This is a genomic window from Luteolibacter ambystomatis (assembly GCF_018137965.1).
Taxonomy (GTDB): Bacteria; Verrucomicrobiota; Verrucomicrobiia; order Verrucomicrobiales; family Akkermansiaceae; genus Luteolibacter; species Luteolibacter ambystomatis.
Map to the genome: position 1 here is coordinate 1 of NZ_CP073100.1, position 115,343 is coordinate 115,343.

80 protein-coding genes and 1 tRNA gene (1 of these 81 running past the window's edge) are annotated in these 115,343 nt (G+C 63.1%); 24 read left to right on the forward strand and 57 right to left on the reverse strand.

All coding sequences use genetic code 11. The features are described from left to right. Positions 1–5: 5 nt before the first annotated feature. A complete protein-coding gene (gene dnaA / locus KBB96_RS00005) occupies positions 6–1,430 on the forward strand; it encodes a chromosomal replication initiator protein DnaA (protein WP_226373600.1) in 1,425 nt (474 codons plus the stop codon). Positions 1,431–1,675: 245 nt separating this feature from the next. Then, positions 1,676–2,776 (forward strand): DNA polymerase III subunit beta, encoded by a 1,101-nt coding sequence (gene dnaN / locus KBB96_RS00010; RefSeq protein ID WP_211631439.1) that lies wholly within the window; start codon positions 1,676–1,678, stop codon positions 2,774–2,776. Positions 2,777–2,890: 114 nt separating this feature from the next. Here the strand turns inward: dnaN and KBB96_RS00015 are convergent, their stop codons facing one another. Both KBB96_RS00015 and ftsH read right to left on the reverse strand, forming a co-directional pair. Then, positions 2,891–4,879: a glucosidase family protein gene (locus KBB96_RS00015; protein ID WP_211631440.1), complete on the reverse strand. Its 1,989-nt coding sequence runs from the start codon at positions 4,877–4,879 to the stop codon at positions 2,891–2,893. A 140-nt stretch (positions 4,880–5,019) separates the two neighbouring features. Next, on the reverse strand, positions 5,020–7,386 hold the full coding sequence (gene ftsH / locus KBB96_RS00020; RefSeq protein ID WP_318971842.1) for an ATP-dependent zinc metalloprotease FtsH: 2,367 nt from the start codon (positions 7,384–7,386) through the stop codon (positions 5,020–5,022). Between the two features lie 200 nt (positions 7,387–7,586). On the opposite strand from ftsH, the gene KBB96_RS00025 reads away from it, so the two are divergent. Next, a complete protein-coding gene (locus KBB96_RS00025) occupies positions 7,587–11,159 on the forward strand; it encodes an ATP-binding cassette domain-containing protein (protein ID WP_211631441.1) in 3,573 nt (1,190 codons plus the stop codon). A gap of 6 nt (positions 11,160–11,165) precedes the next feature. On the opposite strand, the gene KBB96_RS00030 is transcribed toward KBB96_RS00025, so the two are convergent. Next, the gene (locus tag KBB96_RS00030; protein WP_211631442.1) at positions 11,166–11,795 is read right to left on the reverse strand and encodes a hypothetical protein; all 630 of its coding nucleotides are present in this window, start codon (positions 11,793–11,795) and stop codon (positions 11,166–11,168) included. Positions 11,796–11,839: 44 nt separating this feature from the next. After that, positions 11,840–12,631, reverse strand: a complete 792-nt coding sequence (locus KBB96_RS00035; protein WP_211631443.1) for a ParA family protein — start codon at positions 12,629–12,631, stop codon at positions 11,840–11,842. Positions 12,632–12,740: 109 nt separating this feature from the next. Between KBB96_RS00035 and KBB96_RS00040 the strand changes: the two genes are divergently transcribed. The 5 genes from KBB96_RS00040 to KBB96_RS00060 all read left to right on the forward strand — a co-directional run bounded on the left by KBB96_RS00040 (position 12,741) and on the right by KBB96_RS00060 (position 22,050). Continuing rightward, positions 12,741–14,918 carry a DUF255 domain-containing protein gene (locus KBB96_RS00040; RefSeq protein WP_211631444.1) on the forward strand — a complete coding sequence of 726 codons (2,178 nt, stop codon included), beginning with the start codon at positions 12,741–12,743 and terminating at the stop codon, positions 14,916–14,918. Between the two features lie 26 nt (positions 14,919–14,944). Beyond that, positions 14,945–16,012, forward strand: coding sequence for a PTPDL family protein (locus KBB96_RS00045; protein ID WP_211631445.1), 1,068 nt, complete (start codon positions 14,945–14,947; stop codon positions 16,010–16,012). Positions 16,013–16,038: 26 nt separating this feature from the next. Continuing rightward, the gene (gene hisB, locus KBB96_RS00050) at positions 16,039–16,629 is read left to right on the forward strand and encodes an imidazoleglycerol-phosphate dehydratase HisB (RefSeq protein ID WP_211631446.1); all 591 of its coding nucleotides are present in this window, start codon (positions 16,039–16,041) and stop codon (positions 16,627–16,629) included. 2 nt (positions 16,630–16,631) lie between these two features. Next, positions 16,632–17,255: an imidazole glycerol phosphate synthase subunit HisH gene (hisH, locus tag KBB96_RS00055; protein ID WP_211631447.1), complete on the forward strand. Its 624-nt coding sequence runs from the start codon at positions 16,632–16,634 to the stop codon at positions 17,253–17,255. Positions 17,256–17,466: 211 nt separating this feature from the next. Continuing rightward, complete coding sequence (locus tag KBB96_RS00060; RefSeq protein ID WP_211631448.1) at positions 17,467–22,050, forward strand: glycosyl hydrolase; 4,584 nt, start codon at positions 17,467–17,469, stop codon at positions 22,048–22,050. A gap of 5 nt (positions 22,051–22,055) precedes the next feature. Here the strand turns inward: KBB96_RS00060 and gloA2 are convergent, their stop codons facing one another. From gloA2 to dusB, 4 genes are all read right to left on the reverse strand, one after another. Next, positions 22,056–22,442 carry an SMU1112c/YaeR family gloxylase I-like metalloprotein gene (gene gloA2, locus KBB96_RS00065; protein WP_211631449.1) on the reverse strand — a complete coding sequence of 129 codons (387 nt, stop codon included), beginning with the start codon at positions 22,440–22,442 and terminating at the stop codon, positions 22,056–22,058. Between the two features lie 145 nt (positions 22,443–22,587). Then, the gene (locus KBB96_RS00070) at positions 22,588–24,222 is read right to left on the reverse strand and encodes a fumarate hydratase (protein ID WP_211631450.1); all 1,635 of its coding nucleotides are present in this window, start codon (positions 24,220–24,222) and stop codon (positions 22,588–22,590) included. A gap of 75 nt (positions 24,223–24,297) precedes the next feature. Next, positions 24,298–24,798, reverse strand: a complete 501-nt coding sequence (locus KBB96_RS00075) for a phage regulatory CII family protein (protein WP_211631451.1) — start codon at positions 24,796–24,798, stop codon at positions 24,298–24,300. Between the two features lie 55 nt (positions 24,799–24,853). After that, positions 24,854–25,852, reverse strand: coding sequence for a tRNA dihydrouridine synthase DusB (dusB, locus tag KBB96_RS00080; RefSeq protein WP_211631452.1), 999 nt, complete (start codon positions 25,850–25,852; stop codon positions 24,854–24,856). A gap of 115 nt (positions 25,853–25,967) precedes the next feature. Here dusB and KBB96_RS00085 point away from each other — a divergent pair, with 115 nt between their 5' ends. Further along, positions 25,968–26,927 carry a phosphoglycerate dehydrogenase gene (locus KBB96_RS00085; RefSeq protein WP_211631453.1) on the forward strand — a complete coding sequence of 320 codons (960 nt, stop codon included), beginning with the start codon at positions 25,968–25,970 and terminating at the stop codon, positions 26,925–26,927. Here the strand turns inward: KBB96_RS00085 and KBB96_RS00090 are convergent, their stop codons facing one another. Next, a complete protein-coding gene (locus tag KBB96_RS00090) occupies positions 26,928–27,110 on the reverse strand; it encodes a hypothetical protein (RefSeq protein ID WP_211631454.1) in 183 nt (60 codons plus the stop codon). A gap of 175 nt (positions 27,111–27,285) precedes the next feature. Continuing rightward, positions 27,286–27,708, reverse strand: coding sequence for a septal ring lytic transglycosylase RlpA family protein (locus tag KBB96_RS00095; protein ID WP_211631455.1), 423 nt, complete (start codon positions 27,706–27,708; stop codon positions 27,286–27,288). 201 nt (positions 27,709–27,909) lie between these two features. Here KBB96_RS00095 and KBB96_RS00100 point away from each other — a divergent pair, with 201 nt between their 5' ends. Next, complete coding sequence (locus KBB96_RS00100; protein ID WP_211631456.1) at positions 27,910–28,569, forward strand: hypothetical protein; 660 nt, start codon at positions 27,910–27,912, stop codon at positions 28,567–28,569. Positions 28,570–28,575: 6 nt separating this feature from the next. Here the strand turns inward: KBB96_RS00100 and KBB96_RS00105 are convergent, their stop codons facing one another. Continuing rightward, on the reverse strand, positions 28,576–29,064 hold the full coding sequence (locus KBB96_RS00105; RefSeq protein WP_211631457.1) for a Cif family virulence factor: 489 nt from the start codon (positions 29,062–29,064) through the stop codon (positions 28,576–28,578). Between the two features lie 70 nt (positions 29,065–29,134). Then, positions 29,135–30,256, reverse strand: coding sequence for an LptF/LptG family permease (locus KBB96_RS00110; protein WP_211631458.1), 1,122 nt, complete (start codon positions 30,254–30,256; stop codon positions 29,135–29,137). A gap of 351 nt (positions 30,257–30,607) precedes the next feature. On the opposite strand from KBB96_RS00110, the gene KBB96_RS00115 reads away from it, so the two are divergent. Continuing rightward, entirely contained in the window at positions 30,608–31,225 is a 618-nt protein-coding gene (locus tag KBB96_RS00115) for a D-Ala-D-Ala carboxypeptidase family metallohydrolase (RefSeq protein WP_211631459.1), read from the forward strand. 301 nt (positions 31,226–31,526) lie between these two features. Here the strand turns inward: KBB96_RS00115 and KBB96_RS00120 are convergent, their stop codons facing one another. The 3 genes from KBB96_RS00120 to rplM all read right to left on the reverse strand — a co-directional run bounded on the left by KBB96_RS00120 (position 31,527) and on the right by rplM (position 33,249). Further along, positions 31,527–32,285: an exodeoxyribonuclease III gene (locus tag KBB96_RS00120; RefSeq protein WP_211631460.1), complete on the reverse strand. Its 759-nt coding sequence runs from the start codon at positions 32,283–32,285 to the stop codon at positions 31,527–31,529. A 116-nt stretch (positions 32,286–32,401) separates the two neighbouring features. Beyond that, entirely contained in the window at positions 32,402–32,797 is a 396-nt protein-coding gene (gene rpsI / locus KBB96_RS00125) for a 30S ribosomal protein S9 (RefSeq protein WP_211631461.1), read from the reverse strand. A 20-nt stretch (positions 32,798–32,817) separates the two neighbouring features. After that, a complete protein-coding gene (gene rplM / locus KBB96_RS00130; protein ID WP_211631462.1) occupies positions 32,818–33,249 on the reverse strand; it encodes a 50S ribosomal protein L13 in 432 nt (143 codons plus the stop codon). Positions 33,250–33,520: 271 nt separating this feature from the next. Here rplM and KBB96_RS00135 point away from each other — a divergent pair, with 271 nt between their 5' ends. Next, positions 33,521–34,618: a metal-dependent hydrolase gene (locus KBB96_RS00135; protein ID WP_211631463.1), complete on the forward strand. Its 1,098-nt coding sequence runs from the start codon at positions 33,521–33,523 to the stop codon at positions 34,616–34,618. A 386-nt stretch (positions 34,619–35,004) separates the two neighbouring features. Here KBB96_RS00135 and glmS read toward each other — a convergent pair whose 3' ends face one another. The 5 genes from glmS to KBB96_RS00160 all read right to left on the reverse strand — a co-directional run bounded on the left by glmS (position 35,005) and on the right by KBB96_RS00160 (position 40,803). After that, on the reverse strand, positions 35,005–36,846 hold the full coding sequence (gene glmS / locus KBB96_RS00140; RefSeq protein WP_211631464.1) for a glutamine--fructose-6-phosphate transaminase (isomerizing): 1,842 nt from the start codon (positions 36,844–36,846) through the stop codon (positions 35,005–35,007). Positions 36,847–36,897: 51 nt separating this feature from the next. Further along, positions 36,898–37,743 (reverse strand): hypothetical protein, encoded by an 846-nt coding sequence (locus KBB96_RS00145; protein ID WP_211631465.1) that lies wholly within the window; start codon positions 37,741–37,743, stop codon positions 36,898–36,900. A gap of 9 nt (positions 37,744–37,752) precedes the next feature. Further along, a complete protein-coding gene (glmM, locus tag KBB96_RS00150) occupies positions 37,753–39,105 on the reverse strand; it encodes a phosphoglucosamine mutase (RefSeq protein WP_211631466.1) in 1,353 nt (450 codons plus the stop codon). A gap of 209 nt (positions 39,106–39,314) precedes the next feature. Then, a complete protein-coding gene (murI, locus tag KBB96_RS00155) occupies positions 39,315–40,115 on the reverse strand; it encodes a glutamate racemase (protein WP_211631467.1) in 801 nt (266 codons plus the stop codon). Between the two features lie 34 nt (positions 40,116–40,149). Next, positions 40,150–40,803: an FHA domain-containing protein gene (locus tag KBB96_RS00160; protein ID WP_211631468.1), complete on the reverse strand. Its 654-nt coding sequence runs from the start codon at positions 40,801–40,803 to the stop codon at positions 40,150–40,152. Positions 40,804–40,895: 92 nt separating this feature from the next. Here KBB96_RS00160 and KBB96_RS00165 point away from each other — a divergent pair, with 92 nt between their 5' ends. After that, complete coding sequence (locus KBB96_RS00165; protein WP_211631469.1) at positions 40,896–41,663, forward strand: endonuclease/exonuclease/phosphatase family protein; 768 nt, start codon at positions 40,896–40,898, stop codon at positions 41,661–41,663. A gap of 51 nt (positions 41,664–41,714) precedes the next feature. Further along, the gene (locus KBB96_RS00170) at positions 41,715–42,035 is read left to right on the forward strand and encodes a bactofilin family protein (RefSeq protein ID WP_211631470.1); all 321 of its coding nucleotides are present in this window, start codon (positions 41,715–41,717) and stop codon (positions 42,033–42,035) included. A 288-nt stretch (positions 42,036–42,323) separates the two neighbouring features. On the opposite strand, the gene KBB96_RS00175 is transcribed toward KBB96_RS00170, so the two are convergent. The 4 genes from KBB96_RS00175 to KBB96_RS00190 form a co-directional block, all read right to left on the reverse strand. Continuing rightward, on the reverse strand, positions 42,324–43,013 hold the full coding sequence (locus tag KBB96_RS00175; protein ID WP_211631471.1) for a hypothetical protein: 690 nt from the start codon (positions 43,011–43,013) through the stop codon (positions 42,324–42,326). A 43-nt stretch (positions 43,014–43,056) separates the two neighbouring features. After that, entirely contained in the window at positions 43,057–44,607 is a 1,551-nt protein-coding gene (locus KBB96_RS00180; protein WP_211631472.1) for a pyridoxal-phosphate dependent enzyme, read from the reverse strand. A gap of 74 nt (positions 44,608–44,681) precedes the next feature. Beyond that, on the reverse strand, positions 44,682–45,779 hold the full coding sequence (locus KBB96_RS00185) for a hypothetical protein (RefSeq protein ID WP_211631473.1): 1,098 nt from the start codon (positions 45,777–45,779) through the stop codon (positions 44,682–44,684). Beyond that, a complete protein-coding gene (locus KBB96_RS00190) occupies positions 45,776–47,161 on the reverse strand; it encodes an APC family permease (protein ID WP_211631474.1) in 1,386 nt (461 codons plus the stop codon). Before KBB96_RS00190 ends, KBB96_RS00185 begins: the two co-directional genes overlap by 4 nt. Positions 47,162–47,190: 29 nt before the next feature. On the opposite strand from KBB96_RS00190, the gene KBB96_RS00195 reads away from it, so the two are divergent. Together KBB96_RS00195 and KBB96_RS00200 are read left to right on the forward strand one after the other, a co-directional pair. After that, positions 47,191–48,138 carry an alpha/beta fold hydrolase gene (locus tag KBB96_RS00195; protein WP_211631475.1) on the forward strand — a complete coding sequence of 316 codons (948 nt, stop codon included), beginning with the start codon at positions 47,191–47,193 and terminating at the stop codon, positions 48,136–48,138. A gap of 68 nt (positions 48,139–48,206) precedes the next feature. Next, the gene (locus KBB96_RS00200) at positions 48,207–49,253 is read left to right on the forward strand and encodes a PA0069 family radical SAM protein (protein WP_211631476.1); all 1,047 of its coding nucleotides are present in this window, start codon (positions 48,207–48,209) and stop codon (positions 49,251–49,253) included. Positions 49,254–49,396: 143 nt separating this feature from the next. Here KBB96_RS00200 and KBB96_RS00205 read toward each other — a convergent pair whose 3' ends face one another. The 7 genes from KBB96_RS00205 to ilvB all read right to left on the reverse strand — a co-directional run bounded on the left by KBB96_RS00205 (position 49,397) and on the right by ilvB (position 64,782). Then, positions 49,397–50,071, reverse strand: coding sequence for a DUF4198 domain-containing protein (locus tag KBB96_RS00205; protein WP_211631477.1), 675 nt, complete (start codon positions 50,069–50,071; stop codon positions 49,397–49,399). Positions 50,072–50,091: 20 nt separating this feature from the next. Beyond that, positions 50,092–50,598 (reverse strand): hypothetical protein, encoded by a 507-nt coding sequence (locus KBB96_RS00210; RefSeq protein ID WP_211631478.1) that lies wholly within the window; start codon positions 50,596–50,598, stop codon positions 50,092–50,094. Positions 50,599–50,735: 137 nt separating this feature from the next. Beyond that, the gene (locus KBB96_RS00215; protein WP_211631479.1) at positions 50,736–52,457 is read right to left on the reverse strand and encodes a hypothetical protein; all 1,722 of its coding nucleotides are present in this window, start codon (positions 52,455–52,457) and stop codon (positions 50,736–50,738) included. Positions 52,458–52,596: 139 nt separating this feature from the next. Beyond that, positions 52,597–56,544, reverse strand: a complete 3,948-nt coding sequence (locus KBB96_RS00220) for a beta strand repeat-containing protein (RefSeq protein WP_211631480.1) — start codon at positions 56,542–56,544, stop codon at positions 52,597–52,599. Positions 56,545–56,831: 287 nt separating this feature from the next. Beyond that, positions 56,832–62,210, reverse strand: coding sequence for a beta strand repeat-containing protein (locus KBB96_RS00225; protein ID WP_211631481.1), 5,379 nt, complete (start codon positions 62,208–62,210; stop codon positions 56,832–56,834). Between the two features lie 179 nt (positions 62,211–62,389). Then, positions 62,390–62,932 carry an acetolactate synthase small subunit gene (gene ilvN, locus KBB96_RS00230; RefSeq protein ID WP_211631482.1) on the reverse strand — a complete coding sequence of 181 codons (543 nt, stop codon included), beginning with the start codon at positions 62,930–62,932 and terminating at the stop codon, positions 62,390–62,392. Between the two features lie 122 nt (positions 62,933–63,054). Then, a complete protein-coding gene (ilvB, locus tag KBB96_RS00235; RefSeq protein WP_211631483.1) occupies positions 63,055–64,782 on the reverse strand; it encodes a biosynthetic-type acetolactate synthase large subunit in 1,728 nt (575 codons plus the stop codon). A 470-nt stretch (positions 64,783–65,252) separates the two neighbouring features. On the opposite strand from ilvB, the gene KBB96_RS00240 reads away from it, so the two are divergent. Beyond that, positions 65,253–71,390, forward strand: coding sequence for a beta strand repeat-containing protein (locus KBB96_RS00240; RefSeq protein ID WP_211631484.1), 6,138 nt, complete (start codon positions 65,253–65,255; stop codon positions 71,388–71,390). Between the two features lie 12 nt (positions 71,391–71,402). On the opposite strand, the gene KBB96_RS00245 is transcribed toward KBB96_RS00240, so the two are convergent. The 3 genes from KBB96_RS00245 to KBB96_RS00255 form a co-directional block, all read right to left on the reverse strand. Then, a complete protein-coding gene (locus KBB96_RS00245; protein WP_211631485.1) occupies positions 71,403–72,590 on the reverse strand; it encodes a substrate-binding domain-containing protein in 1,188 nt (395 codons plus the stop codon). Positions 72,591–72,727: 137 nt separating this feature from the next. After that, positions 72,728–73,897, reverse strand: a complete 1,170-nt coding sequence (locus KBB96_RS00250; RefSeq protein ID WP_211631486.1) for a PQQ-dependent sugar dehydrogenase — start codon at positions 73,895–73,897, stop codon at positions 72,728–72,730. A 103-nt stretch (positions 73,898–74,000) separates the two neighbouring features. Next, a complete protein-coding gene (locus tag KBB96_RS00255) occupies positions 74,001–74,924 on the reverse strand; it encodes a sugar phosphate isomerase/epimerase family protein (RefSeq protein WP_211631487.1) in 924 nt (307 codons plus the stop codon). A 160-nt stretch (positions 74,925–75,084) separates the two neighbouring features. Between KBB96_RS00255 and KBB96_RS00260 the strand changes: the two genes are divergently transcribed. Then, positions 75,085–76,602 carry a translocation/assembly module TamB domain-containing protein gene (locus KBB96_RS00260; RefSeq protein ID WP_211631488.1) on the forward strand — a complete coding sequence of 506 codons (1,518 nt, stop codon included), beginning with the start codon at positions 75,085–75,087 and terminating at the stop codon, positions 76,600–76,602. Between the two features lie 15 nt (positions 76,603–76,617). Here the strand turns inward: KBB96_RS00260 and KBB96_RS00265 are convergent, their stop codons facing one another. Then, positions 76,618–77,139: a hypothetical protein gene (locus tag KBB96_RS00265; RefSeq protein WP_211631489.1), complete on the reverse strand. Its 522-nt coding sequence runs from the start codon at positions 77,137–77,139 to the stop codon at positions 76,618–76,620. 85 nt (positions 77,140–77,224) lie between these two features. Between KBB96_RS00265 and KBB96_RS00270 the strand changes: the two genes are divergently transcribed. Together KBB96_RS00270 and KBB96_RS00275 are read left to right on the forward strand one after the other, a co-directional pair. Beyond that, entirely contained in the window at positions 77,225–77,635 is a 411-nt protein-coding gene (locus tag KBB96_RS00270; RefSeq protein WP_211631490.1) for a cupin domain-containing protein, read from the forward strand. Positions 77,636–77,685: 50 nt separating this feature from the next. After that, a complete protein-coding gene (locus KBB96_RS00275) occupies positions 77,686–78,153 on the forward strand; it encodes an NUDIX domain-containing protein (protein WP_211631491.1) in 468 nt (155 codons plus the stop codon). A gap of 292 nt (positions 78,154–78,445) precedes the next feature. Here KBB96_RS00275 and KBB96_RS21115 read toward each other — a convergent pair whose 3' ends face one another. The 14 genes from KBB96_RS21115 to KBB96_RS00340 all read right to left on the reverse strand — a co-directional run bounded on the left by KBB96_RS21115 (position 78,446) and on the right by KBB96_RS00340 (position 102,563). Further along, positions 78,446–78,568, reverse strand: coding sequence for a hypothetical protein (locus KBB96_RS21115; protein WP_264176980.1), 123 nt, complete (start codon positions 78,566–78,568; stop codon positions 78,446–78,448). A 45-nt stretch (positions 78,569–78,613) separates the two neighbouring features. Then, the gene (rsmB, locus tag KBB96_RS00280; RefSeq protein WP_211631492.1) at positions 78,614–79,852 is read right to left on the reverse strand and encodes a 16S rRNA (cytosine(967)-C(5))-methyltransferase RsmB; all 1,239 of its coding nucleotides are present in this window, start codon (positions 79,850–79,852) and stop codon (positions 78,614–78,616) included. A gap of 63 nt (positions 79,853–79,915) precedes the next feature. Next, positions 79,916–81,241, reverse strand: coding sequence for a UDP-glucose dehydrogenase family protein (locus tag KBB96_RS00285; protein WP_211631493.1), 1,326 nt, complete (start codon positions 81,239–81,241; stop codon positions 79,916–79,918). A 120-nt stretch (positions 81,242–81,361) separates the two neighbouring features. Continuing rightward, positions 81,362–85,465, reverse strand: a complete 4,104-nt coding sequence (locus KBB96_RS00290; protein WP_211631494.1) for a HEAT repeat domain-containing protein — start codon at positions 85,463–85,465, stop codon at positions 81,362–81,364. Positions 85,466–85,491: 26 nt separating this feature from the next. Continuing rightward, the gene (locus KBB96_RS00295) at positions 85,492–86,133 is read right to left on the reverse strand and encodes a DUF4159 domain-containing protein (RefSeq protein WP_211631495.1); all 642 of its coding nucleotides are present in this window, start codon (positions 86,131–86,133) and stop codon (positions 85,492–85,494) included. 14 nt (positions 86,134–86,147) lie between these two features. Then, complete coding sequence (locus tag KBB96_RS00300) at positions 86,148–88,907, reverse strand: DUF4175 family protein (protein ID WP_211631496.1); 2,760 nt, start codon at positions 88,905–88,907, stop codon at positions 86,148–86,150. Positions 88,908–88,924: 17 nt separating this feature from the next. Beyond that, positions 88,925–91,129, reverse strand: coding sequence for a hypothetical protein (locus tag KBB96_RS00305; protein ID WP_211631497.1), 2,205 nt, complete (start codon positions 91,127–91,129; stop codon positions 88,925–88,927). Between the two features lie 6 nt (positions 91,130–91,135). Beyond that, positions 91,136–93,148, reverse strand: a complete 2,013-nt coding sequence (locus KBB96_RS00310; RefSeq protein ID WP_211631498.1) for a vWA domain-containing protein — start codon at positions 93,146–93,148, stop codon at positions 91,136–91,138. A gap of 3 nt (positions 93,149–93,151) precedes the next feature. Beyond that, a complete protein-coding gene (locus KBB96_RS00315) occupies positions 93,152–94,033 on the reverse strand; it encodes a DUF58 domain-containing protein (RefSeq protein WP_211631499.1) in 882 nt (293 codons plus the stop codon). Next, entirely contained in the window at positions 94,030–95,028 is a 999-nt protein-coding gene (locus tag KBB96_RS00320; protein WP_226373601.1) for an AAA family ATPase, read from the reverse strand. The genes KBB96_RS00315 and KBB96_RS00320 overlap by 4 nt, the downstream gene beginning before the upstream one ends. A 32-nt stretch (positions 95,029–95,060) precedes the next feature. Beyond that, positions 95,061–97,931, reverse strand: a complete 2,871-nt coding sequence (locus tag KBB96_RS00325; protein WP_211631500.1) for a hypothetical protein — start codon at positions 97,929–97,931, stop codon at positions 95,061–95,063. Between the two features lie 177 nt (positions 97,932–98,108). Then, positions 98,109–99,524 carry a Gfo/Idh/MocA family protein gene (locus tag KBB96_RS00330; RefSeq protein ID WP_211634592.1) on the reverse strand — a complete coding sequence of 472 codons (1,416 nt, stop codon included), beginning with the start codon at positions 99,522–99,524 and terminating at the stop codon, positions 98,109–98,111. A gap of 164 nt (positions 99,525–99,688) precedes the next feature. After that, positions 99,689–101,713 (reverse strand): FUSC family protein, encoded by a 2,025-nt coding sequence (locus KBB96_RS00335; protein ID WP_211631501.1) that lies wholly within the window; start codon positions 101,711–101,713, stop codon positions 99,689–99,691. A gap of 46 nt (positions 101,714–101,759) precedes the next feature. Further along, complete coding sequence (locus KBB96_RS00340) at positions 101,760–102,563, reverse strand: SIMPL domain-containing protein (protein ID WP_211631502.1); 804 nt, start codon at positions 102,561–102,563, stop codon at positions 101,760–101,762. Positions 102,564–102,696: 133 nt separating this feature from the next. Here KBB96_RS00340 and hrpA point away from each other — a divergent pair, with 133 nt between their 5' ends. Next, complete coding sequence (hrpA, locus tag KBB96_RS00345; protein ID WP_211631503.1) at positions 102,697–106,368, forward strand: ATP-dependent RNA helicase HrpA; 3,672 nt, start codon at positions 102,697–102,699, stop codon at positions 106,366–106,368. Positions 106,369–106,439: 71 nt separating this feature from the next. Next, the gene (locus tag KBB96_RS00350) at positions 106,440–107,255 is read left to right on the forward strand and encodes a glycoside hydrolase family 16 protein (protein WP_211631504.1); all 816 of its coding nucleotides are present in this window, start codon (positions 106,440–106,442) and stop codon (positions 107,253–107,255) included. 102 nt (positions 107,256–107,357) lie between these two features. Here KBB96_RS00350 and KBB96_RS00355 read toward each other — a convergent pair whose 3' ends face one another. The 5 genes from KBB96_RS00355 to nusA form a co-directional block, all read right to left on the reverse strand. Next, on the reverse strand, positions 107,358–107,858 hold the full coding sequence (locus tag KBB96_RS00355; protein ID WP_211631505.1) for a protein-tyrosine phosphatase family protein: 501 nt from the start codon (positions 107,856–107,858) through the stop codon (positions 107,358–107,360). Continuing rightward, positions 107,855–108,280, reverse strand: a complete 426-nt coding sequence (locus tag KBB96_RS00360) for a hypothetical protein (RefSeq protein ID WP_211631506.1) — start codon at positions 108,278–108,280, stop codon at positions 107,855–107,857. Before KBB96_RS00360 ends, KBB96_RS00355 begins: the two co-directional genes overlap by 4 nt. A 79-nt stretch (positions 108,281–108,359) precedes the next feature. Then, on the reverse strand, positions 108,360–108,725 hold the full coding sequence (gene rbfA / locus KBB96_RS00365) for a 30S ribosome-binding factor RbfA (protein ID WP_211631507.1): 366 nt from the start codon (positions 108,723–108,725) through the stop codon (positions 108,360–108,362). A 112-nt stretch (positions 108,726–108,837) separates the two neighbouring features. After that, positions 108,838–110,964, reverse strand: coding sequence for a translation initiation factor IF-2 (gene infB, locus KBB96_RS00370; RefSeq protein ID WP_211631508.1), 2,127 nt, complete (start codon positions 110,962–110,964; stop codon positions 108,838–108,840). A 61-nt stretch (positions 110,965–111,025) separates the two neighbouring features. Beyond that, complete coding sequence (nusA, locus tag KBB96_RS00375) at positions 111,026–112,288, reverse strand: transcription termination factor NusA (protein WP_211631509.1); 1,263 nt, start codon at positions 112,286–112,288, stop codon at positions 111,026–111,028. Between the two features lie 205 nt (positions 112,289–112,493). Here nusA and KBB96_RS00380 point away from each other — a divergent pair, with 205 nt between their 5' ends. Both KBB96_RS00380 and KBB96_RS00385 read left to right on the forward strand, forming a co-directional pair. Further along, positions 112,494–113,177, forward strand: coding sequence for an HAD-IA family hydrolase (locus tag KBB96_RS00380; protein ID WP_211631510.1), 684 nt, complete (start codon positions 112,494–112,496; stop codon positions 113,175–113,177). 65 nt (positions 113,178–113,242) lie between these two features. Beyond that, a tRNA-Lys gene (locus KBB96_RS00385) sits at positions 113,243–113,314 on the forward strand. 364 nt (positions 113,315–113,678) lie between these two features. Here KBB96_RS00385 and modA read toward each other — a convergent pair. The 3 genes in view from modA to KBB96_RS00400 are tightly spaced (at most 48 nt apart) and all read right to left on the reverse strand, a layout consistent with a single transcriptional unit that may run on beyond the window. Then, positions 113,679–114,446, reverse strand: a complete 768-nt coding sequence (modA, locus tag KBB96_RS00390) for a molybdate ABC transporter substrate-binding protein (RefSeq protein ID WP_211631511.1) — start codon at positions 114,444–114,446, stop codon at positions 113,679–113,681. A gap of 48 nt (positions 114,447–114,494) precedes the next feature. After that, the gene (locus KBB96_RS00395) at positions 114,495–114,857 is read right to left on the reverse strand and encodes a winged helix-turn-helix domain-containing protein (RefSeq protein WP_211631512.1); all 363 of its coding nucleotides are present in this window, start codon (positions 114,855–114,857) and stop codon (positions 114,495–114,497) included. A 16-nt stretch (positions 114,858–114,873) separates the two neighbouring features. Further along, positions 114,874–115,343: the 3' portion of a 4-hydroxy-3-methylbut-2-enyl diphosphate reductase gene (locus KBB96_RS00400; RefSeq protein ID WP_211631513.1), read on the reverse strand. 760 nt of this gene lie beyond the right edge of the window; the window shows 470 of its 1,230 coding nt (coding positions 761–1,230); its start codon lies off the right edge, out of view; the stop codon is at positions 114,874–114,876.

Sequence of the window (115,343 nt, forward strand, 5' to 3'; positions counted from 1 at the left end):
AGACCATGATGGCACAGGAGGCAGTGGAAACGATGCATGAAAGCGCAACCGACACGAACACGGAGGTCCACGACGGTGGCGCGTGGGATCTCATTTGCGGTGACTTGCAGTCCATGGTCAGCCGCGATGCCTTCCAGCGCTGGTTCCGTGCCGCGCGCATGACGTCCTGCGAGGACGGCGTGGTTACCATCGGTGTTCCCGGTGAGATCCATCAGGTTTGGATCGAAACGAATTACCTTCCCGAACTGACCTCCGCAGTCTGCGCTCGCATCGAAGGCGTGCATGAGGTCCGCGTGACGATCGGCACCGAGGAAGTCGCTCCCGTCGAAAAGGAAACTCCCGCCGACGAACCCGCCGCCACCTACGTGCGCCCGGACGAACCCGGCGCGTTCGAGAAGCGCATCAAGGCCGCGGGCCTCAATCCGAACTATACCTTCGAGCGTTTCGTCGTCGGCAACAACAGCCAGTTCGCGCACGCCGCCTGCGAGGCCGTCGCGAAGCGCACCGGAGTCGGCTACAATCCGCTCTTCATTCACGGCGGTCCGGGTCTCGGCAAGACGCACCTGATGCAGTCGATCGGCCAGGAATGGCTGCGTCGCTATCCGTCCTCGCGCGTCGTCTACCTCACCTGCGAGAAGTTCACCAACGAGTTCATCGATGCCGTCCGCCGCGGAGACATCGAGAAATTCCGCCGCCGCTACCGCAGCGCGGACGTGATGCTCATCGATGATGTCCAGTTCCTCGCCGGCAAGGAGCGCTCGCAGGAGGAATTTTTCCACACCTTCAACACGCTGCTCGATGGCCGCCAGCAGGTGGTGCTCACCTCCGACCGCCCGGCCTGCGAGATCAAGAACCTCGAGCCGCGCCTCGTTTCCCGCTTCGAGTGCGGCCTCGCCGTCGAGCTCCAGCCGCCGCAGATGGAGACCCGGATGGCGATCCTCCGCAAGAAGTCGGACGAGTGGAAGGTGAAGGTCGATGGCTCGATCCTCCGTTTCCTGGCCGAGCGCATTGGCACCAACGTCCGCCGTCTGGAAGGCGCGTTGATGCGCGTGGCCACCTTCGCTTCCCTCGCCGGGGAGAGCGTCAGCGTGGACAAGGTGGAGCACCTGCTGCGCGACCTGCTCCGCGAGGAAGCCAGTCGCCAGATCAGCATCGACTCCATCCAGAAGGCCGTGGCCGAGCATTTCGACGTCCGCCTCGCGGACATGACCAGCCGCCGCCGCCCCGCCAGTATCGCCTTCCCACGGCAGGTGGCCATGTATCTGAGCCGGAACCTGACCAAGGGCTCCCTGATGGAGATCGGCGAAGCCTTCGGCGGCCGTGACCACGGCACGGTGATCCACGCCTGCAAGAAGATCTCCGACCGCATCGGCAAGGAGCCCGGCATGCGCGAAACCATCGCCCGGATCGAGTCCGGCCTGCGCCGTTAGGGCATTTGCCACGGATCGCCGGATATTCCGGCGGAAAACAAAAAATTTCCGGGATTTGAAGCGGTTTGGAGCCTGTTTTCGGGCTCCAACGGCTGGAATCCCGGAGCGGCAACCGCCAAAAATTTTGTGAATTCCGCCGGGAGTCCGGCGGCGGTCTCCAACAGCCCCGAATCGTTCACAGAAGTCTTGCAAACGGTTGGCGAAATCGGAAACGTGTCCCCCAACACGCCCGGTTTCTCCCGATCATGAAGTTCCGTATCTCCAAGGAAGCGTTCCTCGACGGCCTGCAGAAGGTCCAGCACGTCGTCAGCACCCGCACCACGCTGCCGATCCTCTCGAACGTCCTGCTGGTCGCCAGCAACGGCCGCCTCCAGTTCACCACCACGGACCTCGATGTCGGCATCACCGGCTCGGTGGAAGCCCAGATCGAGCGTGAAGGGGCCACCACCCTGCCGGCCAAGCGCCTTGTGAACATCGTCCGCGAACTGCCCGCCAGCGAGGTCGAGGTGTCCGTGGATGCGAAGAACGTGGCCTCGATCCAGAGTGGTCCGTCCTTCTTCAAGATCATCGGCCTCAGCCAGGACGAGTTCCCGCCGCTGCCGGACTTCGGCGGTGCCAAGGAATTCCGCATCCCGCAGATCGTGCTGCGCGACGGCCTCCGCAAGACCTCCTATGCGATCTCCACGGACGAGACCCGCTATGTGCTCAACGGCATCTTCACCTCCTTCCGTGAGGGCAAGCTGACGCTCGTCGCGACCGACGGCCGCCGCCTTGCGATGATCGAGAACGATCTTGAGTTCCCCGCTTCCCACGAAACCGACGTCATCATCCCGACCAAGGCCGTGCAGGAACTCCAGCGTCTGCTCGGTGAGGCCGGTGACGTGCTCGTCCGCCTCAGCGACAGCCAGATTTCCTTCACCGTCGGAGAGAGCCTGCTGGTCAGCAAGTTGATCGAGGGCAACTACCCGAACTACCGCCAGGTGATCCCGGGTGACTCCACCGAGCGCGTGCCGCTCAACCGCGAGGCGATGCTCGAAACCGTGCGCCGCGTTTCGCTGCTCTCTTCCGACAAGTCGAACTCGGTGAAGCTCGTCTTCGGCGAGAACCAGATCGAAGTGACCGCAAACTCGCCGGACGTCGGTGAAGCCCGTGAGTCGATGGATGTGGCTTACACCGGCAAGGCGATGCAGATCGCGTTCAACCCGGACTTTCTCAAGGCTCCGCTCCAGAACCTCGATGCCGAGACCGTCTATCTCGATCTCATCGATGAGATGAGCCCGGGTGTGATCCGCATCGACGGCAGCTTCCTTTATGTGCTCATGCCGATGCGCGTGACCGGAGGTTGATCCGCGGGTGAACCGTTTTTGGAAAGCCCGGTGCGCGCGAGCGTCCCGGGCTTTTTCGTGGTGATTTTTTCAGGGCCTTGCGTAGAGCTTGCCCAGCGGACTTCCCGCGTCCTGTTAGAACGCGATCTCATGCGCCTGCCCCTGCGGCTTGCGGCCTTGGTAGATCTTCCTGCCCGCTGCATCGGTGACCACGACCTCCACCTCCGGTCCATTGTGACGCACCGCGAGATTCCATACCCGCCCGAAAGAGCGGATCTTCTCCAGGCTTGCCTGCGGCCATTCCGCCGGGAGCTGCGGAGTGATCGAGCACCTGGCGAGGCCGGTGGGACGGACGCCCAGCACTCCCTCCGTGAAGATGCGGCAATACAGGGCGGACTCCGCGGCAAGGTGGCTTTGTCCGGCTTCCGGCCATGCTTCGATCGAATAGGGGACGTGGTCTCCAAGCAGGCGCTGGCGGGTGAAGCGGGTGAGGTAGTCCAGACCGCGGGTTGTGTCTCCGGCGATGAATGCACCGCGGAGGCCGTACAGGGTCGAGCGGTCCCAGTAGGTCTTGGTGCCCGCCTGGGTGAGCAATCCGTCCTTCGTCCAGAGGCGGTCGGAAAACAGGGCTTTCAGCGTGCCATCCTTCCGCTCGAGGATGCCGCATACCAGTGGCACGCAGATCCATGAGCGCAGGATGTCATTGCCGTCATAGTAACGATAGGTGTCGTAGCCTTCGACCTCGGCGCCGAAGTAACGGTTGATCGCTTCCTTCAACTCCGCGGCTTGCTTGATGTAGGTCGCCGTGGTTTCGGCCGGTTTGCCGAGATCGCGGGCGAGAGCGGCTGAGGACAGCAGCGCATCGTGATAAAGTGCGGCCGTGCAGAGGTTCGCCGTTCCGGCGGGGAAGCGGCCTTCCAGCTCATCCTTGTCGGACTTCGGCACGCCTTGGTCGTTCAACTGGCGGTGGGTGTATTCGAGGCACCATTCGATCAACGGCCAGACTTCATTGGCGAGTTCGGGGTCCCCGCCCGCCAGCGCCCAGCGCGAGGCTCCGTAGGCGGTCATGGCCGCGTCCCCACGGTCACCCGCTCCCGCCCAGATATCCCGTCCTTCCGAGATGATCGAAGAAGGGATCGGCTTGTACTGGGGATTGATGAATTTGGCATACCAGGCAAACGAGTTCCGGGCGCTTTCCCGTGCGGAGGCGTTGTCCACGAATGCGAAGAACGGGTTGGCGTATTCGCACTGGTCGTTGCACCAGATCGCGGCCAGGAACTTGTTGCGACCACCCGGGCCATGCATGAGGCCACCGCGGGTGGCATAGATGCTTTCCGTGGTGCGGTATTTGGCCTGCCGGAACATTTCATCGAAGATCGGATCCGGAGTTTTCAAGACCAAGGTGCCAGCCAACTGCTGGCGGAAGTTCTCCCTCGCCGTGCGCTCTGCGAATACATCCGGCCATGGAAACGGCTCGCCATCTTTCACCGCGCTGATGCACAGGCCACCGCGCGAGGTCTCGCCGGGTGCCAGCACCATGGTGCCTGCTCCGATCCATTCGCGCCGTACCTGATAGACGCCCCATTTGCCCTTCGATGCATCGGTCGCGGACTGCTGGAGCCATTTGGGTTGGGTCAGGGTCACCGGCTTGTCCGAGCGGTTGGTCCACTCGTAGGTTTCGATCATCGCCGGTTGCTCGTTGGAGGCGAAAAGCGTGCGCTGGAATTCCAGCGGGCCCTGCTTGCCATGAAAGGTCAGGATGCCATCGATGGAAACCCGGTCCATCACCGCTGCAGGCGCGTCCTGTCCGTCAATCTTCGCGGTGGGTTCGGTATCGCTGCCGAGACCGATTTGAAGCGCGGCGTGGGTGTTGTCCGGCAGCGTGCGAAGCATCGGCCAGCGGACACTGCGGGTGAGCTTGAGGTGGCCCTGGGCATCGAGGTCCCAGTTGGTGATGGCATCGACCGACTTGCCGCTCTGCTCCAGATGATCACCGTGCGGGAGGTGCTCCGGTTTGATCTGCCAGGTGATGCCGCCGTCCTTGGAAACCGTCCATTGCGGGGCGCCCCAGACAGCCGGGGTGAGGAAGAGAATGACGAGTAGTAACGATTGAGGCCGGAGCATGATGCTTGTGGATACGATCACGATGAGAGTAATCGCAAAAGATGGGAAGCCGCCAATTCGGGTAGGGTCCGCGGATCCCCATGCGTGTACGAAAAAAAAGCGGCCGGGGATCTCCCGGCCGCTCTTCTCGTGAGGTTGAATCAAGCCGGAGCTCCGACCACCGCGCCCGGCAGCGGGCCGCCATCATCGGTCGAGCCGTCGTCGGCGCGCTTCGGCGTCTCCTTTTTGCGATACTCGTCCGGAATGGATGGTGGCTTCGGAGAGTTCGGCGGGTTCTTCATGGAGCCGGTCTCGATGAGATCCTTGATGTGTTCGGCATCGAGGGTCTCGTATTCGAGCAGGGCCTGGGCGATGACTTCGAGGGTCTCGCGGCGTTCGATAAGAAGTCGCTTCGCGTCACCGTAGGCGTGGTCGATGAGGCCCTTGACTTCCTCGTCGATGAGCTTGGCGGTGGCGCTGCTGTAGTTGGCGCGGCGTCCAAGATCGCGTGCCAGGAAGACCTCGCCATCGGATTCGCCGTATTCGACCATGCCGAGCTTTTCGCTCATGCCCCACTCGCAGACCATCTTGCGGGCGATGTGGGTGGCCATGCGGATGTCGCCGACGGCGCCGTTGGTCACGTTGCCGAAGACGATTTCCTCGGCCACACGACCGCCCATGGCGACCACGAGCTGGTCGAGCAGTTCGGCCTTGCGGTAGGTGAACTTGTCCTCCGTTGGCAGGAACATGGTCGAGCCGAGCGAAGGTCCGCGCGGGATGATCGTCACCTTGTGGAGCGGATCGGTGTGCTCGAGAATCTCGTTGAGAATCGCGTGGCCGGCTTCGTGATAAGCGGTGTTCTCCTTCTCCTTGTCGGAGAGGGCGAGCGAGCGGCGCTCGCGACCCCAGCGGACCTTGTCGCGGGCTTCCTCCAGTTCGGCGAGCGTCACCGCGGTCATGCCTTTGCGGGCGGCCAGCAGCGCGGCCTCGTTGATGAGATTGGCGAGTTCAGCGCCGGAGAAACCGGGCGTGCCGCGGGCGATCACGCCGAGATCGGTGTTCGCCGCGAGTTTGATCTTCTTCACGTGGACCTTGAGGATCTCCTCACGGCCCTTGAAGTCGGGAAGGGAAACGGTGACCTGGCGGTCGAAGCGGCCCGGGCGCAGCAGCGCGGGGTCGAGCACGTCCGGACGGTTGGTCGCGGCGATGATGATCACGCCTTCCTGGGTGTCGAAGCCGTCCATCTCCACGAGGAGCTGGTTGAGCGTCTGCTCGCGCTCGTCGTGACCACCGCCGAGGCCATGGCCGCGGTGACGACCGACGGCGTCGATTTCATCGATGAAGATCAGGCAGGGCGCATGCTTCTTGCCTTGCTCGAACATGTCGCGGACGCGCGAGGCACCCACGCCGACGAACATTTCGACGAAGTCGGAACCGGAGATCGAGAAGAACGGCACGTCCGCCTCACCAGCAATGGCGCGGGCGAGCAGGGTCTTGCCGGTGCCCGGAGGGCCGACCATGAGCACGCCCTTCGGAATCGAGCCGCCGAGCTTCTGGAACTTCCGGGGATCACGCAGGAAATCGACGATCTCCCAGAGTTCTTCCTTGGCTTCCTGAATGCCGGCCACGTCCTTGAATGTGACCTTGTTGCGATCCATGGTGAGCAGGCGGGCCTTGCTCTTGCCGAAGGACATCGCGCCGCGTCCGGCCGCCTTCATCTGCTGGCGGAACAGGAACACGAGCAGCAGGACGACCAGCAGCACCGGCAGGAAGGTGACGATGGCGGTCTTGAGGAAATCGGTGCTGTTGTCGTAGGTGCCGTTGGAGCGGATCAGCTTGGCGAGGTCGTCGCCCAGCAGCGCCACGGAGGCGTTCACCTCGAACTGGTGCGGTTCCAGCACCTTGCCGTCGGAGCCCTTCGGCGTTTCCCAGTTTTTGATTTCCTTGCGGAAGCCCTTGAGAGTGGCGTCGAACGAACCCGGCGCGGAAACGAGGGTGAGCGGAGTCGGTGCATTGTTGGTCACCACTTCACCCAACGCCCAGGCCTTGCGGAACTCCGCCATCGAGAGCAGGCGGACTCCGTTCGGAGCGGCTTCCGCGGGAGCAGGGGTGGCGGTCACCTGGCGGATCGGCACGTGATCGCGCATCAGGAGCTTCAGTTCATCGGTCTCCAGCAGGAGATTGACCGGCACCTGGAAGGCGTAGTCCTCGGTCTGGGGATTTTCCGGCTTTTTCGGCTGGGGCTGCACCCAGCCGGAGATGGTGGCATCGTAGGACGAGTCCTTCATGGCGACCTTGAAGGGGTATTTCTTCTGGTCGTTGAGGATCACGCGGCCTTGGTCCCATGCCTCGCGGAACTCGGGATAGGTGATGCTTTTCGAGTTGCCGCCGATATTGGGATTCAAAAATGCGACGCCAAGAATCAACAGGGCCACTGTCAGGAAGATGAGCAGGCGCCAGTTGAAGCCGGTCGGTTCACCCGGGCGGTTGGGACCCTGGGGTGTTCTAGAGTTCTGGGGATCGGACATGGTGGGCGTGGGGACGCAGCCTCTCGCGGCCGGGTTCGCTGGATAGTAGCACGAACCGAGCCGGTTGCAAAAGGCGCGACAGCGTAAATCTACGGTTGCAAAAGGGAATCGCTTTTTTCCTCCCCTGCGGGAGAGGGGGATCCGCGCCTCGGAAAGCGGCAGACTTGCCCTCATCCCAACATCCGGCAAGCATCCGCCGCGTGGAACCGAATCAACCGCCCGGACGGGAACCCCGCAGCGCCGCCACCGGCTGGATGCGGTGGACCCGTTGGCTGCGGGTGATTCCCGGAATCGGGCGGCTGCGGTCGCTGCGGCCGGGCACGGGAGCCCACGTCGGGGTGTTGGTGGACGCCTTTGCGGCCTTCGCGACCCTGGATGACGAATTGAGCACCATGGAGGCCGATCTGGTGCTGGATTTGCTCCGCAGCGCCTTCCCGGATGTGGACCATGGCTGGTTGGCGCGCCGTCTCCAGCGGGCGGTCCGGAATCCCACCCCCCTGCACACGATCGCGGGGGAAATGAAGAATTTCCTCAATGACACCGGCAAGCTGGCCGTTGGACTCCAGTTGTTTACGCTGGTGGATGCGGCGGGCCGTTCCGAGCGCAGCCGGGCCAGTTTCGAGCGGTTCATGCGCCGCCTCGGCCGCCCGGACTATGGTCTGGCGATCCTGCGGGAAATGCGTGGTACGGAATTCGCGGACCAGCCGCCGTTCGACCGGTTGGTGTTCGGTGGGGAAGGGGCGGACGTGGTGTTGCCACCCGCCGCCCGGGATCATTCCTTCCGTGTGTACCGGACCGGCGATCTGCTGCTGGTGCGAAACATGGGTCCTGCTCCCTTGTGGATCCGCGGGCGGTCTCTGGAGCCGGGGGCTTTCCTGCGGATGCGGGAGCGCCAGCCGCTGGTCATCCCGGGATGGACCCTCACGCATGAGGATCTGGTGTTTTTCCTCGATGTGGGGCGCACCGAGAACCCGCCGTCGATTTTCATCGAGGCGCATGACGAGGGATTCACCGCGGAACGCACCCGCAGCCGCCAGAGCCTGGTGCGCGTCCGTTTCGGTCTCAATGCGGAGGTCGAGGCCTTCCGGGATACCACGCTTCATGCGGGCAGCCGCGGCGCGCTCACGAAGGGAGATGTCATCCATTGCCACAACCACGAGCGGTTGAGCGATGACAAGGGCTTCAGTGTCTCGATCGATGACCTGCGCCGCCGCGCCATCCATGCCGGCCGCCGTTTCCGTCTCGCCAGTGATCGCCAGGAATATCTCGTCTCGAACGATCCCACCGCGCTTTCCCGCGGAGATCTGTTGTTGGGGCCCAAGCTCGCGCCACGCGTGGTCATGTTCATCCGTTTCGATGAGCAGCGCGCGGAAGGCATGCTGGAACTCCGCGAATCGGAAGGCCCCGTCTTCGTCGATGGCATTCCGGTGCGAGGCAATGCTCCGCTCAATGATGGTTCGTTGATCCGTCTCTCCGGCAGCCAGGCGGTGCGCTGCCGCTTTAGCGAAGGCTTCCTTGACGAAGAGCGCACACAGATTGAATCGCTGGTCGCAGAGGATGTGATCCACGACTTCGGGCCTGGCTCTCGAGCGCTGGATAACATCAGCTTCGATATCCGCCGCGGTGAGATGCTGTGCATCATCGGCCCCAGCGGCAGTGGCAAGAGTACGCTCTTGTCCGTTCTCTCCGGCCAGCTCGAGCCGACGCGCGGACACATCCGCATGAACGGCATCGACCTGTACGAGCACCGCGAGCGGCTCGTTCCCTTCGTGGCACACATGCCGCAGGAAGAGGCGCTCAATCCGCAGCTCACCGTGCGCGAGCACCTGCGTCACGCCACCACCGTGCGGCGTCCAGCATTGTCGCTGGCGGAGCATGAGCGCCGCGTGGACAGTGTGCTCGCCGAACTCGGCCTCCAGCCGATCGCCCGCCGCCGTGTGGGATCGCCGGGGGAGAAAACACTTTCCGGTGGCGAACGCAGTCGTCTCAATCTCGGACTCGATCTCGGCAGCCGGGCGGAAATCTTCCTTTTTGACGAACCCATCTCCGGCTTGTCATCCAAGGACTCCGAGCATGTCGCGGAAACGTTGCGCTCGCTCGCCCGCGACAAGATCGTCATTGCCTCGCTCCATCGTCCCGGGGCTACCGTGCTGCGCTTGTTCGACAAGGTCCTGCTGCTGGACAGCGGCGGGCGTATCGCCTTCTTCGGCACGCCACAGGCGATGGTCACGTATTTCCGCGAGGCCTGTGACGAGCTGGCGATCTCGCATCCATCCGTGATCGCGCGCACTCCGCTTGGTGCGGATTTTGTTTTCGATGTGCTGGAAACGCCGCTCAGCGCGATTGGTGGAGGCCTCAATCCGGTGGCAGCCCGCCGGTTCCCTCCGTCGTTCTGGCAGGAGCGTTTCGAAAGTCTTTCGCTGGTGAAGTCGCTCGCGCCTGGAGAGAGCAGTCCGCCGCGTCTCGGGGATACGCCGTCTCCGGAACTCCTGCCGGTGCCACCGAAGCCCGCGCGCCGGTTTCAATCCCTCGTCGCGCTCTTCGCCACGCATTTCCAGAGATCGCTGCTTTCGAAGTTCCGCAACCGGGGAACGCTCTACAGCACGTTCCTCGAGGCGCCGCTGCTCGCGATGTTGATCGGCATCACGCTGCGCTCATCTCCGAAAGGCTCGTATGAGTTCGATACCGCCTTGCACATCCCGGCATATCTTTTCCTGAGTGCCACCGTCGCGATGTTCCTCGGCCTCACCAACTCGGCCACGGAGATTTTGCGTGACCGTCCGCTGTTGCGCCGCGAGCGCAACTGCCAGCCGGGAGCAGGACTCTACATCGCGGCCAAGCTTTGTGCGCTGGGTCTCGTCGCCGCCGCACAATGCCTGGCCTATCTCGTGATCGCGAATCCGATCCTCGGCATCCGCGGCATGTTGCTCGATCATTGGTTCTGGCTGACGCTTACGGCCTGGACGGGCACCGGTCTGGCTCTGGTCGTTTCCGCGCTGGTGAAGACGGAGCGCGCGGCGCTGACTTCGGTGCCGCTGCTGCTTGTGCCGCAGATGCTTCTCGCCGGTGCGCTGGTGCCTTACCGCGAAATGAACCGCGGTCTCTTTTGGACTGCCCCGCCTCCGGCCGGGACCGAACAGACGGCGGGCAAATCCGGCGGAGATGCCTCCGCCGAGAAGTACTCCACCCGCGAGCGTGGCGGAGCGCCGGTGCCTGCGATGTTCATGCCACTACGACACTCGTACGAGGCCCTCGTGGTTGACCAGGCCACCCGCAATCCCTTCGAGTTCGAGCGTTATCGTCTCCAGCGGCGGGTGGAGATCATGAAGGACTTCGACCAATCGCTCCCCAACGATGTGGCCGACCGTTTCGATCTCATGAAGGAAGGCCTGCGGAGATTGCTGGCGGCTGGTGCCCGCAATCCCGAGGAGGCCGCGGATCTGCTGGCCCGCATCACCCGGCTCGCGAGATCCGGCACGCGGCTGGAAGTGCAGAACATGAAGGTGTGGCCGGATGACGATGCCGGCGTACGACCGGCTTCCGAATTCTTCGTCAACGAGCGCATCGACCTGCTCGTCCGCGAGGCGGAAACCTTCCGCAACGACTACCGCAACAAGTCCGACCGCAATGTCTTCCTCGCATTGAAGAAACCCGTATTCGGCACGCTGGTGGACACGCTGGAGTTCTCCGCGCTCCTCCAGTTGCTCATCGTGCTCGGCTGCGGCACCACCGCTTCGCTGATCCTTGCGGCACAGAACCGCCGCACGCGCTGAAGTGGATCAACCTTGCGGCGAGGCCACCGATTTGAGCGCTTCCATCACCGCGGCCACGGCACCGGGCTCCAGAGGGGAAGGCACCACCGCGCCGAGCACCAGACAACCATAGGGAGTGTCCACGGGAATCACCTCCAGCGTGGCCGCCGCACCTACCTTGACGTGAACGTTTTCCGCGGCACCGCCGGGACGGCGCGAGGCGACCGCCAGACTCCGTGCGAGGAAGTGCAGCTTGCCATGGCCGCTCTCGTCGAAAATCACCGCGCCCTCGCGGTCCAACAGGAAGATGCCGGTGGCGGCAAAGTGGCGGTGGAGCCAATCGCGGAAACGGCCCACACGGTCGAGGAACGGCCCGCGGACCTCCCCGCGTGCCGGGGCGGGTTGGGGCAGGGGAGGAGGTTGCGGCGCTTCAACCGGTGGCGGAGTTTCTTCCGGAGCGGCGGGCGGTTCTTGCACGCGGGCCATCTGCTGCTGGGCCGGGACGATTGTGGCCGGAGTCTGCACGAATGCAGCGGGCGGAGCCGCTTGGAGTTCGACCGGGTTGACCGGCGCGTAGCCGACGAATTGGTCGCCGAAGCCCGCTTCCGTCACCTGTACCGCGGGTTGTGGAACCGGTTGCAGCAACCGGTCCGCCATTCTGCGAACCTCGATGGGATCAAGCCATGGATGTACCGGGTCCATCAGCCGAAAGCGGGGGAACGATTCCCCTGGATATCAAACTTCGCTTCGATCTCGGCGCGCATGGCATCAAAGACCGCCTGGGCACCGCCGCCATCTTCCAGAACGCCGACCGGTAGTCCGCGTGCGCTGGCGCGGACAAACAGGGCGTCGCGCGGCACCGCGGTTTGCAGCACCAGATCCTGTGGCAGCAACTGGCGCAGCGCGTGGGCGGCTTCGAGGCTTTCGGCCAGTTCCTGTTGGACCATGGTCAGCACCACGCCCAGCACGGACAGGCGCGGGTTCATCACCCGCAGCCGGTTGAGGCCTTCGAGAAGTTTTGGCACCGAGCGGATGCCCAGTGGTTCCGCCTGCTGGGGGATCAGGACCGCATCGCTGGAGGCGATCACATCACCGGTCACACCGAACAGCCCTGCCGCGGTATCGAGAATGCACAGGTCGAAACCGCGTGCGGCCGCCGCGCGCAGGAATGCACGCACCCGTGCCAGATAGGAGCCGGCCACGCCGCCGCCGGATTCGTAGTCGCTGGCCTGGCCGCTGGCCACCAGTGAGAACGTTTCAAGGCGGGTCGGAACCACCAGCCGGTCCAACGGAATGCCGGGGTCCGCGAGGAAATCGTAAAAGCCAGCCAGCAAGCGTGACTGTCTTGTCAAAGAGAGTCCGACGGACCCCTGGGGATCGGCATCGACAAGCAAGGTTCGCACGCCAGCCCTTGCAAATGCATGGGCCAGATTGATCGACAGCGTGGTTTTGCCCACCCCACCTTTTTGACTGGAAACTACGAGACTGGTCACGCCGCTATGGGAAATCCGCAGGCAGCGTAGCTTCGGCTTGTAACAGCGGAAGCCTTTTCTTCAAGATACAGTTATGCCCGGCAGCGCCAGGGCGGCTTCCTCCTTCCCCATGCGCTATTTCCCCGTGCTCCCCCGGCTTGTCGCCGCCGCGTCCGGTATCGTTCTGTTGTCGGGCCTGCCTGCCTGCCGCAAGTCCGCGTCCGCAGCGCTCCCCGCCGCCGTCCCGGTGGATATCGCCCCCGAATTGCTGGCCAATGGTCTGGCCAGCAGCCCTTCGACTTTCCTGGCGGATCAGGCGTCCTCGCCGGTTCACTGGCAGCCTTGGAGCCGTGAGACACTGGAGCGGGCACGTCGCGCGGACCGCCTCGTCTTCGCCGTGTTCGCCCTTCCCCAACAGGCGGAATCCCTGAGTGTCCTGAAGGCGATCCATGCCGAGTCCTCGCTGGTGAGTGATCTCAATTCCAATTTCGTCCCCGTTCTGGTGGACAGCGATGCCTGCCGGGAGACGGGATTGCTCGCGGCCTCGTTGTGTTCCGAGATCAAGCAGCCCTTCTCCATGCCGCTGTTCGTGTGGATGACCCCGGATGGCAATCCGGTGGCCTGGATCCCGGCGAAAGCACGCAAGGGGGGCCTGCGCGAGCTGTGCGAGCAATCCAGCAGCGTGGTGGCCCGGATGTGGCGCGAAAGCGCGGAAAGCCACGCCTATATTCTTGGCAACAGCAAAAGCGACAATGCCGCCCGTGCCGAGCGTCTGGCGAAGGCGGCCACCCTTGTGCCGGCGGCTGATGCCGCGCAGGACGGGCTCCGGGCGATCCGCCAGCTTTCTTCCTTCTACGATGCCGGGTCCCACTCCTTCGACAACGCGGGCGGCCTTTTCCCTGCCGCCGGTCTCGAAGTGTTTTCCTCGGCCCTGTTGGTAAAGGGTATTCCGGCGGACATCGCAGGCCGGTGCCGCGAGGCTTCGGAAGGGCTGTCCGAGGACCTGTCCTCAAGCGCGATGCTGGATCCTCTGGACGGCTGCATTTACAGCGCCCGCTGGGGCGGCGGATGGGATCTGCCGTCCTTCACGCGGGATTGCCCGAATCACGCCCGGGCGCTTGTCGCCCTGGCCTGTGCCGCGAGGACGGCCAAGCAGCCGCAGCTCGTTCATCAACTGATCGCCGGGCTCAATTTCGCGGAAAAGAACTATGCTGCCTCCGAGGGTCTTTTCGCGCTCGGACGGCAGGATCTCCAACCACGGGAGAACTGGCTGTGGAGCCTGGACCAATTGGAAAAGGCTCTGTCCCCGGAGGAACTGAAAGTCTGGACCGCCGTCAGCGGCCTCAAGAATCTGGGAAACATCCCGGCCGAAAGCGATCCGAACCGCGATCAATTCCGTCGTAACAGTCTGGCGGTGAAGGTGGCTCCGGAGACGGTTGCTGCGAAGCTCGGGTTGACTCCCGAGGTTGCGCGCGAGCAATTCGAGTCCGGGCGCCGCAAGATCCTCAAATTGCGCCAGGACCGGGGAGGAGCTGCGGACGGAGATTCCCGCCCTCATGCGGTCGCCACGTTCCGGATGGTTTCGGCCTATGCGGCAGCCTTTTCCCTCACCGGTGATCCCGTTTGGAAGAAAAAGGCGGTCGAGACATTCGACCGGGCCTGTGGAACCTTTGGCCGCGATTCCGAATTGCGCCTGTTCCCGGGCAAGGATGACATCGTGGGCGAAGGCCGGGCTTTCCTCTACGGGGTGGCCATCCAAGCCGGGCTGGATGTCGCGGAGATCACTTTGGACCCGGCTCCTGTCGATTGGTCGGAGAAGACCGCCACAACCGCGGGGAAATTCCTCGAAGGGGCGAATCTGCGTGAAGTGGTCCCTGCGGCCGCCCTGGTCGACGTCCCCGTGGCCGACCGCACCATGATCTATGACGATTCCAGCGCCGGATTGCTGGCCGGGGCTGAGGCCCGGTTGAGCCGGCTTGGCCGGAAACTGCCGGAGGCCTATGCGACGGCGGTCGTGCCGCTTCCGAAGGACGCGGTGGACTCGCCCATCGTTCACGCGGACCTGTTGCAGGCCTTTCTGATGCGCCAGTATGCCCCGGTGGTGCTGGTGGCGCCGGATGCCGCTCCGGCATTGAAGGAGGCCGTCTGCCGACTGCCGCTGCGCATGGCCCTTCGCCGGATGGCTGCCGTTTCGGATGAAGTTCCCGCCGGGCAGGTTAAAATCCTGTTCCCGGACGGCACCTCCAAAGCCGCCTCCACGCCCGATATGCTCGGAGCCGTGATCTTGGCTGGCGGTCCCGCCCGCTGAATGCTTTCTTCCCGCTCTCAAAACTCATGAAACCCATTCGTTCCATCTCCATGCTGCTGTCCGTCGGCCTTTTGGGCACGGCTGCCGCCGATACCTTCCGCCTCAAGGACGGCTCCAAGATCGAGGCCAAGGTGCTCAGGGAGGATGCCTCCAGCTACACCCTCGAGGTCCAGGTGACCAAGTCCATCCGCGAGGAGCGGATCGTCAAGAAGGCGGATGTGGAGGGGATCGACCGCGTCAGCAATGACGAGAAGGCTTTCGTTGGAATCAAGGACGTGCTGCCGGCTCCCGATCTGCTCACCACGGAGGACTACGATTCCCGCATTCGGAAGGTGCGTGACTTCATCAAGGAAAACCCCGAAAGCCTCACGTTGGTCAAACAGGCCCGCGAAATGGCCGCGTCGCTCGAGAAGGAGCGCGAACAAGTCAGCCAGGGCGGTGTGAAGCTCGGAGGCCGCATCATCACCAGCGAGGAGCGTGAAGCCAACAAGTTCGAGGTGGACGCCCGCACGCTCGAGGTTTCCTTCCGCAACAAGGCCAAGGCCGGTCAAAACGTCGCCGCTCTCCGCGAGTTCGAGAAACTGGACAAGGAATACCAATCCAGCGCCGCCTATCGCGAAGTGATCGTGACGGTGAAGGAGGTGATCCGCCGCTATCGCGCGGAAGCAGCGGACGGTGCTTCCACCTTTGACGCGCGCATGAAGAAGCAGCAGGCGGGCCTTGAACTCCAGCAGTCCGAAGATCGTTCCGCCAGCGCCCAGGCCATCGCCGAGCGCGATGCCCTGGCCAAAGCGGGCTACGATGCGGAGAAGAAGGGCAATGTGAAGTGGGTGACTCCGAATGCCTACGTGAAGGCTTCCCTCGAAGAGGCCGTGAAATACGCCGACCAGGAATTGAAGCGTCTTGATGCCCTGAAGCTCGACACCCTGCCCGATGGCGGCAAGGCTTGGCGCGACGCATGGGTCGCCGTGCATGCCGGCGGAGACATGAAAGCCGCCGCCCCGCTTATTTCGGCCGTCCGCACCGCCAAGCTTCCGGACCGCTACGTCAAGGAGCTGGAAGCAGCCTCCAAGGCCGCGGGGGGCACCAAGTGACCCTCGTCTGATTTCTCCGATCCATCATGCAAGCCCGCACCGCCAGCCGCTCCCGCAAGACCGCCGAAACCGCCATTGAGCTCAAGATCGACCTCGATGGCAGCGGCGTCTCATCGATCGATACCGGCATTCCCTTCTTCGACCACATGCTGGTGCTTTTTTCGAAGCATGGCTTGTTCGACCTCGAACTGAAGGTGGATGGCGACATCGAGGTGGACTACCACCACACGGTGGAGGACACCGGCATCACGCTGGGCGAGGCGATGAAGGAAGCACTCGGCACCAAGGAAGGCATCAGCCGTTATGGCACCGCCTACCTGCCGATGGACGAGACTCTGGTCCGTGTCGTGGTGGATCTGAGCAACCGCCCGCATCTGGAATTCCGCGCGCCGGAGAACACCCCGTCCGCGCCGAACATGCCGTTCACGCTGGTGGAGGAATTCTGCCGCGCGCTGGCGTCCAACCTGCGTGCGAACGTCCACGTCGAGTTGCTTTACGGGCGTGACGGCCACCACATCGCCGAAGCGATTTTCAAGGGACTTGCCCGCGCGCTGCGTGCCGCTTGCGAGCGTGATCCGCGCGTGAAAGGCATTCCGAGCACCAAGGAAGCCCTGTGAGCATGAAGGTGGTTCTCATCGATTACGGTGCGGGGAACATCCGCAGCGTCGCCAACGCCCTGAATGCCCTCGGCATTGAGCCCGAGGTGGTCGCCGATCCCGCCAGGCTGGATGGTACGACCCATCTCGTACTTCCCGGCGTGGGTTCGTTCGGCGATTGCATGTCGCGTTTGAACGAGCGCGGACTCGTGGAGCCGCTGCGCGAGCGCATCGCCGCGGGCACGCCCTATCTCGGCATCTGCCTTGGCTATCAGATTCTGTTCGAAACCAGCGAGGAAACCTCCGAAGGCGTCGCCGGCCTGGGGATCTTCAAAGGCCGTGTGAAACGCTTCGAGGACCAGCCCGGCCTCAAGGTGCCTCACATGGGCTGGAACTCCGTCGTGCCCCGCAAGCCGGACTCGGGTTTTTGGGGAGGCCTTGGCCGCGAACCCTATTTCTACTACGTCCATTCGTACTTTCCGGCTCCGGAGGATGACTCGATCATCGCCGCCGAGACCACCTATGGGGCGGACACCTTCGCCGCCGCGATCCAGACGGACACCATCCTCGCCGCCCAGTTCCATCCGGAAAAAAGCCAGGAAGCAGGTCAGCAACTGTTGAAGAATTTCTTCGCGCTTACGGCTTGACCGGGAGGAGGGACATTTTTCTCCTTTCATCTTCATACGGAGCTCTCCGGGTGAGAGCTTCGATGGCGCAATCTTACAGGTGTTGGACGCATCGATACTAGGCGTTTGGGAATCGTGAGCGATTATGAATCAAATGCATGCGAGGGATCGCATGCTTCCGAATTGGTTCATGAACGTGTCCCCCTGTTCTCTTCCTACGCTCGCTTTCCGCTTGTTCCGCTCCGTTTGGATGCGTGTCGGCAAGCTTCCGGTATCAAAACTGCGGGTGCTCGCGTGCCTTGGCTTCCTCCTGCTTTTCCCCACCGTCGGAGCCCAGACGCTCACGCTGGCCAATGATTCGCAGAGCTACGCCACGCTCACCAATACCACGGTGACGATGACCGGTCGCTCCGAGCTGCGCATCACCGGGGCCACCACCCCGCTTTCCGGTTGCACGATCAACCTGAACTCGACCGACGCGTGGTTCTACATGACCGCGATCAAGCCCTCGGTCGTCAGTTCCACCTACCTCAGCCAGATCAAGGTCAATGGTGCGGCCGCCGTGCTGAATACGAATTGCCGCATCGTCCAATACGGGGACGGCACGGTGGTCATTCCGCAGGCTTCCACCTTCACGCCGATGCAAGTGTTTACCGGCAGTCGCTTCACCGGCTCGTCAATGTCGCTGGCATGTTACACCGCGTATTCGGACAGCAGTCTTGGCTCCTACGCGAACAACATCAGCTCCTTCAAGCTCAAGCGCGGCTACACCGCCACCGTCGCCCAGAATGCGGATGGCACCGGAGTCAGCCGGAACTATGTCGCGCAGGACGGAGACATCGAGGTCAGCGTGCTGCCGGACGCGCTGAACGATTCCATCAGCTTCATCCGCATCTTCCCATGGCGCTGGGTGAACAAGAAGGGCATCGCCGGAGCCATCGCTCCAGGACTCAATGTCGGCTGGTACTACAACTGGAACATCGACCAGAGTTCCTCGCTCGATCTCGAATACGTGCCGATCCGCGCGCAGCGTTATTGGCCTTCGCTCGCACAGGACTGGAAAGCCCGTGGCGCAAACTCGCTGCTTGGCTACAATGAACCGGACTCCACCAGCCAGGCGAATATCGCCGTGGGGGATGCCATCTGGTCGTGGCCGGATCTTCTCAATACCGGCCTGCGGGTCGGCTCTCCCGCTCCTACCGATGGAGGCGTGGCGTGGCTGGAGTCCTTCGTCAATCAGGCGGATGCGGCGGATCTGCGCGTCGATTACGTGGCCGTCCACTATTACCGTAGTTATTCCAGCGCCTCGGACCCGGACGGAGCAACGAACCAACTCTACAATTTCCTCAAGGACGTTTACAACCGCACCAAGCGCCCGATCTGGCTCACGGAGTTCAACAACGGTGCGAACTGGACCACCGGTCCCGATCCCACCGCCGCGCAGCAGGCCGCGACCGTGGGCAAGATGATGGACATGCTGGAGAGCACGCCCTTCGTCGAACGCTACGCACTCTACAACTGGGTGGAGGACGTGCGGCGGGTGAAGTGGGATGACGGTTCGCTGACTGCGGCAGGTGTGGTCTATCGCGACCATGCTTCGACCTTGTCCTACTCGCAGATGATTCCGGAAGTGCCGACGTCTCCTGCGGCTTGGTATCGCTTTGAAAACAACGCCAGCGACAGTTCCGCCTACGGTCACGCCGCCATGCTCAAGGGCGAGGCGGCGTATGCGACGGGGAAAAATGGCCAGGGCGTGAAGCTGAGTGGCAATGCCGCCGGTGCCGATCATGTCCTGCTCTCCCCGCGTCTCGGTGACAGCACGGACTTCACCTTCGGCGCGTGGGTGTATTGGAATGGCGGCAGTGCCTGGCAGCGCATCTTCGATCTCGGTAATGGCACGGACAGCTACATGTTCCTCACTCCCAGCGGCGGCGGAAACATGCGCTTCGCCATCAAGAGCAACGGCGGTGCGGAGCAGCAACTCAATACCGGCGTGCTTGCCGCGAACACCTGGACCCATGTCGCCGTCACGATCAGTGGCAATACCGGCAAGCTCTTCGTGAATGGCGTGTTGGTGGCGACCAATACCGGCATGACCATCAATCCGGTCGATCTCGGAACCACCACCAACTTCCTCGGGAAAAGTCAGTTCGCGGCGGATCCTTGTTTCGGCGGCATCCTGGATGACGTGCAGTTCCTGCCCTACGCCCTGAGTGATGCGAAGGTGGCGGCGATGGAAACGAACACCGCACCGGTCTTCACCAATGCCGCCATCACGGGGAATGCGGGCACCCAGAATGTCGCTTACTCCGGCACGCTGGCTGGCACAGCCACGGATGCCGATTCGGGGGACACGATCACCTACAGCAAGATCGAGGGGCCGGATTGGCTCGTCGTCGCCGCGAATGGCACGCTGTCCGGTACGCCCACCTATGACTACGGTGGCCCTCAGCAGTTCATCGTCCTCGCCACCGATGGAGCGGGAGCTACGGCCTGCGCCGTACTGAATATCACGTTGCCTGCCGTGAATGGCGATGGCACCTGGAGCAGCGACAGCGACGGCCTCTGGAGCGATGTCACCAAGTGGAGCGGCAGCTTTCCGGCGAACAGCACCGGCTACACGGCGAATTTCAGCACGCTGAACATTGCCGCCGACCGGACCGTCACCCTCGATGCGTCCCGCACCATTGGCAATCTGTCGTTCGGCGACACATCCGGAGCGCAGTCGTGGACGCTGGCGGCAAGCAGCGGCAAGACGCTCACGCTGGATGCCGCCAGCGGAACTCCGGCCATCACCGTTTCCCAGAACGCCGCCACCATTCTGGCTCCATTGGCGGGAACGCTCGGGCTGAACAAACTCGGCAGCGGTACGCTGGTGTTGGGTGGATCGAGCACGCTGTCCGGCCCCTTGGCCATCGATACCAATGCTGGGATCAATGGTGGCGTCGTCCGGCTCGCTCATCCCACTGCGGCGTCCGCGATGACTTCCATTCTCATCCGCAACAACAATGCGGGCTACTCCACGCTGGAGCTCGATGGTATCCGCGGTCCGGTTTCGACAGCCGCCACCCTGGCCTTGTCCGGACGAGCGGGCGCCGTCCCGGCGATCCGCAATGTGAGCGGTGACAACACGCTCTCCGGCACGCTCACGATCAACTCGGGCGGCGGCAACTACATCTTCCAATCGGATGCGGGCACCTTGAACTTCGGAGCGTTCACCTCCGCTGCCACCGGGGCACGCGCGCTGACATTCCAAGGAGCGGGCAATTTCGCGGTCAATGGCGTGCTCTCCGATGGCAGCGCGACTACGGGTGTCTCCATCGTGAAGACCGGAGCGGGCATGCTCACGCTTTCCGGCATGAACACCAACACCGGTGCGACCTCGCTTTCAGGCGGCTCCATCACTCTGGTCAATGGTGGCAATCTCGGCTCCGCCGCCATCACCACCTCCGCGGGCACGGCGCTCAACATCAATCGCAACATCACGCTCTCCAACACGCTCGCCGGTCCGGTCGCGATCACCAATACCGGCTCCTGCACCATCACCGGGGACTTCAGCGGCTTCAGCGGCAGCTACACCCACAACTCCGCCACCGTCTCGACCTCCTTCAACTCCGCCACCGCCACCAGCCGGAACGCGTCCTACACACTGGCGAGCCCGCAGGGTTCCATCCAAGGCTTCATCACCGGGGGGGCGGGGGATTACATTTTGGAAATGGGTTCGCTGAACGGAGTGGCGAATTCGCTCGTCCGTGGCGGCCTGTCCGTTTCCGGCACCACCACCCTGAAGATCGGCAATCTCAACACCGCCGATGTCTTCGCCGGATCGATCACCAATGGCACCACCAAGATCATCGCGCTGAACAAGGTCGGCAGCGGCACGCTCACGCTTTCCGGTGCCAGCAGTTACACGGGTGCCACGACCATCACCTCAGGCACTCTTGCGGTGGATGGATCGCTGGGAAATACGGGAGTTGTCGTAGCAAGCTCCGCCACTCTTTCCGGTGCCGGTTCCATTGCCGGTGCTGTGACGACGCAATCCGGAGGCATGCTTTCTCCTGGAGGCACCGGTGGTATCGGCACGCTCACGCTTTCCGGCGGCCTGACCCTTCAAGCCGGGGCAACAACGCGCCTGGAGATCAACCGTGCGGCGTCCACCGCGGACAAGCTGGCCATCACCGGTGGCTTCACCCGGGCAGGCACGCTGGTGGTTGCGAATCTGGGCGGCCCTTTCGTGGCCGGGGATTCGTATGTGCTTTTCACCGCAGGTTCGTTCGCGGGGAGCTTTGCTTCCACCACGCTGCCGACCCTTCCCGCCGGACTCCAGTGGAACACCTCCAATCTTCCGAATGGCGTCCTCAGTGCGGAGTTCGCCCCCGGCACTTATGGTGCCTGGGCTTCTGGCTACTCATTGGCTTCCGCCAACGGCCCCGTGGCCGATCCGGATTCCGATGGGAGCACCAATGCCCTCGAGTGGCTGGCTGGCTCCGATCCCCTGGTTTCCGGAACTTCGTCCGTGGTCAGCTCCACCCGATTCGCCGCACAGCTGGGACTACCGGGAACCCAAACCTATCTCACGCTCCAGGCGCGCGTTCGCAAGGTGCGTGTGGGAGCGACCCTGAGCCCACGTGGTGCCGCCACCTTGGAGGCCCTTTCCAGCATCGCGTCCACATCGAATGTCGCCTCTGCCGGACCTGCCGTCAGCGATGGCGATTTTGAGATTCTGACGTGGTACTACACCACTGCGATTGAGGATGCCTCCAAGACGGGTTTCATGCGCCTGGTGATCACGGTCGACGCGGCAACCAGCCCTTGATCCGGTCAGGCCTCATAGAGCTCCAGCGGCAGCCCGTCCGGGTCGGCGAAGAATGTGAATCGCTTGCCGGTAAGGGGATCGATCCGGATGTCTTCCACCAACAGGCCTTTTATTTCCAACTCCGCCTTCACTCCCTCGACGTCCGGCGTTGCGAAGGCGAGATGTCTCAGCCCCTGTGCTTCCGGAAATGAAGGACGTGGCGGTGCGCCGGGCATCGAGAACAGCTCGATGCGGTTCCCATCCGGCAGCAGCAGGTCCAGTTTGTAGGAGTTCCGCGCTTCCCGGTAGCTTTCCTCGATCACCTCGAAGCCCAACAGCTCCGTGTAGAATGTCTTTGAGCGTGGATAGTCCGAGCAAATGATCGCGACGTGATGCTGGCCGGTGATGTTCATGAATTGTAGCTGAAAGCTCCGCTTTCAGGTTGTCCCGGATGGCTCCAGTCATCCGGTGGGTGGGGATCTTCTGGTCTGTGAGCCGCCGCAAGCTGGAGCTTGCCGCGACGATCCAAAAGCAGAGCTTTCGGCTACCATCAAATGCTCACACGCAGACAGGGCATTCGTTGATCTTCTTGAAGAAGTCGTTGCCCTTGTTGTCGACGAGGATGAATGCCGGGAAATTCTCCACGGTGATTTTCCACACTGCTTCCATGCCGAGTTCCGGCCAGGCGACGACCTCCTGCGACTTGATGTGATCGCGGGCGAGCAGGGCAGCAGGGCCACCGGCGGAGCCGAGATAGAAGCCGCCGTGGGTCTTGCACGCATCCGTCACAGCCTGCGAGCGGTTGCCCTTCGCCAGCATCACCATCGAGCCGCCGTGGCTCTGGAAGAGATCGACGTAGGAATCCATGCGGCCGGCCGTGGTCGGGCCGAACGAACCGGAGGCCATGCCCGCCGGAGTCTTCGCCGGACCGGCGTAGTAAACCGGGTACTGCTTGATGTAGTCCGGCAGCTCGCCATTCGCTTCGAGATACTCCTTCAGCTTCGCATGTGCGATGTCGCGGGCGACGATGATCGTGCCGGTGAGAGAGACGGCAGTGGTCACCGGATACTTGGAAAGCGTGGCCAGCGTTTCCGGCATGCCCTTGTCGAGGTCGATGGGCACGCCGTTGAACTTCCAGTCGCGGTATTTCTCCGGAATGAAACGGCCGGGGCTCTTCTCGAGCTTTTCGAGGAAGATGCCGTCCCTGGTGATCTTCGCCTTGGCCTGGCGGTCGGCGGAGCAAGAGACACCGATGCCGACCGGGCAGGAGGCGCCATGGCGTGGAAGGCGGATTACCCGGACGTCGAGCGCGAAGTACTTGCCGCCGAACTGCGCGCCGATGCCGATCTCACGGGCTGCTGCAAGCAGTTCCTTCTCCAACTCCAGATCACGGAACGCCTGGCCGTGTTCGTTGCCGGAAGTCGGCAGCGCATCCAGGTAACGAGTCGAAGCGAGCTTTACATTCTTCAGGCAGGCTTCGGCCGAGGTGCCGCCGATGACAAAGGCGAGGTGATAGGGAGGGCAGGCTGCGGTGCCGAGCGAGCGCATCTTCTCGATGCAGAATTCCTTGAGACGCTTCGGATTCAACAGCGCCTTGGTCTCCTGATAGAGGAAGGTCTTGTTGGCCGAGCCGCCGCCCTTCGAGACGAACATGAACTTGTAGGCATCACCTTCGGACGCATACAGGTCGATCTGTGCGGGCAGGTTGGTCTTGGTGTTGACCTCGTCGTACATGTTCAGCGGAGCGGTCTGAGAGTAGCGCAGGTTCTCCTCGGTGTAGGTCTTGTGGATGCCCTTCGAGAGCCATTCGGCATCGTCCACGCCGGTCCACACCTGCTGGCCCTTCTTGCCTATCACCGTGGCGGTGCCGGTATCCTGGCAGGCGGGGAGGATGCCTTGCGCGGCAATCTCCGCATTCTTCAGAAGCATCAGCGCCACCATGCGGTCGTTCTCGGTGGCCTCCGGGTCATCGAGGATCGCGGCCACCTGTGTGAGATGGGACGGACGCAGCGTGAAGTTGATCGCCTTCATCGCCTCATTGGCCAGCAGCGCCAGACCTTCCGGCGCAACCTTGAGGACCGGCTGGCCTTCGAACTCCGAGACCGAGACGTGTTCGGAACTGATCTTCTCGTACTCGGTGGTGTCCGGTCCCAGCGGGAAGGGATCCTGGTAATGAAACGCTTTCTCGGCCATGGTTGCTGGCCAAGGAGGTAGAGGGGAACGGCCGGGGCGTGAAGAGAGAAGTTCGTCAGCCCCGGGAGAGGGGCCTTACACCTTGCCGGTCAGCCGTGCCGGACCCTGCGAGGGCGCGGGAATGTGCAGCATCTGCTCGAAGTCCCCCTTCTCACAGCAGCGCACGAAGCTCTCGGTGTAACTCTTCAGCTTGTCCCAGCCCTCGCGGATGTCAGCGGCTTCTTCCGGAGTGATCGAGTGGTCCACGGCGGCGGTGGAAATGCGGCTGAGCAGTTCGGAGAACTGGCCGATGATTTCCTGGGTGGCCGGGAGGATGCCTTTGTTGAAGTGCTTGCCGTCCGGATTCGGCACGAAGTAGCCGCCGGTCTGCTGGCACAGCCAGTGGATGATGCGCTCGTCGCCGCTGAGCTCGATCACCTTCAGCAGGCGGTCGAGCGGGTTGCGGCTGCCGGAGCCGTCCTCGGACTGCTTTTCCGCCCACTTGTAGACCAGCGAAAGCGAGATCCCCAGCTCGGAAGCGACCGCTTTCGGGCTCGTTTTCTGAAACGCTTGTCTCAACACCTCATGGCTTTCCATGAGCGGGACGCTAACAGATTCCGCCGGGATGAAAAGCCGGAGTTATGACCCGCGGTCATTCCTCATGGCCGGCCAGCGCTTGGGCGATGGAAAACTCCGCCAGCGCCTCGACTTCCGAGACGGTGGTCACCTGGCAGATCCGCTGCCGCAGGTCCTTGGCCCCGGGAAATCCCTTGCAGTAGGCCATGAGCCGGGAGCGCATGCCGATGAGTGTCTGGCGTTCGTCGCCGTTTTTCCCACCTTCCACGACCAGCCGGCAATGGCGCAGCACCAGCTTCCAGCGCTCCTCCACCGGCACCGGCGGCAGGATTTCACCGGTCGCGATGTAGTGCTTCGCTTGCAGGAATACCCACGGATTCTGCATCGCGGCGCGGCCGATCATCACGCCGGAGACGGCGGTTTCGCGTTTGCGGCGGGCGACATCCTCGCCGTTGGCAATGTCGCCATTGCCGATCACCGGCACCGTTATGGCCCGGGCGACGGCGTCGATCGTGTTCCAGCAGGCTTCGCCGGTGTAGCCTTGCGCACGGGTGCGGCCGTGGACCGCGATCGCCTGCATGCCGCAGTCCACGAGAATTTTGGAAACCTCCACTGCGTTCACAGTCTGCTCGTCCCAGCCGATGCGGATCTTCGCGGTCACGGGAACCTGATCGCCCACGGCTTTTGCCACGCCGGTAGCCACGGACGTAAGCAGCGGGCAATCCCGGAGCAGGGAGGAGCCGCCATTGCGGGCCACCACCTTGTTTACCGGACAGCCGAAGTTGATGTCGATGAAGTCCGGTCGCTTCCAGTCGATGATCTTTTTCGCCGCCTCACCCATGCGGACGCCATCAGCCCCGAAGAGCTGGACGCCCACCGGCCGCTGGCCGTCGTTGAACTCCGTGTATTTCCGCGTGCGGTCGTCACGCTGGAGGATGCCCTCCGCGGAAACGAACTCCGTCACCATCACGTCCGCGCCCAGTTCCTTGCAGATCTGCCGGAACACCACATCCGTCACCCCGGCCATTGGCGCGAGGTAGAGCGGAAACCTGCCATCTGAAAACCACGGAAGCACGCGGCACCCATAAGGGGGAAATCCCGATAGCTGAAACCTCGAATCGCGGAAATTTGATGAATGCAATTTTTTGAGCTTCACTCGGCGGGGCGGATACGGGAGGGAAAGAGGCACCATGCGAGTCCTTCTGACCACCTGCAGTTTCCAAGACACCCCCGGTCCGCATCACGCCCTTCTGGAGTCCCAGGGCTGGGAAATCGTCCGTGAGCGAGGCCCTCTTCCCGAGTCCCGCATGCTGGAGCTGGCGGGGGAGTTCGATGCCTTCCTCTGCGGGGATGATGACATCACCCGCGCGGTGCTCGACAAGTCGCTGCCGCGCCTTCGCGTGATCTCGAAGTACGGCATCGGTCTCGACAAGATCGACATCCCCTCGACCAAGGAGCTGAAAATCCCCGTTCTTTTCACCCCCGGCGTGAACCATGATACGGTGGCGGAGCACACCTTCGCCCTGCTGCTGGCTATCACCAAGAACCTCATCTTCAGCGTGGACTCCACCCGTGCCGGCCGCTGGGACCGCAAGACCGGCAACGAGCTATACGCCAAGCGCATCGGCTTGATCGGTTTGGGCCGCATCGGTCAGGAGGTTGCCAAGCGTGCCGCCGCCTTCGGCATGGAGGTCCACGGCTTCGGCAACTATTGGCCGGAGGAAGTGGCCGCCCAATACGGCATCCGGCGCCACGACACTCTCGAATCCCTCTTTTCGTCCGTGGACATCATCAGCCCGCACACCAAGCTCGGCGCGGATACCCATCATTGTGTGAGCGCGGAGCGCATCGCATTCATGCCGGACGGCGGCTGGATCATCAACACCGGCCGTGGTGAACTGGTCGATGCCGCCGCAGTGATTGCAGCGCTGGATTCAGGCAAGCTCGCCGGTTATGCCACGGACGTGCTCGATCAGGAGCCGCCGCCCGCGGATCACCCGCTGCTGCATCACCCGAAGGTGATTGTCACGCCACACATTGGCTCGCGCACGTTTGAGAGCGTACCGCGCCAAGCGATGAAGTCGCTGGTGAATCTGATCAATGCTCTGGCCGGGCACGGCGAGATCGCCTGTGCCAACGGAGTGCTGTGATTATGGAAGCAGACGCTTCTCCAGCTCGGAGACCCGTTGGTTGAGGTCGCCGATGCAGTGGAACAGGCCGCGGATGACATTCAGCAGTCTGTCCGCGCCTTCCGCTCCAAGAGTGGCAAGCTCCGCTTCCAGAACTGGAGGCAGCGGCGGAATATCCAAGCCTTCGAGTCGAGTTTCGGTCATCGGAATTTAGTCGGGGGAGTTCACCTTTTCTTTACAATTAAGTTCTGTCGGCATAAAGATCAAAATCGGACATCGTGCAAATTGCCCTATAATTTGTTATGTCTCGACATAGAAAATGCCCCGTAGCGGGTGCTACGGGGCATTTTACAATGGAAGGGGTGATGCTTCGGGAGGATCAGGAATCCTTGTCGCCGAGCACTTCAAGTTTCACGGAAGTGACGCCGCGGGCCATGAAGCCCAATCGTTCTGCGACACCGACAGTCACGTCGATCACCCGTCCACGCACATATGGGCCGCGGTCGGTGATCCTCACGATTTCGGATTTTCCGTTTTTCATATTGACCACACGCACCTTGCTGCCGAGCGGCAGCGTCTTGTGAGCGGCAGTAGCTGCCGAATTGGTCAGATGTTCACCGCTGGCGGTACGGGTGCCGCCGTTGGTTTTGACCGAGTACCACGATGCCTGGCCATGTTGGATCGAAGCGATCTTCCATGAGTCGGCGGCGGTACCCGACGAGGCGGTGCTGGTGGAAGCACAGCTCGGGAGTGTAATGACTCCGGCGATTGCCAGGGCCACGGATTTGTATTTCCGGGTCATGTTCATCGTCAGTAGGTTCCCCTGCGGGGCGGCCTACCTACGGGGTCGTTCCTATTTTGGGCAAGGGAAAAAGGATACGTAAAAAAACGTATTGTCTTGTAGTATCAAGGGTTCAAGCGAGATGTTATTAAGGAATGCTAAGTATTTTCTCGCCCATTTGGCCTCCGTTTTGCTAATGTAGGAAGCATGAGGGGATCATGGATGCCTTCGAGCCGGGACCGCTTCAGCGCGTCGGACTTTGCATTTTTGGGCGAGGTGCTCGCTCCGGCGGAGACCCGCTCTCATCTGAGCGGCCTGTGGGATGATCCGGAGGCCCTGCGTGAAATGCTCGATCTCAAGCAGGTGTTTCGTGCGGTACTGGATTCGCCCTCTGCCTTGCAGGTGTCTCCCGCGTTCTATTTCTATGTCATGGTCCGGCACGTGTTCCTGCAGGCCGGACTGACCGATCCCGCACTCGCGAACTACGTCGCCGGGGTTCTGGCGGAACGGGTGGGTGCGGAGCCGGGGGATGTGCTCAAGGACGCCGCCCGCGGCATCACCCATGCCGCCGATTTCCTTTCGATCCTGGAGACGTCCAGCGGCCGCCTGCGCTTTCACCTGCAGTTGGCGGCCGGGAACCAGTTTCTCGTCCTGACCGGGATGTATCCCGCCTTTCTAAGGCACCGGGCCGAGCGCCGGGGAGCCCCGGATGTGGAATTCTACGAGGCCTTCGCCTGCCGGGCCTTCCGGGGGGCGGCGGATAACCCCGAAGCTCCGGCAAGTACTCCGCGTCATTTGCTTGGCGCGCTTTCCGAGGCGTTGCCCACGGCACGGCGTTCGCTCAACCGCATGGCGGAGGAATTCGTATTCCTCGGTGAATGAGGCGGCCTATTTCCTCTTTTCGCGCCAAGCCAGAGTCGTGAGCTGCCAGCCGTCCTTGGCCTTCTTCCATACCAGGGTGAGTTCGCCCGGGCCATCGGCAGGGCGGTAGGACCGGAGGTCCACCAGTGCATCCACGGTGGCGATCACCGTGGCCTGATCGCCACCGATCACGATGGAATCGTAGTGCTGGAGGGTGAATTTCGTTTCCTTGGCCAGTGCGCAGAGCGAGTGGAAGCCGCTTTCGATGTCGCTCTTGGAAAAAGAGCCGTTGGCATCCTGAACCTCCGGCACATCGACGCTCACCTCCTGAGCCAGCAGAGGAGTGAGCTTCAGCCCGCCCATTTCACGGTTCGCCCTGGAGGAGCCTGCATCGAAAGTGAAAATCTCCAGCAGATCCTTCGTCCGGCGCTTCACCACCTGCTCCGGGGAAAACCACCAGAAAAGGCCTCCGGCGACAGCCAGCAGCAGGACGAGGGGAATCAACAAACGGCGCATGGCGGAAAGCATCGTCCATCCCGGAGGACTGGCCAGTGCCGAATCCCCCTGTGGCGGATTTTTACGACACTCAGCGGAAGCGCGCGCGCCGGAACAAGATCAGGCCGAGGATCACGCACACCACGTTCGGCGACCACAAGGCGATCGCTGTTGCGGTGGTGGTGTGGAACTGGTCGGCGATGAAGGTGGAGAGGAAGTAGCCTGCGGCGATGAGCATGCTGAGGATCAATCCGAAGGAGGTGTCCTGGCGGCGGGTTTTCAGCGCCAGCGGCACGCCCACGAATGCGAAGGCCAGGCAGGCCATCGAAAATGAGTAACGTTTCGTGATTTCGGAAAGGAAGCTGATCTTCACGCGCTCCTGCATGGCGATCTTTCCCTTCTCCGTCTGTGGGGGCAGGGAATTGACGAAGGCGTGGATCTCATCCGCGCTCATCACGCCCGCGCGTGGTTTCTTCGGCCGGGAGTCGGAGAAATTGAGGAACCAGTACTTCGCATCCCCGGTGAAAGCCGGCTGGTACTTGCCCTTGTCGTTCTTCGTTTCGATGTAGGCACCATCGAGAGTGAGGCGGAACTGCTGCTTGGTCTGGTCCACCAGCAGTTCGACCCGCTTGGCATGCACGTAGGCCGGGGTGGGGCCGTTCGGGTCGTTCGCCTTGCGGGTTTGATACATGTGGAAGCCGACGAGGGCGTCGCCATCCTTGGCTTCCACGAAGACTTTCTGGTTGCTGAAGCGCGACTGCACCGCACCCGGATCGAGCAGGGCCTTCGGGTTCTTCATGACCTCCTTGTAGATCATGTTGTCCAGGGAGGCTTTTGCGCGCGGGGCCACATCCACGTTCAGCCACAGGCAGAGGCCGGAGAGGATGATGGCTAGAATGAACACCGGCGCGGCGAGGCGCGGCAGGCTGATGCCCGCCACCCGGAAACCGGTGAGCTCCTGTTCCGAGGAAAGCCGGCCGAATACCAGCAGCACCGCGGAGAGGAAACCCCACGGAATGGTGAACATCATCGAGAACGGCAGGATGTTCAGCGCAAAGCGGGCGACGAGGCCGAAGGGAATGCGCTGCTCCACCAGCAGCGGCCGGATCTGCTGGAACAAACTGCCCAGCATCAGCACGAGCGACAGGACGATGATGGCGAAGACGGTGCTCCACAGCACCTGCCTGCCGATGTAACGATCCGAAATCCGCATGAAGGTGCGGAAGCTTGGGCGTGCCCTGCCCGGCTGTCGAGGCGGGAGATGGATGGTCGTGGGAGAGGTGGAGGCCGACACTCCGGATGGACGGAAAGCGGAGTTGTTCCATTCAAACAGGGTTTTGCCGGTTATTACGTATTTCCTGATCATTCCGGCGGAAGGCACCGCGGAGCCGATGCCGTTTTCCAACGGAACCATGGGAGCGGATAACCGTTAGAGACCGGCGGGCCTAATTTCCTTGCGACCCTCCCCCGGATCCGGTTTATCCCCCGGTCGATCTTGGAAAAAGCCACGTCACGCTGGCATGCGCCGCGCTTCCGCTTCGTCCATCCCCTCACCAGCCGAAACATGATCGACACGTCATCTGGACAACTCCCGGCTCCGGCGCTCTCCCGCCGGAAAGCGCTCGCCACCTTCGGCCTCACCGGTCTGGCGCTCGCGGTTTCCTCCGGTTCCGTGAAAGCGGCGTTTCTCCAGAAGTTTTCGTCCAATATCGATCTTGCCGATCTGCCGCCCGAATGGTGCGCCCGCCAGGGTTCCCTGCTGGCCGAGTACGCCACCTACCTCTCCGCCATCAAATTGAGCCGTCTCACCGTCCGCCAGGTGATCGACGCGCACGCCAAGGAGCATCAGGGGGTCTGGAACAGTATCCCGCCGAAAATCTACTGGCGCCAGATCGTGCCCACTCTGCAAGTGATCGATCGTGTGGCCGCCGAAATGAACATCCCGGTGAAGGAGATCGTCTCCGCCTACCGGAATCCAGCCTACAACGCCCGCTGCCCGGGAGCGAAGAGCGCCTCATGGCATCAGGCGAACGTCGCTTGCGACGTGGTCTTCCACACCTCCGCCAGCACGGTGACCGCCGTTACCCGTAATCTTCGCGACCGTGGCCTGTTCAAAGGCGGAGTCGGTGGCTATCCGGGCTTCACCCACATAGACACCCGCGGGGTGAATGTGAATTGGTAGGCCGGACGATCCGCCTTTGTGAGAGCGCCGGATGACCTATGGGTCCCGGCGTTTTTTCATGCCCCGGCTCATGGTCCGAAAATGGCACTGGCATCGGAGAGGCATTTCCGATGCCAGGAGAACCGAAGGGGGATGGGGTGGGGTTTGTAAAACCAAGGACAGTGTTGGGAAACAGCCAGGGGAACAGCGATCCCTGACGACGCGACCTTATCAAATCCAGAGGGTTGCAACATGCCGGGATCGCGTAAGCAATATCCTACGCAATGGGACGGGCCTCTGGCGCTGAAGATAGGCCAAGTTCTCAGCCCAACACTACTCCCACCGGGCAATGGTCGGAGCCATGCACATGGGGCAGGATCGAGGCGGACTTCACGTTGCCCATGAAGGATGGCGTGACGCCGAAGTAGTCGATGCGCCACCCGACGTTGTTCTGGCGGGCATTGGCGCGGTAGGACCACCATGAGTAGTGGCCGGGTTGGTCCGGGTGGAAGTGGCGGAAGCTGTCGGTGAAGCCGGCTCCCAGTAGTTCCGTGAAGCTGGCACGCTCCTCGTCCGAGAACCCCGGGTTCTTGCGGTTGGAGGCCGGGCGGGCGAGGTCGATCTCGTGGTGGGCCACGTTGAGGTCGCCGCAGAAAATCACCGGTTTGTGCGCGGCGAGAGTTTGCAAATGATGGCGGAAGGCCGCGTCCCACTGAAGGCGGTAGGGCAAACGGCGCAGCTCGTCCTGGGCATTCGGGGTGTAAACGTTCACCAGGGCGAAATCGGGATACTCCAGCGTCAACACACGGCCCTCGGTATCATGCTCGTCGATGCCCATGCCCTCGGTGACATTGAGAGGCTGGTCGCGGGTGAAGACCGCCACACCGGAGTAGCCGGGTTTCTGGGCGGAGTTCCAGAAGGCATGGTAGCCGTCCAGCTCCGGCGGCAGGGTGACCTGCTCGCGGCGGGCCTTGGTTTCCTGGAGGCAGAGGATGTCCGGTTTCTCGGTGCCGACGAATTCGCCGAAGCCCTTGCCAAGCACGGCGCGCAGGCCGTTCACGTTCCAAGAGAGGAGTTTCATGGCGGAAAGAGGAACGCGGGATGGGGCGGCTCGGAAAGCCAAAAGCGTTCCGTATCGAAAACGAAAAAGCCGCATCCCGTGAGGATGCGGCTTTTTCCAAAAACGATTCGATTCGCTTAGCGCTTGGAGAACTGGAAGCGGGCGCGGGCGCCAGGCTGACCGGATTTCTTGCGCTCCTTCATGCGAGGGTCGCGGGTGAGGTAGCCGAGCGGCTTGATCAGCTTGCGGGTTTCCGGGTCGTGCAGGTTGAGGGCACGGGAAACAGCGTGGCGGATGGCGATGGCCTGGGCCGGGGTGCCACCACCCTTGACGACGACGTTGAGGTCGAACTTGTTGACCAGCGCGGCGGCTTGGAACGGAGCGAGAACGGAGTTCTGCAGCTCGATGGTCGGAAGATAGTCTTCGAACAGACGGCCGTTGATGGTGATCTGGCCGGTGCCTTCGGTCATCCAGACGCGGGCGACGGCGGTCTTGCGGCGGCCGGTGGCGCTGTGGGTGGTGGTGGCGGACATGAGAATTGGAGAGGCTGGGATTAGCGGACTTCGCGGACGGTCGGCTGCTGGGCTTCGTGCGGGTGCTCGGCACCGGCGTAAACCTTCAGCTTGGTGAACTGGGAGCGGCCAAGGCGGGTTTTCGGGATCATGCCCCAGACGGCGTTCTCGACGAGGAGGACCGGGCGGCGCTTGCGGATCATGCGCGGGGTCTCGACCTTTTTGCCGCCGACGTAGCCGGAGAAACGGGTGTAGATCTTGTCGATTTCCTTGGTGCCGGTGAGGCGGACGTGCTCGGCATTGATCACGATCACGAAATCGCCGGTATCGACGTGGGTGGTGAAGATGGGCTTGCCCTTACCACGGAGCAGGTTGGCGGCCTCGACGGCGACTTGACCGAGGACCTTGTCCTTGGCGTCGATCACATACCACTTGCGCTCGACTTCGTGAGGCTTGGCGGAAAACGTTTTCATGGCGAATCGTGAAATGCCTCCTGCGCTCGCAACCGGCTGCTCGCGGGGCGGAGGGGCGCGCAATCTAGGGACGACCCCATGGGGTGTCAACCGGGAAATCGTCAAAAAGCTGGGGCTCCGGAACCATGGGCGGGCGGGATTCTTGAAAAGAAATCCGCAGGGAAGGTGACGGATGCTACGGAAATCTCAAATTTGAAATTCGGGCCGGTCCACCTGCCGGTTGTTCCGCTCCGCTCTTGACCCTGCGGGCCGAACAAGGCTCCGGTGGGGCGTGGATTCGGTGACTCACGTGGTGATGGGGGCGGCCATCGGGGAGGCGTTGCTGGGCAAAAAGCTCGGCAACCGCGCGCTGGCGTGGGGGGCGCTCTTTGGCAGCCTGCCGGACATCGACGTGCTGTTCGGGATGGTCGCGGACACGTCTTGGAATCTGATGCTCCACCGCGGCATCACCCACTCGCTGTTGCTATGGGTAGTGGCGGTGTTCGGATTGTCGCCCTGGCTGGCGAAGCTGTGGAAGAAGGACAAGGTCACCCGGAACCAAGCCGCGGGGTTCATTGCGGCGGCGATGGGCAGCCACCTGCTGCTCGACTGCCTGACGACTTATGGGACCAAGGTGTTCTCTCCGTTTTCGAATTATCCGGTCGGGTTCAGTTGCCTTTTCATCATCGATCCCTTTGTCACCCTGCCGCTGTTGGTGGCGGTGGTGTGGCTGGCGTTTCTCAGGAAAAAGGACCCGAAGCGGCAAAAGTTGTGCCGCCGTGGTCTGATGATCCCTGCTATTTATATAGGGGTGGCGGTGGCGGCGAAGTTCTGGGTCTCGTCCGGGTTCGAGGCGGATCTACAGCGCCGTCAGGTAACGCTCCAGCGCCGAATGGAGGCACCCACTCTGTTCAATATCCTGTTGTGGCGCTCGGTCGTCGACCGGGGGGATGAATTCTGGATCGGCTACAAGTCGGTCTTCGAGACTCCGACCACGCCGGTGCGCTGGGTGGTGGTGCCGAAAGGGAGGGAGTCTTTCGCGTTGGTCGCGGAGATGCCCGAGGCCAAACGGGTGGAGAGTTTCTCCAACGGCTGGTGGATCGCTCGCCCGACTGCGAAGGGGGTCTGGCTCGCTGACTTGCGCTTCGGGGAAATGCGCGGCTGGGAGAGAAAGACGAATGTGGATCTGCGACCGACGTTCAGCTGGCAGCTCTACAAGGATGCGGACGAGGACCGTCTGCGCAGGATCCAGCCATCGGACCGGAATGCGGGTGAGCATCTGAAGCGCCTCGCGATGCGGATGTTCGGGAATCGTGCCGATTGGGAGGGCAACCCGCGCCTCACGGGAAATCCGGGCAGCCTGCCGGAGATCCTGGAGGCGGTGGAGTGAAGGGAGAAGGGAGTTGCTTGTGGCTCTCCTGCCATTGCAAGGGCTCGGAGTCCCGACCTCGAAGAGGTCGTAGAACATAGCCGGAGGTTGAGGAGCCTCGGCGACGATACCTCCGGATCGTAGTTCTCTCTAGGAATCCGCACCCATGCGTCAGCAGGGTGCGGAAGGCGGATGAGCTTTAAGACCTCCGCTGCGAAAGGGGGCGCATCCGCCTGTCGGCCCTGCTGCGACCCCTCCGGGGTCGGAAGAAAATCAAAAAGATGCACTGAATCCGGAGGTCACTGCGCGACGCTCCGGCTATGATCCGCGACCTCTCCGAGGTCGTAAGAGGGATGGCTCAACCATGAAGATCATCTGGTGGCGCAAGCGTCCACACTCCAGACCGTTCACTCCACCGTCACGCTCTTCGCGAGGTTGCGGGGCTGGTCGATCTCGCAACCGCGGGCGTTGGCCACGTGATAGGCGAAGAGCTGGAGAGCAACAGCGGCCGGAATGGTGGCGACCAAGGGATGGGTGCGCGGAATTTCAATCACATCATCCATCACCGCGGCGGCTTCGTGATCGCCTTCGGTGATGATGCCGAGAATGCGGGCACCGCGGGCGCGGCATTCCTCGACGTTGCCGAGGGTTTTGTCCTTGCCCGGGATATCACAAGCCAGCGCGACGACCGGCGTGTCTTTTTCCAGCAGGGCAATCGGGCCGTGTTTCAGCTCGGCGGCGTGATAGCCCTCCGCATGGATGTACGAGATCTCCTTGAGTTTGAGCGCGCCTTCCAGCGCGACGGGATACATCGGTCCGCGGCCGATGAAGAACGCGTGCTCGTTCTTCGCGTAGCGTGCGGCGATCTCCGCGATGTGGTCGCTCTGCCGCACCGTGCGGGCGACGAGATCCGGGATCGATTCGATGGCCTTGGCGAGCTGCATGCCCTCCTCGCGGGAGAAGCGGCGGCCACGGCCCAGCTTGAGTGCCATCATCAGCAGGATCGCGACCTGGCAGGTGAAGGCCTTGGTGGAGGCGACTGAGATTTCCGGACCGGCGTGGAGATAGACACCGCGCGAGGTTTCACGGGCGATGGTGGAGCCCACGACGTTGCACAGGCTCATCACGAACGCTCCCTTCTGGATCGCCTCACGGACCGCTGCGAGCGTGTCGGCGGTTTCACCGGACTGGGAGATGGCGACGACGAGGTCGTTGCGGCTGACGATTGGATTGCGGTAGCGGAACTCCGCCGCCTGCTGCACTTCCGCGGGAATGTTCGCAAGATCTTCGAATGCATACTCACCCACCAGACCGGCGTGCAGCGAGGTGCCACAGCCGACGAGGACGATACGGGAAATCTCCGCCAGTTCGCGCGGCGAGGTGCCCATGCCGGACAGCACGGAGGTGCCGAGATTGAAATCGAGACGGCCACGGATGGCATTGGCCAGCGCGTCCGGCTGCTCGTGGATTTCCTTGAGCATGAAATGCGCGTAGCCGCCTTTCTCCGCAGCGGTGGCATCGAAGCCCAGCTCGGCGATCTCGCGGGTCACCGGCACGTTGTTCAGGTCGCGGATGTCGATGGAGTCCGCGGTGACGGTGGCGATGTCGTTGTCATTAAGATAAATGACCCGTTGCGTGTGCGAGAGGATCGCGGAGGCATCGGAGGCGATGATGGTTTCACCTTCGCCCACGCCGATGACGATCGGGCTGCCACGGCGGGCGGTCACGATCTTGCCGGGTTCGCGTGCGGACAGCACGGCGATGCCGAAGGTGCCCTCCACCTGGTGGAGCGCATCGCAGACGGCTTGGAACAGGTTGCTCTTGTAGCTGTCTCCGATGAGATGCGAGAGCACTTCGGTATCGGTATCGGAAAGGAACAGGTGGCCTTTCGCTTCGAGGCGCGCACGCAGGGCGCGGTAGTTCTCGATGATGCCGTTGTGAACGAGCGCGATGTCTCCGGATTGGTCGAGGTGCGGGTGGGCGTTCGCCTCGGTGGGCGGACCGTGGGTGGCCCAGCGGGTGTGGGCGATGCCGGTGCCGCTGCGGCTGAAACGTTCCGCCGGCCACTCGGCGCGGGCTTTTTCGCTCAATGCGGAGACTTTCCCCGGAGCCTTGGTGACGACGATCTTGCCGTCATCGAGCAGGGCCACGCCCGCGGAATCGTAGCCACGGTATTCCAGCCTGCGAAGGCCGTTGATGAGAACGGACGCCGCGTCCGCTTTGCCAAGGTATCCGACGATGCCGCACATGGATTGAGAAATGCTAAATTCTAAATTTCAAATTCTAAACGAAGAGAAGACCTAGTCCGAGGTCTTGTCTTTTTGAATGATATCGCCGGGACGGGTGGACGTTCCGGGCCAGAGCTTGCGCCCGCAGTAGATGGAAGTGTGGATGCCGGTGTGGACGCCATCACCGATGATGGCTCCGAATTTCCGGCGGCCGGTATCAACGAGCACGCCGTCCACCATCGAGTGGTGGTTTTTGCCGTCATGACGGAAATTGGAGACAATGGTGCCCGCGCCGAAGTTCACCTTCTCGCCGATGATGGAATCGCCGACATACGACAGGTGGCCGATGCTGGCCTTGTCGAGGAGGATGCTGTTCTTGATCTCGACGGCTTGGCCTACGTGGCAGTTCGCTCCGATGGAGGTGTTGCCCCGGATGTAGCAGTTCGGGCCCAGCTTGCTGCCGGGGCCGACGATGACATTGCCCTCGATATAGACGCCGGGAAGGATGCGCGCGCCGGGAGAGAGGTGAAGGATGCCCTCGACGACCGCGGAGGGATGAAGGTCGCCCTCGATGCGGGATTCCAGCAGTCCGGAGACGAGCTGCTCGTTCGCTTTCAGAAGATCCCAGGGATAGCGGATGAAGAACGATCGCGCGGCGGTGCGGGGCGCGCTGAGATCCGGTGTTTCCCCGGTCCACGCCAGTACGCCACCTTCGGGATCGACAAGGGTTTTCACCTCCGGATCATGGAACAGCGCGGCATCCTCCGCATCGATCCAGGCATGGGGATGGATGTGCGCTCCCGGCTGCGGCCACGATGCACGTAGTAGGTCGTGGCGGGCCCGCAGCGGCAGATTGCCAATCGGGAAGTCCTCCAGCTCGCGGGTGAGCGTGACCGGGTGGCAGGTGGTGGTGCTCATGGCTCCGGATCAACCGATTTCCTCGCGGATGGCGGCGGCGAACTTGCTCACCCACAGGCGGGCGCTTTCGATCTCACGGTGCTCCACCAGCACGCGGATTTTTTTCTCGGTGCCGGAGTAGCGGATGAGATGGCGGCCGTCCGCGCCGAACTCCTTGGTCGCCTGCTTCATCAGCTTGGTGAGCTTTGGCAGGTTCTCGATCGGAGGTTTGTCCGTCACGGGAATGTTCGCGAGCTGGTTCGGATACTCCTGCATGATCGAGGCGAGGGTCGCCAGCGTGGCGTTTTTCTCGCGCATCATGCGCAGCACCTGGAGCGCGCTGAGGATACCGTCTCCAGTGGTCGCGTGTTCGGAGAAAATGAGGTGACCGGAATTTTCACCGCCGAAAGTGTAGCCACCCTTGCGCATCGCCTCGATGACGTGGCGGTCACCCACGGCGGTGGTCTCGACCTTGATGCCCTGCTTTCGCATGGCTTCGTGGAGGCCGAGGTTGCTCATGGTGGTGCAGACCAGCGTGTCGTGCTTGAGGCGGCCCTGCTCCTTCATCGCGATGGCGGAAAGGGCGAGAATGCGGTCCCCGCTGACGACCTGGCCGTTGGAGTCGGTGAAGATCACGCGGTCGGCGTCGCCATCGAAGGAAATGCCAAGGTCTGCTCCATGGCGGCGGACCAGTTCACCGGCGTTCTCCGGATGCAGCGCGCCGCAGCCGTCGTTGATGTTGGTGCCGTCCGGGCTGATGCCCGCGGTGACGACTTCCGCACCGAGTTCCTTGAAAATGAGCGGTGCGATGAAATAGGCGGCACCGTGGCCGCAATCGACCACCACCTTCAACCCGTGCAGCGAGATATTGTCCGCAGTGTGCTTGGCGAACTCGATGTAGCGGCCGCGGGCGTCCTCAATGCGGTGGGCCTTGCCGATCTGGCGGGGAGGAAGGGGAGCGCCTTCCGGCTCCTCGCCGAGGATGTGGCGTTCGACGATGGCTTCCAACTCGTCCGAGAGCTTGTAGCCATCCGGGCCGAAGATCTTGATCCCGTTGTCCTCATACGGATTGTGCGAGGCGGTGATCATGATGCCGGCGGCAGCCCCCATGGACTTGGTGAGGTGGGCCACACCGGGGGTCGGCATCGGACCGACCATGAAGACGTCCATGCCCATCGAAACCAGACCGCTGGTCATGGCGGTTTCGAGCATGTAGCCGGAGATGCGGGTGTCCTTGCCCAGCAGCACGCGGTTCCGGTTCGGACCGGAGGACCGCAGCACGCGGGCGACCGCCTTGCCGACGCGGAGGGCGACTTCAGCGGTGATCGGAAATTCGTTTACACGGCCACGGATGCCGTCGGTTCCAAACAGTCGGGTACTCATGAATATAGGTAGTCAGCTTCTGACAAAGAAACGGTCGGGGATAGGAAAAACGCGTTACGTTCTTCGCATTTTTACCCGATGAGCGGCGCTGTGGGCCGCGTCATCTTCTCTCTCCCCGGCTCAAGGCCGCACCTACGGAACGAGGCGGTTGTGACCCCGGTGCCGGAAAAACACAAGCACAAGTCCGCCCGGTGGACGGAGGCGTTGGCTCATTCCAAGACAGCGCGTTGGATGCGGCCCGGGGATTTCTTCAGGAACTGGCGGGCGAGAGCCTCGAATTGCTCGGAAAGGTCCGTGAGATGGATGGCGAGCTTGCCATCCTTGTCCGTGGGTGCGAGCAGGTTGAGGCGTGTGAGTTCCTTCTTCAGGTGTTCCGCGCAGGTGGTGGCGGAGTCCACCAGCCGCACGTCTTCCGGCAGCAGTTGCTTCAGCACCGGAATGAGCAGCGGGTAGTGCGTGCAGGCCAGCATCAGGGTATCGATGCCCTTGTCGACCAGCGGCTGGAGATAGGCCTCCAGCACCATGCGGGTGGCGGGGTGGTCGATCCAGTTTTCCTCGATGAAAGGAACCAGCAGCGGGGTCGCCTGTCCGTGGATGATCAGACCGGTGCGGCGCTGGGCCAGCGCATGCTGGTAGGCGTGCGAACGGATCGTGCCCTGGGTGGCGATGATGCCCACGCGCTGGGTGGACGGATCCGAAAGCGCGGCCTCCACGCCCGGCTCGATCACGCCGATGATCGGCGTGCGGTACTGGGCCAGCAGGTTGGGAAGGGCGTGGGCGGTGGCGGTATTGCACGCGACCACGATGGCCTTGACCTCCTTGTGCAGCAGGAAGCGCACATCCTCATCGGCGAACTGGCGGATCGTCTGCGGACTCTTCGATCCGTAAGGCAGGCGGGCGGTGTCGCCGAGATAGATGATCTCCTCGTGAGGAAGGAGTTGCTGGACGGCGCGGACGACGGTGAGGCCGCCGACGCCGGAATCGAAAATACCGAGAGGTGCGCTGGACACGCGGCGAAAATGGCAGGAGCCGGAAAAGACGCAATTACTTCGCGGGCTCGGACGGTGCCGGAGTGGTGGGTTCCGCTGGGGTCGCCGGGGCTGGTTCCGCAGGAGCCGCAGGCGTTTCGCCGGATGCAGGAGCTGGCTCGGAACCGGCGGGGGTTTTCTTGGCGGGCTTTTTGCCGGTGAGTTCGCTCAACAGGGAGTGCCCGGTTTCCTTCTGGTGGCGGATGGCGAGGCCGATGCTGAAAGCGGCGGCTGCCAGGACGAGGAAAATCAAAAGCATGGCCGTGCCGGAGCGTCCTGCCACGGGGGCCTCCGCCATGGTGCTGCGGCGGCGAACCGGCTGCTCGGCCGGGAGCGGTTCGATCGGGGATTGCGCGCCGAGTTCCGCCTGCTCGTCCTCACTGAGTTGGAAATCGAAGGCCACATCGCCAAGGATGACGGTTGTGCCGGACCAGAGAGGGATCGTCATGCGGCGCTGGCCGTCCAGCTTGGTGCCGTTGGTGGAGCCCAGATCTCGGATTTCATAGCCGTTGTCCGTGCGAACCATTTCCGCGTGCTTCGACGAAACGGAGCTGTCGCTGATGACGATATCGTTGTCGCTGCCCCGGCCGAGGGTGACCTTCCGGCGGTCGAGCTGGAAGCGGTAGGGCTGCGGAGTGGTGTCCGGGACGGTGATGGTGACGCGAGGCATAAGGCCAAAACGAGGGTTTCTTGGCGTTTCTAGCGTGGAATTCCGTAGGGATGCACGGAAATTTCAGGTAATTTCCCAACGTAGGGAGGGTGATGAAATTGATTTTGCCCGTCCTGACCGCCGTGCTGCTGGCTCTGCCATGCCGCGCCGGAGAGGGGCCGAAGCCACTCCGGGTGGTCAGTTGGAACCTTCACCACGGAGAGGGAAGCGATGGAAAGCAGGATTTGGCCCGGATCGCCGCGGTGATCCAATCCCAGGAGCCGGATGTGGTGATCCTGCAGGAGGTGGATAACAAATGCCAGCGCAGCGGGCAGGTGGATCAGGCGGCGGAACTGGCCCGGCTGACCCAGCTTCAATACGTTTTCGGCAAGGCGATGGACTACGATGGCGGTGAATACGGCCAGGCGATCCTGTCCCGCTTTCCGCTGTCGGATCTCAAGGTCCACCGGCTGCCCGGTGATGGAGAACCACGGATCGCGATTTCCGCCCAAGCGGAGAGCCATTTCGGCCCGATCACCATTGCGGGGCTGCATCTCGACTACGGCGACCCCGCCCGGCAACTGGCTCAGGCTCAGGTGGCATCGGCCGCTCTGCTGGGTGTTTCGAACCTGCCGCTGGTGCTGGCGGGGGACTTCAATGCCACTCCGGACTCGAAGACCCTCGAGGTTTTTTCCCAAGCCCCGTGGGTGGTGGTGCCGAAATCCGGACCCGCTGCGACCGAACCGGCTGCAAAGCCGGAGAAGGAGATCGATTTCACCGTGGTGCGTGGTTTGCGGGCCGTGAAGCCCACCGTGGTGGTCGCAGAGGCGGTGGCATCCGACCACCGGCCGATCGTGACGGTGTTCTCAAAGCCCGAGTGATCCGGGTTTCCATTTGCCAAGCGGTCCCACCTTTGCTCCATTCCAAACGTTATGGCCAATCCGACCAACGTTCTCGCCAGCGGCATCGAAATCACGGGTTCGATCCGGTTCTCCAATGACATGATCATCGACGGCAAAATCGAGGGTGAGATCACCTCCGACAAGGGCCGCGTGACCATCGGCGAAAACGCCCTCGTCAAAGGCGACGTGACCGCCGGAGAGGTGAAGGTCTATGGCAAGGTGGAAGGCAAGATCACCTCCCAGCGCTGCGAACTGAAGGACAAGTCCCGCATCAACGGTGACATCAAGTCCAAGGTCTTCACCATGGAAGAAGGGGCCCAGCTTTCCGGCCGCACCGAGATCGGCGGCTGATATTCTCCATAACGAACAGCTTTTGAGAAAGGCGGACCGTGCGGTCCGCCTTTTTCATGACTGGATCACCGAATTTCCGACCGGTCGGAAAGATAGGTTCAGGAAGCTTTCCGTGATGCCTGCGACGGCAAGGTTCGTAAAAACCGATAATCGGATGGGACGAATTGGCCGGACCGCATCATAAAGCGCTCGGTTTCCACGGCGATGTTTTCGGCAGACGTCTCCATTCCCTCCGAAACCATCCAAGTTTCAAGGTCATCATACCAAGCATCGCTACCTGGAATATGGTCAGAGCGGAACATTTGCTTCCCTATGGTAGAGAATGAGCTCCCTTCGCGCAAGCTCCATCAGGGCGGCGTGCAATCGACGGGAAGCAAGAATTTCAGGAGTGACTGGTTCTTTCTGTGAGCGGAGCCACTCCTGACCTGCGACATAAGAGAGTGGGTCGAGCAATCTCCAGCCGTTGACAATATCCCCTGCCACTGCGCCGGTGAATCGAACCGAATAAGTGAACTCCGGTGAACAGACCCGGATTTCGAGGGCATGATGGAGGACTCCGGTGACGAGATCCCTCAAGCTCGGGGGAGTGGAGAGCGGATGATTGTGGGTGGCGATATTACCCTGCAGTTTTCGGGCATCCACGGGCACGTGTTCGGGTGTGCCACTTTTTCTGAACACCTCCAAACCGAACGGAGTGAAGATCCGGGCGTGCTCTCTGGCTGCAAAGCGGATTTCGTTTTCGGCTGTGAGGACGGTATTCCTGCCTTCGTCGGACATTCCCTCCAAGGGGATGAATCCCCCTCCCGAGTTACCGATATCCTCGATATCCGTGAGGAAAGTTCGAAGCAGTCGCTCAGAGATGTCCGTGGGATATCCGCCCGGCCCGGTCAACTCGGGCTGGTTGAAGTGAATCACGCCCGCGTCGATGGGCGCGGTATTGGTGGTCTTGGCGGGATTGTGAGTATCTTGGTTTTCCATACCTCACACGCGCGGTGTCAAATCAACGGAGGAGAGAGTGGAGTCAGGCTCCTAGAATCCGGTGCTGCGCCGCAGCATCCAGCGGAGTGCAGAGGCGATAGCCTTCGCCGCGCGGCGGCAGGGTGGCGGTGAATTGGTCACGCGCTTCGTCGGTTTCGAAATCGAGTCCGATCAGGGCACGGCCGATGCGTTCGCCGGACTGGCGGTAGTTGAAGTAAAAGAAGCTCGCGCGGCCGCGGATGATCTTGTCGAGGAAGTCGTGGAGCGCGCCGCGGCGTTCGTAGAAGTCGAGGCGCAGGAACAACGGGCTGGTGAGCAGTTCCTCGCGCAGCGGGATGGCGCGGAAGTTCACATCCACGGCACCGGCCAGATCTTTCCATTCGTAGCCACCCACCGCGAGTCGTTCGGGCAGGGCGGCGAGCTGGGAATCATCATCCGAGGTGACCGTGAACACCGGCCAGGCCTCGGTGGCGTGGTACTTGCCGTATTGGAAATCGGTGATGTTGAGCCCCTCGAAGCAGCCATCGAGCAAGGCCAGCATGGTGCCGGGACGCTCCGGGATGCGGACGCGCAGGGTGCGGCTGGCGGTAGCGGACGCACCTTCCGATTGGGCGATCAGCCCGAGTTGGAGGAAGTCGATGTTCGCGCCGGTGACGACGACCAGCACACGCTTTCCGGCCAGGGCCTCGCGGTTCTTCAGCACCGCGGCAAGACCCATCGCGCCGGATGGTTCGGAGACACAGCGGAGGGTTTCCCATAGCACGCGGATGGCGCGGCTGACCTCGGTGTTGCTGACGGTTTCGACTCGGGCGAGCGTGTCGCGGCAGACTTCGAATGGCAGCGATCCCGCTTTCCGCACCGCGGTGCCATCGCAGAAAATATCGACCTTCTCCAAGGTCACCGGCTCACCGGCTTCCAGTGCGGCCTTCATCGAGGCCTGGCCTTCGCCTTCCACGCCGACGAGTTCGGTATCCGGCCACAGCATCTGGAACCAGCACGCCGCCCCGGCGGCCATGCCGCCCCCGCCGATTTGGAGATAGGCGGCATCGAAAGGGCCGTGTCCGGAAAGCACGACCTCGTCCGCGAGCGTGGCCTGACCTGCCATCACCTGGACGTCATCATACGCATGCAGATAGACCGCGCCGGTGGTGCGCTCATCCTCGCGGGCGGCGGTCACGGCTTCATCGTAGCTGTCGCCGACGAGGCGGATCTCCACGCGGTCGCCGCCATGGAGTTTCACCGCCTGCTGCTTCACGCGCGGAGTGGAGCGGGGCATGTAGATACGGGCGTCGATACCGAGCTGCTTCGCGGCGAGCGCGACTCCTTGGGCGTGGTTGCCAGCGGAAGCGGTGACCACACCGCGGGTGGCTTCCTCGGGCGTGAGCACGGCCATGCGGTTGCAGGCACCGCGCCACTTGTAGGCTTTGATCGGGGAAAGGTCCTCACGCTTCACCCAGATCTCCGGACCGGGGCCGGGACCGGGCAGGATCAGACGCTCAAGGGGGGTGGGCTGCCCGAACCGGTACACCCGCTCGCGGGCGAACAGGGTTTCCTGCCGCAGGCGGCGGTCGAGGGGCAGCGCGTCACGTTCCATGCCCTTGGTTTCGGGCAGGGGGGCGGAGCGTGCAAGGCTGTATCCTCATCTCTTGGCTTCTCATCCCAAGCGATTCAGCGCTTGAAGAGTTGAAGGTTCGCGTTCGAGCCGCGGACCTGGTAGCCGGAGCCGAAGGGCACCTGCGGTACCGGACCGGCGGCGGCATAGGCGGCCTTTAGATCGGACTGGGCGTGCTTGGCAAAGAGTTCGATCGGCGTGTCGTAGCTGCCGAAGAGCTTCGTTTCCCAGCCGTTGTAGAAGCGGAAGGGAATGCCGGAATCGTCCTGAACCACCGCGCGGCTGTTACTCAGCACGAAATTGCGGATGCCGGAGAAGCCATCGTCATGCATCAGATACGAGGCTGCCTTGAAGTAGGCGACAGAACCGCCGTAGGACGAGAGCCACGAGCGGTAGCCGCCGCTGAAGCCACGGTTCGAGAGATCGCCCGCCACGTAGATGACGCGCTTCGAGCCGGCACCGGGGAGCCGGAAATCGATCTGCACGCCGGAGTTTCCGCCCGCTGAGATGGCCTGGATATTCTGCACCGTGCCGTTCATCAGACCGATGGTGGAGAGCAGGATCGGCGTCACGCCCTGGAGCGGGCCATTGGCCAGATCGCTGCGCATGTCCTTTGTGATGAAGTAGCCGACCTTGAGCTGGGTATCGACCGAGCGGGAAAGCTGCGAGAGCGCGCCGAACACCGCGCCGGGATCCTGACCCTCCAGCATGGGCAGCGTGCCCGCCGGTTCCAGCCCGAGCAGGACGTAGGTGGAGGTGTGCGGGAACATGCCGATGGCGTGCAGCAGGTCCGGACCGCCGAAGGGATAGAGCAGGGTGTTGGGCGAGCCGATGGTCGGCGCGAGGTTCGCATCGGACCACATGCTCTGCTTGTAAGTACGACGCGAGGCGTAGTAACGCCAGCGGTAGCGCATGTCGTCCGAGTAGGACTTGTAGTTCGCCGTCATCTGCATCTGGGCGAGGGCGGCACCGTGTTGCACCGGCTTGCCGGACAGGAAGAGGGCGACGTCATTGGCATCGCCGGTGCCGGAAACCGGGGCGAACACCGGTGGCGGATCATTGGCGGCCGGATCACCGGGTGTGGTGGTTTTGACCGGTGCGGGCGAGCAGCCGGAAAGAGCCAGCGCGAACAGCAACAAGGAGGCGCGTTTCATCGGGATTTGCGGTTGAGTGGAAACCAGAGGAGGGCGCAGACGAGCGCGGTAACGAGGCCGGAGAAAGTGGGAGCGGTCAGCCAGACGCGGAGACCCGGCTGCCAGCCCGGAGACTGCCAGCCGACATCCATGGCGAGGGATTGATAGATCACGAAGGCGCTCATGATCAGGAAGAGGGTGGCGGGTAACAGGGACAGTGCGCCGACCTTGCCCCGTCTCCAGAGAATGAAGAGTCCGGCGACCGTCAGCGCGGAGCAGAGTGTAAGCCCGACGGTGGTGTATTTCATCAGCTTTTCGAGGTCGCCCTTCGATTGGGAAGGATCGGCCACGGCTCCGGCAGCGGGTTTGGAAAAGAGCGCGAGGATCTTGCCATAGAAGACGAAGAACACCGCCAGTCCGGCCTGAAGCACCAGCGAACGGATTGGAGGCCGGTCCTGCGCCGCGAACCAACCCAGCGCGGGCATGTCCCGGCCCATCGATCCCAAAACCCGCGGACCTGCCCACAGCAGCGCACTGACCGACGAGAAGAGTCCCGCTGCCAGGAGGGCGGAGGTCCAGTGGGCAACCCCGGGACCGAACAAGGCTCCCGCTGCGACATCGGCGATCGCTTCGGTCTCCTTCAGGCTTTCCATGGAGGCGGCGCGCAGGAAAGCGGCGTTCAGCGCCACGTAGATCGCGATGACAATCACGGTGCCGCCCACGAGGGCACGCTTCACGTCGCGCTTCGGCTGGTCCCATTCCTCAAGGCCATACACCGCTGCATTCCAGCCGGTGTAGGCGTAGAAGACCCAGAACAGCGAGGCGGCGAACGCCGGCTGGAACATGGCCTTCCAATCCTCGGACTGCGAGGCCCAGCGGACGTCGCCGTGGCCTGGCAGGAACAGCGAGGCGATGAGGAAGATGGCGATCAAGGCGAGCTTCAGGGTCGTGGCGACCAGTTGCACCCTTCCGCTCGTCCGCACGCTCATGGCATGCGAGAATGCTCCGAGCAGAATGACCGCCACGGCTGCCGCCTCCACGGGTATCGCGGGGATGCTCCGGTTGAGATAGATGCCCAGAGCGAGCGCCACCAGCGCCGTGGGGGCGGCGAATCCGACTACGGCGGAAAGCAGGCCGGCCATGAAGCCCAGTGCCGGGTGAAACAACTCGCTCAGGAAACGGTACTCCCCTCCGGAACGGGGCATGGCTTTCGCCACCTCGGCATAGCTGAGTGCCCCGCAGAGGGCCGCCAGACCACCCACGATCCAAAGCATCAGGATCGGCGTTGCCGCACTGTAGGTAAAAAGCTGGAAGTGAAGGGAGACGAAAACGCCGGTTCCGATCATGTTGGCCACCACCAGGGCGGTGGCGGCGGAGCTTCCTGCACGACGCGTTTCAGACACGTCCCCTTTGTCGCCCCGATCCCGTTAGAGTGCAAGAAATCCACGGAGTGGCGGCGAAATTGTCGCGGGATATTTCTTCCTGCCGTGCGTATGCTGCGGCAGCGATGTCGGAAATGGACGAGCAATACTGGACCGCGCCGGACGGACGGCGGCTGTGTTATGCCGAATACGGCGATCCGGCGGGGAAGCCGCTGCTGTTTTTCCACGGTTGGCCGAGTTCTCGGTTGCAAGGGTGGATACTGGACGAGGAGGCGAAGCGGCTAGGGCTGCGGATCATTTCCCCGGACCGGCCGGGGATGGGGCGTTCCGATTACGCTGGAAAACGGACGCTCGCCCAGTGGTCGGAAACGATCCGGGGGCTCAGCGATCATCTCGAGCTGGCCGAGTTCCGCGTCATGGGGGTTTCCGGCGGCGGTCCCTATGCGCTGGCGTGCGCCGCGTGGCTGCCGGATCAGACCAAGCGCGTGGCAGTCGTGTGCGGGGCTCCGCCGCTGGTCGAGTTCAAGGATCACTCCGATCTGATGTGGACCTACCGCCTGCTTCTAAAAATCCGCCGCCATGCTCCGGGGGTGTTGGGCCGTGTCATTGGGTTGTCCCGCCGGATTTCCGACATGCCCTCCAATCGTCCGCCGATGAGCTGGATTCTCAAATCGGTCCCGCCGGAAGACCGCGACGCCATCGAGGGCGCGGGCGGCTACGACACTTTCATCGGCAGTTTCCACGAAGGCATCCGTCAGGGCGGGCCCGGCGTGGTCGCGGATGCGGATGTTTATCTCAATGACTGGCAGCTCGATTTCTCCTCGATCCGGGTGCCCGTCACCTTTTGGCATGGGGCACTCGACCGCAATATCCCCATCCGGATGGCCCGCGAGGTGGCAGCCAAAGTGCCCACCGCCACCACTCATTGGTTCGAGGACGAGGGGCACTATTCGTTGCCGCTCCGGCAGCTCACCCCGATTTTGGAGGATCTGGCCTGAACGGAAATAAATGTTCAAATGAACATTTATTGATGGCGTTCGGAAAATTCCGGGAGCATGGTGCTCCCATGGCCGAGCGTGGGCGCGGAGCGGACGGAAATCCGCTCAACCGGTTCGACCGTTTCCATGTGGAGACGGACGAGGACGCGTGGGTGGATGACGCTCCCCGGCCGTTGAAGACGGTTTTTCTCGGGGATGATTCGCAATCGATCCTCACGAAGAGCGACACGGAGGATCTGCCATTCGACCACGGCCTGAATCCCTATCGCGGGTGCGAGCACGGCTGCGCGTATTGCTACGCCCGGACCTATCACGAGTATCTCGGCTTTTCCGCCGGACTCGATTTCGAGTCGAAGATCGTGGTGAAGCGGAATGCTCCGGCCTTGCTGGAGAAAGCGCTTCTGAAAAAGACCTATCAGCCCGGATTCATCGCCATGTCCGGTGTGACCGATTGCTATCAGCCTGCGGAGCGCAAGCTGGAGATCACGCGCGGTTGTCTGGAGGTGTGCGCTCGTTTCCGCCAGCCGATCCTGTTGATCACGAAGAACGCGCTCATCTCCCGTGACCTCGATCATCTGGTGGAGCTGGCGAAGCATCGCGCGACCGCCGTTTTCCTTTCCGTGACCACGCTCGATCCCAAGCTGGCACGCATTCTCGAACCGCGTGCGTCCACGCCAAGGGCACGATTGGAAACGATCCGTACCTTGGCGGAAGCGGGAGTGCCAGCGGGCGTGAGTGCCGCACCGATGATCCCGGGCCTCAATGATTCCGAGATGCCCGCCATTCTTGCCGCCGCGAAGGAACATGGTGCATCCTTCGCGATGTATTCGATGGTGCGTTTGCCCGGCAGCGTGGCGGAGGTATTCGCGTCGTGGCTGGCGCGGAACTTTCCGGATCGGAAGGAGAAGGTGCTGAACCGCATCCGTGCGGCCTATGAAGGCATGCTCAACTCCACCGCACCGGGATTTCGGAATCGCGGCGCGGGGGCTGCGGCGGAGCAACTTCGCGCGATGTTCCATGCGAGCTGCCGCCGTCTTGGATTGGCGCCGCGCCCGCCCCAGCTATCCACCGCTTCCTTCCGCCGTATGACGCCGGGGCAGGGGGAGTTGTTCTAACCGTAGCTGAAGTCGTGAGACTTCAGGCAGGGTCGGTTTACCCTTATCCCAGAGCGATGTCTTTGGAGTTGTCGAGGGCTGACCGGAAGTATGGGGGACTTCGTAAGTCAGCCCAGCCTGAAGTCTTGCGACTCCAGCTACGTTCAAGGCTTCGCGGCAATCCAGCTCAGCGAGGCATTGTGGCTGGCGATGGCGTAGGGCTTGCCGCCAACGAAGCCGGGTAATTCCTCGCTGTAGCCCGGAACCGTGAGCACCCAACGACCGGGTTCGTCTGTGGTGAATTTGACGAGGCCGTCGGCACCGGTTTCCAATGCGCGGTGGCTGCCATTGGGCGCATTGAGCTGGGCCTTCGCGCCAGCCAGCGGCTTGCCGCGGAAATAGACACGGACTTCACCGGGTGTTCCCGTCGGCACGATGTCCAAGGTCAGGGAGGGTTGTCCGGCGATCTTGTCACCTCCGGCGGGCAGCCAGCGGCTGTAGAAGATCGGCCGTCGCGCGGGCTTTCCCTCCGCACCTCTAACAGGAAAGACGGCTTCCGCGACCACGGCTTGATCCGGCTTCGCTCCACCGAGCGTATAGTGGTCGGATTTTTTCAGCGATTCCAGTGGCTTGGTTTCCGCGGTCACCGGCAGTACGGCGGCGACCGGCGTGCCGAGGGAATCGAGACGGCCCGGTGATTTTTCCGGTTCGCCGTCGAACTCACCAAAGCGGACCACAAGGGTTCCATCCGGACCGGGCTCCACCCACACCGAGTGGGCGAGCGCGGAGTGAGCGAGGAAGCAGGTAGCGAGAATGCCGAAGCGCAGGGATTTGATCATGATCGTGAGCGGTGGAAGTTTCAGGCGGTCTTTTTCAACTGCGGCAGGATGCCAGCCTCGATGGCCTTCTTCGCCGCGGCATCCGGATTCTTTTCCCAAGTGGCCTTGGCCTTGTCGTTGAAGAAATAGACCTTCGCCCCTTGGTAATCGACGGACGGGCTGTAGGGCGTGATCAGGCTCTGCCGGTTGATCGGGCAGTAGCGCTGGGAAATCAGTTGGACCTTGTCGAGGCCGAGTTCCTTCTCCTTGCCTTTGAACTGCGGCAGTAGGCCCAGTTCCGTGGCCACCTTCACGTAGTAGGTGGTGGCTTTTTCATCCGCCTTCCACATGCGCTCGCACTTGCCGCAGCAGAGCGCGACCGGAGTGCCCTTGAAATCGACCTGATGATCGTCCTCGACCTTGTCCTCCGTCATCATCGGGCAGTGCTTGTTCGCGGGGGCATCCGCGGCGAAGCCAAGGCTGCCGACGAGAAATGAAACGCCGAGGATCGCGGCACGGAAGGGAAGTGGGAGAAGATGCGGATTCATGACTGGAGGGTAACAAGCGTGGAGAGGGTTTGATGGCGGAGGATTGCGCTATTTGGACGCTTGGTTGTCATCTTGGTTTGAGGTGACATCCCGCCGTCTTTCGAAGTCCTTCCGGGCTATGCCCAACGCCGCTCATTTCAACGGAACAACGACTCCACGCCCATCGCCGACTTGCGCATGAACTTCGGGATCGAGTTCGGACGGTGGCGGTGGAACCAGCGGAACAGCGGTCCGAGCACGTTCAGCGTGAAAAGATGGTCGATGATGCGGTAGCCGCGCTGCTTCCGCAGCAACAGCGCGGAGGCCAGCCCGAGCGTGCGGCGCTTGGTATGGAACTCGCCGAAGTCGAGCTTGATGCGGTAGCGGGCGCGGATCGCCTTCGGCCAGCGCTGCTTGTAGGCCTTTTTCGCCGCGCGCAGATCGGCGACGAGGGCTTCGTCCGATGGCAGGAAATAGAAGCGCCGTGCGAGCAGGATCAGATGAAAGAAATCCCGCATATGCTCCAGGTCGTCCACCGGCAGTCCGGCTTGTTCCGCGAGTTCGATCATGCGCGGAAAGAGCGTAAACGCCGCCTCGCCCGTGCGCAGCGCCTGTTCCGTGTCCTTCACGAAGTGGCGCAGGATCTCGCGTACGGCGTTGTTGATGAACAGCGAGTCCCAATAGACGTGCAGAAGCGGGGGGATGCGCACGCGGCGGAAGAACAGTTTCTGCGCTGCGAAGTCACCGACATATAGTAGATCGCGGATCACCGTGTCCGCGTGACGTAGCAATTCCAACGCGGCGATGGCGCGGTCTTCGCCGAGCACACCCGCAACGGCTTGCTCAACCGTCTGCTGCTCTTTGAAAATCCGCAGCGCGCACAGCGTGTTCAGCCGGATCCACACGTCGCGATCGTTCTCCTCGATGAACGCGAGCCGGCGGAAGCGATGCCAACCGCCGGTCTGGCACCATACCGAAAGTCCCGCGACATTTTCTGCGGCGCTGAGCTCATGGGCGAAGCGTTCGTGATCCCAGCCGGTGAAGGAGGGATACTCGCCCGCACCCTCGTATTCCTTGCGCGCCTGCAGCTCGAGAATCTTCGGTTGCTTGACGGTGAAGAATGCCTGGTTGAGCGGCAGGTAGCGGAAGAAATCGCTCTCACCGTGTTTCATCGAGACGATGAAGTTCGGCGAGTCGATGTCCTTGAGCGTGGTGGCCAGCGTGCGGCGGTGCCAGATGAGATCGCCGATGCGATGGGCCCCGACCGTCCATGTGCGGAGGATGAGCGTCTTGTTCCGCTTCTCGAATTCCGGCAGCAGCTGGTGCAGCATCCGGTTCGCATCCGCGGGGGTTTTCAGGTGCAGGTGGGTGCGGATCGGGTCCTTCACATCCACCCCGTCGCTCTCCCCGATGCGGAGAATCAGGCCGTCAAGCTGGGGGAAATCATCGAGCACACCGCGGATCAGGCAGCGATAGTAGGCATCCAGCTCCGCGGGTTTCGTGCCCAGCTCTGAAACTACTGCGGGTGTCGTAGGAAGGACGTCGGACGTCAGCAGGATGCGGAGGCGGGTTTCGCGCTTCACCCGGTCGAAGAGCGTGGCGAACTCCTGGCGGAAGACGTCGATCTTCGCGGCCACCTCCGGTTCGTGGGCCGGATGGGTGGCGAGATGCGCGAGGTCGTCGAAGGTGATCGTGTTGAAGCCGGCGGCTTCGATCCCGCGGCAGAAGGCGGAGAGATCCTCCCCGATGCGATCCCATTGCTGGCGGCGTTCCGGGCCTTCGGTGGAGAGGGCGTTGAAGGGGATCTTCGACCAGTTGACCCGCTTCTTTTCGTAGCCCCGGAAAAACGGGCCGATGCCATCGATGATGAACCACTCCATGGTGCCTGCGACGGCAAGGTGGCAGGATCGTCACGGGTGGCGAGAGGGAGTGGATGGCGGATTCGTCACAAGAGGTGGAAGCAAAACACCCCGGCTCCCGGAGAAGGAGACGGGGTGTTTCATGCCGGTCATGCCGGTTTCATTCGCTGATCTTCACACGGAGGAAGGCCTTGGGGTTGCCCGAGGCGATCTGGAAGGTGCGGTACTCCCAACCGTTGGAATCGGAGAGGGCAGGGAGGCCGGTGGAGTCCGGAGCGGTCTCGAAGACGAGCATGTTCCAGTCCACGAGATCGGTGCTGGCCTGGACGCGGTAGCGGACGCCATCGATGAGCGGGGAGAGCAGCCCGTCTGCATCGGCCACGAAGGCTCCGGCGTTCTTGCGGACGGGGAGGGTGATGGTGGGACCGCCTGCGGTTTGCCTGATTGCGGTTTTGGCATCGCTGGTGCCGGAGAGCGGGGAGCCGTCGAGGGCGAATTCGCCCAGGTTGTTGAGGCCATCGTTGTCCGGATTGTCGGCCTTTCCGTTGTTGCCTGCCGTCAGGCCCTTGTTCGCCGCCCAGACGAGATAGGGTACGGGCGCGCTGGCCACGGTCAATTTTCCGGTGCCGGAGAAGTGGACGTCGTCCTGATGATCGGCACCCGAGAGTGTGGAACCCCACGTTCCTGAAAGTTGCTGCACTCCGTTGATGAACAGCTTGTCGACGGTGTTTGTGCCGCTGAAAGCAAGATCCAGCACCGCCGCGCTGGCGATGTTCACGCTGGAGGTGGAGGCCAGGCCGGTCTGGGTGAAGCTCAGCACGCCGGCGTTCACCGTGGTGTCACCGGTGTAGCTGTGTGCTCCGGAGAAGCGGGCCGTGCCCGCGCCATTCTTGGTGAGCGTGCGTGCGCCGGATCCGGCGCCGGTATTCTGGCTGATGGCTCCGGTGAACTCGAGATCGATGGCGGCGGGGCCATCCGCGGCGGTCACGGTCAGGCTGGAGTTGGTCATGTCCACCTTGTTGTTCACCGTGGAGGTCACCGGCGCGGCATTGGAGGAGATGTTCAGGCCGTTGCCGGGGGCGCGAAGGAAATCGTTCGCCGCGGTGGGGCAGTTCAGGGTTCCTCCGATGAGCACGATGTTCTGGATGTATTCGGAACCCGCCAGATTCACCGTGCCACCATTGATGGTCACGGTGCGGGTACCGGTGGAGGCATTGCGACCGTCGATGCCGAAGGGCACGGTGGTGGTGACGGTCGCTCCCGGATTGACTGTCAGGTTGCCGAGACCCACCGAGCAGGTTCCATTGCCGAAGCCACCGCTTTTCGACAGCGTGAGCGTGCCGCCATCGACGGTGGTGGTGCCGCTGTAGTTGTTGCCGGTCGAGCCGGACAGGATCTGCGTGCCGGTGCCGACCTTGCGGAGAGAGAGCGCGGGACTGCCGGTGCCGCCCTGGGTGATCTGGCCCGAGAAGGTACCGCCGCCGTTGGCCGCGCCGATCGTCAGCGTGTTGTTGGTCGAACTGTTGGTGCCGATCGAGCCGCTGCCGTTCAGTCCGTTGATGGTTTCACCCACGCTGCTGAAGGACAGGTTCAAGGTGCCGTTGACCGTCACGTTGCTGCCATCCGGGATGGTGTCGAAGACGGTGCCGGCGGTGCCGAGTTGGAGAACGGCGTTGCTGTTGATGACCAGATCTCCGGTGAAGTAGTTGTCACCGGCCTCGAAGACCACGCGGTTGCCGGAGGTCGCCGGAGCACCGATGGTCAGCGTGCCGACGCTTCCGGCGATGTTGCGGAAGTTCACGCGGTTGGCTGCGGTGGCACCGTTCCGCAGGATCGTCGGGCGATAGAGATGGAGCGCGGTGAAGCTCACGCTGTCCGCGGAGGCTGCGGCAGTGCCGATGGTGGCGGTGCCGGTACCCTGCGGAGTCACGATGATCGGCTTGGCCAGCGTGGCGTTTGCCGTCGTTCCGTTGGTCAGGAATGCCACCGCGTTGGCAGCCGTGTTGGCATCGCCGAGGACAATCGAGGTATTGGCGAAGGATGTGCCGGTTCCCTGGTTGGTGGTGACGGTGCCGGAGGAAATGATCACGCCACCGGTGAAGGTGCTGGCGCCGGTGTTGTTGAGCGCCAGCGTTCCCGCTCCGGATTTCAGGATGGAGGTGCTGCCGCGGATCGTGCCGGTACCGGCGAAGGTGTAGGTGTTTGCGGCGTTGTTCACCACGATGGCCGAGGGGGCGAGATTGCCGGCGAGGGTCACCGTCTGGTCGGCGGCGGTGTCTCCGAAGGTCACGGCATCCCCCCAGAAGAACAGCGAATCCGCGGTGCCCGTCCAGGGTGTGCTGGTGTTCAGATCCCAGGTGCCGCCGGTGGTGGCGCTCCAGGTTTTCGCCTCGGCCTTGTACTCCAGCGTCACGGCACCGGAGGCGTTCGTGAGCAGACCGCTGCGGTAGTTGGTCTGTGGGATGAACGCTCCCGTGCCGGATTGGGTGCCGGTGTAGCGCAGCACGTTCACGGCGCCGGAACCGCCGGCCGTGTAGTCGCCGAGCTGGCTGGTGTAGATGTCTGTCGTGCCATTGAGCACAAGATTCGCTCCACGCACGGCAGTGATGCCGGACGGGCTGGCGAGGATGCCCACGCCGGCGACGTTGTTGAAGGTGATGTTGCCGGTGGTGGTGCCGGACCCGGTAAGGGTGGCTCCGCCGATGAGTAGCGGGCTGGCCAGAGTGCCGGTCACGGCCAGCGTGCCGAAGTTGACGGTGGTGGTGCCGGTGTAGAGGTTTGCTCCGGAGAGGGTCAGGACTCCCTGGCCGTTTTTGGTGAGGCCCCCGGTCGAGGTTGGCACGCTGCCGGAGAGGGTGAGATTGGCATCCGCGCGCAGTACATCCCAGATGCCGGTGATGCCGGTGTTGAGAGTGAAGCTGCGGTCGGTTGAAGCCGTCGCACCGACGTAGTGAACCGTGCTGGCGGCGGTGAAGACCAGGTTGGCCGCGCTGTTGCTTGCCGCGCCGAGGTTGCCCGCCACGCCGCCGTTGTTGATCGCGGATACCCGGGTGGTGCCTCCACCGAGGCGGGTGATGCCGGTGTAGGTGTTGGCACCATTGAGGGCCAGAATGGAACCGTCGGTGCGATCCAGGTTGCCGGTGCCACTGATGACACCGTTGACGGTGACGAGATTGCTATAGCCCGCGCGAAGCGCGCCGCCACCGGCACCCAGCACGATGCTGCGGGTGGCGGGGAGATTCACATTGCCACCGGTGCTGTAGGCGGTGTTGGAGCCGGCGACCACGAGGTTGCCGAGGACGGCGTTGTCGAGCGTGAGCACGTTTGCCGCATTCCCCAGGGCCGCGTCACTGCTGATGCCCAGCATCGCGGGTGTGGAGGCACTGCTGATGGAAATCGGGCCGGTGAAACGATTCACACCGGTGATGAACAGTCCGCCCGGACCGTTGTGGGTGATGCCGGTGACCTGCGTGCCCAGGATACCGGAAAGCAGCACTCCCGAAGACGAGCTGGTATCCGGGATGTTGGTCGCCTTCGTGCCTGAATTGACCAAGGCGATGGTACCGGTGCCGCTGAGCCCGATGTTGCCGGACACCACGACATGGCGGTTCACCTGGGTCACGTTGTTGCGCAGCGTCAGCGTCCGGTTCGTGCTGGCGGAGATCGAGCCAGGCACGGTCATGCCGCCATTGGTGCTGCCGATATCGAGGTCTGTGTTCGCGATGAGAATGGGAACGCCAACACGGATCGCTTCTCCATCCGCGGCGGCGGCAGTGGCACTGATCGCGGCATTCGCATTGCCGAAGACGTTGTTGCTTCCTCCGGTATTGTCGAGTGTCAGGACTCCGCCGCCGGGATTGATGGTCCACAACTTCCCGGGATTGTTTCCGAGGAGTTGGCCGACGGTGGCATTCACGTTCAGCGTGGTGGTGGCATTGTCCGTGGTGCTGGTGTATCGGGCGATGTCACCGGCCGCATTCGGCGTTCCGCCGCCCCAGTTGTCCGAGTTCCAGACAGCGGTGATGCCGTTGTTCCAGGTAAAGGTGGCGGATGAGGCGATGCCCGTCAGGGAAGCGGCGAGGGCAAAAAAAAGTGGACGAGGTTTCATGAAGGTATGGCGATGCAATAAGTGGGGGGCGCCCACCGAGGGATGGGCCGATGACCTCCATTCCATCCGAACTGAAAAGCTGACCGTCCCGGGGAGGTTTTTCGCGATTTCCTCCACCGGCTGTCTGCCTGTCCAAGCCGGCGGGTGTCGCCTGAATGCCAAACGCCCCGGCTCCTGAGAGAGGAGACGGGGCGTGGGAAGAAAGCGGAATGTTGCTGGATCAGGCGGGCATGCGCGGGGTGCCCGGAAATTTGCCGGAACCGCCGGAGAGCGGATTGCTATTTCGCTCAATTCCTCCGGCGGCGCAGCATCAGGATGGACAGTCCGATGACGCCGGGCATCACCACGCCGGGCTCGGGAACGACCGTAAGCGTGACGAACTGACCCGGCACGTAGTCGCCGGTGAAGTTCTGTCCGCCAGTACTATTCTGGTAGTTGATCACCCAGTCGTTGTCGAGCGCGTGGAACTGCTCGCCTTCCGTAAGAGTGTCCCCGGAGAAGGTGAAGTAGCCGCCGTTCCAAGTGCCGGTGTAGTTCACGAGTGCGAACACGGTGCCCTCCGCGAATGGAGCCGCCGGAGCGAGCGTGGCAAGGTCGGTCAGCGTCAGGGTGACCACTCCGCTCAAGGTGAGATCGCCATTCACCACCAGCAGATCCGATCCAGCGGATGTGGCCACGGAGGAGTCGAACTCATGCTGGAGCGTGGACCCGTCGTTCATCGTCGTGGCTCCGGCTGAGAAGGATTCCACCGAGGCTCCCGGGGAAAGCGTGCCGCTGACATTGAGAGCTCCACCGTAGATGCCATTGCCGCCTGCGGTCGATCCGCTGGCCACAGTCATCTGTCCGGTGGCTGCCGAGCTGTTGCCATTGATCCGGAGCGTGCCACCGCCATTGACGGTGGTCGTTCCGGTGTAGCTGTTGATCCCCGTCATGGTCACCGTGCCGGAGCCAGTGTGGGTGATCGAGCCGCTGCCGGAGATGTCATTGGAAACCGCAAGCGTGTTGCTACGGTTGAAGGTCAGCGTCGCGTTGTTGGTGACCGCGCCGCTTCCCAGCGTGCCGGTGGTGCCGCCATTGCCGACTTGCAGCGTGCCGGTCGAAATCGTGGTCGTACCGCTGTAGGTGTTCGATCCGGTGAAAACCAGGGTGCCGGAGCCGGTTTTGGTCAGGGTGGCTCCGGACGCGGCTTCCGAGATCACGGAAGAGACGGTGGCCGTGCGGCCCGTATCGATCTGGAAGGTGTGGTTGCCCGTGGCCGCGAGCGTCAGATTCGTGGAAACGGTGAGATCGGTCGCGGCGTCATAGTTGCGGATGGTGCCGTCGTTCCAGTTGAAGGCGCGGGTCATCGTGCCGGTCGGTGCGGTGCCGTCGCTGCCTGCCTGGATGTTCTGGGCGGCGAGCGTCGCCCCGCCGTTGAGGTTGAAGGTGCCGCTGATGTTTCCTCCGGCGGCTGCGGTGACATTGCGGTCACCGAGCACAAGGCTTCCCACTTTTACAGTGCCGCCTGTCACCGTGAAGGTGCCGGTGGCGGCCCCGGTGCCGGTATTGGCGGCTACCTTCTGGCCGATGGTCAGGGTGGTCACGTCCAGCGTGCCCAGGCCCATGAGGACGGTGCCGGTGGCGGAGTTGTTGGCGGTGCTGGTTCCCTGACCGATGACGAGGTTGTTGACGAGGGCGTCCAGACTGCTGGCGGTGGTGCCGGTGGTCATGTCCAGCTTGCCGGTATCATTGCTGACGCTGCTGCTGTTGCTGCCGATGACGAGGCTGTTGACACGGGAGGTTCCATCGGTGCCGCGCAGGGTGAGCGTCGGTGCACTGGCGAGGCCGGCGGCGAACTGGACGACGCCGTTCACCTTGCCATTGCCGATCTCCATCGTATCGGCGTTGATCGTGTTGTCGTGGCCGAGGTTGACCGTGGAGGTGATGACGCCGCTGCCCGAGTGCCCGGAGTGGCCTATGCGGAAATTGAGCGCGGTGATGGTGTTGGTGCCGGAGGCGAGCGTGAGTGTGTTGCTGGCGGCACCGCTTGCCACTCCGGTACCGGAGGCTCCGCCGACATCGAAGTTGTTCGCGGCGGCCGAGTAGGTGAACGAACTCATGGCCGCGAGATTGAGCGTGCGCGAGGTGCCGGACGCATTGACCGAGAGGTCGAAATTCGAAGCTCCGTTCACCGTGAGCGCATTGCCACCGGTTCCGGTGACGGTCGCAGTGACTCCGTCAGCCAGCGACAGGCTGCCGATGGTCGGGTTGAGGGAACCCACGTCCAGCGTGGAAGTGCCGATGAATGCCACGGCACCGCCGGTCGGCAGGCCGGTGGCCCCCACCGCCAGGATGCCGCCGGCGATCGTGGTGGTGCCGGTGTAAGCCCGGGTGCCGGTGAGGGTCAGCGTGTTCGAGCCGTACTTCGTCAGGCCGCGGGTGCCGGTCAGTCCGCTGAGATCGTAGGAGAAATCACCGCCGGAAGTGTTGAGCCCGAAGTTCGAGGCGGCATCGAGAGTCGCATTGGCGAGCAGCGTATTGATGTCCGTCTGGGTCCATTGGCCCGCGCCACCCACGCTCATCGCCAGCGTGCCACCGGCCCCGGCGCTTACCTTGCCGGAGACATTGTAACCGGACAGAGACGCGGTCGTGGTGGCAAGCAGCGTCCCGGAAGTGCCGGCATTGGTGGTGCCCGAATAGGTGTTGGTGCCGGTTAGAATCAGCGTGCCGGACGAGGTTCTGGCGAGATTGCCAGCACCGCCGATGTTACCGGCGAGCGTCAGATCGTTGTACCCGGCATCGAAGGACGCCGTTGCCCCCGAGTTGATCGTGATCGCATTCGAGATGGTCTGGGCGGTGGCGGAGGCGCTGGTGCCATTGGCGATTGTGGCGCTGCCGGAGAAGGTGATCGTGCCGGTGCCGAAGGCGTTCGTGGCCGCTCCGTTGGCGATGCGGACCGAACCATTGCCGATCGTCGTGCCGCCGGAGTAGGTGTTTCCTCCGCTCAGGATATACGAGGCTCCCGAAGCAGCCGCCGTCCCGGTATTCAGCGAAAGGTTGTAGGCTCCCGAAATCTGGCCGCTGAGCGTGGTCGCACCCGCGGAACTGTTCGAGATCGTCGAGTTGGCCTGCAGGACGATCGGGCCGCTCAGGGTGGTGGCGACCGTGCTGCTGATGCGGATCACGCCGCGGCTTTCGCTACCGACTCCCTTGAGGAAAATCCGGTTGGCGAGTGTCACGCCCGCGTTGATCCAGAGTTCGCCTGCCGAACTGGAACTGCCGTCGATGACAATGTCTCCGGTGCCGAGGGTGGCTGCGGTGGCATTCAACTGGATGCGTCCGCTGTTGATGAAGGTGCCGCCGGTGTAGGTCTGCGCGGTGGTCAGGAGCAGTCCCGAGGTATTGCTGGCGCCTGTCATCGTCAGCGCGCCGCTGCCGCTGATGGTCCCCGCGTAAGTGAGAGTGCCACCGCTGTTGTTGACGCTGATCGTGCCGCCCGCGGCTCCAAGGGTGATTCCGCGATTGGTGCTGAGTGTAAACGAACTGGTGGTTCTCAGCATGCCGCCGCTGATCGTGATTTGGTCCGCCACCACCGCACCTGGAGCGGTGCCCAGACCACTATCCGCCGCGATCGAAAGGATGCCGGAATTGATATAGGTCTTGCCGGTATAGGTATTGGTTCCCGAGAGTGTCAGAGTGCCGGTACCGGCTTTCACCAGATTGACCGCGTTCGCACCGTTGTCGCCGATCACCGCTGAAATCGTCGCGCCACCGCTGTTATACTGGTGGACGACCAGATCGTAGCTGCCGCTGCCATTGCCTGCGGTCAACCGGGTGGCACCCGTGGTTCCGGAGATGGTGAAGGCATTGGTGCCGGTGATCAGCAGGCCGCCGTTGGTCAGTGTCATCAGGTTGGCTCCCAGCGAGAGCGTCTGGCTGGCCGCCGGGTTTTCCACCTTGAGGGAGTTGGTGGTGAGGGCGCCTGCCAGCGAGGTGCCGGCGGTGATGCGGGAATTGGCCGTGTCCGTGCCGGAAGTGGCCATCGCGGTGTAACCGCTGTAAGCCGACAAGGTGTAGGGTGAAGCTCCGCTTGCCGTGGTCGCCCAGTCGTATCCGGTATTGGCCGTGCCATTCGAGAAGACCACCCGCCCGCCGTAGATGCCGGTCGCGTCCTTGTTGGTGGAGGTCGTCAGCGTCACGGTGCCGGTGGAGCTGTCCCCCGGGGTCTTGCCAACCAGAAGGCTGCCGCCCGCCGCCGTGGTGGTGAGGGCTCCGAGCGTCACCGTGGTGTCCGTGCCGCCGTTCGGCGTGACGAGAATTTGTCCGCCTCCGGCCGTGACGGTGGTTCCATTGAAGGTTTGGGCGGTGGAACCACTGGACTTTCCTTTGATGGAGAGCGTGCCGCCGCCGAGGCTCAGTGCCGAACTGTTGCTGATCAGATTCGTTGGCGTGGCCATGTTGGCGAAATCCAATTGCAGGATGCCGCCGTTGACCTTGGTGGCTGCGGTATAGGAGTTGGATGCGGACCCGTTGAGTACCTGGGTGCCCGAGCCAACCTTGGTCAGACCGAGGTTGGCCGCGCCGGTGAGGGTTCCACCGTAGGTGCCGGAACTGTTGTAGGCACCGACCGTGAGCGTGTTGGTGATGCCACTGTTGATACCGACGGTGCCGGTGCCGTTCAGTCCTGCGATGGTTTCGTTTCCGCCTGCAGTGTAGGAAAGGTTGAGGATGCCGTTCACCGTGACGTTGGCGGCATCCGGGATATAGTTCCCTGCGGCATTTGCCACCCCGAGTTGGAGGCGCGAGCCACTGGTGATGACCAGATCACCCACGAAGCTGTTGGCGGTGCTGTCGAAGACCACCCGGCCGGCACCGCTGGAGGAAATGGTCAGCGTGCCCACGTTGCCGGAGATTCCGCCGGTGAAAGTCAGTCGGTCGGTGGTGCCGCTTTGCAGCGTCGTGGCGCGGTTCAATTGGACGGCACCGGAATAGGTTTGTGCGGTGAAGGTGTTGGTGCCCGTGCCGAGCGTCACCGTCCCGGTTCCGAGGCTGCTGACCACGATGCCGCGGGCGAACGTCTGGGTGTTTGCAGTCGGTGTCCACAGGAAGGCCACATCCGAGGAACCGGTGTTGGCATCGCCGAGGGTGACGGTGCCGGTGCCCGCGCCCGAGACGTTGTTGGTCGTCACCGTGCCCGCGGAAATCACCAGACCTCCGCTGAAGGTGTTGGTCGCGTTCAGGGCCAGCGATCCGGTTCCCGTTTTGACCAGCGAACTGCCGGTGCCCGCGAGAATGGAGGAGATGGTGGCGTTCGTGTTGGCGGCAACGGTATTGGTGATCGCCCCCAAGGTCAGCGTGCCGCCGGTGATGGTATAGCCGGCGGTGTTGAAAGTCAGTCCTCCAACTGTGATCCCGGTCCCCAGAGTGACCGTGCCCGCGGTTCCTCCGAACACGGCGATGTCGTTGTTGGCATTGACCCACGCGATGTTGGTGGCACCTGCGTCAGTGGTCCAATTTCCATTGGTGGTGTTCCAGGTGCCGGCCCCGCCGGTCACCGAACCGTCCCCGGTTCCAACTGTGCCCGGGGTAATATCCCAGGTAATGGCCGCCCCGCAAGCCGGGCTGGAGAGCTGGGCGAAAAAGGCGAGACTGGCGAATGACAGGGCAAGACGATTCCTTGGGCGCATGATCGGGGAGGGGAAACCGGATACAGAAAGAGCGCCTCCTCCTATCCGCCCAAACAGTGGAATGCAACAATAGAGTTGCAGCCGCTGGGCGTGGCATCCTTCCCAAGCCATGGACCGGACGCAAAACGCCCCGCCTTCCATGGGAAGGCGGGGCGCTTGGGAAACGGAATTTCGTTCGGTCAGGTCGGCTGCTCGCCGCGGGCCATGACCACCTTGCCGGTGCGCACGGTCTCGATGATCTGGAACTGCGAGAACATGGTGACCGCGGCGTCGATCTTCGGCGAGTCGCCGGTGATCATGACAATCATCGAGCTCGGGGTCAGGTCCACGGTCTTGCCGTCGAAGTGGGCGGTGATGTGGAGAGCCTGGGAGCGCTCGGCTTCCGCGCAGGCGATCTTGATCATGATCAGCTCCTTGGTCACGGAGTCATCCGAGGTGTGCTCGAAGCAGTGGATGACGTCGATGAGCTTGGAGACCTGCTTGATGATCTGGTCGAGGCCGTCCGGATTGCCGCTGATGCCGATGGTCATGCGCGAGAAGTTCGCGTTGCGGCCTTCGGAGACGACGAGGGAGTCGATGTTGAAACCACGGCGGGAGAACACCTGGCAGATGCGCATCAGGACGCCCGGCTCGTTGTTCACGAGGATCGAGAGCGTGTGCAGGGCACCGCGGCGGATCGGAGCTGCGGTCGCGGGCGTTTCGGTGGTGATGATGGAGTTCATCGGGAAAAGTGGGAAGTGATCCGTAAACGGTGATCAGTGGTGGAAAAGAGAAGGGACGCCGGATGAGGGTGGGCAGTGGACTCTTGTCTGATCACTACCCACCGATCACTCGGCACTGAGCATCACGTCGACCCGATGGGCTTGGCCATCTTCTGCTTCGGAGCCTCCGTGATCATGTCCTCGAGCGCGGCACCGGCCGGGATCATCGGGAACACGTTGTCGGTCTTCACGCATTCGGCGTGGATGAGGATCGGGCCGTCGTTGTAGGCGAGGGCTTTCTCCAGCATGCGGGTGACATCGGCGGGGCGTTTGATGTGCACGGACGGGATGCCATAGGCGGCGGCCAGCTTGCAGAAGTCCGGATTGCCGATGAGGTCCACGCCGCTCTCGCGGTTTTCGAAGAACAGCTCCTGCCACTGGCGCACCATGCCGAGGTAGTGGTTGTTCAGCACCACGATCTTGATCGGCAGCTTGTGGATCTGGGCGGTGGCCAGTTCGAAGAGGGTCATCTGGAAGCCGCCGTCTCCGGAGATGGAGATCACGGTCTTCTTCGGATGCGCGAGCTGCGCGCCAATGGCGGCCGGGAAACCGAAGCCCATGGTGCCTGCACCGCCGGAGGACAACCAGTGGAAGGACTCGCTGTTCTTGTAGAACTGCGCGGCCCACATCTGGTGCTGGCCCACGTCGGTGGAGACGATCGCCTCGCCTTTGGTGAGTTCGTACAACTCGTCGATGACCTGCTGCATGCGCAGGCCGCCCTGCTTCTTGTAGGTGAGCGGATACTTCTTCTTGTAGCCATCCAGCTTGGAGAGCCAGTCGGCGGTGGGAAGCGGATTGATGTGCTCGTTGAGCGCGGCCAGCGCGGCCTTCGCGTCGCCGACGATACAGATGTCCGGCTTGATCATCTTGTTCATCTCCGCCGGATCGATGTCGATGTGGATGATCTTCGCGGTGGCGCAGAACTTGGACGGATTGCCGATGATGCGGTCATCGAAGCGGGAGCCCACGTTGATGAGCAGGTCGCACTCGATCATCGCCTTGTTGGCGTAGGCGGTGCCGTGCATGCCCAGCATGCCGAGCGAAAGCGCGTGCGTTTCCGGGAACACGCCCTTGCCGAGCAGGGTGGAGGTCACCGGAGCGTGGAGCGTTTCGGCGAGGTAGCGCAACTCCTTGTCGGCGCGGGCGATCATCGCGCCCTGGCCGGCGAGGATCACCGGGCGCTTGGCCTGGGAGATCAGGGTGGCGGCTTCCTCGATGGCGCTGCGGTCGATCTTGAAGTCACCGGACGGATCGTAGCCGGGAAGGTTGAACGGCGGATTCAGGTCGCCGGTGAAGGCTGCTCCGGAAACGTCCTTCGGCACGTCGATCAGTACCGGGCCGGGGCGGCCGGTGGTGGCGATGTGGTAGGCCTCGCGGGCGATGCGCGGCAGCGAGTTGGTGTCCTTCACCAGGTAGTTGTGCTTCACCACCGGAATGGTGATGCCGAAAATATCCGCCTCTTGGAAAGCGTCCTTGCCGAGCATCCAAGTCACGGTCTGGCCGCTGATCACGATCATCGGCACCGAGTCCATCATCGCGGTCATCAGGCCGGTCACGGTATTGCCTGCGCCGGGGCCGGAGGTCACCAGCACGGCGGCGGGCTTGCCAGTGGCACGGGCGTAGCCATCGGCCATGTGGACGGCACCCTGCTCATGACGGACGAGGACGAACTTCAGCTTGGTCTTGATCGTTTCGAGCGCGTCGAAGATAGGAATCGCCGCGCCGCCGGAGTAGCCGAACATGTATTCGATGCCGAGATCGTCGAGCGTCTTGATCAAGGCCTGTGCACCGTCGAGTGGTTGTGTGCTCATAAAAACAGGGGTCTGGGCGGCGAAAGTGGCACCTTGCCGGGCTAAGGCAACTCGAAAAATGTGTTTTTTCGGGCAAAATTGCCCAAAATATTCAGTGCGTTACTCGAAAATTGCCAAATGAAGCGCAAAGCCGCGTTGGGTGTCTTTGGGTTTTGGGGGAATATGGGGCCTGAATGTGGCGGGGATTGTTCTCGGTGGGCCCTTTTTGAGAACGGGGTTCCCTTTTTGGGAATCGAGGGGGCTTGTCTAACGAATGAATGACACACACGCTGCGGGCTCATTGCATGTTAACCAAGAAACCTTCCTTCCTTTTGTCAGTGCTGTTTGAGCCGCGGAATCTGACGTCCCCCGTCCCACGGGGCCGTGCGTTGATGTAAGCCGCGTCTTTGCCTTCGTTCTCCGGGCCCTGCGTACCTTCGTGTCGCGGACGCTTTTGCTCTGTTCGTTCATTCATTGTTCTCCCCTCCCAGATGAAACCTCGTTTTAGCCGGTTTTTACCGGCAGTCCTCGGCAGTTACATCGCACTCACCCTCGGCGGCCACGCAGCCATCCAGTGGTGGGACACCAATGGTGCCACGACCGGTTCCGGCAATGCCGACGGTACGTGGGATGGCTCCACCGCCAACTGGACCACCGATGCCTCCGGCGCGTCTGCGGCCGGTGCCTGGGTCGCTGGGAATACGGCGGAGTTCGCGGCGGGCACGGATTTCACCGGCACCCGCATCGTGACCGTGAGCGGCACGCAGTCGCTCGCGGGCATCATCGTGGACAGCGAGGTCACGAACCTGACTCTCACGGGTGGCACGCTTGACTTCGGGGCCAGCCAAGGCTCGATCAATACCTCGGCCTGGGGCACGACCACTGGCAAAACTTTCACCATCAATTCGGTGATCGCGGGCAGTGCTGGTCTCACGATCGCATCGAACGGAGACCTCAGTGCCAGCGGTGGCGGCAACAGTTCGGTCACGAAACTGGGAGGAACGAATACGTTCACCGGCAATGTGACCATCACTTCGGGCCTGGTGGCTTATTCCTCGGATGCCGCTTTCGGCAATGCTGCCAATGCCATCATCCTGAACGGAGGCGGACTGCTGGACACGACCAGTGGCACGGGGCCGACCCTCACCCGCGCCATCCAAGTGCAGGCGGGCGGTGGAACCATTCGTCTCTACGGCTCGACCACGACCACGTTCTCCGGAGCGATCACCGGCAGCGGCAATCTCAACCGCACGGACGGTGGCACCCTCAACCTCACCGGCAGCTTGTCCGGCTATGCCGGCACGTATGACAACCAAGGCGGAACCACGGTGGTCAATGGCACGGATGCCGCGGGCGGCAACTGGAAGGTCAGCGGCGGTGTCATGAGAATCGGGGCCAACGGGATCAATTCCGCCGGTTCACTGACCCTCAATGGCGGCACGCTTTCCTCCAACGCCGCATCCGGGGCGGGAGACCGCACCCTCGGCAATGCGGTGACCGTGGGAGGAAACGTCACGCTCGGTGATGCCACGAATACCGGTGTCCTGACGTTCACAGGAGGAGTGGATCTCGGCGCGGCTGCCAGAACTCTTACCACCAGTTCGCTGGTGACCATCAGCGGTGCCGTTTCGAATGGCACTTTGGTGAAGGCGGGAGCCTCGACTTTGACACTGACCGGCACCAACACCGCGGCGGCCACCGTCAATGCGGGGACCCTGGTGCTGGATTATGGAACGAACGATACCAGCAAGCTGGGTGACGCTTCCGTTCTGACGCTGGGTGGAGGAACCTTGAGCCTGGCCAATGGTTCCCATGGTGAAGTGGTCGGATCGACAGTGCTTTCCGCGTCCACGGCGTCCACGATCACCCGTCCCTCCGGAGCTGCGACTCTTTCTCTCGGGGCCATCACGCGCAATACCGGAGCTTCTCTCAATCTTGGCAGCGGTGGCATTGCATCCACCTCCACCGCTACCACCGCGAGTGGGGCGTTTGGTTCCTGGCTTACTCTCGGAGGTAATTCGCTGGTCACCAAGGATGGCGGCAACAATCTCATCGGCGTCACCTATACGGACACAGCCGTGGCCGGGACGATCGCGGATGCGGCAGCCAACCACGTGCGCCTGACAGGAGCGAGCGGAACCGTTTCCCTGGGCTCCACCGTCACCAATGCCGCGACAGTCACCCAGACGGCCACCGGCGCGGTGACGCTCGACACCACCGGCAAAACCCTGCGCCTGAGCGGCCAGGGATCGGTGCTGGCTGCGACGGGCGGCGGTGCTCTCACCTTCGGCACCGCGGTCAATGCCGGGGTTCTCACGGCAGGCGGCACGGACAACACCGCCGGGGTGCTGGATTTCAACACGCGCGGAGCTTCGATCTCCGTCAACTCCACCATTACCAACAACGGTACCGGGGTGGTTTCCCTCACCAAGTTCGGAAGCAACGACCTGACGCTCTCGGGAACCAACAGCTACAGCGGCGGCACCACCTTGTCTGGCGGCGTGCTGAGAGTGCGGAACAACCTCGCGCTCGGCACCGGTGCCCTTGCTGTCGATGCCAATGCCACGCTGGCGAGTGCCAGTGGTGGTCCATTTGTCAATCTGGGGAATGCGGTGGGGATCGCCTCCGGGACCACGCTCTCGGTGGACAGCGGGTTCGGCCCGCTGATCCTGTCCGGAGCGATCACCGGTACGGGCGGCGCTCTTACAACGACGTCCTCCGGAGTGACCACTCTCGCGGGAACCAATACCTACACCGGCGTTACCACGATCGGAACAGGGAACCAGAACATCTACTCCGGTATCCAGATCGGCTATTTCGGCACCACCGGCTCGGTGGGAACGGGTGCCGTCAATTTCGGCGGCTACGGAAACAATCTCATCTACACCCGCACCAATGCCGCGACCATGTCGAACGCCATCACCGGCGCGGGCAACGTGGTGGTGAAGAGCGGCACCCTGACCTTGAGCGGGGGATCGGCGAATACCTACAGCGGGGACACGGTTGTTCAAGGCGGTACGCTGCAACTGTCCGTCAGCAACAGCCAGAACATCGGATCCAGCCGTCTGCTCGTGTACTCGGGCGGCACGGTGACCAATACCACCACCCACGTCTTCGGTGTAGGCACCTCGACGAACATCCAGTTGCTGGGCGGCACCTTCTCCGCGGGCAATGCGGAATTCTATGCCGGCAACCTCGATCTCGCGGGCGGAACGATCAGCGGCGTCAATGAATTCCGAAACAGCGGCAGCCGGACGATCAACGTGATTCCGTCCGCCACCGCGTCCACCATCGACCTGCGTTACAGCATCAACGGCACGGGGACCAATACGACCACGTTCCTGGTCAACGACGGTCCGGTCGCGAACGATCTGGTGATTTCCAAGAATATCGTCAGCGGAACGAGCGTGGTGAAATCCGGTCTTGGCACCCTGCGGTCCACCACTTCGACCGCTCACGGTTACACGGGATCGACCGTGCTCAACGCTGGTTCCTTCATCCTCGATTACTCCGCTTCCTCGCTGACCAGCAACATGCTGAACAGCGGCAGCGCTCCGACCTTCGCCGGCGGAAACCTGACCATCGTCGGCAAGGCTTCCACGGCCAATACCCAGACACTGGGTGCGACCACCCTGAATGCGGGCGGCTCGTCCATTACGTTGACACCGGGGTCCTCCGGGTCGGTGGGCCTCACGTTGGGAACCGTCACCCGCAACACCGGTGCCACGCTCGGCCTGTCGTTGGCCGCGGGTTCCACGCTCACCGCTTCGCCGACTCTTACCAATGGTCTGCTGCCGTATGCGACGGTCAACGGAAATGATTTCGCGACGGTTTCCGGCGGCACCATCTCCGCCTATTCCGGTTATATCAACGACGACTACTCCGGTACCGGAACGATCAATACGAACGTTACGGCGGCTTCTCCGACACCGGCGTCCTTCACCGTCAACAGCCTGTCTTTCCGGACGGCACAGGCGAACACACTGACGCTGACCGGCACCAATACCGCCGCGGCTTTGCTGGTGGGATCGGCGGTGGGTGGAAACGCCACGCAGATCACCGGTGGCACGCTCACGGCGGCCACCGCCGGTGGAGAGTTGGTCATTCACCAGAACAACACCACCGCTGGCGGCGAGCTGACGATCGCCTCGACCATCGCCAACAACACCTCCGCCTCCTCTCTGACCAAGGCTGGTGCAGGCACACTCATTCTCACCGGCACCAACACTTACAGCGGAACCACCTACCTCAATGGCGGCCTTGCCCGCTTCTCGACTTCCGCCAACTTGGGAACGGGAGCGATCACCATGGGTGGCGGCGGGCTCCAGTGGGCGACGGGCAGCACGGTGGACATCACCAGCGGGCGCACGGTGACCATCGGGGCGGGTGGTGGCACCTTCGACACCAACGGCAACAATGTCACGCTGGCCACCGCGTTTGGCAGTGGATCTTCGGGCACCTTCGTCAAGAACGGCACCGGCACCCTCACGCTGTCGGCGAACAATACCAACTTCACCGGCAGCGTCGTGGTGAATGGCGGCAAGCTCGTCGGTTCGATCAATGGTTCCGGCGGGTTCGGTTCCACGGCCGGACAGTCGTTCATCGTGAACACCGGCGGTACCTTGGAAATCTCCAGCTCCGCCAACCACAGCACCGCCAATACCCGCAATTTCTACGTCAACGGCGGCACGCTCCAGAATACGTCCGGTGCCGCGTTGCGCATGGGCAACATCTGGCTGAACGGCGGCACGCTCAACACCCAGAACGGTGCCAGCGGCAGCTACACCGCGATGTACCTCGGCACGCTCCAGAACAACACCCAGGGAGCGAATGCCACCGTCTTCGTGGAAGGCACGACGGCCTCCCAGATCACCACCACTGGATCGAGCAGCAATGGCATCCAGCTCGGACCGAATGTCCTGTTCCAGGTGGCGGACGTCACCGGAAATGCCAATGTCGATCTCACGGTTTCCGTGGCGCTTTTGAACCAGTCCGCGGACCAAGGGTCGGCGGCGGGCGCCCTCACCAAGAGAGGCGCCGGCACGATGAACATCACCACCCAGGCAAGTTACACGGGTGGCACGTATGTCGAACAAGGGGTTCTGAATCTCACGGGCGGCGGCGGCCAGTTCGGGACCATCCGCGGGATCGCCACCGTGAACACCGGAGCCGTGTTGCGTTTGAGCACCGGTGATGCCACCGGCTATGATGGCACCACCCGCCTTTCCGCGATCAACCTTCTCGGCGGCAACCTGGACGTGAATACCACGTCGAACCAGACGCTGGGCAGTGCGGTGATCAACATGACGGGAGCCACCATCACCGGCATTGCGGGCAGCAATATTGACTTCTTTGCCGGTGCCTCGGGACTCAATAGTTTCGCATCATCCACCACCTCCGTGATCAGCGGGGTCACTCTGGCCGCGCTCCGCCAGGGCAACACGACCTTCAATGTCGAGCAGGGCACGACCGCGTCGGGCATCGATCTTGATATCCAGTCGGTGATCAAGCCGTCCGCCAGCGGTGATGCGGTTGGCGGCGTTCTCACCAAGGCGGGTGCTGGCACCGTGGCGTTCTCCGGCAACAACACCTTCGCCCGCGACGTCAACATCGCGGCGGGAACGCTGATGGTCGGAAACGGCGGCACCTCGGGCACGCTCGGTACCGGCAATGTGGTCAACAACGCGACGCTCACGTTCAACCGCAGCGATTCGCACACCATTGCCAACAACATCTCCGGCACCGGAGTGGTGAGAAAGATCGCGGCCGGCACCACCATTCTCACCGGTACCAATACCTACGCCGGCACCACCACGATCACGAGCGGCACGCTGCAAATCGGCAGCGGCTCGACCACGGGTTCGCTGGGGACCGGAGCGGTGGCCAACAACGCCACTCTGGCGTTCAATCGCAGCAATGCCATGACCGTCTCGAACGCGATCGGCGGCACGGGTGCGGTGACGCACATCGGTAGCGGCACGACGACTTTGACCGGGGTGAACAACTATTCGGGCACCACCACGGTCAGTAGCGGCACGCTTCGTTTCAATGGCAACAGCTCGGGAGCCACTGGCGCCGTCAGTGTCGCCAGCGGTGCGACCCTCGGTGGCACCGGCAGCATCGGCGGTGCGGTGAGTGTCACCGGTACGCTGGCTCCGGGTGCCTCGGTGGAGTCCTTCTCCACGGGAGCGGTGGCTTTCAATACCGGATCGACCTTTGCGGTGGAGCTGGACTCCTCCGTGGCCGTTTCCTCCGGTGCGGACCTGCTGGTGGCGAATGGCAATCTCGACTTGAGCGGGGTTGTCACCCTGACCCTCACGGATCTCGCCACTCTGGCACCTGCGGCTCCATTCGCGGATGGCACGGTGTTTTCCATCGTCAACTACACGGGCACTTGGAACGGCGGTTACTTCACCTTCTCCGGAGACACTCTTACGGAAGGTGAGCAATTCCAGGCCCTCAACAACAACTGGGTCATCAACTACCAGAATGCGACTCCCGGGCAGAATTTCACCGGCGACTACGTGGGCGGACAGTTCGTCACGCTTACCGTCGTGCCGGAGCCGGGGGTCGCGCTGCTTGGTGGACTGGGTGTCCTGCTGATGTTCCGCCGCCGCCGGGTGGCCTGAGAAAACGAGCGATCAGTTGCTCCGGCGGGCTTGGCGGGGAGTTGTGCCGCGGTGTTTGAGAAACACGCGGCACAGGTTCTTCGCGTTCCCCAGGCCCGTCTCCGCGGCAATGGCTTCCAGCTTGAGATTCGTTTCCGTCAGCAGTTGCTCGGCGGCGTCCAACCGCAGGCGCAGGATCTCCTGGTGGATCGAGGGACAGGCTTCCTTCATCATGATCTTCTGCAGCCCGCGGGCGCTGAGGCCCACGTGGTTGGCCACGGATTCCACACTGAGCGGGCTGCGGAAATGCTCGCGGATGTAGCGCAAGGCCGCGTCCGCTTTCGGGTGATGTCCGTGGAAGGTGGTGCTCGATTCGCGCACGATCACCTGGCGTGCCGGGATCTTCACCGGTGCGGTCGGTGCCGGTTCTCCTGAAATCAAACGGGCGGCGAGATCAGCCGCCCGATAGCCCACCGCCCACAGATCGCTGTCCACGGAGGAGATGCCGATGGGTGAGGAGCCCAGCAGCAGCCGGTTGTCATCCACGCCCAGGATCGCGAGTTCGGTGGGGATTCTGATGCCCATGCGGCGGGCTGTTTGCGCCAGCACCAGGGCGAAGCGGTCGTCCTCCGCCATGATCGCCGCAGGCAGGGGAATGGATGCGAGTTTTCCCGCGAGCCATTCCATCCACGCTTCCCGTGGGCTGGGGGTGCCGATGGCCAGTTCCGGATGTTCGGGGCGGAAGTCGATCGTGAACGGTTCCTTGCCCGCCTCCCGCATGGCGCGCAGGAAGCCGCGCTCGATGGCCCGTCCGTCGTGGCCGCCGGTGTGGCAGTAGAAACCGAAATGCACATTGCCGAGGGTGAGCAGGTGCCGGGCCCCCATCGCGCCGATGGACTCGCAATCGCACTCGACTTTGGGAATGCCGGCGACCTTTTCGCCCAGTGCCGGAGATCCAGCTTCGAGCATGCGGACGACCGGGCACTTCAGGTTCCGCACCCAGTCCGCGACTTCAGGCCGGTCGATGGTGGCAAGTACGCCCGACCAATGCGTCCGCTCATCCGGCAGCGGCAGGTTGGAGCGGAAGACAATGCCGGTATCCAGTTCCCAATCGTGGTCCTTCGCCCAGGCGGCGATGCCCGCGTGCAGTTGGACCTCATAGTAGCCCAGGGACAACATCAGGATGCCGGATTTCTGTGGAGCGTCCACCCGCGTCTGCATGATCCCGGCAATGTTAGGAGATCCGGCATCACATGGAAAAGTGTATTCGTGTCCGGAAGGAACCAAAGTGCCGGAATGCAAAAAACCCGCGCCGCTTTGCGGCGCGGGCTTCGTTGCAAATGACTGGTGAGGCGATCTTACCTGGCGGTCACGCGGTAGATCGGACCGGTATGGTCCACGATGTAGAGGTTGCCGGAATTGTCCTCGCCGAATGAGGAGATGAGATTGATGCGGCTGCCCTGCGGCTGGAGGTCATCGGTGTGATCCTCGAGATCGTCGGCCTTGTTGCCCCGCAGTTTGAACGACCAGATACGAGGGTTCTGGTAGTCGCCGAAGACGTAGCGGCCTTGGAGCTCCTTGACCGGGCCGTGATAGACATAGCCGCCGGTCACGGACAGGCCTTGGTCCTTGCCGCCGCCATGCTTGTAAACATAGACCGGGTCCACGGCGTCCTTGGGAGACGGGCCGCCGACTCCTTTCTTCGGGTTCTCGACCACGCCTTCACGCAGGCGCCAGCCGAAGTTCGCTCCGGAGGCCTTGCCCTTGGGCATGTAGTCGATTTCCTCCCACACGTTCTGTCCCACGTCGCCGATCCAGAAGTCACCGGTTTTGCTGTCGAATGAGCAGCGCCACGGATTCCGCACGCCCCAGGCCCAGATTTCCGGCTTCGCGCCCGTGGTTTTCAGGAAGGGGTTGTCCTTGGGCACCGTGTAGCCTTCCTTGCCGGAGACATCGATGCGGAGGATCTTGCCCAGCAGCGAGCCGAGGTTCTGCGCATTGCCCTGTGGATCGTCTCCCGCGCCTCCGTCACCAGCGCCGGTGTAGAGCATGCCGTCCGGCCCGAAGGAGATCCATCCGCCGTTGTGGTTGCGGTACGGCTGCTCGAAGGAAAGCAGGGTTTCCTTGGTGGAAGCTTCCGCTTTGGAAAGGGTGGACGTGTCCGCGGTGAACCGTGCGATGCGCGTCATCGCCTTGCCCGGCGTGCGGTCGGTGTAGTTCACGTAGAACTTGCCGCTGGTCTTGAAATCCGGTGCGAAGGCGAGGCCCAGCAAGCCCTCTTCATTCCCGGCCCGGCTGACATCGCTGACGATGTCCAGGAACGGCTGCTCGGAATGCGCGCCGGTCTTGGCATCGACGATCCAGACCTTGCCGACCTGTTCGATGACCCAGAGCTTGTCGGTGATGCCGGCCGGTTGGCCGACCCAGACGGGGCGCTCGAACTTGTCGGTGACTTTTTCAACGGTGATCCCGGCCCACGCGGACGTGGTGGCCAGGGCGGTGGTGAGGAGGAAGGCTTTGGAGAACATGATCGGTGAGTATGGAGGGGAGCCAACCGCATGCAACGGAAGCTTGCACGGCTTTCTTACCACCTCATTGAGTAGGGATGGAAGTCGTCTGCCGTTTCCAGGTTCAGCGGTCCGGGAACATCCGCTGCCAGACGGCGAGCGAATCCCGGATCTCCGCTGCGTCCCGGGTGGGTGAGAGTTCCCATACCAGCGGACATCCGGCGGGGAAATGGCGGATCAGATCCGGATAGTCCAGCGTACCCGTGAAGGGCGTGCGGTGGTCCCGGGCGGGCCATTGGACATCGTGGACATGACCTCCGATAAGGTGCGGGGAAATCCTTTCGAGCCACTGGCCGTGGTCGAGCAGGCCCAGATTGTGCTTGAGCTGGACGTGTCCGAAGTCGTGCCAGTAGCCGACCCATGGATTGTCCGCGAAGGTCTCCTGCAGGCGGATCATTTCCCGCTCCGTGGGCATGTCCTCGAAGCGTGAGCGGGATTCCACCGCGAGTTTCACGCCGAGTTCAGCAGCTCTCCCGGCGATGGCTTCCAGCGCCTCGATGGCGCGCTGGAAATACAGCGGAGCAATCTTCTCGCGCTTTTTGACGAAGGAGATCTTCTCCTTCGCATACTCCGATGTGAGTTGCTTTCCGTCCCCGGCCATGGCGGTGAGCGGGCGGGTCCATTTCGAGGACTTCATGGGGACCGAGCCCATGTGCAGGACCACGTATTGCGCTTGGAATTCCGCGGCCAGCTCCAGCGTCTTGAGGGTCATGTCCATCGCCCGCTGGCGGTCGGCCGGGCGGTGGGAGGTGTATTCGTAGGCGTCCGGGGCATCGATCATCACTTCCACAGGCGAGGGGAAGTAGTTGTGAACGCCGGAGCAGGTGAAGAGTCCGCGCGCATAGGCCTTCCGGATGCCCGGCAGTTTCGCGATGGTCATGCCGTGCGACAGCTCGATGCTGCGGAAACCAAGCGCCACGATTTCCTCGATCATGGATTCACCGTCCGAGTGGCGGCTGTTGTTCCAGCAAGTCGAGAAAGCGGGCATGCGTGGGAGCAGACTCCGGAATCGAACCCGTGGAATCAAGCGAAGAGGCGGGGCGTTGCGGGATGCACCGTGTGATGTTCTGGACTCTTGCGGGGCGGAGGCCTTTCGCTACGTTTCCAGCATGAGTAGCCGGAGAGCGAGGAAACGCCGTGGGGAAACCGTGAAACGCGGATGGATGGGGCGGATCACCGCCGTGCTCGGCGTGGGCGCGTTTCTGATCCTGGTGCTGGCCTATGTGGGCGTCCGCCGGTATCTGCACAGCGAGGGATTCCGGGTCCTGCTCTCGGAACAGGCGAGCCGGGTGCTGGGCGTGCCGGGACAGTTTTCTCCATTCCACTGGGATGGATTGCAGGTGGACACTTCCGCCTTCAGCGCGGAGGGAGAAGGTGAGGTGAAGAACCTCCGTGCCGACAACCTGCACCTGGAGGTGGGCCTGAATGGTGTGACGAAAGGCGAGTGGCACGTGCGCGGCGCGAATGTCGGTCGCATCGCGGCGACCTACGATGCCCGGCCCGGCACTCTCACCCGCCAGGAGGTGAAGGACACCCATCCGCCGGTGGATGAACACACCGCCGAAGCGAAAAAGAACGGCTGGCTGCCATCCGAGATCGTGCTGGATGACCTCACGATCCAGGAGCTCAACGGCCGGGTGTTGTTGAGCCACGGCGAAGCCTCGGTGGCGGGCATGCAGGTCAAGGTGGAGCCCGCGGGGCCCAAGCGCGCTTATCGTGCCAACGTGCAGGGTGGGAAGATACTGGTGCCCTGGCGCTACGTGCCGCCGGTCACGGTGGATCATTTGAAGCTGCGCTATCAGGACAAGGAGATCTTCCTCACCGATGCGGTGGCCAAGGTAGGCAGCCGCGGCCAGCTCACCGCGGATGGCGAGTGGAACGGCCTGACCGGAGCGCATGCCTTCAATGGAAAGGTGGCGGATTTGGCTTGTGCGGAAATTCTCAGCGAGACGTGGGTGAAACGCCTGTCCGGCACCGTGGATTCGACCTTCATGGTGGAGGGTCGCCGGGGTGACACGCAGGCGCATGGCAGGCTCTCGATCCAGGGTGGTACGCTCACCGCGCTGCCGTTTCTGGATGTCCTCTCCGCCTATGCGGACACGCGCCGCTTCCGTGTTATCCAACTCACGGATGCCCATGCCGATTGGGCGTGGCAGAAGGACGCGATCGATTTGGACAAGGTCGTGCTGGCGAGCGAGGGACTGATTCGCCTCGAAGGAAATCTCAAGATCCGCGGTGAGGCGCTCGACGGCCAGTTCATGCTCGGCTTGATGCCGGGCACGCTGGCCACCATCCCCGGAGCGGAGACAGTGGTGTTCCAGCCCGGCCCGAACGGCCTGCTGTGGGCACCGCTCCGCATCACCGGCACGCTGGCGGATCCGAAGGAAGATCTCAGCGATCGCCTCATCGCCGCGGCAGGCATCCGCATGCTGGAGGTGCTGCCGGAAACGGGCCAGAAGGTGCTGAAGTTCACCCAGCAGGTGGTGGGCGACAATCCCTCCAAGACCGCTCAAAAGGTGGAGCACGCCGTCGAAAAGGGCGTGAAGGCTCTCGACAAGGCCAGCGGGGTGGTGAACCAGGCCAGTGGCATCCTCAACGGCTTGTTGGGGAACGATCCACCGCCACCACCTCCGGCTCCTGATGACAAGGAACCGGAGAAAAAATGAAGGGCACGATGGCCTTTACTTCACGCTGAACTTGCGGCCCTTGCCGCTCTCCCAGGCATCCTTCGCGCTCTTGATGAGGGCGTCGAGTTCCTCGCGGCTGGTCATGCGGAACTCGATGCACTTCGCGTGCGTGGTTTCGGGGAATTTCTTCAGCACCATCGTCTGGGTATCGGTGCCGGTGCGTTTGCCCGCCTCATCGAGGAGTTGCTTCGCGCGGTCCACCGCTTCGTTGAGAGTGCTGGTATTGGTGGACGGGGGTTCGAGGTAGTAAAAGCGGGCCAGCGCCTGGCCATTGGTGTCGATGTTGACCTCATGTACCACCACGCCGCCGTCCACGATGTAGGTTTGCTCGCTGATGGAGCAGATGCGATCGAGGGCGACCATGTAGCTGCCGCCGGGCAGCGTGGCCTGCCAGAAGCGGCGCGGGCCTTCGGTTTCGGTGCCTTTGGTTTCGCCGCTGGGGTCCGTGTTCTGCGCATGCAGCGGAGCGGACAGCAGGAGGGCGGCGAGAGGGAAAAATGCGAAGGCTTTCATCATGATGGGAACCCTGTCATGGGCGGATGGTTTTGGCCAGTATTCCGAAATCTTGCCAAGCGGGGAGATTCCGGAAAAATGGCCGTCCATGATCAACGGACCCGTGAAGCAGGTTTTGTCATCCGGAGTGATGGGACCGGGGGAGGAAACTTTCCATCGCTTGATCGCGCATCCGGCGTTCGAACTGGAGGAAATCGTCTCCCGCGGCCAGGCGAGCCCGGAAGGCTTCTGGTATGACCAGCCGCGGGATGAGTGGGTGCTGTTGGTGGCGGGACGCGCCGTGTTGGCGTTCGAACCCGGCGGACGGATGGAATTGGTGGCGGGAAATCATGTTCTCATTCCCGCGCGCTTGCAGCATCGGGTGGAGGAAGCATCGGAAGATGCGGTTTGGCTGGCGCTCCATTTCGATGCGGCCCCACGGACGGCGGAGATGAAGGTTTCCAGAGTCGTCGTTTGGCTGGCGCTCCATTTCGATGCGGCCCCACGGGATGACGCATAGGAGTCACTTGGGGGTTGTTTCCCCCTGAGGGTGGTTTCATGGTTTCCCGCATGGTGCGTTTTCGTCCGAACGTGGCGGCCCTGATGGTCCGCCCGGACCTGGGTCAGCTTCTGATTTGCGAGCGTTCCACCCTCCCCGGAGCCTGGCAGTTTCCGCAGGGTGGCGTGGACGCGGGCGAGTCGTTGGAGGATGCCTTGTTTCGCGAAGTTCGTGAGGAAATCGGTCTGCTGCCGCGCCATTACGAGGTGGTGCGGATGCTGGACGGCTACCGCTACCTCTATCCGGCGGAGGCCCGTGGCAAGAAGCTCAAGAAGCACGGCTTCCACGGCCAGGCCCAGACCTATTTCCTCTGTCATGTCCGTCCGGAGGCCCCGGAGGTGAATGTGGATCAGAGGCCGCGGGAATTCTCCTCCTACCGCTGGATCGCCCCGGACGAGTTCGAATTGGAGTGGCTGCCCGCCTTCAAACGCGACGTCTATCGGCGGGTGATGCGCGACTTTTTCGGAGTTCTTTTGTAAACCTGTAATTTTTATAGGACCGGCATTTAAAAGTTGCCATCCGGGAAAATTTGGAGAACTTTACAAACATCCTCGAACCGGGAAGGTTTGGGATCCGGTGTCTGGGGGGAGATCGGATTCCACAAAGAACCTTCTCAGTTCCTTTGGGGGGATAGTGATTGAGGCGCGGGTCTGCATAAGGCCCGCGCCTTGTTCCTTCAAGGGAAGGAGCAGATTGGAAACGAAGGAATCGTGCGAAACTTTACAAAATTCTGTTAGAATTTCGTGAGTCGCAGGAGGACCTGCCGGACCCTCAGTGGGGACGTGCCGGAGCGGCGGGGGCGGGAGCCTCTTTGCGGGAGAAGCTGGAATTCGCGCTGAGATACCAGATCAGCCCGGCGGTCCCAAGCACCGCAAGGATGACGAGGAGAACCATGGAGAGGCCGAAACAGGATTTCATGTGGGCGGCAGTCTCCGGCGTTCAGGAGGAAGTTTCAAGCCGCGCGGCGAAGGCGCCGTCGGTTCCATTGCGGAATGGGAACGCCTGGCGGGTTTCCTTGAGCTTCACGCCGGGATGATCGGCGAGGAATGCGGAAACCTGATTCTCGTTCTCGTCCTTCTCGATTGAGCAGGTGGAATAGACGATGCGGCCGCCTGGCTTCAGGCAGGGCAGGGCATTCTCAAGGATGCGGCGCTGGACGCGCAGCAGGGCGTCGATGTGATCCTGCTGGAGACGCCAGCGGACGTCCACGCGGCGGCGGACCACGCCGGTGTTGGAGCAGGGAACGTCGAGCAGGATGGCATCGAAGGCACCGTGCCATTCCGCTGGAGCTGGTTGCGTCCAGTCGTGGACCGCAACCTCCGCCGGTTCGCAACCGAGCCGTTCGAGATTCTCGCGCAGGCGCGGCAGGCGCTTTTCGTTGGAGTCGGTGCAGACGAGCGTGGCGGCCGAACCCATGGCTGCAGCCATGAGGAAGGACTTGCCGCCGGGGGCGGCGCAGGCATCGAGGATGCGCTCGCCGGGCTTCGGGTCGAGCAGCTCGACCGCGTGGCGGGTCGCCGGGTCCTGAATGTAGATCCGGCCGGACGCGAGCAACGCGCCGGGCAGAGGCCCTTCCAGCTTGTAGAAGCCGTCGGCTCCCTCCACCGGAGTGCCGGGGATTTCTTCCTCGCCGGGGCGGAGTGGATTCACGCGGGCAAAGGTTTCGGCAGGCTGGTTGTTCCAATCCATCAGGACCAGCGTGTCAGCCTTGCCGAAGGCGGCCTTCCAGCGGTTGTAGAGCCAATCGGGATGGGAAAGGGCGATGGCGGGAGCGAGTTCCGCCACATCATCCATCAGGCGCTTGCGGGAGGTGGTCGCGCGGCGCAGCACCGCATTGATCAGGCCGCGGACATTCGCCTTGCCCACCTCCACCGTCTCGTGAACGGCGGCGTGGTCGGGCAGGCCGAGGATGTAGAGCTGGCACAGGCCTACGCGCAGGATGTCGCGGGTATCGGGATCGAGCTTGCCGTTGCGCAGCTTGCCGATCCAGTGGTCGAGCAGGCGGCGGTTGCGCAGGACGCCGAGCAGGATCGCCTGGAGCAAGCCGCGGTCCTGCGAGGAAAGCTGGCGGCGGTGGGCGTGGCGCTCGACCAACGTCTCAGCATAGTCATGGCCTTTCGCCCACGCTCGGAGGGCGGAGACGGCGGCTTGGCGGACGTGGAAATTCCTGGCGGGCATGAGCGGCGGAGGCACGCTATGAGCCCTCCGGCCGCCGCCGACAACCCTTTTCCGGTCCGGGCGTCAGTGCCTGCCCGCGGCGGGACGACCGACGGAGTGGTACTCCAGTCCGGTTGCGGCGGCGGCCGCCGGATCGAGGAGATTGCGTCCGTCGAAGACCAGCGGGGTGCGCAGGCGCTTCTTGATCTCGGTGAGATCCACATTGGCGAAGTGACTCCATTCCGTGGCAATCACCAGTGCATCCGCCCCATCGAGTGCGGAAAGCATGTCCGGGGCGTATTCGATGCCTTCGGTGATGCCGCTGAAGCGCTTCGAGGTTTCGATGGCTTCCGGGTCCCACGCGATGAGCGTGGCTCCTTCCGCGATCATCTTCTTGGCGACGCGGATGGCCACGGATTCGCGAACATCGTCGGTGTTCTGTTTGAAGGCGAGACCCCACAAGGCGATTTTCTTCTCACGCAGCACCCACAGTTTCTCGCGGATCTTGGCGAGGAAGCGCTCGAGCTGGTCGCCGTTGATGCGCTCGACCTCCTTGAGCAGGCCGAAGGGCGTGCCGAGGGATTCGGAAATGGCGATGAAGGCTTTCACATCCTTCGGGAAGCAGGAGCCGCCGTAGCCGAGGCCGGCATTGAGGAACTGGCGGCCGATGCGCTTGTCGGTGCCGATGCCCTCGGCGACCTTCTCGACATCCGCGCCGGAGGCTTCGCAGATCGCGGAGACGGCGTTGATGTAGGAAATCTTGAGCGCCAGGAACGAGTTCGCAGCATGCTTGATGAGTTCTGCGGAATTGATGTCGGTGACGAGCACCGGAGCCACGAACGGCTCGTAGACCTTGTGCATCAGCGCCAGCGCACGGTCATCGTTCGAGCCGATGACGATGCGGTCCGGGTGGAGCAGGTCGTCCACGGCGCAGCCCTCGCGGAGGAACTCCGGATTGGAAACGACACCGAACTCCACACCCTGAGGCGCGTAGCGGCGGACGGTTTCCGCGACTTTTTCACCGGTCTTCACCGGGACGGTGGACTTGTCCACGATCACGCGGTAGCCGATTTCCGGAGTCAGGCACTCCGCGATCTCACGGGCGACTTTTTCAATGAAGGAAAGGTCCACCGAGCCATCCGGCTGGGGAGGGGTGGGCACGGCGATGAAGACCACGTCACCGCTCTTCACGCCATCGGCGGTGGAGGTGGTGAACTTGAGCCGGCCGGCGGCGACGTTCTTTTTGACCAACTCCTCAAGGCCCGGCTCATAGATCGGGATGCGTCCGGCGAGCAGGGTTTCGATCTTTTCCGGGTTGTTGTCGACGCAGGTCACATGATGGCCCACTTCCGCGAAGCAGGTACCGGTGGTGAGCCCGACGTAGCCGGTGCCGATGATGGTGAGATTCATGGAGTTGGGAAAAAGCGGAATGGCCCGCGGCGGGATAGCAGGGATGGGAGGGCGTGACAAGACTGGTTGGTCACGAGTCCGTCACAAAAGGGAATTCAGGCGAAGGACCGCGGGAATCCCTCAATGCGACAGCAGGCGGTCCCCGAACAGGATGAAGGCGGCCAGCAGCAGGAACAGGACGGCGAGGGCCAGCTTGACGGTAAAAGTGTGCTTTTTCTGGAACGCGATCAGGGCGTCGCTGCGCAGACCGCCATAGGCGAGAAGGAAAATAACGACCAGCGGGACGATGAAGGCGAGATTGTAAAGCACCAGCATGGCCACCGCATCGAGCTGGCCCTGCTGGATCTGATAGACGATGGGGGCGTATACCTGACCGGTGCAGGCGAGTTCCAGGAAGGACACGACGACGCCTGCGACGAAAGCCGCGATGACGAAACGCCGCGCGCGGGCACCGGTGCGGATGACGCCGCGGATGCGATCCTTCAGGAAGCCGGGAAGCTGGAGGGTCATTTCATCGAGTCGTCCGCCACGGGCACGCATCGCATCCCGGAAAGAGAGCACGGCGGCCAGCAGTGCCAGCGCGGCGAAGATCACATTGAGCCACGTCTGAATACCGGAGAACCGCTCATGGAGCGTGGCCAGCACGCGATAGAGCAGCAGCCCGGCGGCGAGATAGGCGAGGAACACGCCGAGGATGAAGGCCGCGCCGGTGAGCAGCATTTCCCGCGGGGTGCGGCGGGCGATCTGGAGATACGAGAGGAAGAAGATGATGGTCGCGAAGGCGCAGGGATTCACGCCGTCCAACAACCCCGCTCCGATCACCACCGGCACGGTCAGTGCCTGATAGCGTTGGGTGACCTGTTGCTTCGCTTCCTCGATCTGAGGCTGCGCGATGACTTTCCACGCATCGTCCTGCGGGGTATTGGCGGTCTTGGCGATCAGCCCCAGGAGATTGGACAACTCGATGTCGGTGGTGATGAGATAGCCCGACTGGGTGAAGACGGAGGGGGCGATGTTGTGCTTCAGAGAGGGGACGCGGAAGCGCTCGCAAAGGGCTTGGTTCAGGACGACGGCATCGGCTTCGAGGATGTTGTGTTCTTCAACGACGAGGGTGGCGAAGTCTTTCTGCGCGCCCTTGAGCATCTCGCGGGTCTTGGCGCATTCCTGACAGCCGGGCTTGAAGAAAAAGACGACGGGCAGTGACTTGCGTTCCACCTTGGCCGCGGGCTCGGTGGCGGCGGGGGCGACCTGCTGGGTTTCGGTTGTGGCCGGAGCTCCGGAGGAGAGGTCGGCGAAACTGGTTGGAAACTTTTCGCTCGTTCCCTTCGGATTCAGGCGTTTGCGGAGGATGGCCATCTTTTCCACGTCGATCGTGTCGGTATCGATAACGGAGAACAGCGGTCGCAGACCTGGGCCGACCTGGCTGGCGGTTTTCTCGAACCAATCGGCGAGATTGCGGTCCACGTTCGCATGCTCGGGCTGTTGGCGGAGCAACTGCACCATCGCCTCCACATCGATGGGCTTCCCGGACACCATCAGGGCGAAGAGGGCATTGAAACGAACCGAGGCGGAAACTTCCGATGCGGCTGACAGCCGTTCCAGCGCGGCCACGGTTTCCGAATCCGGAGAAGGCGGGCGCTCCGAACTGCTGTAGGACCAGCGGTTGTCCCGGGTTTCATGGACATCGTCAAAATGATGGAGCCAGGTGATGTGGTTGCGATTGACCACGGCAGGCACGACTTCGCGGACAAAGGGCGAAGCATCCGCAGCGAGTTGGGTCACCAGGGTTTTCCAGGCGGATGGTTTGCTCCATCCGACGGTTTGAGAAGCTGCGCGCCGCACCCAGGGATCGGACGAGCCGCGCGCCAGATCGACGAGTTTTTGCGGCACCGCTCCTCCCGGAGCTTCGCGCATGGCGATGCAGGCGAGAATTTTGGCGGCGGAGGATGAGTCGCGGTTATCCAGCATCTGCCCGGCCCAAACGCGCAGCGGCGGACCGCATGATTGGCTGCGGGCCACCGACTCGAAGTGATAGCTGTAGACCTCATAGGGCCGCAGCGGCGTTTCCGGTCGCGAAAGTTCATCGAGCACCAGCTTGGTGAAAGCCGGGGCGTTCTCGTTCGAAAACGCGGCGTATGCGGCCGCGGAGCGGATCTCCTCGATCGGATCACGCAGCAGGGTGGCGAGCAACGGCAGGGCATCCCGATGCGAGGGCGAACTGATATTGCCGGCGATGGCGGCCTTGCGGGCGGTGTTGAGACCGGGGAGCAGGCGCAGGAGAGCGCGATAGCCTTCCGGATGGCCCGCGCGGGCCAGCGCGAGAGCGGCGGAAAAAGTGGATTCGGCGGCAGCATCCTCGGCTGCGATTTTTGACAGCTCGGTGATGAGGGCGGCTTGTGCGGCGGGAATGTTGGCCGCAGGCACGCCGGGAAGATCCGATTCGGTGACGGTGCCGAGCGGCTTCAGGAAGCCGTCGTAGAGAGGGTCGAGGGAGGTCTTTGTGGCTTGGCTTTCCAAGGCGATCCCGAGCAGGCGGCTTACGGCAGGATCGTTGATTTTCGCCTCCGGCAGTTTCAGCCGGCCCAGGACGGCAATGCGTCTTTCGGGCTGGCCGGAGCGGAGCGCCTGCACCAGTGCGGAAGAAATCTCATTCTGCTTCACGCGGTCATCATCGGAGCCGAGGAAACGCAGAGCCGCGCATGCTACATCAGTATCGGAATCGGCGGCAAAGCGCAGGACGATCGGGGTGAGGTCCTTGTCGGTTTCTGCGGCCCGGATGGCCGCGATACGGGCTTCCGGCGAGGCCTTGGCAAGATGGTCGATCATCTCGCGATCCGGCTTCATTTTCAGCGCGGCATAGCCTTCCAGGACTGGTCCGACCATGGACTCGTCCGCCATGAGAGCGGTCTTGAGTTTGGGGGCTGCGGATTTGGCTCCCAGCGCGGCGGAGGCTTTGATCGCGGCGAAGCGGACGAAGGTGTCCGGATCGTCCAGCAGTTTCACCACGGCGTCGGACGCCTTGCTGACGTGGCGCATGCCGATGTATTCCAGCGCGGCGACGCGGACCCGCCAGCGTGGGTCCGAGAGGGTCGCGATGATTTCCGTCTCACCGTCGTTCGACGATGGTTTCCCCCGCTCCGAGCCAAACATGGAGCGGGACGAGTCACCGCCCGCGAGCTTCAGGCAGGCCTGGATGGCGGAGACCAGCAGATCCTCATCCGGATGGTGGAGGTAGGATGCGGCGAGCTTTGCGGAGGGTGCTCCGGGAATGTCCTTCAGCCGCCGCAGGGCACCGTGGATGACGTTCACATCCGGTTCTTTTTCCAAGACCGGTGCCACCAGCGGCACGGCATCCGGACCTCCGGCGGCGAGAATCGAGTCGATGGCGGTTTCGCGGACCAGCGGATCATCATGGCTGATGAAATCCCGCAGGATGGGCAGGGCCAGCGGTCCCGCTTCTTTCACCGTGGCAATGGCGGCGAGCACCTGGTCGCGTGAACCGAAGGCAAGGTTCCGCGCGATCTCGGAAGTGCCGGGGCCGAAGCGCGGCGCAAGCACGATTTGATACTGCGCTTGTCGTACTTGAGCGCGGCCTCCCGGCGGCAGCGCCGGAGTGGCCTTGAGGAATTCCTCAAGGAACCCCACCGATTCATAACCGTCCGCCTCCAGCATGTGGCGCGCGCGGGTGGCCTTGTCATTGTCCTGCCCCAACAGGTCGCGGAGATAGCCGCGGCGCTGGTCGTCCGAGAGCAGGGCCCTGCTTTTGCCGTCGCCTTTGGCCTCTTCGGGCTTCCCGGCAGTGGATGCGCTCCATTGGCCCCAGCGGGCGAGGGGGGCTTCGTTTTCCGGCGAGGCAGGCTCCGCCCACGGATTGAAACCGAAATCACCGCCGGCTTTTTCCTCCAACAGATCGAGCGCACCGAGGCGTACGGCGAGCGAGGCATGCCGCAACGACCCGGCGAGCGCTGAGGCCGGAAACGGATCATCGATGGCCGTGCGCACGGCATTGCGCCGCGCTGGATCAGCGAGTTGGGGCAGCAGTTCCGCCAATCGCTCCGTCGTGCGGTCGCCCTTGGTGTAGGCAGCGAGCTGGGCCTTGAATGCCTCTTCCGGCGAGGGCGCGGAAGCCGCTGCGGGTGGTGCCGCCTGCGGTAGCGCGGGCTCCTGTCCGGACACGGTCCAGACGGAGGCCAGCAGCAGGAGGATGACGGATTTCAAGCGCACGCGTTCGGAAAGGTGGATGGCCCGGTTCAGTGAAGGAGGGCGTAGGCCAGGATGTTCGCGTTGATCTCCATCGAGTTCAGAATCTCGTTGCCGCCGCAGCAACAGCAGCCTTCGGTATGGGAGGTGTCGTTGAGGCCGTCCGGCGAATACACGAGCACGATCTTGTTCTTCAATGTCACGCCCCGCAGCTTCGACTCCCCGGTGGAGTGGGAGAGCTTGAGATCCTTGATCGTGAAGACCGTCTTGTAGATGTCGTGGTCCAGCGGGATGTCCTTGAGCGAATCGTTGCCGAAGAGCCGCTTCACCTCGCGCTCGAAGGCGCCTCGCCATGCCTCGTTCGAGCAGGAGGCGGAGGCCAGCAGGAAGCCGCCGTTCTCCAGATACTTCTTGAGGTTGTCGCGTTCCTGTGCGGTGAGGATGAAGTCGCCCTCGCCGGTCATGATGACGAAGGGGAACTTGAACAACTCCTCGCCCGCCAGTTTCACCGGCTTGAAGCGGCGTTCGGTGGCGATGGAGGTTTTCTGTTGGACGGTGGTGAGGAACTCGTCGCTGAAGCACTTCGAGGTCTTGGTGCCCGCGTAGATCAGATTGCCGCATTCCACCGCGCCTTCCTTGGCGAACAAGGAAAGCGGAAGCGCGAGGGTGAGAAGAAGGAGGATCGTTTTCATCGGCGTGAGGGATTTCATTCTCCGGAGAAGTAGCGTTTCACCGCCTCGCGATAGATCGCGGGGACGGCTTCGGGGGTGGGGCCACCGGAATCGCCGGTGCGGGATTCGGTGGGTTTGATGGTGCCTGTTTCGGTCGTGGTCGGCAGGCCTTTGACCGGGCGGGTCGAGCGGGCGTCACCATTGGCGCTGCCGCCGAGCGAGGCCGGATCGAACTGAAGGCGATCCGGTCCCAGCACGGGAAGATCGGAGAGAGCGTATCCCGGTTCGGCGCTGCCGGTCGGGCCGGTGCCGCCCGCACCCATGCCACCGCCGCCGGTCTTCTGGTTCGGCGTGGTGCCGGGGTTCTGGCTCATGAGCCCTTCCAGCATCTGTTGCATGGTTTGGTTCACATCCGGGCGCGGGATCGAGAATTTCGGGGCCTTGCCCTGGCAGGCTTTCGGGAAGCCGTCTTCGCCCTGCATCAGCGACTCCAGTTGCGAGCGTGCCATTTCCGCATTGGTGAAGGCATCGTTGGAGGCACCGTCGCGCGCGTGTTTCGAGGCGGCATCCATCACGCTGCCGGGATCAGCCAGACGCAGGTGCTGGGCGAAGGCGAGCGCGGATTCCTTGAACTCCTGGAGCTGTGGATCCTGGATGGTGGCGGAGCGTTTTTCCAACTCGCGGACGAATTCCTCCAGCGCCTCGCGGTTCTTCTGCTGGGTGTCGGCGAGCGAACCGAGCAGCCGCTTGTTCTGGTCGTCTCCCTGTGCGATCTCCTTGGCGATGGTGCCGATGCGTTTCACCAGCGATTGCTGGGTTTCGTAGATCTGGTGGAACTTGGCCGCCATCTCCAACAGCCTTCCGGCCTCGGCGATGGTGGCGGCATCCTTCTGCGCCTCCTCCATCTTCGGCTGCGGTTTGTCCAGACGCTCCAGCATCTGGCGCACCGCTTCGCGCTGGGCTGGCGCACTGGCCTTGGGATCGAGCTTGGCCAGATCATCGGTGTTTTGCTTGAAGGGGCCGGCGGCTTCGCGGGCGAGCGCCTGGAGCCGCTTCTCCGCCTCGAACACAGGAAAGTCGCCGCCGAGCTTCTCCATCAGCTCCGCGGCCTTGCGGTTCGCTTCAAGGGCATCTTGGCGCGCCTTCTCGGCGGCCTCGGGATTGCCCGCGGCCTTTTCGAGTTCCTCCAGCGCCTTGCGCGCTTCCTCGCGGGCGCGGGCCACGGCCTGGAAGCGAGCGGAGAATTGCTTGAGCGTGGTTTTCGCGCGCAGCCGCGCGGCGTAGTCGTCCTCGGAAATGATCTGGATGCGGGAGATGCCGGAGGTCCCTTGTCCCAGTAGCGAGGGGTTGTAGTCGGAAGCTTCCAGAAACAGTTCGATGGTCTGGCCGGGTTGCAGACCGAGTTTGGCGAGATCGAGTCCATCATGAACGCCGTACTCGCGGGTCTTCACCAGTCCTTTGGCAACGGCCAGCGAGCGATCGCGGAATCCGGAAAGCGTGCGCACGAGTTGGATGCGCGAGAGGCCGAGGTCGTCGGTGGCGCTCGCTTCCACCGGGATCTTCGTCTTTGGTGTGGCCAGCAGCAATGGCGGCGGTGAAGTCAGGTCGATCACCGGTGGTTGGTCCGGCAGCATCTTCAGCGCCAGCTCGGAAGGCTTCGCCGATGGCGTGCCGCGCACGTCCCGGATGACTATGGACAGCTTGCCCGAGCGACCGGCGGTGAAGGCGAAGCGCGCGGTGTGCCCTGAGGTTTCGCCGGCGGTTTCCACCGGAGCGGGATCGGTGGTGCCGGTACGTGCGGGCGTGAAGGTGAGGGTTGCGGCTCCGAGCGGACGGTTCGAGGTGAGTTCCAGGACGACGGCGGAACCTTCCGGCACGGAGATTTCGTTGCTGTCCAGCGGACCCCGGTTGGTTGGCAATCCTGTATAGACGGGAGGCGTGATTTCCAAGGCTCCTGCGAGCACGTTGGGCTGGAGCAGGATCTCCACCGGCAGCCATCGTGAGCGGGCCTTGCCACAGGCGAACGCGACTTCCACAGGACGGGTGACGGCATCGAGCTTGCGGGAAAAACGATTTGCCGATTCACGGGCGGCGGGCAGGCGCAGCACTTCGTTCGAGCCGGGTTGGCGCAGCAGGCACTCGACCGGCTTGTCGATGTGGTCGCCATCCAAGGTGCAGGTCACCAGCAGATCGCCGCCGTAGAGAACGGATGGCTGTGCCGGATCGAGGGTGAAGCGAAGACGGCTCCATGGTGGGATGTCCGCGTCCGGATGGACCATGCGATCCAGCGCGGTGGCGAATGGCAACGGAGAGGCGGAGCGGAAAACCGCGGCTCCGATCAACACCAGGCAAAGCGCGCCACCCGCTCGGCGCAGCCATGGCCACGGCAGCGCCTGTTTCGCGGGCAGTCGGGCAAGAGCGGAAGCGGCTTCATCCAGCGAACGCTTGGCAAGGAATTTGCCGAGCGGTGTGTCGGCGGTTCCGGGATCGACCGCCAGAGCGGCGGCAACCGGACGCCGTGGCGAACCGAGGGCATCATCCGCCAGTGTGGCGGCACGCTGGCGGGAAAGGCGGATGACTACGATGAATGCCGTAATTGCCGCGATGGCGATGAGTGCCGCCGCGATCTTCACCACCAGAATCCGGGAGGGCGATTCCCAAGCCAGTTGGAGATCCAGTGCCATCAACACCAGCAGCACCGCGATGGCACCACCAGCCGTGGCAAGCAGCCACGCGGCCAACCGGCCTGCACGCTGGCGGCGGCGGAATCGGGCAAGTTGTTGCGGGAAGTTCATGGCGGAGGGAGGGGTGGTCAGGCGAGTCCCTGGCGGCGGCGCAGGAACCACTCGGTGGCGGGAAGGATGGCGAGACCCAAGGCGAAAAGGGCGTGGTTCCAGGCTGGTTGCCACACGGCTCCGGATTCGATGGTGGAGGGAGGTGCGGTATGAAGATGTTCGCGGAGGAATGTATCGAAGCGAGTGGGATCGATCGATTGTCCTCCGGTGTTGGTCGAGAGTGCGGCGAGGAATGCGGGATCGGGCGAGAGATCGTCTCCTTCCGCCGGTGGTGCGGGCACGGTCAGTTCGACCTCTGGCGCGGGAGGTGCCTGTGGGCGTGAGTCCACCAGCGCGACGTGCCAGACACCCGCGGCAGAAGGGGTGAGGGTGGCCTGCCAGCGCGGACGGCCCGAGGGATCGGTGATGGCGGCTGGCGTGACTTCGGTGGTTCCGCCATCGGGACCGGAGAGGCGAAGCACGGGTGCAGGTGCGGGCAATGGACCACGGTAGGCGATGGACACGGCCACAGGCTTTCCGGCGTCGCCCTGGGAGGATGCGAGGTGCAGCGAGAAATCCTGACCGGGCAGGAACTCGGAATAGGATGCCATCCATTGGATGAGCTGGGTCCAGTAGTCCTCGTACATGTTGCCGAGTTCGCGGGCCTCCGGGTAGAAGTCCCATTTCCACAGTCCATCGCCATTGACCAGACCGGTGACGCCTTGGCCATAGCGGCGTACGAGCAGCACGGGGAACTTGCCGCCTTGCTCGCCGATGCCGTCCGCAAGGATGCGGGTGAAGGGTTTCACCGCTGCGACCGAGCGACCGTCTTTCAAGCGTGGCAGCGAGTTCCACACGGAGGCATTTGCGGCGGGCAGAGCTTCGCCGAACAATCCGGCGGCTTCACCCTCCGCATTCGGTGCGAACCGGAAATCGGCGGTGACCGTGTTCGCCCATGCGACCGGCTCCAGTGTATCGAGGCCGGCCACTTCGGTGCCGGTGGGCTTGCCGCGTGAGAACAGCACCGCGCCGCCATGATCGCGAACGTAGGCGCGGAGCGCATCGAGACGGGCCGGCGTGAGGAAGGAATCGATGTTGCGGCCGAAGACGATCAGGTCGTAGCGCGCCAGTTCATCGGCGCTCTCGGGGAAGATCGCCTGGGAGGTCTCGGTTGGTGCCGCCTGTCCGGAATCGATGCGGAAATAGCGCTGGTCCGAGAGACGGTGGACGGAGTGGACATCCATATGCTTCTGCTGGCGCAGGAGCTGGGCGAGGAACTTCGAGTCCCAGTAGGGCGCGCCTTCGGCGAGGAACACGCGTGTCTTGGACGTGAGCACGCGGACCGTCACGGCAGCCTGGTTGTTGCCGGGCCTTGCTTCGCCTTCCTGCTCCGCGGTGGTGATGCTCCAGCGGGCATTCGTGGCGGGCGCGGGAATTTCGAAGGTGACGAGGCCGGGCTTGCCCTCGGTTAGATCGATGGTCTGGCGGGCGAGTTCCTTGCCATCGGCACCGTTCAGGATGACCGTCGAGCGAAGCGCTCCCAGTCCGGTGCTTTCCAGCACCACCGGCACGCGGACCGATTGGCCGGCGAAGACGTGAAGGGTGGGACGCGCGGCGCGCAGAGAGAGATCGGCGACGGGATCGTTCGCGCCGATGGCCAGCGTGTGAACGGGCACTTCGCGGGCACGTGCGCGCAGGGCGAGCGCTTCCATGGTTCCTGCCGCCGCCTGTCCGGTCTGACGGCCATCGCTGATGACGAGCATGCCAGCCGGGGCCTCGCCTGCGGCGGAGCTCTCCTGAAAGGCGGTTTCGATCGCGTGAAGGATGTTTGAGGCCTTGCCTTCCGCGCGATCCGGCAGCGTGTCTGCCGCTGGATGAAGTGAATCATCGAAGGCTTGCAGCCGCACCGGCAGACCGGTGGCCTTGGCTTCCTTTGCCGCCTTGTTGGCGAAATCGCGGGCGAGAGAGTAGCGGGTGCCAGCGCCGGAAGCGCGAGCCATCGAACTGGAGGTGTCGGTGAGGACGATCCACGGACGCTGGGTGTGATCGGTGGGCCTCACCCATCGGCCCGGATTGAGCAGAATCACAGCGAGTCCGCAGAGCGCTGCACCCCGCAGACCGAGCAGCAGTCCGCGGCGCGAACCTGTGAGTCCTCGCGTGGAACGCCACGACGCGGCCATGCCCACCATGCCGCCCACGACGAGCAGCAACAGGAGCCATGGCAATGGAAAGGGAGGATTCACGAGGCGTCAGGATTTCCGGAGGGTGGGAGAGGCGATCCAAGGTTCAACCAGCATCGCGAGCAAAGTCAGGCCGATCAGCCAGGGCCAGAGAGGCAGTCCGTGGTCGAGCGCCGCGGCGCGGGCCAGCGAATCATTTGTGCGGCTGCTGCCGGGACCGAAGGTGGGTGGCTCGGGCAGGGCGCGGAGGTCGGATTCCGATTCGGGGAAATTGGCGACCGAGTAGTGGACGGGTTGGCCGGAGACCAACCAGGCATGGATGCCGGGAGTCGCAGGCTGCCTGGCCCGCCACACCGGGCCTCCGGTGCCGGTGGTTTGTTCGAGCGGCACGGGTTTGCCATCCGGTCCGGCGAGCGTGAGCGTGGCGGCTTGCGAAGGATCGGAAGGCGACCATGCGGGCAGCGAGCCGGATTCGATGGCGAAGTGATCACCCGGTTTGTTCGGCCGGGTGTGCAGAATCAGCTCGGCGAAGGCGGGGAGGAAGGATTGGCGTGTGGTCCAGTCTCCCGCCGCAGGATCAAGCGGCAGATTGCACAGGATGATCGGCGCGGAGGCCGTGGGGAAGGAAACCAAAGCAGGCGTGCCATCGGCGAAGCGGCCCAGGGTTTCGCCTTTCCCCGTGACGCTCGCAGGCAGACGGACGCGCTGGCGGATGGTGCCCGCGAGCGGATTGCCGAATTCTCCGGAGGCGAAGAGCGCGAATGCCGGGTGTCCCTCCGCTGGCATCGACTGCCATCCGTCCTGTTTGGTCTCGATGGTGAGCATGCCATCGGCGGCATCCGGTGGAGTGGAGGCCAGGACGGAAAGGGATTTCGCCGGGGAACCGGGGGCTGGATGTACGATGAGTGTCGTACTCTGCTCCGCCAACGCGCGCAGTTTTTCCGGTGAAGAGCCGTCCCATGCCGGGATCAGCAGCAGATCGCAGGGCGGGGGATTCGCCGGGTCCGGGCAATCCACGGTATCGAGCCACGGCAGGGCATCAGCCAGAGAACGGGCGACGCGTGCTTCCGCGCTGTTCGCGGGAGCCGCCACCGCCAGTCGCAGGGATTCGCGGACGCGCAGCGCGAGATAACGGCGGTCGTCTCCGGGGAAGCTGTCTTCATCGATGGCGGCGGTGAGGGCGAGCAACCCGGCTGCGGGACAGCGGACCGTGAAGGCGGCTTCGGCCTCGCCCCATGCGGGGAGATCGACCGGACGGGATTGGTGCGAGCCACCGGCATCGAGCGATAGCAGCGGGCGACGCGCTTCACCGGAGAAATTCCGGACGCGGCAGAGCACGGTGGCTTCCTGGCCGGCGACCGGTTCGGCAGGCGAAGCCACCAGCGAGGTGAGCGCGATGTTCGGCGCATCACCCTTCGCGACCGGCACGGCCCGGACATGGATGTCCGAGGGAACGGTGCCATCGAAAGCCTTCCACGCGCTGGCTTGAAAATCCGAGATCACGACCAGTTCCTTGCGGCCGGTGCCGATGGCGCATTGGCGCAGGGCGAGTTCCCATGCGCGTGCAAGTGCTCCGGCTTCCGGGCGGGCACCGGCTTGATCGAGCGACTCTCCGAGGAAGGCGCGGTTCGGCGCGGGTTCCGGAAACACGGCGGAGGGTTCGGCATCGATCCACACCACGTTTGCCGCGTCCGGGCGGATGCTGGAAAGGGCCTCGCGTGCGGCGAGGATGGCGGATTCGAAACGAGTGGCGGCACCATCGCGAGCGGCCATCGAGGCGGAGCGATCCACCAGCAGCACCAGCGTGGTGCGCTCACCCGGCAGCGGCGCGCTTTTCGAAAGCAACAGCGGTCCGAGGAACGCGGCGGCCAGTGCCAGAATGGCGAGGGTGCGCAGGATCAGCAGCAGCCAGTCCTTCGGCTTGCGGAAGCGGTTGGTGCGGCGCACCACGCGCTGGAGGAAGTCGAGGTTCGAGAAGCGGTACACCGGCGGCCGGGTGCGTGAAAGCAGGTGCACGAGCAGCGGCAGCGCCGCGAGCGCGAGCAGTGGCAGCAGCCAGGGTTGCTGGAGGAAGAGGCTCATCGTTCAGTGGCGGAACCGGTCGAACAGCGAGAAATACGATTCCGTGGTGGGCGCGAGCGCGTAGTCCACGTGGCGGCCGGCGGCGAGCGCGCGCAAGGTGCGGCTGTGGTCGAGGATTTCCTTTTTCCACGCGTCGCGCAGCGCCTGCGGATGCACGGTCAGGCGGGCATCACTCTCCATGTCCACGAAGCGCGAGAGACCGCGGTTGCCGAGATCGAGCTCGGCGGGATCGAGGATGTGGAAGAGATGCACGCGGAAGCCGCGATGGAGATAGGGATTCAACGCGGTGAAGAGGCGCGCGGGATCGGTGAAGAGATCGGACAGGATCACCAGCGTGCCGCGGCGCTTCAGCAACGGATGCGCGCGGTGCAGCACCTCCGGCAGGTCGGTGGGCGCACCGGCGGTGGTGTGCTCCAGCGTGGTCATCAGATCGTGGAGGTGGCGGCGGGTGGAACCGGGCGGCAGGTGCTTGCGGATGCCTTGGTCGAAGAGCGTGAGCGAGACGCGGTCGTTCTTGGAGGTCACCAGCCAGGACAGGCAGGCCGCGAAGAACGAGGCATACTCCAGCTTCGTGAGCCGCTGTTCCTGCTCGGGAAAGGCCATCGACGCCGAGGCATCCAGGAAGATGTGGCATTCGAGATTCGTCTCCTGCTCGAAGGTGCGCAGGAACAGCTTGTCGTTCCTTGCGAACACGCGCCAATCGACCTGTGCGAGATCATCGCCGGGAACGTATTGCCGGAACTCGTGGAACTCGATCGAAGCGCCGCGCTGCTTCGACCGGTGGCGGCCGGAAAGATAGCCCTCGACCATCGCCTTGGCTCCGAACTCGTAGTTCTTCAGCCGGCGGATGTCCTCGGGCTTGAGATATTTCCAGGCGGTGTTCATGCGCCGAGGCCGATGAGCTTCGACACGAGCTGATCCACGGTGATGCCTTCGCCGGTGGCATTGTAGTTCGCGATGACGCGGTGCCGCAGCACCGGCAGGGCGACGGCACGGACTTCCTCCACGGAGGCGGAGGAGCGACCGCGCAGGAGGGCCAGCGCCCGGGCGGCGCGGGCAAGGCATTGCGAAGCGCGCGGACCGGCTCCGTAGGCGACGTAGTTCTTCACGTCCGCGGTGGCGTGGGGCGAGTCCGGCCGGGTGGCGTGAACTAGCTTGAGGATTTCCTGCACGACTGGTTCCGGCAACGGTACGTCATGCACGGCATCCTGGAGCGCGAGCACGCCTGCGGCATTGAGCAGCGTTTCCGCATGGGTGGTGGAGCGTCCGGTGGTGCGCTCGATGATCCGCGCCTCCTCCTCCATGGTCGGGTAGCCGATGTTGAGCTGGAAGAAGAAGCGGTCGAGCTGCGCCTCCGGCAGCGGATAGGTGCCTTCGTGTTCGATCGGGTTCTGGGTGGCGAAGACGATGAACGGTTCCTCCAGATGGCGGGTTTGTCCGTTCACGGTCACCTGCTTTTCCTGCATCGCCTCCAACAGAGCGGCCTGGGTTTTCGGCGGCGTGCGGTTGATTTCATCCGCGAGCAGCAGGTTGGTGAAGACCGGGCCGGGCACGAACTGGAATTCGCGGCTGCCGTCGGCGCTGTTCTGAAGGATCTCCGAGCCGACGATATCGGTGGGCATCAGATCGGGTGTGAACTGGATGCGCTGGAACTTCAGGCCGAGGATGCGGCCTAGCGTGGAAACCAGCAGCGTCTTCGCCAATCCGGGTACACCGACAAGCAGGCAGTGGCCCTTGCACAGCAGCGAGGTGAGGAGCTGCTCGACGATCTCTTCCTGTCCCACGATCACGCGGGCGGTTTCCCGGCGGATGTCGGCGACGGTGCCCTGGATCATTTCCCATTGGGCGGCGGGTTCCGGTGGTGCGGCGGTGGTGGACATGGTGATGGGCGGGAGTTGGAGGTGGAGAGGGGTTATTCGCTGTCGTCGGTATCGCCTTCGCTGTTGAGGGCGCGCCTCAGGTTTGCGGCTTTCGCGGTGTCCTCACGATGGAGGACGCTGATCATGAGATACAGGGTTTGGGCATCGGGCTGATCCAATGCCGTCATCGCATTGCGAAGAGGCGTGGTATCGGCAGGTGCGGTGACGGTGCCATTGGCAAGCGTCCATGTGAGGTGCTGCGACCGGCCGGAGGAGGAACCGAAGTTGACGAGCACCATGCCCTCCGGTGGAGTCGATGAATCGGATCCGCTTTCGAAAAGAGAGGAGACGGTGTACATCGAGTAGGTGGCCATTGCGAACGCGGCGGATTTTTTCGAATCCGGATCGAAGCACGGGAGCACCTGAGTCGTGAACCCGGTATCGAGTCCGTCGCTGCCGTAGAAGGAAACCAGCAATCCCGAGCGGGTCTTGGCTTCGGCTGCGAGCTTGTCGACAAGAGAGAGCAGGCGATCCGCATCGAGGGTCGTGCCGGGAGGAATCCCGAGCGATGTCAATGTCTCCGAGGCTTTGGCCGCTGCTGGATTCCGAGGGCCGTCTTCTGGCGGAAGCACGCGCTTGCGTGACGCGATCATGCTGGCCGGGATCATGTCCTTGTTCGCCGGATCGGTGCGCCAGGCCTTGAAGGCGAGCTTTTCCGCAAGGCTCCAGCCTTTGACGAGTGCTGGAATATCCTCGGGCTTGGCCGCCTTGGCTTGTCCGACCAGGTCATTCATGCGTGCTGCGGAAACCTGGGTGGCGTTCGGAAAGGGACCGGGTTCCTTGCCTTCGACACGTTCCAACGCACGCGCCACCATCACCGCGTCCGTCGCGGCACTGTCGAGCCTGTAGCTTTCGAAATAGGTGGCTTGGAATTCCTCTCCCTGGAGCATGCGTTCCATGGTGGTGGCGGCCACATTGCGGAGGGTCCCCCCGTCGGGTAACGTGGAGTCGTTCGCGAGCAACGTTTTCCAGTAGGGGATATGGGCGGGGGGAAGCGGCTTTGGTGCGTCCGGTTTTTCTTCCTGCTCCGGGTGGTCGGACGTCAAGAGCATCTGGAGGAAGGCGGAGCTCGTCTCAGCGCGTTTGGAGGATGCGGCGGCTTCCAGATAAAGGGCGATGAACTCTGCGGGTGAGGATTTGGCCAAAGCTTCCCCTACCGTGCGGATCTGCTGCGCATCGGTTTTTTCCGCCTTCGCCAGATCAAGCACCAGCTTGCGCGGGGATTCGCCGCCCACGAGGATCGAGAGCTTGCGGAGGAATTTGTCCAAGCCCCCGTCCCTCCGGATCTGATAACCGTTGCGGATGCGATCCAGGTCCACGCCTTCCGCCTGCGATTTCAGAGCCGTGGAGAAGCGGGAGAAGAACTCCTTCGCCTCCGCCTTATGAAGGGTGAGATAAGTGGTGACGGCGTCCAGCGAGGACAAGGCCTGATTGTCCGCGAGGACCTGTGCTTCAAAGGCCGTGCGGGCGGTCTTGTCGGGCATGGTGGCGAGCACATCCAGAGCAATAAACTTCTGCTGTTCACTCCCATCCGCGAGAAACACCTGGATCAGTTCCAGCCGCGATTTGTTGCGATTGGTTTTCCAGAATTCCAGCGCGGCTTGCGCCAGCGTGTCCGCCTCGCGTGTCTCGTTGCCGGTACCCGGCAAGGTGGATTCGATGAGCTGGCAGGCAAGCTCCCCGCGGGTGAGAGGCCGGTCCATATCCCGATAGGCCTTCACCGCCCGCTCGGCTGGTGATTCGCTGCTGGAGAAATAACGGCTGCCGCCGCCCCTGTTGTTGCGCGAGTAGGTCAGCGTGTCATCCGCCGCGACCGCGGCAAGGGCGGGCAGGGCATCCATGTTCAAGCGCTTCAGTTGATCCCAGGGATTCGTCGCATCGGCTGCGGGAGGATTCTGGATCAGCCACAGGGCCGCGGTGCTGCGGCTGCCGCCGGATTGCGTCATCATCTCGATGAGTTGCTGGCGGTAGCGGGGGTTCTTCAGATAGGAGGGATCAATCTGATTTTCCCGTGCAAAGGCATTGAGAGCTTCGTCATCAATGGTGGCCTTCCCTACTTGCAAGGTGGCTTCAAGGGCGGCGAGCGCCTCCGGTTTCAAGGGGATGCCGCGCAGTTCGGGTTTTGGTGCCGGCTGGTTGGCGGCACGTTTCGCCACCACCGGTTGCAGCATCTGCGCTGCCAGCAGATGATCCCAACCACGGGAATAGCGGGCAATGAGGCTCTTGAGATCGCGGTCGTAAGCGGTCCAATCATGCGAGGTGAAGAACGCTTCCGTGACCCGGTTGAGATCGCGTGCGGCAAGCTGGTTCACTGCCGTATCAATCACCGTTTCCGGAGAGGCCCCGAGTGAGAACACCGCTGTGGCGAGGCGATTGGCTTCCTCGGGATGGCCGGTTTGATGGAGCTGGGCGGCGAAAATGAGCAGCTTGCCCAGCGAGTCCGCGCGGTATTCGATATTCTCGCGAAGCTTCTCACTTTTTCCAGCGTTGTTCAGGTTTGCAATGAGCTTCGTGGCATCCGCGATCAGGTCGCCGGCCTTGCCTTTCTTCTTCGAGCCGCCGCCGAAGAGATTTCCTAACAGTCCGCCACCACCACTGCCGCCCGTATCGGCTGGTTCGGAGAGATCGACGGCACCCATGCCGAGAAAGGTGGCTTTTCCTTCCACCTGCATCTTCCAGCCACCGCCCTTGAGCCCTTCCAGGACCTCGCGCAGCTCGTAGTCGTCTCCGTTTTCATTGGCGGATGCGGTGATCCATTCCGCGTCTTTCAACGGCGGCAAGCCGAGCGAGATGAGTTGCTGGAAGCCGGTGGAAAAGTCCGGTGCCTTGGCTGCGGCGGGAGCCGGTTCCTGCCCCCCAGCCATGAGGGGGGAGCCAAGCATCAAACCGAATGCCACATGCCGGAACATCCATGGAAAACTGAACGAACGAGCGCCTTCGTGGAAGGAGGATTTGATGAAAAGGATGTGAAGATTCCAAAAAGAAACACGGCGGCATGAGACATGCCGCCGTGTTGGAATATCAAAGGTGACGAACCGATATCAGGCGATGATGCCGAGCGGCTTGGTGGTCTTCCAATTGCCGCGGGTGAAGTCCGGGAACGCCTGCGACGAGCCGTCCTCGGCGACCGACTTCTCGCTGAGCGGACCGACAGCGGACCAATAGGCACCTTCGTAGACGTTCTGGTCGAGAGCTTCGCCTTTGCGGAGGCACTCGATGATGCGGTAGAGCATCAGGAAGTCCATGCCACCGTGGCCGCCCATCTTCTTGCCGAGCTCGCCCATGCGCTTGAAGTAGGGGTGCTCGTACTTGGAGGCGATTTCCTCCCAGAACTGCGCGCCCTCGACAGGCTTGCCGTCCTTGTCCTCAAGGTCCTGCGCCCACTCGTGGTAGGTCTTGGTCACGCCCTCGATGGCCATGCGGTTCGGGAACCCGGCGAGGGTGCCCTTGGTGCCTTGGATGAGGTTGTGGCGGGAATACGGACGCGGGGAGGTTTCATCCCACTGCACCATGATGGTGCGGCCGAGTGCGGTCTTGATGATGGAGGTGTTGATGTCGCCACCTTCGAACTTGAGGTTCTTGAACTCCGGGTTGGAGAGCTTGGTGGACTTCTGCGCGTAGAGCGCGCGGCCCTTGGCGGGAGAGGAGAAGGAAACGAGACGGCCGAAATTGTCTTCGCCGCGGGCCAGGTTCATGTACTGGGCCACCGGGCCGAGACCGTGGGTCGGGTAGAGGTTGCCGTTGCGCTTGGCATACTGGAAAGTGCGCCAGGAACCGGTGGAGTCACCGCCTTCCATCTGGCCGCGAAGCTCGTGGATGTAGGCGGCCTCGCCATGGAGAAGCTCGCCGATCACGCCCTGGCGGACCATGTTGAGGTAGATGAGTTCCTCGCGACCGTAGTTGACGTTCTCCATCATCATGCAGTGGCGGCCGGTCTGCTCGGAGGTGTCGATGATGTCCCAGAGGTCCTTGAGGGTGTAGGCCATCGGCACTTCCGTGAAGGCGTGCGCGCCGGACTTCATGGCCTCGATACACATCGGCGCATGGTGGTCCCACGGGGTGGCGATGAAGACGGCGTCCGGACGGGTCTCGGTGAGCATGCGCTTCCAGTCGTCCTCGTTCTTGCCGTAGAGCTTCGGCGAGTGGCCCTTGGCCTTCACCTTGACTTCGGCCTTCTTGACCTGGTCTTCGCGGAGATCGCAGATGCCGACGAAGTCCACGCCCTCGATGGTGGCGAGCTGGCTGGCGTGACCGGAACCACGGGCGCCGACGCCGATGATGGCGACCTTGACCTTGTCGAGCTTCGGAGCGGCGAAATCACCCATGTATTTCGCGCCGCTGCGGCGGGAAGGGGCGTTGGCGGAGTCAGCCGCAGCCACAAGGGTGGGAAGGGCGGCGAAGCTGGCGGAAATGCCGCCGAGGAACTTGAGGAAGCCCCGGCGCTGGGTGGTATTCATTTCGGATGGGTTCATAAAATGGAATCAGATGCTGTACAAACGGAACGACGGACGAACGGGTTCTAGTGGCCGTTCCTTTCACTGGCAACAAGGGAAGTTGCGCGGGAGCACGGGAAAATCCGTAGCATGCTCCGGGGTGAAAGCCCGTCCTGCAAGGAGGCAAATCAGGCGTGAGAGGCCCCGGCCGGTTCGGGAGTCCGCCATTGTTCCAAGCAGCGGGAGATGGCGAGCATGGCACCGATCGCCTGATAGCGGCTGGAGGTGGCGGCACCGGGGCTTTCAGCCGTCAGGCGGGTGGCCAAGGCGTCCAATTCCAGAAATGGAAGCGGCTGGCTATCAGGGATTTCCCCGCCCAGCAGGCGCAGCGCGTCCTGCACGATGGGGCGCTCGCTGCTATTGAGCGAATCCGCTCCCAGAAGTCCCCGCAGGCGGAGGATCTCCAGTCCCATGTCCAGTCCCAGCAGGCAGTGGCGCAGGCCGTCACCACAGGCCTTCGATCCGGCACTGGCGAGGCCGGACTGATAGAGCCGGTCGTAGAGGGTGGCCTCCCATTTGTGGCGGTGGGGTTGCCAGCGGCCTTGGGCGAGGCGGCGGGTGTCAGCAAGAATGGACGTCGCCAACCGTGCTCCTCGGCGTGCCTCGCGATCCGCAGTCCAGGCGAAGGCCGCATAGGCGATCCCGAGGCCGGCCAGCAGGTCGAGACCGGAAAACAAGGCCGCGACCGCACCTGTGGCCGCTGCGGAGGGACCGAGCATGAGCTGGGAGACGTTCGCATTGTAGTCCATGCCGGGTTGGACGTTGTTCGCGAGAGCGATGGCCCCGAGGAAAGTCAGCGCGATGACCACTCCGAGCGTGGTGCTGAATCCGGCGGTGGCGGAAAACGGCAGTGCTTTCCAGAGGATGAAGGTGATGGCCGCCGCGCTCACGCCAATGGAGAAGCGCCGCATGCCCGCCGTGGGCAGCGGATGGTTGCCGAAGATGGAGGTGGCGAGGGCGGTGAAGATGAAGGCGACCGCTCCTCCGTGCCAGCCCAGCCCGATCCAAAGTCCACCGGTGACGAGGCAGGCGAGAAGTGTCCGCCAACCGGTGCTGAAGGCCTTCGCCCAATCGCGGTGGAAGACCAGCGGCGGAGCGGAATGACGGGTCTTCGGTCCCGTCCGGATCACGTCCAATTCGGCGGCGATGCGGTCGAGGCCGTCCGCTATTTCCTCAAGCCGGTCCCGCTTCCACGCGGTTTCCACGGCATGCGCGGGATCATCCGCCACGGCATCGGTCGGCATCAGGTGGCGGAAGGCGATGGCCTGGCCACTGGGGATGTCGTCCTTGCCGATGAGTTCGGCGGCGGCCCGCAGCAGCCGCACGGCTTTCCCGCGGCGTTCCAGATCGGCCGGGGCATTGAGGCGCTCGACCGCACGGGTGGAGGACACCAGTGCGAGGACGGCGGAGACCAGGCGCCGGATCGCACCGAGGCGCTGGCGGATGGCGGAGGATTCGATGGCGGCGTTTTCGCAGAAGGAATTCAGATCCGCGATCTGGGCGAGTAGCCCGTGATTGTAGGCGAGGGGCTCCGGGCTGGTTTTTTCGAGCACCTTGGCGGACCACGCGACGCCCTGCTTGGCGAGGGCGCGGGCTTCGATCTCAACGTCGCGGGGCTGGATTCGCTTTGAAAACAACAGCGTGACGACGGCGGAGGCGGCGATGCCCAGCAGCACGCAGACCACGCGTTCCTTTGCGATTTCCTGGATCGAGCCGAGGTGGCCATACACCAGCACCGCCACGATGGGAGCGGTGAATCCGGCGAGCTGGGCGACATAGGCCTGGTAGTTCCGGAACAGGTTCGCCGTGCCCGCGCACAGCGCTACCCACGCCGACATCAGCAGCATGAACAGCAGCGGCTGGCTCTCCAGCGGCAGCATCAGGAAGGCCATGCCCGCGCCGATCAGGGTGCCGAGCACCCGGTAGAGCGATTTCGTGAGCACCATGCTGCGGCGAGGCAGGGCCAGCACCCACACGGTGATGGGGGCCCATGCGATCTCCTTGTAGCCCAGCGCAAGAACAGCGCCGAGAGCCAGCACGGAGGCGGCGACCGCCCGCGAGGCGAAGGCAATGGAACGCCGCGACGGTTGGAATGGAACCAGTACCCGCGAAAGGGTCTTCCATGCCACCGGCGAAGCTTTGCCTCCGATCATGCGGAGACAGTTTCCACGGGAATCGCTTGCGGCGCAATGCCCTTGCTCACTTCACCTCATACTCCGCATGGACGATCGTGATGATGTCCTTGTCACGGGAGGTGGTGTCGTTGTTGCCCTCGTTCGAGGTCTCCGTGGAGTTCGCGGCATTGATGTTGATGATGCCCATGTCCGCGTAAACCAGCTTGCCCACTCCGGTATTGCCGGCGGAGCTGAGGATGTTCTCGGCACGGGCGCGGGCGTCCTTCGCGGCTTCCGCGAGCATCTCCAGCTTCAGCTCACCGAGGCGGGTATAGTAGTAATTGGGATCGTGCGAGGTGACGTCGACCCCTTGCTCGAGCAGAGTGGTGATTTCCCGGGACGCTTTTTCGATCTGCGGGATGTTGGTGGAGCTGATGGTGACCACCTGCTTGGCCTTGAAGCCCTTCGACTCCTTGCGTTCCGACCGCAGTGGCACGTTGGTCCCGGGCAGGACCTTGTCCTCCTTGATGATGTCGAATTCCTCGGTGATGGAGGCGGATTCGGTCTGGATTTCCTCCGCCTTCACGCCCTGGGCCTTGAGGAAGGCGACGACTTTTTCGGTGCCGCCTTTCAGAGCGACATACGCGGCGGTGCGGTCGGCACCCTGCGCCTCCACCAAGGCCGACCATTGGATCAAATCGGAGACGATCCGCTTTCGGGCGGAGCCGGTGATGCGGATGTTGTTCTTCTCCGGCTTTTTCCGCACCTCCTTCCAGGTGCCGGCGGCGATGAAGGTGGAACCCGCCAGCCCGAGGGCGATGGCGACCGCGCTCAGGAAAGGGAGGGACACTTGGCGGACCGATTTCACGGGTGCGGATTCGCTGCTCATGGCATGTGGGAGATGGGTATCCCTGATACGAGGAGGCCGGGGGACCTTCTATCGGATACCTCGTTGTCCGGCGAGTGGAATCGAGCGCTTCGGGCTTGAGAAAAGAGGCCGGCGCGTTTACCCCGTCCGGTCCGTGGCGGTTTCCCATCCAGCCTTGAACTACCCGGCGGCGCTGCCGGTGGTCGCGCACCGCGATGAGATCGTGGCGGCCATCCGTGCCCATCCGGTGGTGGTGGTGGTGAGCGACACCGGCTCCGGCAAGACCACGCAGCTTCCGAAGATGGTGGTGGAGGCGCTCGGCGAGGATCCGCGGCGGATCGGCTGCACCCAGCCGCGGCGGCTGGCGGCGGCCAGCGTGGCGCGGCGCGTGGCGGAGGAATTGCAGACGCCGCTCGGGGGATTCGTTGGCTATCAGGTCCGCTTCGAGGAAAAGATTTCCCGCGAGACCCGGATCAAGTTCATGACGGACGGTATCCTGCTCGCGGAGACGCAGGGTGATCGCTCGCTGAAGCAATACGGCGCGCTGATCCTCGATGAAGCGCACGAGCGCTCGCTCAACATCGATTTCCTCCTCGGCTATCTCAAGGGACTGCTGGAGACGCGGAAGGATCTGAAGCTGGTGATTTCCTCCGCGACGCTGGATGCGGGATCGTTCTCGGAGTTCTTCGGCGGCTGCCCGGTGATCGAGGCTCCGGGCCGGACCTTCCCGGTGGAGGAGTTCAGCCTGCCGGGGGATGAGGACGAGGAGTTGTCCAGCCATGTCGTGCGCGGGGTGGAGTGGCTCAACGGCATCGATCCGCGCGGCGATGTGCTGGTGTTCCTGCCCGGCGAGCGCGAGATCCGCGAATGCGCGGATGCCTTGTCCGGCCAGCGGTATCCGAACACGGAGATCCTGCCGCTGTTCGCGCGGCTCGGGCTGGCGGACCAGCAGAAGGTTTTCAATCCCGGCCGCCAGCGGCGGATCATCCTCGCTACCAACGTCGCGGAAACCTCGCTGACGATTCCGGGCATCGTGTGCGTGATCGACTCCGGTCTCGCGCGCATCAGCCGCTGGAGCCCGGGGCGCGGCGTGCAGCGCCTCCAGATCGAACCGGTCAGCCAAGCCAGCGCGCGCCAGCGCAAGGGCCGCTGCGGCCGCGTGCGCGAGGGTATCTGCGTGCGGCTCTACGATGATTCCGATCTGGCGGACCGCCCGGAGTTCAATGATCCGGAAATCCGCCGCAGTTCGCTGGCAGGCGTGATCCTGCGGATGAAATCGCTGGGGCTGCCACCGATCGAGGAGTTCCCGTTCCTCGATCCGCCCGCGCCGAAGGCGATCTCCGAGGGTTATCGTACTTTGCGGGAGGTTGGCGCGCTGGACGACGACAAGGAACTTACCGAGGCGGGACGGCAGATGGCCCGCCTGCCGGTCGATCCGCGTCTGGGCCGCATGCTGTTGGAAGCCCGTGAGGAAAACTGCCTCGCGGAAATCCTGCCGATCGTTTCCGGGCTGGAATCAAACGATCCACGCGAACGCCCGCCCGAGAAAGCCAAGGAAGCCGATCAGGCGCACGCACGCTGGAAGGATCACCAGAGCGACTTCATCGGCATGCTGCGGCTGTGGATGGACGTGAACCGTTTCCGCGAAGGCAGGAACTGGAAGCGCAACGCCCTGCGGAAATACTGCAAGGACAACTTCCTGAGCTTCCGCCGCGTGACCGAGTGGGCGAACGTCCATGACGAGTTGGGGGAGCTGCTGGTGCGTGATCTGAAGTGGAAGCTCCAGCCGCTCGAGAAGACGGTGGAAAAAGCCGCGCCCTATCCGGCGATCCATTGCGCGCTGCTGGCCGGAGCGCCGAGGCAGTTCGGCCTGTGGGACCGCGATTCTAAATCCTACAAGAGCGCTTCCGGTGGCTTCTTCGCCATCTTCCCCGGTTCCGGCCTCTTTGGTGGGAAACGCTGGGAGTGGGTGATGGGAATGGAACTCGTCGAGACCTCGCGCCTGTGGGCGAGGCGGGTGGCGCGCATCGATCCGGAGTGGGTCGAGAAGGTCGCGCCGCATTTGTGCCGCAGCCGTTATGGTGAGGCGCATTGGGACGAGGCCCAGGGTGCGGTGTATGGCAAGCAGACGGTCATTTGCGGCGGCCTGCCAATCATCGCCGGGCGGCGCGTGCACTACGGTCGTGTGGATCACAAGGCGGCCCGCCAGATCTTCCTGCGCGAGGGCCTGATGGCGGGCAAGATACGCCGCAAGGCGGAGTATCAGGACCGCATGGAGGAGTTGCGCGAGGCCATCAATGCGATCGAGCAGAAGCTGCGGCGTCCCGGGGGGCTGTGGAGCGAGGAAGCGGTGGAGGCATTCTTCGAGAAGACGATTCCATCGGAAATCGCCACCGCATCCGCTTTCAACAAATGGGCGGAAAAGAACGGGGAACGCCTGATCCTTTCTACGGCGGATGTTGTACTGGAGGATCTGGACGATCTCGGTCTGGAATCCTATCCGGACTCCATTGTGCGGGATGGCGAGGAATACACGCTCTATTACCATGCCGCGCCGGGCGAGCGGGATGACGGGGTGACGATCGGCGTTCACATCGACCAGCTCCCGCATCTGCCGGACTGGCTGCCGGCGTGGGGCGTGGGCGGGGATCTGCGCGAGCGGGTGGAGATCCTGATCCGCTCGCTGCCGAAGGACCTGCGCCGCGTGTGCCAGCCGGTGTCCGAGATGACGGACGGCTTCACTGGTCTCTGGCAGGACGCGCCGCCGGATGATTCGCTCGACAAGGTGTTGGCCGCGCATTTGCGCGAGCGGACGCGCTATCCGATCGAGCCGAAGGATTTCGATTTCAGCAAGCTGCCGCCAGAACTGATCACCAAGGTGTGGGTCTGCGATGATGAGGGCAAGGAGATGGCCTTCGGCACCGATGTGGCCGCGCTGAAGATGAAGCTGGCCGGACGTCTGAAGTCGCGCTTCGAGGCGGCGGCGAATGAATCATGGGAACGCCGCGGCATGAACGCGTGGGATGGCGAGGCGCTGCCGGTTCGCTCTGAAACCGGAGCGGGCACCGCCTATCCGGCGCTGGTGGATGAAGGTGGCGCCATCGGCGTGCGGGCGTTTTCTTCCGAAGAGGAGGCCCATCAGGCGCATCGCGGTGGCTGCGTGCGGCTGCTGCATCTCGCCCAGGCGGATCAGGTGAATCATTTGAAGAAGCGTTTCCCGCTGGGGCTCGCTGCGAAGATCGAGCTGCCACGGCTCGGTGCGGGCGGCACGGCGGTGGAGGATTTGATCGCGCTTGTCGCGGAAGGCGCGATGGGTCGCGTGCTGCCACGCTCTCCGGAGGAATTTCACAAGACGGCGCAGAACGCCCGCGGACTGTGGCACGATGGGGCGGCGAAGATCGGCCATGCGCTCGATGAGATGCTGGTGCATCTGCCGGAGATCCGGAAGTGGCTGGAGGCGCATCGCAGCAACCGTAACTATGACGAGGTGGTGCGGGATGTGGACGAGGAGCTTTCGTGGTTGTTCCGCGGACGCTTTGCCTGGCGTGCGGGCTTCACGCGCTTCCTCGATTATCCACGCCGCCTGCGTGCGATCCGATCACGGTTGGGACGGGTGGATTCGCTGCCGCTGGTGAAGGATCTGGAGAAGATCGACCGCTTCGCGCGCTTGTGGGACCCGTGGATGAACCGGTGGTCCGCCAAGCCGGAAGACCCGCGGCTGTGGGAACATGGCTGGCAGTTGGAGGAGTTCCGCATCTCGCTGTTCGCTCCGGACGTGCCGGTGCAGGGCAAGGTTTCCGAGAAGAAGCTGGCGGAGTTTTCATGAGGAGGCGTCCGCCTATCGGCAGTATTGCCGATTGAAGCGCCACGCTGGGAACGTATGGTGCGGAGATTCTCATGAAAAACTCCCTTGGCCTCTTGTTCGCCCTCACCTTGGTGGCCCACGCCGACCCATGGAAACTGGTGTGGTCCGATGACTTCAACCGTGCCGGTGCTCCCGATCCGACGAAGTGGACGTATGAGAAGGGGTTCGTGCGCAACCAGGAACTCCAGTTCTACACGGACAACCGCCGCGAGAACGCGCGGGTCGAGGGTGGCAATCTGGTCATCGAGGCCCGCAAGGAGGCATTTCCAAATCCCTCGTATGTGGCAGATGCCAAGGACTGGCAGAAGTCCCGCAAGGAGGCCGAATATACCTCCGCCGCGCTCATCACCAAGGGACTGAAGAGCTTCAAATACGGCAAGATCGAGGTCCGAGCGAAGCTGCCCTCCGGGAAAGGCATCTGGCCCGCGATCTGGATGCTCGGCGACAACCGCGGACCCACCCGTTGGCCGATGTGCGGAGAGATCGACATCATGGAATTCGTTTCCCACACGCCGGGTGTGGTTCATGGCACGCTGCATTTCGCCAAGCCCGGCACCACCGAGCATCAGTCGGCGGGCGGCCAGACGAAGTCGGATTCGCTGCATACGACCTTCCACACCTACGGCGTGGAGTGGAACGAGAAGACGATCACGCTGCTGTTTGACGACAAGGCTTACAAGACCGTCGATCTCGATGCTGCTGGAGCGGGTGAGGACAATCCCTTCCGCAAGCCCTTCTACCTGCTGCTCAATGTCGCGGTCGGCGGAAGCTGGGGCAAGGAGCCCGATCCCAAGGTGTATCCGCAGCGGATGGAGGTCGATTGGGTGAAGGTTTGGGAGAAGCCATAGCACAAGCATTCCTGCTTGTGAGTTCTCGCGGCAGAGTTTTCTGCGAAGCCGCTGGTATTTCATCCGGTCCGCCGCTGGCATGCGCAAACAGGAATGTTTACGCTACTTCTTCCAGCGCCGGACGTAGTCGAACTGCACCGGCGTTTGTGGGGATGTCGGATGGCGCCGCACTTTCGGCAGGGCGGAGTAGAGCTGCTGCACGGTGGCCAGTGCTTCATCCGGCCCCAGTCCTTGTTCGCGGAACCAGCAACCGGCGACCGTGCCGGTTCTGCCGATGCCGCCCCAACAATGGAAGTATACCGGATTTCCGGCCGCCGTTTCATCCGCGATGCGATCCAGGATGCCACGCATCACCATGGGTGAATGTGGCACGCCCATGTCCGGAATCGGATGACGGAAATAGCGCAGGCCGGGCATGAGGTCCGCCAGGCGCTCCTCATAGGGCTCCAGCGGATCCTCGACGGGTGTCAGATCGAGAAACGTTCGAACGCCTTCGTCCACCAGACTGGCCAGACGGGTGGAAGCAATCGCGGGGTCGGAACTCCCTGGATACTCACCGGCGAAGAGTTTGCCGGGAACGATGGTGTAGTGCTCGACGGTCATTGGTTCGGGAGTTCGGGATGTAGTTTCACCACCATGGTTTCTGTGACCATCGGCGTCTCCGGAGATATTGCCTGGATGGGCGCTGACGCGTAACCGGGAGCGACGATGGCGGCGGAGACTTCAGGCGCGGTCCTTTCGCGGAAAATCAGCGATGTGGTGGAGCCGTCCGCATGCAGGACTTCATAGCCGTGGGAGGCGGCTCCTTTTTCCTGTAGGGATCCCCAATCAATCCACGCATGGAGGGGCTGCGAGGTTTCCGCATCCACAGCTCGCCAAGTGACGGAGTACACCGAGCGCCTGAGAGGAGTCTCCCAACAATCCAGATAGCCGCGCTTGTATCCCTCGGAAAATAGCGCAAAGCCGAGGACGACAGCTCCGATGCTGAAAAGCGCCAAGCGGAAGATCTTGCGGGCACGGCTCATGGTGGTGCCCAATCTAGCCCGCGATTGGTGTGTGGCGACTCCGGAGAAGAGAAACGCCGTTATGTGCGACAAGTCTGGCTCAGGCCTCTTCCGTCGGCTCGTCCTTCGCCTTCGGCAGCTTGTCCACTTCCTGCAGGAGATTGACGATGTCCACGCCGCGCTCGGCGGACCCATCGAAGCGGAAGCGCAGCACCGGCGTGGATTTCAGCACGATGCGCTTCATGATCTTCGATTGGATCGCGCCGTGGTCGTTGTTGAGCTTTTCGATCACCGGCTCATGGCTGCCGCCGAGCACGCCGATCCAGACCTTGCCTTCCTTGAGATCCTGGGTGACCTCGACGTCGTTCACGGTCACGAGCCTGCCGTTCCATTCGTAGTCTTTCTGGACCACCGCGCTGATTTCGCGGCGGAGCAGTTCATTCACTCGGTCGAGGCGCTTGGACATGACGATCAAATTCTAAATCTTAAATTCAAAATCCCAAACGAAGAGTTTCCGACGGGAAAGGACGGCGCGGGCCGTCCTTTCCGTGAACTCGAATGGGATTGTGGCGGAGCCGTTACAGCGTTTGCGGGACTTTCTCGAGCGTGTAGCACTCGATGACGTCGCCTTCCTGGTATTCGTTGAACTCGCCGAGGCGGATACCGCACTCGTAGCCGTTCTTGACCTCTTCCACTTCCTCGGTGAACCGGCGGAGCGTGGACATGCGGCCATCGAAGACCGGGATGTTGCCGCGGATGACGCGGGCATGGGCCTTGCGGTGGATCTTGCCATCCGTGACGTAGCTGCCTGCGGCGCGGCCGCGGGTGAGCTTGAAGACCTGACGGACCTCGGCGTGACCGATGATCTTTTCGCGGGTGAGCGGGTCGAGCAGGCCGAGCATGGCATCCCGCACCTGGTCGATCAGTTCATAGACGATCGAGTAGAGCTTGATCTGGACGTCCTCGGACTTGGCGGCTTTTACCGCCTTGCCTTCGACCTTCACGTTGAAGCCGAGCACGATGGCATCGGTGGAGGAAGCGTACTGGATGTCGGACTCGGTGATCGGGCCGGCCGCGGAAGTGATGAACACGCACTCGACCTTCTTCGATTCGATGGCGAGGACGGCCTTCTTGATGGCCTCCACGGAACCCTGCACGTCGCACTTGAGGATCAGCTTGAGCTGGGCCTTGCCACCGCCCTCGTTGACCATCGCATAGAGGTCTTCCATGCGGGCGCGGTGTTGCGGGGCGAGACGCTGGCGGCGCTGGACTTCCTGGCGCTCGGTCGCGAGAGCCTTGGCCTCGCGCTCGTTCTTCATCTCGGAGAGGTGGTCGCCCACGTTCGGCAGTTCGTCGAAGCCGATGACCTCCACCGGCATGCCGGGGGGGGCCTGCTTCACGGCTTCGCCGCGGTCGTTGAACATGCCCTTCACCTTGCCGTAGAACGGCCCGCAGATGAACGGCGCGCCGACCTTGAGGGTGCCGGACTCTACGATGACGGTGGCGGAAGCGCCGCGACCCGGCACGATGCGCGCCTCGATCACGGCGGCACGGGCATTGCCCTTCGGGTTCGACTTCAGCTCGAGCACTTCAGCCTGGAGGGCCATCAGTTCGAGCAAGGTGTCGATGCCCTCGCCAGTGTAGGCGGAGACTTCCGCGAACTCGGTATCACCACCGAAGTCCGTGGTCTGCAGCCCGTTTTCGGCAAGCTGCGTCTTCACCCGCATGATGTTCGCGGCGGGCAGGTCGATTTTGGTGATGGCGACGATGATGGTCTTCTTCGCGGCCTTGGCGTGTTTGATCGCCTCGATGGTCTGCGGCATGATGCCGTCGTTCGCGGCCACGACGATCACCACGATGTCCGTGATGTCCGCACCGCGGGCGCGCATGTCGGAGAAGATGGCGTGGCCCGGCGTGTCCAGGAAGGTGATCGGGTGGCCCTCATGAACCACCTGATAGGCACCGATGTGCTGGGTGATGCCGCCGGCTTCACCGGCTGCCACGCGGGAATTGCGGAGCTTGTCGAGCAGGGTCGTCTTGCCGTGGTCGACGTGGCCCATGATCGTGATGATCGGCGGACGCAGCTTGAGCTGATCCTCCGGCTCCACCTTCGGAGCTTCCGGCTCCTTGATGACTTCCTCCACCTTGTGAACGCCGCCGCCTTTTTCACGCTTTTCGCGCTCGAAGCGGAAACCGTGGGCCTCGCACACCTTGGCGGCGATTTCCGGGTCGATCGGCTGATTCGGGGCGACGAAGACGGAGAGCTTGATGAGATCCGCCATCACCTGGAACGGCTTCAACCCGAGGCGGGCGGCCAGTTCGCTGACGAGGATCGGGGGCTTGATGATGACCAGCTTCGGGTCATCGCTTTCTTCCGCAGCGGCTGCGGGAGCTGGTGCCGGGGTGGGCACCGCTTTCACGGGAGCCGGAGCAGGCGCGGCGGCCGGTTCGGCAGCAACCTCGTCTTCGTTGAGCAGTTTCGAAATGGTCGGCAGGATCGTCTTGCCGGACTGGCTGGTCTTGCGGACCTTCGGCTTCTTTTCTTCCGCGAACAGGTCCAAGGCCTCCCGCTTCGCGTCATCAACGGTCTTCACCTGCGAGGCTTCCTCGCGCTGGCGTTCACGACGCGACGGCTTCTTCGGTGTCTCGATCAGATCGAGCACCTTTGGTTTTTTCTCGGGAGTCTTATCGCTGTCTTTAGGCATCAAAGGGTCCTACTGGTTCTGCTGAGGTCGGATACGGGCGGGGAAGGAAAGGGGAAATGGATCAGGCACCGGCGAGTTCGCGGGCCTTCACAAGGATGGTTTCAGCCTCGTCGTCGCTGATGCCGAGCGCGTTGGCGATGTAGTCGGCGGGCATGTCGATGACAAGTTCGGCAGTGGCACCACCGGCGAAGGTGAGCTTCTCGGCGAGTTCGTCGGTCAGGCCGAGCTGCTCGCCCAGCGTGTGGGCGGCACCGCCGATCTTCGCCTTGAGCTGCTCTTCCTTCGACTCGTCCTTGCGGACCTGCACGTCCCAGCCCATCAGGCGGGAGGTGAGGCGGGCGTTCTGGCCCTTGCGGCCGATCGCCTTGCTGAGGTCGGCTTCATCGACGGTCACGTGGACCACCTTGCCGGTTTCATCGATGGAAATGGAGCGGATCTCGGCGGGCTTGAGCGCTTCCTTCACGAATTCGCGCGGGTCCTCGCTCCAGCGGATGATGTCCACCTTCTCGTTGTTCAGTTCGCGGACGATGTTCTTCACACGTGCGCCGCGCAGGCCCACGCAGGCACCCACGGGATCGACCTTCGGGTCGTTGCTCCAAACGGCGATCTTGGTGCGGAAGCCGGCCTCGCGGGCCACGCCGCGGATCTCCACGGTGCGGTCGGAAATTTCATTCACCTCCGCTTCGAAAAGGCGGCGGACGAAGTTCGGGTGGCTGCGGGAGAGGATGATCTCCGGGCCGCGGCCTTCGTTCTCCACCGCCAGCACGTAGGCGCGGATGCGGTCGCCGATGTTGTAGTCCTCGCCCTGCACGCGCTCGCGGTTCGGCATGATGCCCTCGAACTTGCCGAGGTCGATCATGACGTCGTTGCGCTCGAAGCGGCGGACGGTGCCCGAGACGACGTCTCCGGCTCGGTCCTTGAACTCCTCGTAAATCATCTCCTTCTCCGCCTGGCGGAGACGCTGCATCATCGTCTGCTTCGCGGTCTGCACGGCGATGCGGCCGAAGTCCTTCGGCGTGACGTCGAATTCCATCAGGTCGCCGGGCTGGGAGCCGGGCTTCTTCTTCTCCGCCAGTTTCAGCGGCACCTGGTTGAACTTGTCGGAATATTCCTCGTCCGCGACCACGGTGAGACTGGCCCAGATGCGGGTCTCGCCCTTGCGGGTGTTCACATCGGCGCGCAGCGTTTCGATCGCTTCGGCTCCGGGCACCATCTTGCGATAGGCGGAAATGAAGGCGTACTCGAGGGCGGCGACGACCTTGTCCCGGTCGATGCCTTTTTCCTTCTCGTAGTAGTCGATGAGGGCGACGATGTCGTTGGTCATTGCAGCAGAGATTGGCGGGCGGTGAAGGAATCGGCGCTTGAGACACCTCTAGACGCAAAAGAGTGGGTAAAGACCCACTCCTTACTCGCGTCAGAAGCTTGTGCGGGCACCCGCATAGCTTGGAAATCCTTGACATGCAAGTGGAATCTAGGCTTGGGAGGAGTGGGGGATTGGCATTCCGGCGGGGTTTCCGCATGCTCCGGGCGTGATCCGCACGATCTTCCTTGATGCCGCCGGAACCCTGATCGAACCGGCCGAACCGGTGGCCGCCGTGTACGCCCGCCATTTCTCCGCGGTCGGGTGGCCGGTGACCATGGAGAGGATCGGCCGCGCCTTCCGGGAGGCATTCCAAGTGGCGGGAGATCCCTCCTACGGCTGTCAGGATGGCGGTGACCTTGCCGAGCGGATCTGGTGGAAAGGTGTCGTTGGAGATGTGGCCTGGCGTTGTGGCTTCGATCCGGAAGCGGAGGAGACCACTTTTGAAGAGGTTTTCGCCGGTCTCTTTTCCCACTACGACTCCGGTTCCGCCTGGACGGTTTTTCCGGAGGTGGAGCGGGTGCTCGGGCGCTTCCGGGCCGCAGGCTGCCGCCTCGCCGTGGTCTCGAATTTCGACCTCCGGCTGCATCGCATCCTCCGCGACCTCCGCCTTGGGGAATACTGCAATGCCGTCATCACCTCCGCCGAGGCGTGGGCGCGCAAGCCGGACCCAGCCATCTTCACCGCGGCTCTGCGTGCGCTGGATGCCTGCCCGGACTCCACCGTGCATATCGGTGACAGCCCGACGGCGGATGGCACCGGGGCCGCAACTGCCGGAATCCGTGCCTTCCTCCTCGACCGGCCGCGGGTGACGCTGGAAGATGCTTCGGACTGGATCGCGGGACAAAATTGAGCGAAAATATCTTGCCAATCCGGCGCTGGCCTCATACTCCGTCGCCCGCCCGAAGCGGAAATCCTGCGAGGATAGCTCAGCGGTAGAGCAGTTGGCTTTTAACCAATTGGTCCTGGGTTCAAATCCCAGTCCTCGTACTTTCTGCATCAGGAGCCGCCCGGTTTGTTCGGGCAGGCACGGACGGGGGTATTGCACGTCCGGGAGGATGGCCGGGTGACACGCAGGTGAAGGACCTTCGCCTTGCCGCCCCCTTCGGGATACAGGCGCGGATTTGCCGGACGGTTTCGATGATTCCCGCGGAACTTCATAGTCCGGCGGGATCCGTGGCGGACCCGGTGGTGAACACCAGCCCGCTGAGGACCGGGGTCGCTGTCCCGGCCGGGAGTGTTATCATGCAGCGGCTTTCAAGCCGTCACCTGATGGATGATTCTTCGGGGGTTCCCTCTTCTGCTCCGAGTGCAAAAGGGAACGGTCCGCGAATGCCCCGGTGGCGATCCCCGCCTATTTGGTTGTAGGGGGCAGCACCGTGAAGCCGCGCTTCTTGAAGACTTCGGCGGCTTTGTCTCCCCGGAGAAAGGCGACGAACTGCTTCGACTCTTCCGCGTGCTTCGACTCACGGACCACGGCTGCCGGATAGACGATGGCGGGCGCTTCGTTGGAAGGAGCGGTGAAGACGATCTTCACCTTCTGCGACACGGCGGCATCGGTGCGATAGACGATGGCGGCATCGGCATTGCCCGCTTCCACCGCAGCCAGGGCACCACGGACGTTTTCCGCGCCCACGGTTTTCGGTTGGATCTGGTCCCAGAGTCCGCGTCCGGTGAGCCAGGTTTTCGCATAGACGCCTGCGGGCACGGCGGCTGGATCGGCGATGGAGATGCGCTGGAGCTTCGCAAGATCGGCGGCGGACTGGACGGTGAAGGTGGCGTCGGTGGGGGCGACCACGACGAGCGCATTCGACAGCAAGGGGACGACGGCTTCCTTGGTGACGTGGTTGTTCTTCACCAGTCCGTCCATGGTCTTTTCATCCGCGGAGATGAAGACATCCACCGGAGCGCCGGACTCGATTTGGCGGGCGAGCACGTTGGAACCGGCGAAGACCGGAGTGATGGTGGTGCCGGGATGGCCGTCCTGATAGAGCTTGCCGATCTCGGTAATCGACTCGGCGAGGCTGGCGGCGGCGGCGATCTTGAGTTCATCCGCCCGTCCGAATGGAGCGGCCAGAGTGAGGACGAGAGCGAGCGGGCGGAGCAAGGAGGAGCGCTGCATGGCTACACCTTATATGCGTTCGATCTATTTTTGAAAGTAGAACGGGGTTCAGTCGCGTGAATCCGGTTCATCGGCCGCCAGCATCCGCCGCATGCGGACAAGGGCTGGTGCGGTGGCTTTCTCCGCCGCGGCCACCGCCTGCCGGTACAGGTCCAGCAGTTCCTGCCCAGCGGGAGTGAGGACCGCACCGCCGTGCTGATCGCCACCGCGGCTGAGGGTGACGAGGGGTTTGCGGAAGCGCTCGTTGAGGCCGCGGACCATCTTCCATGCCTTCATGTAGGACATTTCCATCTCCGCGGCGGCCGCGCTGAGGCTGCCGGTGGTCCGGATGCGCTCCAGCAGCTCCGCCTTTCCCGGACCGAAGGCAAGCGGGCCGGACAGCAGCAGGCGGATGGGGCTGTCCGGCGTCATGGAAAGGGGGGAGGGATCAGGCCACCACCAACTGCTCGCGGGTGATGCCACGGAGTTCGAAGACCTTGAGGATGGTGTCCTCGATCAGATTGTTCGGGCAGGAGGCGCCGGCGGTGATGCCGATGGTCACCGGCTGGTCGCCGAGCAGGAGCTGGGAATAGGCGCTGGTGACCTCCTCCTTGTGATGGATGTCGTAGTGGACGATCTGTTCCAGCGATTTCAGGCACGAGGCATCACGGATGAAGAAGGTGGGCAGGTGCTCCTCGCCGATCTCGACCAAGTGGGTGGTATTTGAACTGTTGTAGCCGCCGACGACCAACAGGAGATCCATCTTCTTGTCCAACATCTGGAACAGGGCGTCCTGCCGCTCCTGAGTGGCACCGCAGATGGTGTCGAAGACCTGGAAATTCGCGGCATCGCCGTCTCGATCCACCATCGCGGTACGGACACGGCGTTGGATCTCCTCCGTCTCGCTCTTGAGCATCG

Excerpts from the sequence above, each read along its gene's own strand:
- dnaA (WP_226373600.1), top strand. The coding sequence starts at position 6 with ATGATGGCACAGGAGGCAGTGGAAACGATGCATGAAAGCGCAACCGAC.
- dnaN (WP_211631439.1), top strand. The coding sequence starts at position 1,676 with ATGAAGTTCCGTATCTCCAAGGAAGCGTTCCTCGACGGCCTGCAGAAG.
- KBB96_RS00015 (WP_211631440.1), bottom strand. The coding sequence starts at position 4,879 with ATGCTCCGGCCTCAATCGTTACTACTCGTCATTCTCTTCCTCACCCCG.
- ftsH (WP_318971842.1), bottom strand. The coding sequence starts at position 7,386 with ATGTCCGATCCCCAGAACTCTAGAACACCCCAGGGTCCCAACCGCCCG.
- KBB96_RS00030 (WP_211631442.1), bottom strand. The coding sequence starts at position 11,795 with ATGGCGGACCGGTTGCTGCAACCGGTTCCACAACCCGCGGTACAGGTG.
- KBB96_RS00040 (WP_211631444.1), top strand. The coding sequence starts at position 12,741 with ATGCGCTATTTCCCCGTGCTCCCCCGGCTTGTCGCCGCCGCGTCCGGT.
- KBB96_RS00045 (WP_211631445.1), top strand. The coding sequence starts at position 14,945 with ATGAAACCCATTCGTTCCATCTCCATGCTGCTGTCCGTCGGCCTTTTG.
- hisB (WP_211631446.1), top strand. The coding sequence starts at position 16,039 with ATGCAAGCCCGCACCGCCAGCCGCTCCCGCAAGACCGCCGAAACCGCC.
- hisH (WP_211631447.1), top strand. The coding sequence starts at position 16,632 with ATGAAGGTGGTTCTCATCGATTACGGTGCGGGGAACATCCGCAGCGTC.
- gloA2 (WP_211631449.1), bottom strand. The coding sequence starts at position 22,442 with ATGAACATCACCGGCCAGCATCACGTCGCGATCATTTGCTCGGACTAT.
- KBB96_RS00070 (WP_211631450.1), bottom strand. The coding sequence starts at position 24,222 with ATGGCCGAGAAAGCGTTTCATTACCAGGATCCCTTCCCGCTGGGACCG.
- KBB96_RS00075 (WP_211631451.1), bottom strand. The coding sequence starts at position 24,798 with ATGGAAAGCCATGAGGTGTTGAGACAAGCGTTTCAGAAAACGAGCCCG.
- KBB96_RS00085 (WP_211631453.1), top strand. The coding sequence starts at position 25,968 with ATGCGAGTCCTTCTGACCACCTGCAGTTTCCAAGACACCCCCGGTCCG.
- KBB96_RS00090 (WP_211631454.1), bottom strand. The coding sequence starts at position 27,110 with ATGACCGAAACTCGACTCGAAGGCTTGGATATTCCGCCGCTGCCTCCA.
- KBB96_RS00095 (WP_211631455.1), bottom strand. The coding sequence starts at position 27,708 with ATGACCCGGAAATACAAATCCGTGGCCCTGGCAATCGCCGGAGTCATT.
- KBB96_RS00100 (WP_211631456.1), top strand. The coding sequence starts at position 27,910 with ATGCCTTCGAGCCGGGACCGCTTCAGCGCGTCGGACTTTGCATTTTTG.
- KBB96_RS00105 (WP_211631457.1), bottom strand. The coding sequence starts at position 29,064 with ATGCGCCGTTTGTTGATTCCCCTCGTCCTGCTGCTGGCTGTCGCCGGA.
- KBB96_RS00110 (WP_211631458.1), bottom strand. The coding sequence starts at position 30,256 with ATGCGGATTTCGGATCGTTACATCGGCAGGCAGGTGCTGTGGAGCACC.
- KBB96_RS00115 (WP_211631459.1), top strand. The coding sequence starts at position 30,608 with ATGATCGACACGTCATCTGGACAACTCCCGGCTCCGGCGCTCTCCCGC.
- KBB96_RS00120 (WP_211631460.1), bottom strand. The coding sequence starts at position 32,285 with ATGAAACTCCTCTCTTGGAACGTGAACGGCCTGCGCGCCGTGCTTGGC.
- rpsI (WP_211631461.1), bottom strand. The coding sequence starts at position 32,797 with ATGTCCGCCACCACCACCCACAGCGCCACCGGCCGCCGCAAGACCGCC.
- rplM (WP_211631462.1), bottom strand. The coding sequence starts at position 33,249 with ATGAAAACGTTTTCCGCCAAGCCTCACGAAGTCGAGCGCAAGTGGTAT.
- glmS (WP_211631464.1), bottom strand. The coding sequence starts at position 36,846 with ATGTGCGGCATCGTCGGATACCTTGGCAAAGCGGACGCGGCGTCCGTT.
- KBB96_RS00145 (WP_211631465.1), bottom strand. The coding sequence starts at position 37,743 with ATGAGCACCACCACCTGCCACCCGGTCACGCTCACCCGCGAGCTGGAG.
- glmM (WP_211631466.1), bottom strand. The coding sequence starts at position 39,105 with ATGAGTACCCGACTGTTTGGAACCGACGGCATCCGTGGCCGTGTAAAC.
- KBB96_RS00160 (WP_211631468.1), bottom strand. The coding sequence starts at position 40,803 with ATGCCTCGCGTCACCATCACCGTCCCGGACACCACTCCGCAGCCCTAC.
- KBB96_RS00165 (WP_211631469.1), top strand. The coding sequence starts at position 40,896 with ATGAAATTGATTTTGCCCGTCCTGACCGCCGTGCTGCTGGCTCTGCCA.
- KBB96_RS00170 (WP_211631470.1), top strand. The coding sequence starts at position 41,715 with ATGGCCAATCCGACCAACGTTCTCGCCAGCGGCATCGAAATCACGGGT.
- KBB96_RS00175 (WP_211631471.1), bottom strand. The coding sequence starts at position 43,013 with ATGGAAAACCAAGATACTCACAATCCCGCCAAGACCACCAATACCGCG.
- KBB96_RS00180 (WP_211631472.1), bottom strand. The coding sequence starts at position 44,607 with ATGGAACGTGACGCGCTGCCCCTCGACCGCCGCCTGCGGCAGGAAACC.
- KBB96_RS00185 (WP_211631473.1), bottom strand. The coding sequence starts at position 45,779 with ATGAAACGCGCCTCCTTGTTGCTGTTCGCGCTGGCTCTTTCCGGCTGC.
- KBB96_RS00200 (WP_211631476.1), top strand. The coding sequence starts at position 48,207 with ATGGCCGAGCGTGGGCGCGGAGCGGACGGAAATCCGCTCAACCGGTTC.
- KBB96_RS00205 (WP_211631477.1), bottom strand. The coding sequence starts at position 50,071 with ATGATCAAATCCCTGCGCTTCGGCATTCTCGCTACCTGCTTCCTCGCT.
- KBB96_RS00210 (WP_211631478.1), bottom strand. The coding sequence starts at position 50,598 with ATGAATCCGCATCTTCTCCCACTTCCCTTCCGTGCCGCGATCCTCGGC.
- KBB96_RS00215 (WP_211631479.1), bottom strand. The coding sequence starts at position 52,457 with ATGGAGTGGTTCATCATCGATGGCATCGGCCCGTTTTTCCGGGGCTAC.
- KBB96_RS00220 (WP_211631480.1), bottom strand. The coding sequence starts at position 56,544 with ATGAAACCTCGTCCACTTTTTTTTGCCCTCGCCGCTTCCCTGACGGGC.
- KBB96_RS00225 (WP_211631481.1), bottom strand. The coding sequence starts at position 62,210 with ATGCGCCCAAGGAATCGTCTTGCCCTGTCATTCGCCAGTCTCGCCTTT.
- ilvN (WP_211631482.1), bottom strand. The coding sequence starts at position 62,932 with ATGAACTCCATCATCACCACCGAAACGCCCGCGACCGCAGCTCCGATC.
- ilvB (WP_211631483.1), bottom strand. The coding sequence starts at position 64,782 with ATGAGCACACAACCACTCGACGGTGCACAGGCCTTGATCAAGACGCTC.
- KBB96_RS00240 (WP_211631484.1), top strand. The coding sequence starts at position 65,253 with ATGAAACCTCGTTTTAGCCGGTTTTTACCGGCAGTCCTCGGCAGTTAC.
- KBB96_RS00245 (WP_211631485.1), bottom strand. The coding sequence starts at position 72,590 with ATGCAGACGCGGGTGGACGCTCCACAGAAATCCGGCATCCTGATGTTG.
- KBB96_RS00250 (WP_211631486.1), bottom strand. The coding sequence starts at position 73,897 with ATGTTCTCCAAAGCCTTCCTCCTCACCACCGCCCTGGCCACCACGTCC.
- KBB96_RS00255 (WP_211631487.1), bottom strand. The coding sequence starts at position 74,924 with ATGCCCGCTTTCTCGACTTGCTGGAACAACAGCCGCCACTCGGACGGT.
- KBB96_RS00265 (WP_211631489.1), bottom strand. The coding sequence starts at position 77,139 with ATGATGAAAGCCTTCGCATTTTTCCCTCTCGCCGCCCTCCTGCTGTCC.
- KBB96_RS00270 (WP_211631490.1), top strand. The coding sequence starts at position 77,225 with ATGATCAACGGACCCGTGAAGCAGGTTTTGTCATCCGGAGTGATGGGA.
- KBB96_RS00275 (WP_211631491.1), top strand. The coding sequence starts at position 77,686 with ATGGTGCGTTTTCGTCCGAACGTGGCGGCCCTGATGGTCCGCCCGGAC.
- KBB96_RS21115 (WP_264176980.1), bottom strand. The coding sequence starts at position 78,568 with ATGGTTCTCCTCGTCATCCTTGCGGTGCTTGGGACCGCCGGGCTGATC.
- rsmB (WP_211631492.1), bottom strand. The coding sequence starts at position 79,852 with ATGCCCGCCAGGAATTTCCACGTCCGCCAAGCCGCCGTCTCCGCCCTC.
- KBB96_RS00285 (WP_211631493.1), bottom strand. The coding sequence starts at position 81,241 with ATGAATCTCACCATCATCGGCACCGGCTACGTCGGGCTCACCACCGGT.
- KBB96_RS00295 (WP_211631495.1), bottom strand. The coding sequence starts at position 86,133 with ATGAAAACGATCCTCCTTCTTCTCACCCTCGCGCTTCCGCTTTCCTTG.
- KBB96_RS00300 (WP_211631496.1), bottom strand. The coding sequence starts at position 88,907 with ATGAACTTCCCGCAACAACTTGCCCGATTCCGCCGCCGCCAGCGTGCA.
- KBB96_RS00310 (WP_211631498.1), bottom strand. The coding sequence starts at position 93,148 with ATGAGCCTCTTCCTCCAGCAACCCTGGCTGCTGCCACTGCTCGCGCTC.
- KBB96_RS00315 (WP_211631499.1), bottom strand. The coding sequence starts at position 94,033 with ATGAACACCGCCTGGAAATATCTCAAGCCCGAGGACATCCGCCGGCTG.
- KBB96_RS00320 (WP_226373601.1), bottom strand. The coding sequence starts at position 95,028 with ATGTCCACCACCGCCGCACCACCGGAACCCGCCGCCCAATGGGAAATG.
- KBB96_RS00325 (WP_211631500.1), bottom strand. The coding sequence starts at position 97,931 with ATGGCTGGGGGGCAGGAACCGGCTCCCGCCGCAGCCAAGGCACCGGAC.
- KBB96_RS00330 (WP_211634592.1), bottom strand. The coding sequence starts at position 99,524 with ATGAATACCACCCAGCGCCGGGGCTTCCTCAAGTTCCTCGGCGGCATT.
- KBB96_RS00335 (WP_211631501.1), bottom strand. The coding sequence starts at position 101,713 with ATGATCGGAGGCAAAGCTTCGCCGGTGGCATGGAAGACCCTTTCGCGG.
- KBB96_RS00340 (WP_211631502.1), bottom strand. The coding sequence starts at position 102,563 with ATGAGCAGCGAATCCGCACCCGTGAAATCGGTCCGCCAAGTGTCCCTC.
- KBB96_RS00350 (WP_211631504.1), top strand. The coding sequence starts at position 106,440 with ATGAAAAACTCCCTTGGCCTCTTGTTCGCCCTCACCTTGGTGGCCCAC.
- KBB96_RS00355 (WP_211631505.1), bottom strand. The coding sequence starts at position 107,858 with ATGACCGTCGAGCACTACACCATCGTTCCCGGCAAACTCTTCGCCGGT.
- KBB96_RS00360 (WP_211631506.1), bottom strand. The coding sequence starts at position 108,280 with ATGAGCCGTGCCCGCAAGATCTTCCGCTTGGCGCTTTTCAGCATCGGA.
- rbfA (WP_211631507.1), bottom strand. The coding sequence starts at position 108,725 with ATGTCCAAGCGCCTCGACCGAGTGAATGAACTGCTCCGCCGCGAAATC.
- infB (WP_211631508.1), bottom strand. The coding sequence starts at position 110,964 with ATGCCTAAAGACAGCGATAAGACTCCCGAGAAAAAACCAAAGGTGCTC.
- nusA (WP_211631509.1), bottom strand. The coding sequence starts at position 112,288 with ATGACCAACGACATCGTCGCCCTCATCGACTACTACGAGAAGGAAAAA.
- modA (WP_211631511.1), bottom strand. The coding sequence starts at position 114,446 with ATGCAGCGCTCCTCCTTGCTCCGCCCGCTCGCTCTCGTCCTCACTCTG.
- KBB96_RS00395 (WP_211631512.1), bottom strand. The coding sequence starts at position 114,857 with ATGACGCCGGACAGCCCCATCCGCCTGCTGCTGTCCGGCCCGCTTGCC.